This is a genomic window from Streptomyces glaucus (genome assembly GCF_039533365.1).
In the GTDB taxonomy this organism is placed as follows: Bacteria; Actinomycetota; Actinomycetes; order Streptomycetales; family Streptomycetaceae; genus Streptomyces; species Streptomyces glaucus.
The window spans coordinates 1-97,050 of sequence record NZ_BAAATK010000025.1; the positions used below are offsets into that span (position 1 = coordinate 1).

Annotated in this window: 83 protein-coding genes and 1 pseudogene; 48 read left to right on the forward strand and 36 right to left on the reverse strand. The window is 73.7% G+C overall.

Annotated elements, in window-relative coordinates; all coding sequences use genetic code 11:
- Positions 1-69 precede the first annotated feature (69 nt).
- The 8 genes from ABD363_RS19225 to ABD363_RS19260 form a co-directional block, all read right to left on the reverse strand.
- Complete coding sequence (locus ABD363_RS19225) at positions 70-549, reverse strand: PAS domain-containing protein (RefSeq protein ID WP_344605155.1); 480 nt, start codon at positions 547-549, stop codon at positions 70-72.
- Positions 550-675: 126 nt separating this feature from the next.
- Complete coding sequence (locus tag ABD363_RS19230) at positions 676-1,989, reverse strand: MFS transporter (RefSeq protein WP_344605157.1); 1,314 nt, start codon at positions 1,987-1,989, stop codon at positions 676-678.
- Positions 1,990-2,261: 272 nt separating this feature from the next.
- On the reverse strand, positions 2,262-3,215 hold the full coding sequence (locus tag ABD363_RS19235; protein ID WP_344605159.1) for a catechol 2,3-dioxygenase: 954 nt from the start codon (positions 3,213-3,215) through the stop codon (positions 2,262-2,264).
- Entirely contained in the window at positions 3,212-4,294 is a 1,083-nt protein-coding gene (locus tag ABD363_RS19240) for a 4-oxalomesaconate tautomerase (RefSeq protein ID WP_344605161.1), read from the reverse strand. Before ABD363_RS19240 ends, ABD363_RS19235 begins: the two co-directional genes overlap by 4 nt.
- Positions 4,291-4,986, reverse strand: a complete 696-nt coding sequence (locus ABD363_RS19245) for a 4-carboxy-4-hydroxy-2-oxoadipate aldolase/oxaloacetate decarboxylase (protein ID WP_344605163.1) — start codon at positions 4,984-4,986, stop codon at positions 4,291-4,293. The genes ABD363_RS19240 and ABD363_RS19245 overlap by 4 nt, the downstream gene beginning before the upstream one ends.
- Positions 4,986-5,744: a PIG-L deacetylase family protein gene (locus ABD363_RS19250; RefSeq protein ID WP_344605165.1), complete on the reverse strand. Its 759-nt coding sequence runs from the start codon at positions 5,742-5,744 to the stop codon at positions 4,986-4,988. Before ABD363_RS19250 ends, ABD363_RS19245 begins: the two co-directional genes overlap by 1 nt.
- A gap of 48 nt (positions 5,745-5,792) precedes the next feature.
- Positions 5,793-6,446, reverse strand: coding sequence for a GntR family transcriptional regulator (locus ABD363_RS19255; protein WP_344605167.1), 654 nt, complete (start codon positions 6,444-6,446; stop codon positions 5,793-5,795).
- A gap of 185 nt (positions 6,447-6,631) precedes the next feature.
- Entirely contained in the window at positions 6,632-8,251 is a 1,620-nt protein-coding gene (locus ABD363_RS19260) for a subtype B tannase (protein ID WP_344605169.1), read from the reverse strand.
- 148 nt (positions 8,252-8,399) lie between these two features.
- On the opposite strand from ABD363_RS19260, the gene ABD363_RS19265 reads away from it, so the two are divergent.
- Entirely contained in the window at positions 8,400-9,602 is a 1,203-nt protein-coding gene (locus ABD363_RS19265) for an ROK family transcriptional regulator (RefSeq protein ID WP_344605172.1), read from the forward strand.
- A 34-nt stretch (positions 9,603-9,636) separates the two neighbouring features.
- Here the strand turns inward: ABD363_RS19265 and ABD363_RS19270 are convergent, their stop codons facing one another.
- Both ABD363_RS19270 and ABD363_RS19275 read right to left on the reverse strand, forming a co-directional pair.
- Positions 9,637-9,828 carry a hypothetical protein gene (locus ABD363_RS19270; RefSeq protein WP_344605174.1) on the reverse strand — a complete coding sequence of 64 codons (192 nt, stop codon included), beginning with the start codon at positions 9,826-9,828 and terminating at the stop codon, positions 9,637-9,639.
- A 195-nt stretch (positions 9,829-10,023) separates the two neighbouring features.
- Positions 10,024-10,725, reverse strand: coding sequence for a GNAT family N-acetyltransferase (locus tag ABD363_RS19275; protein ID WP_344605176.1), 702 nt, complete (start codon positions 10,723-10,725; stop codon positions 10,024-10,026).
- A 174-nt stretch (positions 10,726-10,899) separates the two neighbouring features.
- Here ABD363_RS19275 and ABD363_RS19280 point away from each other — a divergent pair, with 174 nt between their 5' ends.
- The 6 genes from ABD363_RS19280 to ABD363_RS19305 all read left to right on the forward strand — a co-directional run bounded on the left by ABD363_RS19280 (position 10,900) and on the right by ABD363_RS19305 (position 19,442).
- Positions 10,900-12,936, forward strand: a complete 2,037-nt coding sequence (locus ABD363_RS19280) for a hypothetical protein (protein ID WP_344605178.1) — start codon at positions 10,900-10,902, stop codon at positions 12,934-12,936.
- A gap of 191 nt (positions 12,937-13,127) precedes the next feature.
- Complete coding sequence (locus ABD363_RS19285; RefSeq protein WP_344605180.1) at positions 13,128-14,798, forward strand: subtype B tannase; 1,671 nt, start codon at positions 13,128-13,130, stop codon at positions 14,796-14,798.
- Between the two features lie 696 nt (positions 14,799-15,494).
- The gene (locus ABD363_RS19290) at positions 15,495-16,592 is read left to right on the forward strand and encodes an IS110 family RNA-guided transposase (RefSeq protein ID WP_344605182.1); all 1,098 of its coding nucleotides are present in this window, start codon (positions 15,495-15,497) and stop codon (positions 16,590-16,592) included.
- Between the two features lie 32 nt (positions 16,593-16,624).
- A complete protein-coding gene (gene pcaDC / locus ABD363_RS19295) occupies positions 16,625-17,920 on the forward strand; it encodes a bifunctional 3-oxoadipate enol-lactonase/4-carboxymuconolactone decarboxylase PcaDC (RefSeq protein ID WP_344605184.1) in 1,296 nt (431 codons plus the stop codon).
- A gap of 33 nt (positions 17,921-17,953) precedes the next feature.
- Positions 17,954-18,589, forward strand: coding sequence for an MBL fold metallo-hydrolase (locus tag ABD363_RS19300; RefSeq protein ID WP_344605186.1), 636 nt, complete (start codon positions 17,954-17,956; stop codon positions 18,587-18,589).
- Between the two features lie 73 nt (positions 18,590-18,662).
- Complete coding sequence (locus ABD363_RS19305; protein ID WP_344605188.1) at positions 18,663-19,442, forward strand: exodeoxyribonuclease III; 780 nt, start codon at positions 18,663-18,665, stop codon at positions 19,440-19,442.
- On the opposite strand, the gene ABD363_RS19310 is transcribed toward ABD363_RS19305, so the two are convergent.
- Positions 19,439-21,202 (reverse strand): SGNH/GDSL hydrolase family protein, encoded by a 1,764-nt coding sequence (locus ABD363_RS19310; protein WP_344605190.1) that lies wholly within the window; start codon positions 21,200-21,202, stop codon positions 19,439-19,441. The genes ABD363_RS19305 and ABD363_RS19310 overlap by 4 nt on opposite strands.
- A 178-nt stretch (positions 21,203-21,380) precedes the next feature.
- Between ABD363_RS19310 and ABD363_RS19315 the strand changes: the two genes are divergently transcribed.
- Together ABD363_RS19315 and ggt are read left to right on the forward strand one after the other, a co-directional pair.
- Positions 21,381-21,788: a DUF6278 family protein gene (locus ABD363_RS19315; RefSeq protein ID WP_344605192.1), complete on the forward strand. Its 408-nt coding sequence runs from the start codon at positions 21,381-21,383 to the stop codon at positions 21,786-21,788.
- A 202-nt stretch (positions 21,789-21,990) separates the two neighbouring features.
- A complete protein-coding gene (gene ggt / locus ABD363_RS19320; RefSeq protein WP_344605194.1) occupies positions 21,991-23,790 on the forward strand; it encodes a gamma-glutamyltransferase in 1,800 nt (599 codons plus the stop codon).
- Between the two features lie 85 nt (positions 23,791-23,875).
- Here the strand turns inward: ggt and ABD363_RS19325 are convergent, their stop codons facing one another.
- Positions 23,876-26,407 carry an ATP-dependent Clp protease ATP-binding subunit gene (locus tag ABD363_RS19325; protein WP_344605196.1) on the reverse strand — a complete coding sequence of 844 codons (2,532 nt, stop codon included), beginning with the start codon at positions 26,405-26,407 and terminating at the stop codon, positions 23,876-23,878.
- A 316-nt stretch (positions 26,408-26,723) separates the two neighbouring features.
- Here ABD363_RS19325 and ABD363_RS19330 point away from each other — a divergent pair, with 316 nt between their 5' ends.
- The 5 genes from ABD363_RS19330 to ABD363_RS19350 all read left to right on the forward strand — a co-directional run bounded on the left by ABD363_RS19330 (position 26,724) and on the right by ABD363_RS19350 (position 32,971).
- A complete protein-coding gene (locus ABD363_RS19330) occupies positions 26,724-28,166 on the forward strand; it encodes a hypothetical protein (protein ID WP_344605198.1) in 1,443 nt (480 codons plus the stop codon).
- 127 nt (positions 28,167-28,293) lie between these two features.
- Positions 28,294-29,136, forward strand: coding sequence for a nitrilase-related carbon-nitrogen hydrolase (locus ABD363_RS19335; RefSeq protein ID WP_344605200.1), 843 nt, complete (start codon positions 28,294-28,296; stop codon positions 29,134-29,136).
- Entirely contained in the window at positions 29,133-30,419 is a 1,287-nt protein-coding gene (locus tag ABD363_RS19340; RefSeq protein ID WP_344605202.1) for an aspartate aminotransferase family protein, read from the forward strand. Before ABD363_RS19335 ends, ABD363_RS19340 begins: the two co-directional genes overlap by 4 nt.
- Before the next feature lie 105 nt (positions 30,420-30,524).
- Positions 30,525-31,937, forward strand: a complete 1,413-nt coding sequence (gene hydA, locus ABD363_RS19345; RefSeq protein ID WP_344605204.1) for a dihydropyrimidinase — start codon at positions 30,525-30,527, stop codon at positions 31,935-31,937.
- A gap of 11 nt (positions 31,938-31,948) precedes the next feature.
- The gene (locus ABD363_RS19350) at positions 31,949-32,971 is read left to right on the forward strand and encodes a TIGR03842 family LLM class F420-dependent oxidoreductase (protein ID WP_344605206.1); all 1,023 of its coding nucleotides are present in this window, start codon (positions 31,949-31,951) and stop codon (positions 32,969-32,971) included.
- Positions 32,972-33,041: 70 nt separating this feature from the next.
- On the opposite strand, the gene ABD363_RS19355 is transcribed toward ABD363_RS19350, so the two are convergent.
- The 6 genes from ABD363_RS19355 to ABD363_RS19380 all read right to left on the reverse strand — a co-directional run bounded on the left by ABD363_RS19355 (position 33,042) and on the right by ABD363_RS19380 (position 39,443).
- A complete protein-coding gene (locus tag ABD363_RS19355) occupies positions 33,042-33,707 on the reverse strand; it encodes a hypothetical protein (RefSeq protein ID WP_344605208.1) in 666 nt (221 codons plus the stop codon).
- Positions 33,708-33,958: 251 nt separating this feature from the next.
- A complete protein-coding gene (gene lplAB, locus ABD363_RS19360) occupies positions 33,959-35,023 on the reverse strand; it encodes a lipoate-protein ligase LplAB (protein WP_344605210.1) in 1,065 nt (354 codons plus the stop codon).
- 154 nt (positions 35,024-35,177) lie between these two features.
- Positions 35,178-35,600 carry an STAS domain-containing protein gene (locus tag ABD363_RS19365; protein ID WP_344605212.1) on the reverse strand — a complete coding sequence of 141 codons (423 nt, stop codon included), beginning with the start codon at positions 35,598-35,600 and terminating at the stop codon, positions 35,178-35,180.
- Between the two features lie 82 nt (positions 35,601-35,682).
- The gene (locus ABD363_RS19370; protein WP_344605214.1) at positions 35,683-38,127 is read right to left on the reverse strand and encodes an ATP-binding SpoIIE family protein phosphatase; all 2,445 of its coding nucleotides are present in this window, start codon (positions 38,125-38,127) and stop codon (positions 35,683-35,685) included.
- Between the two features lie 294 nt (positions 38,128-38,421).
- Positions 38,422-38,985 carry a Dps family protein gene (locus ABD363_RS19375; RefSeq protein ID WP_344605216.1) on the reverse strand — a complete coding sequence of 188 codons (564 nt, stop codon included), beginning with the start codon at positions 38,983-38,985 and terminating at the stop codon, positions 38,422-38,424.
- 284 nt (positions 38,986-39,269) lie between these two features.
- Positions 39,270-39,443 (reverse strand): CsbD family protein, encoded by a 174-nt coding sequence (locus ABD363_RS19380; RefSeq protein WP_344605218.1) that lies wholly within the window; start codon positions 39,441-39,443, stop codon positions 39,270-39,272.
- Between the two features lie 139 nt (positions 39,444-39,582).
- Between ABD363_RS19380 and ABD363_RS19385 the strand changes: the two genes are divergently transcribed.
- From ABD363_RS19385 to ABD363_RS19410, 6 genes are all read left to right on the forward strand, one after another.
- Complete coding sequence (locus ABD363_RS19385) at positions 39,583-39,753, forward strand: hydrophobic protein (RefSeq protein WP_344605220.1); 171 nt, start codon at positions 39,583-39,585, stop codon at positions 39,751-39,753.
- A gap of 421 nt (positions 39,754-40,174) precedes the next feature.
- Positions 40,175-42,010: a gamma-glutamyltransferase family protein gene (locus ABD363_RS19390; RefSeq protein ID WP_344605222.1), complete on the forward strand. Its 1,836-nt coding sequence runs from the start codon at positions 40,175-40,177 to the stop codon at positions 42,008-42,010.
- Between the two features lie 98 nt (positions 42,011-42,108).
- Positions 42,109-42,954: an inositol monophosphatase family protein gene (locus tag ABD363_RS19395; protein WP_344605224.1), complete on the forward strand. Its 846-nt coding sequence runs from the start codon at positions 42,109-42,111 to the stop codon at positions 42,952-42,954.
- Between the two features lie 118 nt (positions 42,955-43,072).
- A complete protein-coding gene (locus ABD363_RS19400) occupies positions 43,073-44,482 on the forward strand; it encodes a phytoene desaturase family protein (protein ID WP_344605226.1) in 1,410 nt (469 codons plus the stop codon).
- Positions 44,479-44,988 (forward strand): O-acetyl-ADP-ribose deacetylase, encoded by a 510-nt coding sequence (locus ABD363_RS19405; RefSeq protein ID WP_344605228.1) that lies wholly within the window; start codon positions 44,479-44,481, stop codon positions 44,986-44,988. The genes ABD363_RS19400 and ABD363_RS19405 overlap by 4 nt, the downstream gene beginning before the upstream one ends.
- Positions 44,989-45,332: 344 nt before the next feature.
- Positions 45,333-49,238: a glycoside hydrolase family 2 TIM barrel-domain containing protein gene (locus ABD363_RS19410; RefSeq protein WP_344605229.1), complete on the forward strand. Its 3,906-nt coding sequence runs from the start codon at positions 45,333-45,335 to the stop codon at positions 49,236-49,238.
- A gap of 57 nt (positions 49,239-49,295) precedes the next feature.
- On the opposite strand, the gene ABD363_RS19415 is transcribed toward ABD363_RS19410, so the two are convergent.
- Complete coding sequence (locus ABD363_RS19415) at positions 49,296-49,664, reverse strand: ArsR/SmtB family transcription factor (protein ID WP_344605231.1); 369 nt, start codon at positions 49,662-49,664, stop codon at positions 49,296-49,298.
- A 56-nt stretch (positions 49,665-49,720) separates the two neighbouring features.
- Between ABD363_RS19415 and ABD363_RS19420 the strand changes: the two genes are divergently transcribed.
- The 3 genes from ABD363_RS19420 to ABD363_RS19430 are packed head-to-tail and all read left to right on the forward strand — an operon-like array spanning position 49,721 to position 53,687.
- On the forward strand, positions 49,721-51,643 hold the full coding sequence (locus tag ABD363_RS19420; protein WP_344605233.1) for a heavy metal translocating P-type ATPase: 1,923 nt from the start codon (positions 49,721-49,723) through the stop codon (positions 51,641-51,643).
- A gap of 55 nt (positions 51,644-51,698) precedes the next feature.
- On the forward strand, positions 51,699-53,180 hold the full coding sequence (locus ABD363_RS19425; RefSeq protein WP_344605235.1) for an AlkA N-terminal domain-containing protein: 1,482 nt from the start codon (positions 51,699-51,701) through the stop codon (positions 53,178-53,180).
- 24 nt (positions 53,181-53,204) lie between these two features.
- Positions 53,205-53,687, forward strand: a complete 483-nt coding sequence (locus tag ABD363_RS19430; protein ID WP_344605237.1) for a methylated-DNA--[protein]-cysteine S-methyltransferase — start codon at positions 53,205-53,207, stop codon at positions 53,685-53,687.
- On the opposite strand, the gene ABD363_RS19435 is transcribed toward ABD363_RS19430, so the two are convergent.
- The 3 genes from ABD363_RS19435 to ABD363_RS19445 all read right to left on the reverse strand — a co-directional run bounded on the left by ABD363_RS19435 (position 53,684) and on the right by ABD363_RS19445 (position 56,099).
- Positions 53,684-54,418, reverse strand: a complete 735-nt coding sequence (locus ABD363_RS19435; RefSeq protein ID WP_344605239.1) for an SIR2 family NAD-dependent protein deacylase — start codon at positions 54,416-54,418, stop codon at positions 53,684-53,686. The two genes, ABD363_RS19430 and ABD363_RS19435, sit on opposite strands and share 4 nt — an antisense overlap.
- 79 nt (positions 54,419-54,497) lie before the next feature.
- Complete coding sequence (locus ABD363_RS19440; RefSeq protein WP_344605241.1) at positions 54,498-54,992, reverse strand: NUDIX domain-containing protein; 495 nt, start codon at positions 54,990-54,992, stop codon at positions 54,498-54,500.
- A gap of 33 nt (positions 54,993-55,025) precedes the next feature.
- Complete coding sequence (locus ABD363_RS19445; RefSeq protein ID WP_344605243.1) at positions 55,026-56,099, reverse strand: ADP-ribosylglycohydrolase family protein; 1,074 nt, start codon at positions 56,097-56,099, stop codon at positions 55,026-55,028.
- Positions 56,100-56,275: 176 nt separating this feature from the next.
- On the opposite strand from ABD363_RS19445, the gene ABD363_RS19450 reads away from it, so the two are divergent.
- Positions 56,276-57,415 (forward strand): glycerate kinase, encoded by a 1,140-nt coding sequence (locus ABD363_RS19450; protein ID WP_344605245.1) that lies wholly within the window; start codon positions 56,276-56,278, stop codon positions 57,413-57,415.
- A 105-nt stretch (positions 57,416-57,520) separates the two neighbouring features.
- Here ABD363_RS19450 and pssA read toward each other — a convergent pair whose 3' ends face one another.
- The 9 genes from pssA to ABD363_RS19495 all read right to left on the reverse strand — a co-directional run bounded on the left by pssA (position 57,521) and on the right by ABD363_RS19495 (position 68,504).
- Positions 57,521-58,339: a CDP-diacylglycerol--serine O-phosphatidyltransferase gene (gene pssA, locus ABD363_RS19455; protein WP_344605317.1), complete on the reverse strand. Its 819-nt coding sequence runs from the start codon at positions 58,337-58,339 to the stop codon at positions 57,521-57,523.
- Between the two features lie 22 nt (positions 58,340-58,361).
- Entirely contained in the window at positions 58,362-59,018 is a 657-nt protein-coding gene (locus ABD363_RS19460; protein ID WP_344605247.1) for a phosphatidylserine decarboxylase, read from the reverse strand.
- A 170-nt stretch (positions 59,019-59,188) separates the two neighbouring features.
- Positions 59,189-60,394 carry an acyl-CoA dehydrogenase family protein gene (locus ABD363_RS19465; protein WP_344605249.1) on the reverse strand — a complete coding sequence of 402 codons (1,206 nt, stop codon included), beginning with the start codon at positions 60,392-60,394 and terminating at the stop codon, positions 59,189-59,191.
- Between the two features lie 2 nt (positions 60,395-60,396).
- Entirely contained in the window at positions 60,397-60,960 is a 564-nt protein-coding gene (locus ABD363_RS19470) for a MaoC family dehydratase (RefSeq protein WP_344605251.1), read from the reverse strand.
- Positions 60,961-60,965: 5 nt separating this feature from the next.
- Positions 60,966-61,964 carry an HpcH/HpaI aldolase/citrate lyase family protein gene (locus ABD363_RS19475; protein ID WP_344605253.1) on the reverse strand — a complete coding sequence of 333 codons (999 nt, stop codon included), beginning with the start codon at positions 61,962-61,964 and terminating at the stop codon, positions 60,966-60,968.
- Positions 61,961-63,988 carry a protein meaA gene (locus ABD363_RS19480; protein WP_344605255.1) on the reverse strand — a complete coding sequence of 676 codons (2,028 nt, stop codon included), beginning with the start codon at positions 63,986-63,988 and terminating at the stop codon, positions 61,961-61,963. Before ABD363_RS19480 ends, ABD363_RS19475 begins: the two co-directional genes overlap by 4 nt.
- Before the next feature lie 8 nt (positions 63,989-63,996).
- Positions 63,997-65,334: a crotonyl-CoA carboxylase/reductase gene (gene ccrA, locus ABD363_RS19485; RefSeq protein ID WP_344605319.1), complete on the reverse strand. Its 1,338-nt coding sequence runs from the start codon at positions 65,332-65,334 to the stop codon at positions 63,997-63,999.
- Between the two features lie 418 nt (positions 65,335-65,752).
- Positions 65,753-66,562, reverse strand: a complete 810-nt coding sequence (locus ABD363_RS19490) for a TetR family transcriptional regulator (RefSeq protein WP_344605257.1) — start codon at positions 66,560-66,562, stop codon at positions 65,753-65,755.
- Between the two features lie 136 nt (positions 66,563-66,698).
- Positions 66,699-68,504, reverse strand: a complete 1,806-nt coding sequence (locus ABD363_RS19495) for a 3-hydroxyacyl-CoA dehydrogenase family protein (protein ID WP_344605259.1) — start codon at positions 68,502-68,504, stop codon at positions 66,699-66,701.
- 378 nt (positions 68,505-68,882) lie between these two features.
- Here ABD363_RS19495 and ABD363_RS19500 point away from each other — a divergent pair, with 378 nt between their 5' ends.
- The 9 genes and pseudogenes from ABD363_RS19500 (at position 68,883) to ABD363_RS19545 (ending at position 79,386) form a co-directional block, all read left to right on the forward strand.
- Positions 68,883-69,458: an adenylosuccinate lyase gene (locus ABD363_RS19500; protein WP_344605261.1), complete on the forward strand. Its 576-nt coding sequence runs from the start codon at positions 68,883-68,885 to the stop codon at positions 69,456-69,458.
- A gap of 523 nt (positions 69,459-69,981) precedes the next feature.
- Positions 69,982-70,425, forward strand: a complete 444-nt coding sequence (locus ABD363_RS19510; protein WP_344605263.1) for an SRPBCC family protein — start codon at positions 69,982-69,984, stop codon at positions 70,423-70,425.
- Positions 70,426-70,862: 437 nt separating this feature from the next.
- Positions 70,863-71,546: pseudogene (locus tag ABD363_RS19515) on the forward strand (PAS domain-containing protein); the annotation flags it as partial.
- Between the two features lie 286 nt (positions 71,547-71,832).
- Positions 71,833-72,666, forward strand: a complete 834-nt coding sequence (locus tag ABD363_RS19520) for a M55 family metallopeptidase (protein WP_344605267.1) — start codon at positions 71,833-71,835, stop codon at positions 72,664-72,666.
- Entirely contained in the window at positions 72,659-73,972 is a 1,314-nt protein-coding gene (locus ABD363_RS19525) for a M20/M25/M40 family metallo-hydrolase (RefSeq protein ID WP_344605269.1), read from the forward strand. The genes ABD363_RS19520 and ABD363_RS19525 overlap by 8 nt, the downstream gene beginning before the upstream one ends.
- A 16-nt stretch (positions 73,973-73,988) precedes the next feature.
- Positions 73,989-75,941, forward strand: a complete 1,953-nt coding sequence (locus tag ABD363_RS19530; protein ID WP_344605271.1) for a prolyl oligopeptidase family serine peptidase — start codon at positions 73,989-73,991, stop codon at positions 75,939-75,941.
- A complete protein-coding gene (locus ABD363_RS19535; RefSeq protein WP_344605273.1) occupies positions 75,938-76,861 on the forward strand; it encodes a S66 peptidase family protein in 924 nt (307 codons plus the stop codon). The genes ABD363_RS19530 and ABD363_RS19535 overlap by 4 nt, the downstream gene beginning before the upstream one ends.
- A 160-nt stretch (positions 76,862-77,021) precedes the next feature.
- Positions 77,022-78,830, forward strand: a complete 1,809-nt coding sequence (locus tag ABD363_RS19540) for a CocE/NonD family hydrolase (protein ID WP_344605275.1) — start codon at positions 77,022-77,024, stop codon at positions 78,828-78,830.
- 4 nt (positions 78,831-78,834) lie between these two features.
- On the forward strand, positions 78,835-79,386 hold the full coding sequence (locus tag ABD363_RS19545; protein ID WP_344605277.1) for a GNAT family N-acetyltransferase: 552 nt from the start codon (positions 78,835-78,837) through the stop codon (positions 79,384-79,386).
- Between the two features lie 274 nt (positions 79,387-79,660).
- Here the strand turns inward: ABD363_RS19545 and ABD363_RS19550 are convergent, their stop codons facing one another.
- Together ABD363_RS19550 and ABD363_RS19555 are read right to left on the reverse strand one after the other, a co-directional pair.
- Entirely contained in the window at positions 79,661-80,008 is a 348-nt protein-coding gene (locus ABD363_RS19550; protein ID WP_344605279.1) for a VOC family protein, read from the reverse strand.
- A gap of 205 nt (positions 80,009-80,213) precedes the next feature.
- A complete protein-coding gene (locus ABD363_RS19555; protein ID WP_344605281.1) occupies positions 80,214-81,176 on the reverse strand; it encodes an LLM class F420-dependent oxidoreductase in 963 nt (320 codons plus the stop codon).
- Positions 81,177-81,344: 168 nt separating this feature from the next.
- Here ABD363_RS19555 and ABD363_RS19560 point away from each other — a divergent pair, with 168 nt between their 5' ends.
- The 13 genes from ABD363_RS19560 to ABD363_RS19620 all read left to right on the forward strand — a co-directional run bounded on the left by ABD363_RS19560 (position 81,345) and on the right by ABD363_RS19620 (position 91,186).
- The gene (locus ABD363_RS19560) at positions 81,345-82,967 is read left to right on the forward strand and encodes an NAD(P)/FAD-dependent oxidoreductase (protein WP_344605283.1); all 1,623 of its coding nucleotides are present in this window, start codon (positions 81,345-81,347) and stop codon (positions 82,965-82,967) included.
- Positions 82,964-84,811 (forward strand): transketolase, encoded by a 1,848-nt coding sequence (locus ABD363_RS19565; protein ID WP_344605285.1) that lies wholly within the window; start codon positions 82,964-82,966, stop codon positions 84,809-84,811. Before ABD363_RS19560 ends, ABD363_RS19565 begins: the two co-directional genes overlap by 4 nt.
- Positions 84,808-85,746 carry a non-homologous end-joining DNA ligase gene (gene ligD / locus ABD363_RS19570; protein ID WP_344605287.1) on the forward strand — a complete coding sequence of 313 codons (939 nt, stop codon included), beginning with the start codon at positions 84,808-84,810 and terminating at the stop codon, positions 85,744-85,746. The genes ABD363_RS19565 and ligD overlap by 4 nt, the downstream gene beginning before the upstream one ends.
- A gap of 103 nt (positions 85,747-85,849) precedes the next feature.
- A complete protein-coding gene (locus ABD363_RS19575) occupies positions 85,850-86,224 on the forward strand; it encodes a gas vesicle protein GvpO (RefSeq protein ID WP_344605321.1) in 375 nt (124 codons plus the stop codon).
- 49 nt (positions 86,225-86,273) lie between these two features.
- The gene (locus ABD363_RS19580; protein ID WP_344605289.1) at positions 86,274-86,696 is read left to right on the forward strand and encodes a gas vesicle structural protein GvpA; all 423 of its coding nucleotides are present in this window, start codon (positions 86,274-86,276) and stop codon (positions 86,694-86,696) included.
- Positions 86,693-87,466, forward strand: a complete 774-nt coding sequence (locus ABD363_RS19585) for a GvpL/GvpF family gas vesicle protein (RefSeq protein ID WP_344605291.1) — start codon at positions 86,693-86,695, stop codon at positions 87,464-87,466. Before ABD363_RS19580 ends, ABD363_RS19585 begins: the two co-directional genes overlap by 4 nt.
- 4 nt (positions 87,467-87,470) lie before the next feature.
- A complete protein-coding gene (locus ABD363_RS19590; protein WP_344605293.1) occupies positions 87,471-87,734 on the forward strand; it encodes a gas vesicle protein GvpG in 264 nt (87 codons plus the stop codon).
- Entirely contained in the window at positions 87,731-88,327 is a 597-nt protein-coding gene (locus tag ABD363_RS19595; protein ID WP_344605295.1) for a DNA primase, read from the forward strand. Before ABD363_RS19590 ends, ABD363_RS19595 begins: the two co-directional genes overlap by 4 nt.
- Complete coding sequence (locus ABD363_RS19600; RefSeq protein ID WP_344605297.1) at positions 88,327-89,502, forward strand: SRPBCC family protein; 1,176 nt, start codon at positions 88,327-88,329, stop codon at positions 89,500-89,502. Before ABD363_RS19595 ends, ABD363_RS19600 begins: the two co-directional genes overlap by 1 nt.
- Positions 89,499-89,834: a gas vesicle protein gene (locus ABD363_RS19605; protein ID WP_344605299.1), complete on the forward strand. Its 336-nt coding sequence runs from the start codon at positions 89,499-89,501 to the stop codon at positions 89,832-89,834. The genes ABD363_RS19600 and ABD363_RS19605 overlap by 4 nt, the downstream gene beginning before the upstream one ends.
- The gene (locus tag ABD363_RS19610) at positions 89,831-90,718 is read left to right on the forward strand and encodes a GvpL/GvpF family gas vesicle protein (protein ID WP_344605301.1); all 888 of its coding nucleotides are present in this window, start codon (positions 89,831-89,833) and stop codon (positions 90,716-90,718) included. The genes ABD363_RS19605 and ABD363_RS19610 overlap by 4 nt, the downstream gene beginning before the upstream one ends.
- Positions 90,715-90,897 carry a gas vesicle protein gene (locus tag ABD363_RS19615; protein WP_344605303.1) on the forward strand — a complete coding sequence of 61 codons (183 nt, stop codon included), beginning with the start codon at positions 90,715-90,717 and terminating at the stop codon, positions 90,895-90,897. The genes ABD363_RS19610 and ABD363_RS19615 overlap by 4 nt, the downstream gene beginning before the upstream one ends.
- A gap of 1 nt (position 90,898) precedes the next feature.
- The gene (locus tag ABD363_RS19620) at positions 90,899-91,186 is read left to right on the forward strand and encodes a gas vesicle protein K (RefSeq protein WP_344605305.1); all 288 of its coding nucleotides are present in this window, start codon (positions 90,899-90,901) and stop codon (positions 91,184-91,186) included.
- Positions 91,187-91,509: 323 nt separating this feature from the next.
- Here the strand turns inward: ABD363_RS19620 and ABD363_RS19625 are convergent, their stop codons facing one another.
- Positions 91,510-92,331 carry a class I SAM-dependent methyltransferase gene (locus ABD363_RS19625; protein ID WP_344605307.1) on the reverse strand — a complete coding sequence of 274 codons (822 nt, stop codon included), beginning with the start codon at positions 92,329-92,331 and terminating at the stop codon, positions 91,510-91,512.
- Positions 92,332-92,494: 163 nt separating this feature from the next.
- Positions 92,495-93,988, reverse strand: coding sequence for a bifunctional phosphatase PAP2/diacylglycerol kinase family protein (locus ABD363_RS19630; RefSeq protein ID WP_344605309.1), 1,494 nt, complete (start codon positions 93,986-93,988; stop codon positions 92,495-92,497).
- A 142-nt stretch (positions 93,989-94,130) separates the two neighbouring features.
- On the opposite strand from ABD363_RS19630, the gene ABD363_RS19635 reads away from it, so the two are divergent.
- Positions 94,131-95,750, forward strand: a complete 1,620-nt coding sequence (locus ABD363_RS19635) for an ABC-F family ATP-binding cassette domain-containing protein (protein WP_344605311.1) — start codon at positions 94,131-94,133, stop codon at positions 95,748-95,750.
- A gap of 205 nt (positions 95,751-95,955) precedes the next feature.
- Positions 95,956-96,234: a DUF6158 family protein gene (locus ABD363_RS19640; protein WP_344605313.1), complete on the forward strand. Its 279-nt coding sequence runs from the start codon at positions 95,956-95,958 to the stop codon at positions 96,232-96,234.
- An 85-nt stretch (positions 96,235-96,319) separates the two neighbouring features.
- On the opposite strand, the gene ABD363_RS19645 is transcribed toward ABD363_RS19640, so the two are convergent.
- Positions 96,320-96,862 carry a type 1 glutamine amidotransferase domain-containing protein gene (locus tag ABD363_RS19645; protein ID WP_344605315.1) on the reverse strand — a complete coding sequence of 181 codons (543 nt, stop codon included), beginning with the start codon at positions 96,860-96,862 and terminating at the stop codon, positions 96,320-96,322.
- Between the last annotated feature and the right edge of the window lie 188 nt (positions 96,863-97,050).

Sequence of the window (97,050 nt, forward strand, 5' to 3'; positions counted from 1 at the left end):
CGGGCAGCAAGGGCTCGATCCGCACCCACAAGTCATCGTCGACCAGCCACGGTTGGGGATCACGCTTCCTCACGCCCAACCAACCGAGTCACCCAGCGGGAAGACACGACCCAACCGCATTTCGTTAGGAGCTCTAAGACCGCTCCGAAAACTGACGGTCTTTTGGAGGGTGTGCAGGATGAACCAAGCTCTCATGACCGCATTGGCGGCAGCAGCGTTGGTCGTGTCCGGGGGCAGCACCACCGCCTCCGCTTCGGTGACGCCGGAGCCGACTTCGCACATTCCGATGGCGCGTCCGGCGTCGTCGTGCAGCCGGAAGTAGGACAGTGACCATAAGCGCTGCCGGTGCGGGTCGACGGGGGCCGTGCTCTGGTAGCCCGTGTCTCTCACCAGCTCGCCGGTACGCAGAACGTCCCGGATGGGCCGTTCGACGTCCCGTACAGTCCGGCCGTCCGAGAAGAGGAGGGCTCCTTCCGGCAGGATGTCTGGTCCGATGCTGACGTCGCACGCGTGAGGGCCCCCAGCGAAGACCTTGCCTTCCACGGCCACCGGCGAGAGCGTGGCCGTCGGCCTCCCCTGTTCGCCGCGGCGTGGCACCGGTGGCGGCTGGGCTGACGCCCGTCCTTTCCGGGCCGCCGACCCGGTTGCGGGGGCGGCCCTTCGAGGTGCCGACCGTTAGTGCCTCGCGGCCGAGCGTGTCCTGATGGTGAGGGCGGCCAGGGCCATCATCAGGGCGCCGAAGAGCGCGGCGCAGGCGTACATGGTGAAGCCGATGTCGGCGTTGCCCGCCTCGATGAGGGCGCCACCGATCCACGGGCCGAAGATGGCGCCGAAGCGGCCCATGCCGGAGACCCAGCCCAGGGCGGTGGGGCGGTCCTCGTCGTTGTGGTGGGTGCCGACCGTCGCGTAGACCATGGTCTGGCCGGAGAAGAGCAGCAGTCCGGCGAGGAAGACCACCGCGTACAGGACGCCGACCGACATGTGGACGCCCATGAGGTAGACGAAGACGGCGGTCAGGAGGAACCAGGCGATGACGACCTTGCGCGGGCCGATGCGGTCGGCGGTGCGGCCGGCGACGAGCATGCCGCAGATGCCGCCGACGTTCAGGAACGTCGAGAAGAGCAGCGAGTCGCCGGTGTCGTAACCGAGCTCGACCATGATCTTCGGAAGCCACTGGCCGACGCCGTAGACCAGGAGCAGACCCGCGAAGGAGGTCAGCCAGAAGCACAGGGTGGTGGACCACTGGCCGTGCCGGAAGAGGTTCTTCAGCGCGTCCAGCTTGTCCACGTGGTGCGTCTTCGGCTCGGCCAGTTCGGTGCCGTAGGCGGCGGCGAGCAGCTCGGCGTCGGCGCGGCGGCCACGGGTGAGCAGGTTGGTGGGCGACTCGGGCAGCAGCTTGAAGGCGACCGGGAGCAGGATCAGGGCGGGCAGCGCGGAGACGATGAAGGCCGTGCGCCAGCCGTGCTCGTCGACCAGCCAGAGGGCGATCAGCGGGGCCAGGGCGCCGCCGGTCTGGTGGGCGGTCATGATGATGCCGGTGGCGAGGGCGCGCCGGCCGCGCGAGGTGAACTCCATGCCGTACGAGATCGCGATCGGCAGCAGCGCGCCGAGGCCGAAGCCGCACACGAAGCGGAAAAGGCCGAACTGGCCCGAGGACTGGGACCAGCCGGTTCCCAGTGTGGCGAAGGTGAAGATCACGACGCTGACGAAGACGGTGACGCGGCGGCCGATCCAGTTCGAGGCCATGCCGGACAGGATCGTGCCGAGCAGCATCCCGAAGTTGGCGTAACTGCCGATCGTTCCGGCGACGTCGGGGGTGAGGCCGAGGCTGTGGCCGCCGAGCATCTTCGGAAGCACGGAGCCGTAGATGAACGTGTCGATGCCGTCGAGGAGGACGAGTCCCCAGCACAGGGCGATGACGGCGGTGCGGCTACGGCGGGTCGCTGTCCCGGTCGCCGGGGCGAGCGGGGAGGTGGCGGAGGAGGACATCGTTGTTTCCTCTCGTGCGGGACGTCAGGACGGGGCCCTGGTCCCTGGCTGCAAGGGCAGGGGGGCCGGTGCGGCTCGCGCGGCCGGTGGGGAGGACGGACGGAGCATGCCCCCGAGCTGCGGACTCCGCGTGGGGAGCCTCGAGCTCGCTGTGGCGTAGACGTTAAGAAGCCATAGCCATCACGTCAACAGTTTTGTTAACAATCTAGGCAACAATTCGGCCCCGGGGTACCGGACGGCCGTTCCCCGGGGCCGGACAGGACAAGATCACATCAGGGCTGCACGGGCGGCGTGCCGTGCGTGTGGAAGGACTCGATCGTCTTCAGGCCCCATGCCTGGCCCTTCTTGCGCTCCTCCTCGGTCCAGGTGATGAGCGGCCAGTCGGGGGCGAGGACGAGACGGGTGAGGGGGTTGCAGAGTTCGATGCGGTTGCCGCCGGGTTCGTAGACGTAGAGGAAGAACGTCTGCTGGATGGCGTGCTTGTGCGGCCCGGTCTCGATGAAGACGCCGGTGTCGATGGCAAGGTCGGCGGCGCGCAGGATGTCCTCGCGGGTGTCCGTGGCGAAGGCGATGTGGTGCAGACGGCCCTCACTGCCGGTCCAGTCGGACGTGTAGACGACGTCGTACGACTTGTCGGTATACGTCAGCCAGCGTGCCGCGATCTTGCCTGAGTCGAGCCGGATCTGCTCGGTGGGGCGGGCGCCGAGGAGCTGTTCCTGCCATTCGGCGTTGGCGAGGACGTCGGCGGCGAGGAAGTTGATGTGGTCCAGGCGGCGGACGCCGACGCCGCGGTTGGGTTTCGCCTGCGGCTGGTTCTTGAGAGACGGCTTGAGCGCCTGGGGGGCCTCATAGTGCTCGCTCTCCCAGTACAGGGCGTGTTCGTGGCCGTCCGGGTCGGTGGTGACGTAGAGCCGGCCGAGACCGGGCTCGTCCTCGGTCCACTTCCCCGTGCCGCCCGCCGCCTCGATGGCCTCCACCCGACGTCGGAGCGCCTCCTCGCTGGAGGTGCGCAGGGCGAGGCGGCCGAGGCCGGGCTGTTCGCGGGCGGTGAGGACGAGACTGTGGTGCTCGTAGTCGTCGAAGGTCCGCAGGTAGACGGTGTCGCCGTCCTGCCCGTTGACGGTCAGGCCCAGGAAGTCGGTGAAGAAGGCGACGGAGGCGTCCAGGTCCGGGGTGAACAGCTGGGCGTGGCCGATGTGGGCGATGTCGCCGAGAGGCGGGGTCATGAGCGACCTCCTGTGGGTGGTACGGGGAAGACGGTGCCGTCGAAGATCTTGCGGGCGGTGCGGACGACGGCGGTGCGACGGGCTCTCAGGCCGCCCTCGGGGGTGCGATCGATGCTGCTCTCGATGTCTGTGAAACCGCTGGGATGCTCGATGCGCAGCCGATCGTCCTCTTCGGGGAGGGCCGCGATGCCGTGCGCGACGCTTCCCTCGATTCGCAGCCCGGCCGCCACGCTCGCGGCGCCGAGGACGCCTATGGAGGTGTGGACGCGGGCCGGGACGAAGGTACGGGTGGTGACAGCGCCGCCGTGGCGGGGCGGCGAGAGGAGGGTGAGCTTGGGGACGGTGGTTTCGGTGACGTCGCCGAGTCCCATCAGCTTCCCGGCTTCCAGCCGGATTTCGTGGAGCCGGGCGGTCAGTTCCCCGTTGGTCTCCAGGTCCTCGGGGTCCTCCTGACCGGTGACCTCGAGTGCCTCGGCCGGGATCAGAACGGTTGGCATGCCGTTGTCGACGCACGTGACCCGGATGCCGGCGACCGTGTCGCTCACGTTCCCCGTGGGCAGCAACCGCCCCTCCCGAGGGGGGAATTCGATGACCACGGCAGCTGCGCTTCCGGGAACACCGGAGATTTCCGTGTCGCCGCTGTAGTCGACGCGGCCGTCAGGGGTCGGGAACGTCGCCGTGGCGAAGTCACCGGAGTTCACCATGCGGATGCGCACGGATGTCTCGTTGCTGCCTGCTCGTACGAGTCCGCGCTCGACAGCGAACGGGCCGACCCCTGCGAGCAGGTTGCCGCAGTTCTGGCGGTCCGAGACCACTGCTTTGCCCACGGCGACCTGGAGGAAGAGGTAGTCGACATCGGCCTCGGGGTCGGTCGACGGGGACACCACGGCAACCTTGCTCGTGAGGGGGTGGGCGCCGCCGAGGCCGTCGATCTGGCGCGGGTCCGGGCTGCCCATGACCCGCAACAGCAGCTCGTCGCGGACGGTCTCTTCGGTGGGCAGGTCGTCCGCCAGAAAGTAGGCGCCCTTGGAGGTGCCGCCGCGCATCAGCATGCAGCGGACCTCCGCGGGGCCGCTCACGACTCGACCTCCTCGTAGGTGCGGTACTCCACGCCGAGTTTCTTGAGCTTGTCCCGCAGCCCGTAGCGGTCCAGGCCCAGTTCGCCCTCCAGGAAGGCGGCGCGGGCGGCGGCCTCCTTCCGCTCGCGGGCCTCGGACGCCTCGGCGGTATCGCGGGCGCGCTCGCGCGGCACGACCACCACGCCGTCGTCGTCGGCGACGATCACGTCACCGGGGCGGATCACCTGGCCGCCGATCACGATCGGTACGTTGACGCTGCCGCCGGTCGCCTTGACCGTGCCCTGCGGGCTGACGGCGGCGGACCAGGCCGGGAAGCCCATCGCGCGCAGTTCGGCGGTGTCGCGGATGCCGGTGTTCAGGACGACGCCACGCACCCCGCGATGGGCGAGGGCTGTGGCGAACAGCTCGCCGAACAGGCCGTCGGTGCACGGCGAGGTGGTGGTGACGACGAGGATGTCGCCCTCGCCGCACTGCTCGACCGCCGCGTGAATCATGAGGTTGTCGCCCGGCCAGCACAGCACCGTGACGGCGGTGCCGGCGACGCGGACGCCTTGCTGGATCGGGCGCAGATGCGTGCCGAGGAAGCCGGTGCGGCCCATGGCCTCGCCGACGGTGGCCGTTCCGTAGCCGGCGAGCGCCTCGACGGCCTTCGCCTCGGCCTTGGACGGGTTGGTGACGATGACGCCGGGCATCAGGCGAGCTCCTTCGCGATCTGCGGGTAGGGGCGCATGTACGCCTCGGCCATGGTCTTGTGGGCAAGACCCAGGTTGGGGCCGGCGTTGCGCTTGAGCTGCACCCCTCGACGTACGGCGAGATCGGTGTAGTAGTCCCACAGGTGCTGCTGGGCGCCCAGGCACTCCATGGCCTTGCGCTTGGTGTCCCACACCTCGGTGATGTCGAGGAGGACCTCTGGCTTGAAGCCGCTCATCTCGGGCTGGTGCGGTTCGAAGTAGAAGACGGGCGGGGCGCCGATGATCCCGCCCTCGCCGGGGTAGCCGATGGCCTGGGCGAGGACACGGGCCTCCAAGGCCATGCGGTTGGCGGCCGGGTGGTCGCCGTTGTACGGGTCCTCGACCGGGTGCGTGAGCACGACGTCCGGCTGCGTCTCCCGGTAGACGGCGACGAGCCGGTCGGTCAGCTCGGGGGTGGCGAGGAGCGGGTAGTCGCCCGCGTCGAAGAAGCGGACTTCGGCGCCGAGCGTCGCGGCGGCGCGCTCGGCCTCCTCGCGGCGTATCGCCTTGATCTCGTCGAGCTTCTTCCCCTCCCGCCACGCCTTGGCCGACTCGCCGCGCTCGCCGAAGGTCAGGCACGCGATGGTGACCTTCTCGCCCCGGGACGCGGCCAGGGCGATGGCTCCGCCCGCCCGCCACACGAAGTCCCCGGCGTGCGCGGTGACGACGAGGGTCGATCGGGGCGGAGTGGCGGCGGGTGCGCCGTTGCCGTGGGTCATGCTGTATCTCCTTGGTGACAGGTGCCGCACCCGCCCCAGGAGCGCGTCTCAGTCGGCGCGCAGGGCGTCGATCACGCTGCTGAGGTGGGCGCGCGCGGCCGTCTCGGCCGCTTGCGGATCCCTGGCCCTGATCGCTTCGATCAGCGCCAGGTGCTCACTCAGGGACTGCTGCGGACGCCCCGGGCGCAGCGCCAGCTGGAAGCGGTGGCGCACCAGCTGGGCGTTGAGCCGCTCCAGAAGGCCGACGGCCGTGTGCTGGCCGGAGGCATCCCGGATCAGGCCGTGGAGGTCATGGTTGAGCTCGGAGTAGGTGACCGGATCGCCGTCGGCGACCGCCTTGGACATGGCCTTGCCCAGGCCGGTCAGCTCGTCGAGCTGTGCGTCGGTGGCCTCAGTCGCCGCCTTGGCCGCGCACAGCCCCTCGAGTGCCATCCGGCACTCCGTGATCTCCACGGCCTCCTCGACCGTCACCACCCGCACCCGCGAACCGCGGTTGCGGATCCGCTCGACCAGCCCCTCGGAGGTCAGATCGAGCAGAGCGGCGCGCATGCTGGCACGCGTAACGCCGTACCTCTCGGCGAGCTCGTTCTCCACCAGCCGCTGGGCCGGCGCCATCTCGCCCTGCAGGATTGCCTTCCTGAGGCGCTCCAGCGCGTACTGCTTGGCCTGCTCTCCGGAGCCTGGACGGGCTTCCTTCGGCATCTGCCCTCCCTGAGTGAGTGCCTGTCGACGCTAAATCTAGGGCAACAGAATTGTCAACGATTCTGTTCTCACTCTTGAGGGTGGGGCGCGTCACGGCGGATGCGGCAGGCGGCGCCAACGGCTCTCGTCGAGGGTCAGGTCGTCGGCGAAGGAGGGCGGAGTGGCCGTTGTGACGGTGGCGGTGGCTAGCTCTTGTAGCCCGTCACCTTGGCGACCCACTTGATGAAGTCGCCCGGGTCCTCGTTGGTGGCGTGGCCCTTGTCCCAGTAGTACGCGTGGTCGACGTCGTCACCGAGGTTGTCCACGGCCATGGCGAGGTTCGCGGCGACTGTCAGCGCTGTGTCGGTGTCGGATGTGCCGAGCCGGATCCACCAGTGCTTGGAACGGTTCGGGTTGCGCTCTTCGAGAAGGTGGAACATCGGGTTCATCAGCTTGAGCTTCTCGGGGATGTCGCTGTCGACCCGCTTGCTGCTGAGCCCGGTGGTGTCCTTCTTCGCGCTGTAGGCGGTGAAGTGACGGGCCTTGGTGGTGCCCTTGCCGAACTCGTTGTTCTCACCGGCGGACAGATCGAACGCGTCGAAGGCCGGCTGGGTCTTCTTCCGCTGTGCCACGTGCGCGAGGTAGCCCTCCCACGTGAAGGTCGCCCGGTTGTTCTTCCACGTGATGAACGTGTTCTTGGCCAGGTATGTCTCGCGCTCGGAAGCCGACAGGGCCGCGAGGTACTTCGTCGCCGACGGCCGGAGGTAGTGCTCCAGGAGGTAGTCGGCGTAGTTGCGGGCGGTGATCTTGCCGAAGCCCGAGCCCTTGAGGCCGCGGAGTTTCAGGCCCGCCTGGTATTCGGCGAACTGCGACCGGAGCTCCTTCGACACGCTCTGGTCGACGGTCCTGCCGGTGGTCTGCGTGGGCAGGGTGCCCCAGTTCCACTCGTAGGCGCCGTCGGCATGCTCCAGGTCCGTGATCGGGCACCAGGCGCCGGTCGCGAAGATCGCGTCGGAGGCATCGGCCGCGCCGGCCTCCCTGAGGTACGGCTCGTAGATCTTGCTGTCGCCGGAGGCGCCGAGCAGGGCCGAGGAGGCGCCGCCCGCGCTGGTGCCGGTGGACACGATCCGCTCCACGTTGCCCGGGATGCGGCCCTCGTTGGCGCGGATGTAGCGCACGGCGGCCTTCAGGTCGACGATCACTGCGGGGGCTGTGCCGTAGTAGCTGCCGGAGGAGTCCGTAAGGCTGCGGCCGCGGGTGCCGGGCTCCACCACGACGTAACCGGCGACCAGGGCCAGCTTCGCGAGGTTCACCATGCCGTTGATGGCACCCGTGCCACCCGCCGTGCCGCCGCCCGTGCCGCCCGGAGGCATGCCGCTGGGCATGGCGCCGCCCATGCCGGTCATCTCCAGCTTGGCCTGTCCCACGCCGGTGGCCTCCGCCACGCTGGTGGGCATGTAGGCTCCCACCGCGTTGGCGAGCACGATCGGGGCGTTTGAGGCATCGACCGCCGTGCTGTCGATCTTGACCGGGACGCTGACCACCAGGCTCTGGTGGTCGGAGTCGCTCGGGTTCGTGACGTAGTGGCGGGCCTTGTAAAAGCGGTACGTCACCGAGTGCTCGGTGCCGGAGGCGTCGGCGATCGACTCCGTCTTCTCTGTGAAGTCGTCCTGGTCGAAGACCAGCAAGTCGTCGACCGAGGCGCTGTCGGTGCCGCCCGTGTTGTCTGCCTGTGCGGTCAACGTGATGCCGCCGACGGCTGCGACCCCGGCGGTCGCACCGAGTCCTATGACGACGCTCCTGCGGTTCACTGCCCTGTGCTTCATGGTCATCTCCTCGTCGCGGCGGGTTGTCCGCCGTCCGTGGGGGTGCTTCACGTTGAGTGTGCGGGCTCCGGTTCTTTATTTTCAACGGTTGAAAAATTAGAAGGACGTGAAATCGAGGACCGCTGTGGCGACCATGCACAATCGAGGCGTGAACACCCCCGCTCCCACCGACTCCGCGGCTGTGCGCCGGGCCAACCTCTCCCTGGTCCTGCGCTACGTCGCCGCGCACGGCCCGTGCGCACGCACCGAGGTCGCCGCGGGCACCGGCCTGGTGCACGCTTCGGTGACGGCGCTCGTCGCCGACCTGATCGATCGCGGCCTGGTGGCGGAGGTCGGCGCCGCCTCGTCGGGGGGGCGCGGCCGTCCGCGCCGACTGGTGAGTCTTGTGCCCGCGCGAGTGCGGACCACAGCTGTTCATGTGGCCTGGGGATACAGCACGGTGATGACGTCCGACCTGGCCGGCGTACCCGGCCTGCCGCGCCAACTACCGAACTCGGGGGGGCCGTTCGGACCCGTGGAGAACCTGGCCGATGACATCGCCTCCGCCGTCGACGCCGTCGGTCCCCCGGAGCCAGGAGTCCATCATGGCCGTCTGGTGATCGCTCTGTCCGGACCGGTCACCGACAGGGCGCAGGACGCGCCGAGCCCTGCGCGCAGTGCCTCGCACCTCGCCCGGCTCGTCGCCGACCGGCTGCCCGGACTGCCGTGCCCCGTCGACGTGGTCAACGACGCCAAGGCCGCGGCGCTGGCCGAGTACCACGCCCTCGCCTTGCGGGGCGGCACCGTGGCGTATGTGAAGTCGGACGCGGGAGTGGCCGGTGCGTTGATCGTTGACGGCCGCGTCTTCCACGGCAGTCACGGCCTGGCCGGGGAGCTCGGCCACATCCCGGTCTCCCTCGACGGGCCCGTCTGCCGCTGCGGCGCGACCGGCTGCCTGACCACGTACGTCAGCACCCGCGCGGTCCTGGAGGAGGCCGGCCTCGGCACTTCGGCTTCGCCTCAGCACACCAGCGCCGCCCTCACCGAACTCGACCACCGCCTGCGTACCGGCGAGCCGAGCGCTCTGGCCGCACTGAACCGCGCCGGGCACGCCCTGGGCGCCGCACTCCAGTCGCTCACCGGAGTGACCGACCCCGATCACGTCGTCCTCGGCGGCCGACTCGCCGACTGGCTCCCCTGGTTGAGACCCGGCATCGACGCCCGCCTCGCCCCGCGCCGGGGCGCCTTCCCAGCCTTTTCCCCTGCCGTCACGCCGGGGACCCTCGGTGCCGACGCGGCCCTTCACGGTGCGCTCGCCGCCGGACGCGAACACATCCTGGCCGACCCGGCCGCCGTACCGAAGGGATCCTGACGTCGGCCGCGCGGGTGCTGTGGTCGGCGATGGCTCAGGACCTGCCTTTGCTCGCCGTACGTTCGGCGCCGACGCAAGTGAAGACGGTGAGGTCGCGGTCGGCCGCGTCGTACATGCCCTCGCCGAGGCCCTCGTCCGTCTTGTCGTAGGCGGACGTGAACGTGATGTCCGCGTACCCGAAGGTGGGCTCCAGGGCGTCGAAGTTCGGCGCGGTATGGATCTGCACCGGCCCAGGCCACCAGTCCTGACCTCGGACGGCCGATGACCCCCGGCCGGCACCGTGGATTTCGTCATCGCCACCGCACCAGACGCATCCCCGGACCTCCGCGTAATGCCGACCGGGACCGAAGAAGGCTCAGCCGTGAGCCGCCCTGCCCGGTTGTCGGCATGGGCATGTCCGCGGAACCGCCGAGGGGGGCGGTCACGGGGTTCGGAAGCCTCGGAAGGTCACCTTCTTGCGTGTCGTGAAGCCGAGGCGCTCGTACAGCGCGATGACGCCGGTGTTCGTCTCGGCGACATGCAGGAAGGGACGGTCGCCGCGCGCCAGGATGCGTGCGGCGAGCGCACGTACCAAGCGGGTGGCGTGGCCTTGGCCCCGTGCCTCGGGTGCGGTGCAGACGGCGCTGATCTCCGTCCATCCCGGGGGCCGCAGGCGTTCCCCGGCCATCGCCACGAGGGCGCCGTCGACCCTCACACCCAGGTAGGTGCCGAGTTCGTGGGTGCGTGACCGGAAGGGCCCCGGCTCGGTCCGCGCGACGAGATCGAGCATCTCGGGCACGTCGTCCTTGCCCAGGACGACCATGTCGCTGTCGGGCGCGGCGCCGCGCCGGTCGGGAAGGGGGCCGCCGGACCAGATCAACTGACGGCCCGCCAGGTCGAAGACGGGCTCCCAGCTCGGCGGCGGGCCGGCCGGGCAGCTGAACATGTCGGCGAAGGCACCCGGACCGAGCAACGCGGCGAGGTCTGCCCAGTCCCGTGCCCCCGGCTGGACGGGCACGGCGGAGAAGGTCGCCACGTCGGCGCAATAGGTGGCGGCTCCACCCAGCCGTCGGGCGAGGTGCGCGTGCGGGCCGCCGAGTGACTGCCCTACAGGATCGTCGAGTACCGAGTCGTCGATCGTCATTCCTGCAGTCTCACATCCGTGGCGGACGCGGTGTCCGATCGATGTCACCTGCCGCGGGCGCCCCCGGTTGTCCGCAGTCGAAAAGTTTCGCGTCCCTGTACCCGACCGGGTGGTGTTGCTTTCATGTGACCGCTGCCGCCCGAGCGGGCGCACGTACACGCGAGGAGTGTTCAAGTGCTTTCCACCGAGGCCGGGGTTCCGGAGTCGCTCCAGTTCGGCACGGGGCGTGCGGTGCTCGACCCGGTGACGGGCGCGCCGGTGCAGTTCCTGGACGACCGGGCCCTGGTACGGCGGTTTCTGCTCGATCAGGACGCCGCGCCCTGGCACTCGGTGGAGCACCAGTGGGGGTCCGGGCATCTGGTGACGGACAGGGGAGCGGCCCGGTGGCTCGCGCCGTCGGGCCTGCGGGTGGCGGAGGACGTCGTGGAGGCGGTGCACACACCGCTGCCCGGGGTCCGGGTGGAGGTGCGGCGGTGCGTGGACGGGGCCGTGCTGCGTGAGCGCTACAGGGTCGTGAACAGCGCCGACGAGTCCCTCGCCGTCACCGGCCTGGGCATCCAGACGCCCTTCGCCGACTGGTACCGGGACGCGCGGACCTCGCTGGAGGAGGCGGTGCACGCGCACGTCTTCACCGGAGGCACGTGGGCGTGGGTGCTGGCCGAGCCCATGTCCGGTGAGGGGCGCTGCCTGGGACTGATCGTGCGGGAGGGGGCGGTGCGCGCGTACTCGGTGGAGTCCCGCAACCAGGCGTCCCTGTCCGACGTCCGCGGTCACCTGGTCCTCCAGGTCACCGACCATGCCCGCAACCCGGACGCGTTCGGCGGGCAACCGGTGCTCCGCCTGGCGCCGGGGGAGTCGGTCTCGCTCGCGTGGGAGCTGGGCTGGTACGCGTCGGTCGGCGCGTTCACCGCCGCCACCCGGCCGCCGGCCGCCTTCTCCGCGTACGCCGCCGAGACCGGCACCCCGATCGTCGTCGAGGCGGCGTCGGTGAGCAGCCCGGACCCGCAGGTGAAGGTGGAGCGGGAGGCGGACGGCCGGTACCGCATCGAGGCGTCCGCACACGGCACCCGCACCCTGGACATCGGCGACGGCGCCCGTACCGAGGTGCTCTTCCATCTCCCGCTGGAGGAGGTCGTGCGCCGCCGCGTCGCCTACATCGCCTGCCACCAGCGGGCCGTGGAGCGGCCCGGTCTGCTCGCGCATGCCTTCGTCCCGGTGAACACCCGGACCGGGCTGACCGGCGCCACCAACGGCTGGCCGGACTGGTCCGACGGCTCGGAGCGGATCGCCATGCCGCTGCTGCTGCAGGCCGCCACCGCCCGCGGCCTCGCCGACCCGGAGCAGACCGGCCCCCTGCTGGATGGCTGGTCCCGCTTCGCCGTACGCCACCTCCTCGACGAGACCGACGCCCCGCGCCGCGGCTCGCAGACCTGGCACCTCGAACCGCGGCTGTACGACATGCCCTGGCTGGCCCGCTTCTTCCTCGACCGGCACCGGGCGCACGGCCGGGAAGAGGACCTGGAGCGCGCCGCCCGCATCATCGAGCGCCGCTTCGACCTGGGCGGCGCCACCCATCTGTCCATCGACGACTCCCCGACGACGACGGCCGTCTGCGACGCCCTCGACACCGCCGGCCAGAGCGCCCGCGCCGCACGGCTGCGTGAGCAACTGGTCGACAGCGCCCGCCGGTTCGCGCGCCTGGGACGGCAGCTGCCCGCCCACGAGGTCAGCTACGAGCAGGCGATCGTCGCCCCCCTGCTCGACCTCCTCAGCGACGCCTACGCCCTCACCGGCGAGGCCGTCTTCCACGGCGCGATCGAGGAGCGGCTGCCCTGGCTGCTGGCCTTCGGCGGCCCCCAGCCCCACGCACGCCTGCACGGCATCGCCATCCGCCACTGGGACGGCTACTGGTTCGGCGAGAACCGGCTCTGGGGCGACGTCTTCCCGCACTACTGGAGCACCCTGACCGCCACGACCCTGCTGCGCCTCCCGGCCACCCTGCGCACCCCCGACACCGACCGCCTCGCCGAGACGATCTTCCGCGCGAACCTGGCCAACTACCACGAGGACGGCTCGGCCACCTGCGCCTTCGTCATGCCTTCGGCCGTGGACGGACGCCCCGCGCACACCGCAGATCCCCTCGCCAACGACCAGGACTGGCACCTCGTCCTGTGGCTGCGCCACCACGACGACCGACAATGTCCGCGATAATGCTAGGCATATTGTTAACAATCTTGTAGCGTGCGTCACGCCTTGACCTCGAGGCATCCGCGAAGCACCTGGTGCTCGATGAGGGGAGACCCATGCAGAGGTTGACCACGTCCTGCGGACGAGACGCACTCGCCCACCCGCCGAGCGTGCGGGCGGAACGCCCAGTGATCCGCACACGCCTCCTGAGAGGTATGGCGCTCGCGGGTTCCCTCGTCCTCACGTCCGCCGCCGTACCGGCCTCCGTCGCGGCGGCCGCCCCCGCGCAGAGCCGCAGCCACGCCGCGGGCTCCCAGGACGCGGCGCTCGCCTTCGACCCCTCCCGCTACACGACGATCACCGTCACCGTCGACGGCCGTCCCCTGCAGGTGCGCTGGTACAAGGAGATCTGCTACGTCGCGAACCCGGTCGCCGCGGCGGCACAGCAGCCCGGCGGTCCGGGCGGGGGCACCACCACCATCTCCAACACCGCCTGCGGCTACCAGAGCATGAACGTGTTCGTCCCCGAGAGCGCCTTCGGCGACCAGGGGGCGCCGATCTACTTCGCCGTGAACAACAGTGGCTGGATGGCCAGTTACATACGGGCGAGCGTGACCGCCGGCGCCGCCTACAACAGCGCGACGAGCAACGTCGGCGCCGCCCTGAAGGCGGGCTACGTCTTCGTCGACGTTGCCAGCCGCAGCCGCGGACTGATCGGCGCCGACGGCTCGTTCCCCGGCAAGGCACCCGCGGCCGTCACCGACGCCAAGGCCGCCGTGCGCTACCTGCGTCTCAACGACATCGCGATGCCCGGCAGCGCGGAGCGGATCGTCGTCAACGGCACCAGCGGCGGCGGAGCGCTGGCGTCGGCCCTGGGCGCTTCCGGCAACAGCGCCGAGTACACCCCGTACCTCGCCGCAATCGGCGCCGCCGGCATCGACGCCGAGGGGCGCAGCACCCTGCGCGACGACGTCTTCGCCGTCAGCGCCTACTGCCCGATCACCGACCTCGGCAACGCCGACATCGCCTACGAGTGGCTCTACAACGCCCTCGGCACCCGCGACACCACCGGCCAGAACCTCTCCCCCGAGGCCGCCGCAGAGATCGCGGCCCGGTTCGCGGCGTACGAGAAGAGCCTCGGGCTGCGCAACCCCGACGGCTCCCGGCTCACCGCCGCGACCATGCTCGACACCATCCAGCAGGAGGTCGTCCGCTCCGCCGAGACCTACCTGAAGCAGGATGCCGCCCACTCCATCCCGCCGCTGGGCGATACCTTCCAGATCACCGCAGGGGGCACCACCAAGTCGTACGTCAACGACTGGATCGACGTCGACACCGCCACCCGCACCGTGCGCTCCGTCGACATGACGAAGTACCTCGCCTTCGTCGCCACCCAGGCCGCCCTCAAGACAACCCCCGCCTTCGACGCCGTGGGCGTCGCCGGGAACACCACCAGCCGCACCGAGACCAACCTCTTCGGCCCGCCGACCCAGATGTACCTCAACTACACCGAGTACAGCTGGAACCACAACGACGTGCCGGGCGACGGCAGCGGCCTGGACGACACCGGGCTGACCTGGAAGCAGTACACCGCGCAGCCGAGCACCACCGTCGACGACCAGATCCACCTCATCAACCCGATGGACTTCATCGGTACGAAGGCCGACACCGCGCCGAACTGGTACGTCCGCCACGGCACCCGTGACCGCGACACCGCCTTCACCGTCTCGGTCAACCTCGACCGCGCCCTCGCCGCCGACAAGCAGGTCGAGGACCTGGACTACCGGCTCGCCTGGAACCAGCCGCACGCCGGGAACTACGACGTGCCCGAGGCCATGGCGTGGATCGCCAGGATCGTTCAGAAGGCTGGCGACCCGCTCGCATAACGGGCAGGACCGCCACCGGCCGCCCCGTCCGGGGACGGGGCGGCCGGGCGATCGAGCACGCTGACTGCAAGGTCCGGCCGCATCCTCCAGTCCCTCAGCCCGCCCGGGAGCACGGAGACCATCATGGCCGACATCGGCCAGCAGCTCATCGAGAAGGACCTCGCAGCCGTCGAGGCGGGAGCGGGAACGCCGACAGCGCGCCGAGTTCGCCGCATCGCGGGCCGTCGGCGTCCGCTACGTGACTTGTGGAAGGCCGTGTGCCGGAAAGAGGGCTCGAAGCTGTTCGTGCGATGGTCGATGAAGGGGCGATCGCGCGGCGGGCCGGACGGCTGTCCGTCGTTGCCGGTCACGAGTGGTCGGGGATCCGACTCGTTCTCAACCTGCTCCAGCCAGGTTGGGTGCTCGTTCGGGCGAAGCCATCCGGCTGTGGTCGGGACGTGCTGATGCGCCGGGATCGATGGGACGGTTGCGCGATGCCGTCCCGTACGGGGGGCTGACTCTTGAGATCTTTGACCGAAGTGTCCAGTCACAGGCATGTCGACCGTCGTTACGCGATGGGTTCTGCTGTCACCGAGCCGCAGGGCGTGTCCCTATAGGGGCCTTGCCGAGTTCCAGGCGCCATCACGGTTCAGACCGTCCGAGCAGGCCGGTGCTGTTCCCCCAGCCGGCACGTCACCGCGTGGGAGGCGAACCATCATGACGACCAGACAGCGCAGCACTTCCTCGAGCACGGATCCGCCCGTTCGGCGCGAGGTCGTCCTGGGTGTGGACACGCACGGCGAGGTTCACGTCGCCGCCGTGGTCTCCCCGCCGGGGAAGGTCCTGGGCACAGAGTCCTTTCCGGCGAAGGCTGTTGGCCACCGTCGGCTGCTCGTCTGGGCCCGCAAGCGGGGGACGGTGCGCCGGGCCGGCGTGGAGGGCACCGGCACCTTCGGCGCGGGCCTGTCTCGCTATCTGCTCTCCCAGCACGTCCAGGTGTACGAAGTGAACCGGCCCGACCGCTCGGCCCGCCGGCAGTCGGGAAAGTACGACCCGCTCGATGCGCAGGCCGCCGCGCGTGCCGTGCTCAGCGGTCGCGCCCGGGCACGGGCCAAGTCCGGCGATGGTCCGGTGCACAGCGCCCGGATGTACAAGCTCGCCAAGGACTCCGCGGTCAAGGCCCGCACCCAGGCGATCAACCAGCTCAGGGCTGTCCTGGTCATCGCCGACCCCGCCCTGCGGGAACGATTGTCGAGCCTGGGCAATGCCGGGCTGTTCCGCACCTGCGCGACCCTCAGCCCACCCGATGGTGGGGGAGACGAGGACGCGGTGGCCCAGGCCACCCACATGACGTTGCGCATGCTCGCCGAACGCATCGAACAGCTCACCGGACAGATCGATGAGCTGAACCGACGCCTGACCCGGCTCGTCGAACGTCACGCCCCACAGCTGCTCGAACCGGTGGGCATCGGTCCGGACAACGCCGTCACTCTCCTGACCACCATGGGGGACAATCCCGAGCGACTGAACAACGAGGCGTCCTTTGCCGCCCTTTGCGGAGTCAGCCCCATCGAGTACTCGTCGGGGCGGCGGCGCACGCGCCGGCTCCACTACGGCGGCGACCGCCAGGCCAACGCCGCCCTGCACCGCATCGTCTTCACCCGGCCACGTCACGACCCGCGCACCCGGGCGTACTGCGAACGCCGCACCCAGGAGGGCAAGACCCGCCGTGAGATCATCAGATGTCTCAAGCGGTATGCCGCCCGCGAGGTCTTCAACCTGGTCGGACCGGTTTCCCGCACCCCCGCGTTATAGGGGCGTCCGTGAGACGTGAGAGGGTGCGGGGCGTGAGTGAGACACCGTCGAACACCCTGCAATACCGCTTTGACGGGCCGGAAGACGCCCCTGTCCTGATCCTGGGACCGTCCCTCGGCACCACCTGGCACATGTGGGACCGGCAGGTGCCGGAACTGGCGCAGCAGTGGCGGGTCCTCCGGTTCGACCTGCCGGGGCACGGCGGCGCACCGGCCTACCCGGCGGGCTCCGTCGCCGACCTCACCGCGCGGCTGCTCGCCACGCTCGACGCCCTGGGCGTGCAGCGCTTCGGCTACACGGGCTGCGCGCTCGGCGGCGCCATCGGCATCGAGCTGGCCCTGCGCCACCCCGAGCGGCTCGCCTCCCTCGCGCTGATCGCCGCCTCGCCCCGCTTCGGCACCGCCGACGAGTTCCGCCAGCGCGGCGTGATCGTCCGGACGAACGGACTCGACCCCATCGCCCGTACGTCGCCCGACCGGTGGTTCACCGGCGGGTTCGCCGCCGCGCAGCCCGCGATCACCGAGTGGGCCGTGCAGATGGTGCGCACCACCGATCCCGGCTGCTACATCGCCGCCTGCGAGGCGCTCGCCTCCTTCGACGTCCGTCACGAACTCGCCCGCGTCGGCGTGCCCACCCTGGTGCTCGTCGGCTCCGAGGACCAGGTCACCGGCCCCGCCGAGGCCCGCACCCTGGTCGCCGGCATACCGGACGCCCGTCTCGCCGTCGTCCCCGGCGCCTCCCACCTGGTCCCCGTGGAGCAGCCCGCGGCCGTCACCGACCTGCTCGTGACGCACTTCTCCACCGCCTGGCAGCCCGCCTTCGACTCCGGCACCGGCCAGACGGCCGTCCCCGCCGCCCCCGCCAGGCCGGTCCCGGCCGCCGCGCCCGCGCAGCCGGCGCCCATCGCCGAGATCGCGCCCGCCGCGCCCCCGCGGCCGGAAGGGCGGCCCGACCTGTACGAAACGGGGCTCAAGGTGCGCCGCGAGGTGCTCGGCGACGCGCACGTCGACCGGGCGCTGGCGCAGGCCGACGACTTCTCCGAGGACTTCCAGGAACTCGTCACCCGCTACGCCTGGGGCGAGATCTGGGGCCGCCCCGGCCTGGACCGCCGGACCCGCAGCTGCGTCACCCTCACCGCCCTGGTCGCCGGCGGGCACCTGGAGGAGCTCGCCTTCCACACCCGGGCCGCCCTGCGCAACGGCCTCACCCCGGACGAGATCAAGGAGGTGCTGCTGCAGGCGGCCGTCTACTGCGGCGTCCCCGCGGCGAACAGCGCGTTCCGGGTGGCCCAGCAGGTGATCCGGGAGGAGACCACCCCTCAGGAGTGAGCATCCGCACCGGGTGCGCGCCAGGATGGACCCATGAAGCTCACGAAGAAGTCGCACTCCTGCGTCCGCCTGGAGAAGGACGGACAGACGCTCGTCGTCGACCCGGGGGGGTTCAGCGAGGAGGACGCCGCGCTCGGCGCCGACGCCATTCTCGTCACCCACGAGCACCCCGACCACTTCGACGAGTTCCGGCTGCGGGCCGCGATGGAGGACAACCCGGCCGCGCGGATCTGGACGCTGAAGGCGGTCGCGGAGAAGATCGCGCCAGCCTTCCCCGGCCGCGTGCACACCGTCGGCCACGGCGACACCTTCACCGCCGCGGGCTTCGACGTGCAGGTCCACGGCGAACTGCACGCGGTGATCCACCCGGACATCCCGCGCATCACCAACGTCGGCTACCTGATCGACGGCGGAAAGCTCTTCCACCCCGGCGACGCCCTCACCGTCCCCGACCACCCGGTGGAGACGCTGATGCTCCCCGTGATGGCCCCCTGGAACAAGATCTCGGAGGTCATCGACTACGTCCGCGAGGTCGGGCCGCAGCGCGCCTACGACATCCACGACGCCCTGCTCACCGACCTCGCCCGCCCGGTCTACGACCGTCAGATCGGCGCCCTGGGCGGCGCGGAGCACCTGCGGCTGGCGCCGGGGGACTCCACCGAGGTGTGAGGCCGGCCCGGCGGGGCCCCCGGGGTCCCGCCGGGCGGGCCCGTTGTCGGACCCGCCCGGTAGGTTGTGGACCATGCGCATCGCGACCTGGAACGTGAACTCGATCACCGCCCGCCTGCCGAGGCTGCTGGCCTGGCTGGAGAGCAGCGGCACGGACGTGCTGTGCCTCCAGGAGGCCAAGGTCGCCGAGGAGCAGTTCCCCTTCGGCCAGCTGCGCGAGCTGGGCTACGAGGCGGCCGTGCACGCCACCGGCCGGTGGAACGGCGTCGCGGTGCTCTCCCGCGTCGGCGTCGAGGACGTCGTCAAGGGCCTGCCCGGCGCCCCCGGCTACGACGGCGTCGTGGAGCCCCGCGCCGTCGCCGCGACCTGCGGCCCGGTCCGCGTCTGGTCGGTGTACGTGCCCAACGGCCGCGAGGTGGGCCACCCCCACTACGCCTACAAGCTCCAGTGGTTCGAGGCCCTGCGCGCGGCCGTCGCGGACGACGCGGCCGGCCCCCGCCCCTTCGCGGTGCTGGGCGACTACAACGTGGCCCCGACGGACGACGACGTCTACGACCGGGCCGTCTTCGAGGGCTCCACCCACGTCACCCCCGCCGAGCGCGCCGCCCTCGCCGCCCTGCGCGAGACGGGCCTGAGCGACGTGGTGCCGCGCCCGCTGAAGTACGACCACCCGTTCACCTACTGGGACTACCGCCAGCTCGGCTTCCCCAAGAACCGCGGCATGCGCATCGACCTGGTGTACGGCAACGAGCCGTTCGCCAAGGCGGTCGAGGACGCCTACGTGGACCGCGAGGAACGCAAGGGCAAGGGGGCCTCGGACCACGCGCCGGTCGTGGTGGACCTCGACGTCTAGCCCGCGTCCAGCAGCCGCAGGTCCACCGACCCGGCCAGGGCCGCCAGCCCCGCGTCCCCGGGGTGCAGGTGGTCGCCGCTGTCGTAGGCGGGCAGCATCCGCGCCGGGTCGGCCGGGTCGCGCAGCACGGCGTCGAAGTCGAGTACGGCGTCGAAGGCGCCGGCGCCGCGGATCCAGGCGTTCACCTCGGCCCGCTCGGCGTCGACGGCGGCCGTGCACCCCGACCGGCCCCCGCAGGGCAGGACCGTCGCCGCCAGCGTCCGCAGGCCCCGCGCCCGCGCCTGCTCCGCGAGCGTGCGCAGGCCCGCGATCACGCGCTGGGCGTCCGTGCCCGCCAGCAGGTCGTTGACACCCTCGAAGACGACCGCCGTGCGCACCGAGGTCTGGGCGAGGACGTCCCGGTCGAACCGGTTCAGGGCGCTCACCCCGGCCGTGTCCGCGGACACCCCGTCGCCCGGGTAGCGGTCGGTGACCACACGGTTGCCCGCGATGCCCTGGTTGAGCACCCCGTAGCGGGGGACCGCGTCCTGCCGCAGGAGCCGGTCGGCCAGCACGTCGGGCCACCGCCGGTTCGCGTCGGGCGTGGACCTGTCCCCGTCGGTGATCGAGTCGCCGAGCAGCACCACGGACCCCGGCCCGCCGCCCACGTCCACCCCGGCCAGCAGCGGCCAGCTCGTCAGGGTCGTGGGGTACGCCGCCGCGGAGCCGTCCGCCGTGTGGTCGCCCGGCTCGCTCACGTACGAGCGCTGCTGCGCGAGGCGGTGCACGGGCGCCGCCGGCACCGTCCCGGGCAGGTGGAAGCTCACCAGCAGATCGGCGTCCGCGGGCACGTCGAAGCCGAGCGGATCGCTGTACGCCTGCGCCCCCGCCGGCACCTCGGTGCCCGCCGCGCCGCCGAACGACAGCCGCACCGGCGTGCCCCGCGCCGCCGCGCCCGACGCCCGCACCGCCACCGTGGCGCCGCCGATCCGCACCGGCACCGAGGCGAACGTGTTGTCGAACCGCACCCGCACCCGGGGCCCGCCGGCCGAGGTGTGCACCACCAGCCGCAGCGTCCGGTCGGTCCACGGCCCCACGGCGGCGTACCCGCCCGTGGCCGCCGCCCAGGAGCCCGTCCAGCCCCGCGCGGCGGCCCGCACCGACACCGCGAAGACATGCAGGTCCGCCGCGTGCGGCAGCCGCACCGAGACCACCTGGCGGTCCGGCGCGAGCGGCACCGTCACGACGTACAGCCGGGCCCGCTCGGCGAGCCGGCCACCGGGCGTGTTGACGTGCGGCAGCGCGACCGCCTTCGTGGCGAGCGGGCCGGTGCGCCAGTCGGGGGCGGAGATCCGGTACGCCGAGCCGGTGCCGTCCGCGTAGGCCACCGTGCCCGTCCCGCTCGCCGCGGCGCCGGTGCCTGCCACCAGGAAGGCCAGCGCGTCGCCGCGCCCGGTGACCCGTACGGCCTGCCCGGCGGCCCGTACGTTGTCCGGCTCGCCCGGCTGCCGGCGCGGCCAGGTCAGCCGCGCGCCCTGCACGGTGAGCGTGCGGCCGGGGGTCCAGCCGGCCGCCGCCAGGTCCCGCGCCGACAGGGAGGCGCCCGAGCCGTCGAAGTCCGCCTCGGCGGGCCGGGCGTCGTCGCTGACGGCCGTGTTGTCGAAGAGCCGCTCCAGCGGCAGCGGCGGCGTCCCCTCGCCGGCGGCCCGGGCGGAGCCGCCCGGCGCCAGGCCGGCGAGCAGGGCGAGGACGACCGCGGAACTCCACCCACCTCGGCGCACGGCCGACTCCTCCCGCTCGGGGCAAGGGAACGCGCCGGGGACGACGGACGCACCGGGACCGTAGGAAGACGGCGGCGCCCCGTCAACGCGCCGTGCGGCAAGTCGGCGCGAAGTCGCCCGGAATCGTCCGTCCGCGCGCCTGTGGTGCGCACGGTGGCACGAATGACAGGCTGGCGGCATGAACATCCCCTTCCTGGGCAACCGGCGCGAGAAGGCGGCGGCCCCCGACCCCGAGGGCATCGCCGATCTGCTCGCCGAGTGCGATCTGCTCCGCTCCCAGGCGTCCCGGGAGGGCGTCCGGCTCGACGACTCCGCGGCCTCGCTGGAGGAGCTGGACCAGCTGGTGCCGCGCTGGCGGGACGACGAGGAGATCCTGCCCTGGCTGGGCAACGACGCCGGCCTGTACCTGGGCACCGTGATCGTGCGGACCGTGCCCGGCGCCGCCTGGTGGATCCGGCCGGACGGCCAGCCCGTCGTCCGGCTGGCCTCCGGCCGGGAGTTCGACGTCGTGGCCTGCGGACAGGAGTGGGCCGCCCACGGGGCGCCCGAGCTGTCGCAGCTGTACGCGGAGGTCGCGGAGGCGTGAACTCCCGGCCCGCGGCCCCGTGCCGTGGCGGCACGCGGCGAGGGCGCCGCCGTCCCGGCCGGGACGGCCGGGACGACGTCGCGCGCGGCGCCGGTCGCGGGCGGGCACGGCAGCGGCCGAGGGGGACACGCGTTCCGGAGGTTCCTGACGCGGCCATGTCGATGAATTAGGCTGCGCGAACGGCTTCTTCCTGGAGGTGCGGATGCGTCGTCCGGTCGGACGGAAACTGGCGGTTCTGGCGGTCTCGGCCGCCGTCGTGTCGGTGGGGGCGGCGGCACCGCCCCCCGCGCAGGATCGGACGGCCGGGAAGGTCCCGGTCGCCGTGGGTCACGGCGGCGCGGTCGCGAGCGTCGACCCGGACGCCTCGGCCGCGGGCATCGAGGTGCTGAGGAAGGGCGGCAACGCCGTCGACGCCGCCGTCGCCACGGCCGCCGCGCTCGGCGTCACCGAGCCGTACTCCGCCGGCATCGGCGGCGGCGGCTACTTCGTCTACTACGACGCCAGGTCCCGTACGGTGCACACCATCGACGGCCGCGAGACCGCGCCGCTCACCGCCGACGAGGACCTCTTCACCGAGAACGGCGAGCCGCTCGCCTTCGCCGACGCCGTCAGCAGCGGCCTCGCCGTCGGCACCCCGGGCACCCCCGCCACCTGGCAGGCGGCGCTGGACAAGTGGGGCAGCCGCAAGCTCGCCTCGGTGCTGAAGCCGGCCGAGCGCCTGGCCCGCGACGGCTTCACCGTCGACGACACCTTCCGCGCGCAGACCGCCGCCAACGAGACCCGGTTCCGGTACTTCCCGGACACCGCCGAGCTGTTCCTGCCGGGCGGCGAACTCCCCGTCGTCGGCTCCACGTTCAAGAACCCCGACCTCGCCCGCACCTACGCCGAGCTGGGCCGCAAGGGCGTCGGCGTCCTCTACCGCGGCGAACTCGGCGACGACATCGTCGACACCGTCAACAAGCCGCCCGTGGACCCCGCCTCGGGCTGGAACGCCCGTCCCGGCGCGCTGTCCGAGAAGGACCTCGCGGCCTACCGCGTCAAGTTCCAGGCGCCGACCAGGACGTCGTACCGCGGCCTGGGCGTGTACTCCGTCGCGCCCTCCTCCTCCGGCGGCACCACGGTCGGCGAGGCCCTCAACATCCTGGAGCGGACGGACCTGTCCAAGGCGAGCCGGGCGCAGTACCTGCACCGGTTCATCGAGGCCAGCCGGATCGCGTTCGCGGACCGCGGGCGCTGGGTCGGCGACCCCGCCTTCGAGGACGTGCCGACGAAGGAACTACTGTCGCAGAAGTACGCCGACTCGCGGGCCTGCCTGATCCGGGACGACGCGGTGCTCACCAGCCCCCTGGCGCCCGGCGACCCGCGCCGTCCCGCGGCCTGCGCGGGCGGCGGCACGGCGGCGCCGACGACGTACGAGGGCGAGAACACCACGCACCTGACGGTCGCGGACAAGTGGGGCAACGTCGTCGCCTACACCCTCACCATCGAGCAGACCGGCGGCAGCGGCATCACCGTGCCGGACCGGGGCTTCCTGCTCAACAACGAGCTGACCGACTTCTCCTTCACCCCGGCCAACCCGGCCGTGCACGACCCGAACCTGCCCGGGCCGGGCAAGCGGCCCCGGTCCTCGATCGCGCCGACGATCGTGCTCGACCGGCACGGCAAGCCGGTGGTGGCGGTCGGCTCGCCCGGCGGCGCGACCATCATCACCACCGTGCTGCAGACCCTGACCGGTTTCCTCGACCGGGGGCTGCCGCTCGTCGACGCGATCGCCGCGCCGCGCGCCAGCCAGCGCAACGCCGCCCGGACGGAACTGGAGCCCGGCCTGTACGACAGCGCCCTGCGGGGACAGCTGGAGGCCCTCGGTCACTCCTTCCGCCTCACCTCCGAGATCGGCGCCGCGACGGGCGTTCAGCGGCTGCCGGACGGCAGGTGGCTGGCCGCGGCGGAGAAGGTGCGCCGGGGCGGCGGCTCGGCGATGGTGGTGCGTCCGGCGCGGTAGCGGCGCGGCGATGCGACGGTGACGTGACGAACGGCGGCGGCCGGGGTGCGTGCCCCGGCCGCCGCCGTCGCCGTCCCGGACCCGGCTACAGCTCCGGCGCGGGCCGGTCCTGGGTGCGGAACGCGAGCCGCCCGTCCTGGACGTCGACCGTCACCCGGCCGTCCTGGCCGACGCGGCCGTCCAGCAGGAGCCGGGAGAGCTGGTTGTCGACCTCGCGCTGGATGGTGCGGCGCAGGGGGCGGGCGCCGTACTCCGGCTGGTAGCCGTGCCGGGCGAGCCAGTCCACGGCCGCGTCGGTGAAGTCGACCGCGACGCCCTGGGCGTGCAGCAGCCGACGGGTCTGCTCCAGCAGCAGGTCGGTGATCTGCCGCAGCTGCTCCGCGCTGAGCTGGCGGAAGACCACGATCTCGTCGATGCGGTTGAGGAACTCCGGCCGGAAGTGCTCGCGCAGCGGCCGCAGCACCTGCTCCCGCCGGGCCTCCTCGTCCGCGTCGGCGCCGCCCGCCCCGAAGCCGATGCCGGCGCCGCGGCGGGTGATCACCTCGGAGCCGAGGTTGCTGGTCATCACGATCACGGTGTTGGTGAAGTCCACCGTGCGGCCCTGGGAGTCGGTCAGCCGCCCGTCGTCGAGGACCTGGAGCAGGATGTTGAAGACGTCCGGGTGCGCCTTCTCCACCTCGTCGAGCAGCAGCAGCGAGTACGGGTGCCGGCGCACCACCTCGGTGAGCTGCCCGGCCTCCTCGTGCCCGACGTAGCCGGGCGGGGCGCCCACCAGGCGGCTGACGGTGTGCCGCTCCTGGTACTCGCTCATGTCGAGCCGGACCATGCGGTCCTCGCTGCCGAACAGGGCCTCGGCGAGCGCCCGCGCCAGCTCCGTCTTGCCGACCCCGGTCGGGCCGAGGAACAGGAAGCTGCCGATCGGCCGGTCGGGGCTGGCGAGCCCGGCCCGGGAGCGCAGCACCGCGTCGGAGACGACCCGCACCGCCTCCTCCTGGCCGACCACCCGCTGGTGCAGATGCGCCTCCAGGCCGAGCAGCCGGTCCTTCTCCTCCTGGGTGAGGCTGCTGACGGGGATGCCGGTCAGCCGGGACACCACCTCGGCGACGGCCTCGGTGCCGACCACGAGGTTCTGCCCCTCGTCGGCCTCGACGTCCCCGCCGGCCTCGGCGATGCGCCGCTTCAGCTCCACGATGCGGTCGCGCAGCTGTGTGGCCTGCTCGTAACTCTCGTCCGCGACCGCCCGGTCCTTGTCCAGGGTCAGCTGCTCGACCTCGCGCTCCATGGCCCGTACGTCCGTGCCCTTGGTCCGGGCCCGCAGCCGCACCCGGGCGCCGGCCTGGTCGATCAGGTCGATCGCCTTGTCCGGCAGCCGCCGGTCGGGCAGGTAGCGGTCGGACAGCTCGACGGCGGCCACCAGCGCCTCGTCGGTGTAGCGGACCTGGTGGTGGGCCTCGTAGCGGTCGTGCAGCCCGCGCAGGATCTCGATCGCGTCCGCCGTGGTCGGCTCCGGCACCATGATCGGCTGGAACCGGCGGGCCAGCGCCGCGTCCTTCTCGATCCGGCGGAACTCCTCCAGCGTGGTGGCGCCCACGATGTGCAGCTCGCCGCGGGCCAGGGCCGGCTTGAGGATGTTGCCGGCGTCCATCGCCCCGGACTCGCCGCCCCCGCCGGCCCCGACCACGGTGTGCAGCTCGTCGATGAAGATGATCAAACGGTCGGAGTTGCCGCGGATCTCGGTGACGATGTTGTTCAGGCGCTCCTCGAAGTCGCCCCGGTAGCGGGTGCCCGCGACCACGCCCGTCAGGTCCAGGGCGACGACCCGCCGCCCGCTGAGCACGTCGGGCACGTCCCCGTCGGCGATGCGCTGCGCCAGCCCCTCCACGATGGCGGTCTTGCCGACGCCCGCGTCGCCGATCAGCACCGGGTTGTTCTTGCCGCGGCGGGAGAGCACCTCGACGGTCTGCTCGATCTCCTCGTCCCGCCCGATCACCGGGTCGATACGGCCCTGCCGGGCCAGCTCGGTGAGGTCGCGCCCGTACTTGTCCAGGGTCGGGGTGGCCGAGGGCCGCGGCGCCTCCGGGCCGCGGGGCGGCGCGGCCTCCGGCGTCTCGGGGGGCAGCTTCTGGGGGGCGAACCGGGCCGCGTTCAGGATGTGCCCGGCCGCCGAGTCGGGGTTGGCGGCCAGCGCGCTGAGCACGTGCTCCGGGCCGATGTAGCCGTAGCCGCGCGCCCGGGCCAGGTCGTGCGCGTCCAGCAGGGCGCGCTTGGCCGCCGGGGTCAGGGACAGGGAGGTCGGCGGGGGAGCGTCGTTGGGTTTGTGCTGCGCCGGGCCGGACCGCTCGTCGATCTCCGAGGCCAGCGAGTCGGGGTCCGCGCCGGCCCGGCTCAGCAGGCTCCGGGTCGGCTCGGCGGCCACCGCGGCCCGCAGCAGGTGCTGGGTGTCCAGGTCCCGGCTGCCGTGCTCGGCGGCGTACTGCGCGGCGCCGCGGACCAGTTCCCGCGCCGGCTGGCTGAGCAGGCGCCCGATGTCGATCTGCCGGGGGCGCGGGCCGCCGAAGAAGCGGGCCAGGAATTCTGCGAAGGGGTCGCCCTCCGGGCCTATGAAGCCGCTCGTCATGGTGTCCGTTCCTTCGCTGACGATGTGCCGAGGCCGGGTAACCGCGTCGGGGCTCGCTCATGCCACGATGGCACGTTCTGTCCGGGGAGGCATGTCGGCGGGCGGGCCGTTCCGGGGTGCGCCCGGGCGGCGGGCCGCTCCGCGGGGACGGGGGCGCCCCGCCCCCGGGGGTCCCGTGCCCCGGCCCGGCCGTCACCGCTCGGCCCCCGGGTGCGGGGAGGCGCCCGCGTCCGCACTGAAAACTCCGCGTAGCGGCTCCGTAACACGGCTGGTGTTCGCTACGGACCGGAGTGTTCCAGTCGGATGGGGGTGAACGGTGGCCGTGGATCGACTCCCGGATCGGGTACGGGAGTTCGCCGACTACCTTCGGGGCCTGCTGGCCCGCCTGGACCAGGACGGCGGCTGGTGCGGGGTGTTCCGGCGGCGCGACCCGGAGGGAATGCGGGCCTGCCTCGACGGGCGGGAGGTGCCGCCCTGGGACGTGGTGGAGGCGCTGCTGCAGGATCTCGCGGCCGGGTACGGGCCGGAGGCCGCCCGGACCGAGGCGGAACGGGCGCGCGCCCTGCACGCCGCCGCGCTCGCCGCCCACGACGCCCGGCCCGGCGCCCGCGACGCCCTCCGGGACCGGCTCGACGCGATGCTCCGCGAGCAGCGGTACGCCGCCGAACGGGAGCTGGAGCTGGAGCGGCTGCTCGCCTCCGCCGCCACCCGCGAGGCGGCCGACGTGCTCCGCCTCGACCTCGCCTGGGCCCGCGACGACCACGCGAGGGCGGCTGCCCGGTGCGCCGAACTCCGTGCCCGGACGGCCGGGCTGGACCGGCGCGCGGCCGCGCCGGCGGGCCGGTACGACGCCCGGCGGCCCACCGGAGGCGACCTCGACCCCGCCCCTCCCGCAGCCCCCACGCGCCCGGCCCCCGGCCACCCCGCCCCCACCGACCCCGTCCGCGCGGACCCCGCCCGCGCCACCCCCGGGCAGCGCAAGCGCCGGCGGGGCAGCGCGCGGTTCGCCGGGACGGCCGAGGCGGAGGCCGCTCCCGTCGTCGTCCCCCCGGCGGCGCCGGACCTGCCGGTGCCGGAGGACACCGGCGGCCGTGCGCCGCGCGGGGCCCGGTTCGCCGGGGCCGCGCAGGCGCCGCGGGCACCGGTGCGGGCGGAGCCGCGGGCCGAGGCGGCCGGCGCGGTGGACCGCGAGGAGGTCGCCGGGGCGGTGGAGACGCTGGCGCGGCTGCGCGCCGAGGGGCGCAGCGGCGAGGCGCACGCCCTGCTCGCCGAGATCGCGTACTGGCCCGCCGTCCGCTTCCCGCTGCTGGCCGCCGCACTGCCGGCCGCCGGACTGGGCGCCGACTGGGCGACCCTGCTGTGGGAGGCCGCCTCGTTGCCCGCCGGCCGGCTCGTCCCCGTCGCCGACGCGCTGGCCGCGGCGGGGCGCGGCGCGGACGGGCGGCAGGTCCTGCGGCAGGGCGTGGCGCGGCCCGCCGGCGACCTGGGGCGAGCCGTGCTCGGGCTGGTCGGCGAGGGCCGCCACCGCGAGGCGCACGCGCTGCTCGACGCCTGCGTCCGCGCCCGCACCCCGGAGGAGGCCGCCCGCGGCGCGGAGCCCGATCCGCACACGCTCGTGCCGCTGCTGCTCCGGGCGGCCCGGGGCGTCTCCGCCGAGCGGCACCGGGACCTGCTGAACGCCCTGCGGGCCGCCGGGCTCACCGCCCGGGACCGCTCCGGCGCCCCCCACCGGTCCCACGACTCACCCACCGGGGTGTGAAACACGATCGACTCCGCGGGTTGCCGACGATGCTCTTGGCAAGCCCGCCCCCGGGGCTTACGTTCGTCCCTCTACGACCTGCGTCTACGGGCGTAGAGGCTCTGACGTCCCGTCGAAGGAGCAGCTCATGGCCAACGTCGTACGTGCCGCCCTGGTCCAGGCCACGTGGACCGGCGACACCGAGTCCATGGTGGCGAAACACGAGGAGCACGCCCGCGAGGCGGCCCGGCAGGGCGCGAGGATCATCGGGTTCCAGGAGGTCTTCAACAGCCCCTACTTCTGCCAGGTCCAGGAACCGGAGCACTACCGCTGGGCCGAGCCGGTGCCCGACGGGCCGACGGTGCGCCGCATGCGGGACCTCGCGCGCGACACCGGCATGGTGATCGTCGCGCCGGTGTTCGAGGTCGAGCAGTCCGGCTTCTACTACAACACCGCGGCCGTGATCGACGCCGACGGCGCCTACCTCGGCAAGTACCGCAAGCACCACATCCCGCAGGTCGAGGGCTTCTGGGAGAAGTACTACTTCAGGCCGGGCAACCTCGGCTGGCCCGTCTTCGACACCGCCGCCGGCAAGGTCGGCGTCTACATCTGCTACGACCGCCACTTCCCGGAGGGCTGGCGGCAACTGGGCCTGAACGGCGCCCAGCTGGTCTACAACCCGTCCGCCACGCACCGCGGCCTGTCCTCCCACCTGTGGCGCCTGGAACAGCCCGCGGCGGCCGTCGCCAACGCGTACTTCGTCGCCGCGATCAACCGCGTGGGGCAGGAGGAGTACGGCGACAACGACTTCTACGGGACCTCGTACTTCGTCGATCCGCGCGGACAGCTCGTCGGCGAGGCCGCCGGCGACACCGAGGAGGAACTCCTGGTCCGCGACCTGGACCTCGGCCTCGTCGAGGACGTGCGCCGGCAGTGGGCGTTCTACCGCGACCGCCGCCCCGACGCCTACGAGGGGCTGGTGCGGCCGTGACCAGGGACCTGCTGTGGCGCCACCGCCGCGTCCTGCCCGACTGGCTCGCCCTGTACTACGAGGACCCCGTCGAGATCACGCACGGCGAGGGCCGGCACGTCTGGGACGCCGCCGGGAAGCGGTACCTGGACTTCTTCGGCGGCATCCTGACGACGATGACCGCGCACGCCCTGCCCGAGGTGACGAAGGCGGTGAGCGAGCAGGCCGGGCGGATCGTCCACTCCTCGACGCTCTACCTCAACCGGCCGATGGTCGACCTCGCCGAGCGCGTCGCCCAGTTGTCCGGCATCCCCGACGCCCGGGTGTTCTTCACCACCTCCGGCACCGAGGCCAACGACACCGCCCTGCTGCTGGCGACGACGTACCGGCGCAGCAACACCGTCCTGGCGATGCGCAACAGCTACCACGGCCGCTCGTTCGGCGCGGTCGGCGTCACCGGCAACCGCGGCTGGTCCCCGACGTCCCTGTCCCCGCTGCAGACGCTGTACGTGCACGGCGGGGTGCGCACCCGCGGCCCGTACGCCTCCCTGGACGACGACGCGTTCATCGCGGCCTGCGTCGACGACCTGAAGGACCTGCTCGGCCACACCCGCCCGCCGGCCGCGCTGATCGCCGAGCCGGTGCAGGGCGTCGGCGGCTTCACCTCGCCCCCGGACGGCCTGTACGCGGCCTTCCGCGAGGTGCTGCACCAGCGCGGCATCCTGTGGATCGCCGACGAGGTGCAGACCGGCTGGGGCCGCACCGGCGACCACTTCTGGGGCTGGCAGGCGCACGGACGCAACGGGCCGCCGGACATCATGACCTTCGCCAAGGGCATCGGCAACGGCATGTCCATCGGCGGGGTCGTCGCCCGCGCCGAGATCATGAACTGCCTGGACGCGCACAGCATCTCCACCTTCGGCGGCACGCAGATCACCATGGCGGCCGGCCTCGCCAACCTCACCTACCTGCTGGAGCACGACCTCCAGGGCAACGCCCGGCGGGTCGGCGGGATGCTCATCGAGCGGCTGCGGTCCGCCGCCGCGCGGGTGGAGCACGTGCGGGAGGTGCGCGGCCGCGGGCTGATGATCGGCATTGAGCTGACGAAGCCCGGCACCGACGAGGCCGACCCGCAGGCCGTGGCCGCCGTGCTGGAGGCGGCCCGCGAGGGCGGGCTGCTCATCGGCAAGGGCGGCGGGCACGACACCAGCGCCCTGCGCATCGCCCCGCCGCTGTCGCTCACCGTCGCGGAGGCCGAGGAGGGCGCCGCGATCCTCGAACGCGCCCTGCGGAGCATCCCGTAGCCGTGCGCCGGGCCGGGGCACGCCACGACGGCGGCGTCGAAGCCCCGGGCGCCCGCCGGCCGCGCCCCGGCCCGCCCCGATCACGCCAGGAGAGGGAGCAGCAGCATGAGCAGCCGTACCGTCATCCGCGGCGGTCTCGTCGTCACCGCGTCCGACGAGGTCCACGCCGACGTCCTGATCGAGGACGGCCGCATCGCCGCCCTCGCCGCGTCCGGCACCCCGGCCGCCGAGTCCTTCACGGCCGGGCGGAGCGGGAGGGTCGTCGACGCGACCGGCAAGTACGTCATCCCGGGCGGCGTGGACGTCCACACCCACATGGAGCTGCCGTTCGGCGGCACCTTCGCCTCCGACACCTTCGAGACCGGCACCCGGGCCGCCGCCTGGGGCGGCACGACCACGATCGTCGACTTCGCGGTGCAGAGCGTCGGCCGCTCCCTGCGCGAGGGCCTGGACGCCTGGCACGCCAAGGCCGAGGGCAACTGCGCGGTCGACTACGGATTCCACATGATCGTCTCCGATGTGAACGAGGAGACGCTGAAGGAGATGGACCTCCTCGTGGAGGAGGGCGTCACCTCGTTCAAGCAGTTCATGGCGTATCCGGGCGTCTTCTACAGCGACGACGGCCAGATCCTGCGGGCCATGCAGCGCTGCGCCGGGAACGGCGGGCTGATCATGATGCACGCGGAGAACGGCATCGCGATCGACGTGCTGGTGGAGCAGGCCCTCGCCCGGGGCGAGACCGGCCCGCGGTACCACGGGGAGGTCCGCAAGGCGCTGCTGGAGGCCGAGGCCACCCACCGCGCCATCCGGCTCGCGCAGGTGGCCGGCGCGCCCCTGTACGTCGTGCACGTCTCGGCGGCGGAGGCGGTCGCCGAGCTGGCCCGGGCCCGCGACGAGGGGCTGGACGTCTTCGGGGAGACCTGCCCGCAGTACCTGTTCCTGTCCGTGGACAACCTGGCGGAACCCGGCTTCGAGGGCGCGAAGTACGTGTGCTCCACACCGCTGCGGCCCCGCGAGCACCAGGCCCGGCTGTGGCGGGGCCTGCGCACCGACGACCTCCAGGTGGTGTCGACGGACCACTGCCCCTTCTGTTTCGCCGGCCAGAAGGAGCTGGGCCGGGGCGACTTCTCCAGGATCCCCAACGGGCTGCCGGGCGTGGAGAACCGCATGGACCTGCTCCACCAGGCCGTCCTCGACGGGCACCTCTCGCGCCGCCGCTGGATCGAGGTCGCCTGCGCCACCCCGGCGCGGATGTTCGGCCTGTACCCGAAGAAGGGCACGATCGCGCCGGGCGCCGACGCCGACGTGGTGATCTACGACCCGCACGCCGAGCAGGTCCTGTCCGCCGCCACGCACCACATGAACGTCGACTACTCGGCGTACGAGGGCCGGCGCGTCACCGGCCGCGTGGAGACCGTGTTCTCGCGCGGCGAACCCGTCGTCACCGAGCGGGAGTACACCGGACGCAAGGGCCACGGCGTCTACGTCCCGCGCTCCACCTGCCAGTACCTCAGCTAGGAGGACACCGGATGGACTTCGGACTCGTCCTGCAGACCGACCCGCCGGCCTCCCGCGTCGTCAGCCTGATGCAGCGGGCCGAGCGCAACGGCTTCACCCACGGCTGGACCTTCGACTCCGCCGTGCTGTGGCAGGAGCCGTTCGTGATCTACAGCCAGATCCTGGCGCACACCACCAGGCTGAAGGTCGGCCCGATGGTCACCAACCCGGGCACCCGCACCTGGGAGGTCACCGCCTCCGCCTTCGCCACCCTCAACGACATGTTCGGCAACCGCACCGTCTGCGGCATCGGCCGCGGCGACTCCGCGATGCGCGTGGCCGGCCGCAGGCCCGACACGCTCGCCCGCATCAGCGAGGCCATGAAGGTGATCCGGGCGCTGGGCAGCGGCCGGGAGGCCGACCTCGGCGGCGGCACGGTCGTCCGGTTCCCCTGGATCGGGCCGGGCGCCGAACTCCCGGTCTGGATGGCCGCGTACGGGCCCAGGGCCCTGCGGATGGCCGGTGAGGAGGCCGACGGGTTCATCCTTCAGCTCGCCGACCTCTACCTGGCCGAGTACATGGTCAAGGCCGTCAAGGACGCGGCGGCCGCCGCCGGCCGCGACCCGGCCGAGGTCACGGTGTGCGTCGCCGCGCCGGCGTACGTCACCGAGGACGACTCGCCCGGGGCGCTCGCCCACGCCCGCGAGCAGTGCCGCTGGTTCGGCGGGATGGTCGGCAACCACGTCGCCGACCTGGTCGCCCGGTACGGCGAGCACTCCGGCGCCGTACCGGACGAACTCACCGGCTACATCAAGGCGCGCGAGGGCTACGACTACGCCCACCACGGGCGCAGCGGCAACCCCGGCACCCGGTTCGTGCCGGACGAGATCGTCGACCGGTTCTGCGTCATCGGACCGGCCGAGCGACACGTGGAGAAGCTGACCGCGCTGCGCGACCTGGGCGTCGACCAGTTCGCCGTCTACGACATGCACGACGCGCAGGAAGCCGTGATCGACGCCTACGGCGCGCGGGTGATCCCGGCCGTCGGCGCCTGACACCCCGCGCCGCCCCCGGACCGGCCGCCGCCCGACGGACGGGGCCGGTCCGTGCGCGGGGGCAGGGCGGTCAGCCCCGCCCCTCCTCCAGCGCCGCCACCGCCTCCTTGGCGGCCTTGATGGCGCCCTTGTTGATCTCGTCCGTGCCGGGCGCCTTCTTCGTCTCGAAGTCACTGCCGTTGTACGTGACGATCACCAGCGCGTTGGACGCGCGGGCGACCACCACGCCCTCGCGCGTCTGCTGCTTGTCCTCGGTGGTGAGGTTCACGACCGAGTAGCCCGCGTCGCCGAGGCCCGGGACCGTGCCTCCGCCGCTCTTCTCCTCGGTGCGCTCCCGGTACGCCTGCCGCGCCGCCTCGTCCGACTCCTTGATCTCGAAGGAGACGTCGAGCCAGCGGTAGTCGTACCCCTTGAGGGCGTTCCACGAGCAGGTGCGGCGCTTCTCCGCATCCGTCGACGGGATCTCCTTGCCCGCCGTTTCGGCGCCCGGCACGAGCGACGTGATCGTCTTCCCGGACAGGCTGGCGCACGGCGCGGGCGCGGAGGTGTGGTCCCGCGACACGGCCTCGGCGGCGGGGGCGGAGACGGGCGGGGCCCCGGACGGTTCGGCCTGCGGGCGTCCGGCGTCCGGCGTCGCGGCGGGCGGACCGGACGACAGCGCCCAGCCCGCCGCGGCGAGCACGACCACCGGGGACAGGCGTGCGGTCAGGGCGAGGGGCAGAGGAAGAGAACGCACGGCGCACTTCTCGTGGGGGACGGTGCGGAGGGAGTCCGCACTGCGGACGGGACGCCAGTGTCACATGACTCCCTGTGGGGCGGAAGCGCCACCCCGCTCCGTAGGCGGACGGTGACGCCGGCACACCGCCGAGGCGCCGTTTTCGGGTGTTTCGGGGCTTGTCCGGGGTGGTTCGAGGTGGTTCGGCGCGGGGCGAGGTCCCGGCCGGCGCCGGACCACCGCCACCGGCGCCGCGGGGCTCCGGCCCGGGGTCAGGGCACCCGGGCCGTCCACTCGGCGGACGTGAACTTCGTGCGGGCCAGCTCCTCCGCGCGGGCCAGCTCCTCGTCCGTCACCTTGCCGTCCGTCAGCCCGTACCGGCCGCGGAAGGAGTCGATCATCCGCTCGATGATGGCCTCGCGCGGCAGGCCGGTCTGCCGCCGCAGCGGATCCACCCGCTTCTTCGCGCTCCCGGTGCCCTTGTCGGACAGCTTCTCCCGGCCGATGCGCAGCACGTCGAGCATCTTGTCGGCGTCGATGTCGTACGCCATCGTCACGTGGTGCAGCACGGCCCCGGGCGCTCCGCCGGGTCCCACGATCCGCTTCTGGGCGGCGCCCGCGATCTTGCCCTGGTCCGTGGCGATGTCGTTCAGCGGCTGGTACCAGGCCCGGATCCCCAGATCGCCGAGCGCACCGAGCACCCAGTCGTCGAGGTAGGCGTAGCTGTCCTGGAAGGACAGCCCCTGCACGAGCGCCTCCGGCACGGACAGCGAGTAGGTGATCGTGTTGCCCGGCTCCACGAACATCGCGCCGCCGCCGGAGATCCGCCGCACCACCTCGATGCCGTGGCGGGCGGCGGCGTCCGGGTCGACCTCGTTGCGCAGCGACTGGAAGCTGCCGATGATCACCGCCGGGGCGCCCCACTCCCACACGCGCAGCGTGGGCGGGCGCCGCCCCGCGGCGACCTCGGCCGTCAGGACCTCGTCCAGCGCCATGTGCAGGGCCGGGGGCTGCGGCCCCTCGTGGATCAGCTGCCAGTCGTAGTCGGTCCAGTCGGTGGCGTGCGCGAGCGCCCGGCGCACCGCGATCCCGACGCCCTCCGAGGTCAGCCCGTACATCACGGTCCCCTCGGGCAGCGCCGCGTCGATCCGGGCGGCCAGGCCCGCCGCGTCCGTGTCCGCCGGGGCGCCCTCCAGCGCGCGGTTCACCGCGTCGAGCGCCTCGTCCGGCTCCAGGAAGAAATCGCCCGCCACGCGCACGTGCCGCAGCACGCCGTCCTCGGCCTCCACGTCCACGACGACGAGCTTGCCGCCGGGAACCTTGTACTCGCCGTGCACCCGACCGTCTCCCTTTCCTCGTTCCTGTCCGCAGGGGCAACGCCGGGCCGGCGGCGGGAGATTCCCGGCCGGCCCGGCTTCCGGCGGACGCGCACCCCGAGGCGGCCGTCCGGACCGCCGCCGTTCCTCGGCGGGACCGGCCGGGGCGGGACGGTCAGTCCCCGGAGAGCGCGTCCTTGGCCGTCTCGTGCAGCGGCAGGACGGACGTGAGGCGGGTGAGTTCGAGGATGCGTCTGACCTCCGGCTGGACACCGGTCAGCGCGAACCGGCGTCCGGCGTCCGAACGGCGGCGGTGGATGTCGACGAACACCCCCAGGGCGCTGGAGTCGCAGAAGTCCACGTGGGTCAGGTCCAGCACCAGCAGCGGGACCTCCTGCATCTCCGCGGTGGTGAGGTGCCCCAGCAACTGGGGGGCGGTGTGGTAGTCGATGGGGCCGCCCACGGCGATGACCGCGTGCCGCGGGCCGCGGCGCGAGGCGAGGGTCAGCGTCGGGCCGGCGGGGAGCAGGCCGTTGGGGTCGACGGACGGCGAGCCGTCGGCGGGCTCGTGCGCCTCGGGGCCGGGGGAGGTGGTCATCGGGGGCGACTCTCCTGTGTGCGGGACGAACGGGGCGGCCGGCTGTCCTGGTTCCGGTCGAGGAGCCGACCGGGATACGTCGTCACGAGGTCTTGACCTCCGCCCACACCACTTTCCCTCCCTCGATCCGGCGGGTGCCCCACCGTGTCGCGATGGCGTCGACGAGGAATATGCCCCGGTGCCCGAACTCCCCGGGAGGGGAGACGATCAGACGGGGCTCCTCGGGACTGCTGTCCGTGACCTCCAGGACGACGCGCTCACCGGTCCGCCGCAGCTCGACGCGCAGCGGTGTCCTGGCGTGGCGGACGGCGTTGGCGACCATCTCGTCCGCGATCAGCATCATGTCGTTCGCCAGATGGCGCAGACCCCACTCGCGCATGGTCCGGGCCACCATGTCGCGGGCGTCGGGGACCGCGCCGGAGACCGGGGGATAGTCCCGGGCGACCGTCACCACCTGCTGCGAGGCGTCCTCGGGCCGGTGCAGGTACAGCAGGGCGATGTCGTCGTCGTGCTGCCCGCCGGCCAGGGCCTCCAGCCAGGAGTCGCAGTCCGCCTCGATCTCTCCCACGGGCCCGGCCAGCAGCTCCCGCAGCCGGCGCAGCCCGTCGTCGATGGGGCGGTCGCGGCGCTCGACCAGACCGTCGGTGTACAGCAGCAGCCGCGATCCGGGCGGCAGGGGGACCTCCTGCTCCGCGTAGCGGCACCTGCCCACCCCCAGCGGCGGTCCGACCTTCTCGTCCAGGAACCTCACCTCGCCCCCCGGGGAGCGCAGGGCGGGCGGCAGGTGCCCGGCGACGGCGGCGCGCAACCGGTCCCGGCGGGTGTCGAGCACCGCGTAGGCGCAGGTGGCGATGGAGCCGGGAGCGATGCCGTCCACCAGGACGCTCAGCTGCTCCAGCACGTCGGCGGGGGCGAGCCCGAGCTGTGCGTAGGCCCGGCAGGCCGTGCGGATCTGGCCCATGACCGCGGCCGCCCTGACCCCCTTGCCCATCACGTCGCCGACGACCAGCGCGACCTGCCCGTCCGGGAGCGGTATGAGGTCCACCCAGTCACCGCCGGCGCCGCGGTCCCGTGCCGCGGGCAGGTACCGCGACGCGCTGGCGATCCCGTCGACGCGCGGCAGGACCGGCAGGAGGTGGCGCTGCAACTCCATGGCCGCTTCCCGCTCCTGGCGGTACGTCTGCGCGTTCTGCAGGGCCACGGCGGTCTGCGCGGCGACTCCGGTCACCAGGCGTTCGTGCCGTTCGGTGAAGACCCCCCGCTCGGGATGTCCGAAGAAGAACCCGCCGAGCACCGTCCCCCGGGACATCACCGGAACGGCCAGGTAGCTCCGCACCGGCAGGTGGCCTTCCGGCATGCCGTGGTGGGGCGCGTTGTGGCCGTACCGCGGATCCTCGGTGATGTCGTCGGACCGCACCACCCCGAGTCCCCGGAAGGTCTGCTCGAAGACGCGGGTGTTGCGCGGCATGGGGAACTTGTCGAAGGCCGACCGGTCCACACCGGAGATCACGTAGAGCAGGTACGACTCCCCGGTCTCCCCCAGGACGTTGTAGAAGAAGGCGCCGAACGCGGCCCCGGACAGGCGGGTGGCGGCGTCGACCGCGTGCTGGACCAGCGCGTCGAGGTCGAGTTCCGCCGCCAGGGCGCTGCCGGCCTCCTGCAGCAGCTCGACGATCGCCGCCTCCTCGCGCAGTTCCCGCTCCCGCTGCTCCAGCTCCCGCTGGGAGCGGCGCAGCTCCGTCGTGGCGGAGCGCAGCTCGGCCACCGCCGACTGCAGGCGCGCGGCCCGCTGCCCCACCAGGCTCTCCATGTCCTCCAGAAGGGCGCGCACCGCGTCGGCCTCCACGGCGGGCGCCGCCCGGCCGGCGGACAGCAGCGCCAAGCGCGTGCTGCCGGTGACGGTGCGGAAGAGCGTGACGACCTCGGCGGCCAGCGGAACGCGGGAGAACAGCACCACCGCGAACCACTCACCCGGTGCCAGGGCTCCCCCGAAGGCCAGCACGGAACGGACGCCCTGCCCCGGAAGGAGGTCCTCCAGCCCGTCCTCCTGGCTGGAGGACACGTGCACGACCCCGACGCCGCCCCCGGGGGACGCGGCGCCGGCCGCGTCCCCGGCCGCGACCTCCAGGCGTTCGAACAGCCGGTGCACCAACGGCGCCTCGCGGGCGGCCTCCGGCGACGGCACGGGCACCCGCAGCGGATCGGGGCCCGCTGCGCCGGGCCGGTGGCGGTGCGGGCCGCGGAATCCCGCCAGCGCCGGACGCCGCGCGGCGGCGGGAGGCCCCGCGACCGCCGGCGCCCCGGGGGCGGTGTCCCACGGCCCGGCGAGGAAGACGCCCACCGCGGGGCAGGCGCGTCCGTCCCGCCCGTCGGCCAGGCTGTCGTAGAAGAAGTCGGCGACTCGCTGGGCCGCCGCGTCCGGTGACGGCGCACCGCTGACGGCCTTCCGCAGCAGGGCGCCGCATCGGGCCGTCTCACTGAGACCGAAAGCCGACAGGTCGAACCGGACGTCCTGCACTGCTCGCACCTCGACAACCGAAACGGAGGATCATGGACAACGGTACGGCCATGAACCTCACAGGTTAGACCCTGGCCGATTCCGAGCCGGTCGGCCCGATGCCGCCGCTGTGACGGCCGGCGGCTCCGGGCAGGGCCGGACCCGGCACCGGTGCACGCCGCGTCATCGACCCGGCACCCCGCGTCACGGGGCCGACGGCGGCGAGCCGGAGCGGCGGGCCGTCGCCCGAGCGCCGGCCGGAGCCCTTTCCGCGGCCGCCGGCGGGAGCGGGTTCGCCACCGCCGGCCGTCGGCACGGGGCCGCTCAGCCGAGCTCGGCTCCCTTGTCCGCGGCCTCCTCCTCCGTCCGGGCCTGCTCCGTGGCGAGCGTGCCGCCCGCGCTCTCCAGGTGGGCCCGCACGAACCACTGGAACTGCTCCAGGTCGCGCAGCTGTCCGATGAGCAGGTCCTCGGTGGCGGTGTCGAGGTCGCCCGCCTCCTTGATCGCGGCACGGAGGCTCTCGAGCACTCCCGTGTAGACGAGGTCGAGCGCCCCGAGATGGGCGATCGCGTCGGCCCGGCCGATGGAGTAGTCGTCCCAGGTGCGCTCGGCGACCAGCGCTCCCGGCGTTCCCTGGGCGACGCCGCCGAGCGCGGCGATGCGCTCCGCCACGTCGTCGGCCATGTCCCGGACCCGGTCCACCTGCGGGTCGATCATCTCGTGGATGGCGACGAAGTGCGGGCCGACCACGTTCCAGTGCACGTGCTTGAGGGTCAGGTGCAGATCGTTGAGCGCGTGCAGGCGCATCCGGAGCAGGCCGATCAGCCGGCCGGCCGCCTCGCGCTCGATGCCGGGCACCGTGTACTTCGGGGTCAGGTCCTGCGTCATGGTTCACCTCGGTTCTCGACAGGGAATGCGTAGCCGCTCCGGCACGGTTGCCCCGCTTCGCCCGGCTCAGACCTGGGCGAAGCGGTGTCGTCCGGTCCGGGTGTGTCCGGGGTTTCACCCGGGCCGGTCCCGCTGTCCGCCGCCGCGCGGTCCCCGGGGCGTGCGACCGTCCGCACCGTCCATGACGCGGACGCTCCCGCCCGCCCCGGTGATTTCGCCGAAAAGGGCCCGCCCGCAATCACGCGGGGCAAGCCCTTTTCTGATTCTCGGCGAAGAAGACGGGGTCAGCGCTTGAACACGTCCTTCGCCTTTTCCTTGGCCGCACGGGCATCACCCGTGCTCTTTTCCGCCCGTCCCTCGGCGGCCATGCGGTCGTTTCCGGCGGCGTTTCCCACGACTTCCTTGGTCTTGCCCTCGATCTGTTCGCCCTTTGCCTTGGCCTTCTCGCCGGCGGTCATGGAAGAGCACCTCCTGATAGGTCGTGTGCCGCTGTCACGGTGACCCGCTTGTGCCCCGGCATTCCCTTCACAAACAAAGCGGCGCCGGAGAGTGGCGACGGAATCACAGGGCAGACGAGCGTGCAGGAGGTCGATAAAAATGGTTCCCCTGCTGCTTGTTCTGCTTCTCGCGCTGATCCTTTTCGGCGCCGGCTTCGCCGTCGAGGTCCTCTGGTGGGTCGCCGTCGCCGTCCTGGTGGTGTGGCTCCTCGGTTTCGTCATGCGCTCCACCACCGCCGGTGGCGGCCGGGGCCGCTGGTACCGATGGTGATCTGACCCGTACGCGCGCCTTCGCCGCGGGGCCCGGCCGACAGGACGGCCGGGCCCCGTGTGCGTGCCGGACGCGCGGGCGATCCGGCGCGCACGAGGACACCGGGCCCGTGGGCGTCCCGGACGGCGGCAAGCGGCCCCGCGGGACGGGCGCCACGCGCCGGGGCGCGTGCCCGCGTCGCCCGTACCGGGGCGGGGGAGCCGGCCGCGGCCCGTGCCGCGCGACCGGGGCGTTCCTCACCGGCCGTCGCCCCCGGCCCCTCGCGCCCCCTTCGCGCCCGGGGCGGGGCGCAGGGGGCGCGAGGCGGTCGGTAGCCTGCCGGGGAGCGACCGGGGGAGGGCACCGGCCCGACCTCCCCGGACCCCGTCCTGAGCGCCCACCGGTCCGTCCGGTGCGCGGGAACAGCGAGGTGAGAGGCCGTATGTTCACCACCCGCCCCACCCTCCAGGGCACCTTCGGCATGGTGTCCTCCACCCACTGGCTGGCCTCCCAGTCCGCGATGGCCGTCCTGGAGAGCGGCGGCAACGCGTACGACGCGGCCGTGGCGGGCGCGTTCGTGCTGCACGTGGTCGAGCCGCACCTGAACGGGCCCGCCGGCGAGGCGCCGATCCTGCTCGCCCCGGCGGGCGGCGAGGTGCGGGTGCTGTGCGGGCAGGGCGTGGCCCCCGCGGGCGCGACGATCGCCCACTACCGGGGACTGGGGCTCGACCTGGTGCCCGGCACCGGCCCGCTCGCCGCCGCGGTGCCCGGCGCGTTCGACGCCTGGATGCTGCTGCTGCGCGACCACGGCACCAAGTCCCTCGCCGACGTCCTGAAGTACGCCATCGGATACGCCGAACACGGGCACGCGCCCGTGGAGCGCGTCGGCGAGACCGTCGAGACCGTGCGGAAGCTGTTCGAGACGGAGTGGACCTCGTCGGCCGAGGTGTACCTGCCGGACGGCCGGCCGCCCCGCCCCGGCCGGCTCTTCCGCAACCCCGCCCTCGCCGCCACCTGGCGGCGGCTGCTCGCCGAGACCGCCGGCGCCGGGGACCGGCAGGCGCAGATCGAGGCGGCCCGCGAGGTGTGGCGCACCGGCTTCATCGCCGAGGCCCTGGTGCGGCAGGCCCGGCGGCCCACCCTGGACACCAGCGGCGAGCGGCACACCGGCACCCTCACCGCCGCCGACCTCGCCGCCTGGTCGGCGACGTACGAGACGCCCGTGACGTACGACTGGAACGGCTGGACCGTGTGCAAGGCCGGACCCTGGAGCCAGGGCCCGGTGCTGCTCCAGCAGCTCGCGCTGCTCCCGCCCGAACTGCCCCCCTACGGCTCCGCCGACTACGTCCACCTGCTGATCGAGGGCTGCAAGCTCGCCATGGCCGACCGGGAGGCCTGGTACGGGGACGCGGCCGAGGTGCCGCTCGGCGATCTGCTGTCGGCCGGCTACAACGCCGAACGGCGCCGGCTGGTGGGGGAGCGGGCCTCCTTCGAACTGCGGCCCGGCAGCCCCGGCGGACGCACCCCCCGCCTGTGCGGGCACGCGCGCGGGGAGGTCCCCGGCCGGGCCGCCTCCGACGCGCCGGGCACCGGCGAGCCGACGGTCGCGAAGCGCCCGGCGTCCCCCGTGCCGGGCGAGCCGGACGTCCTGCACACCGCCGCCGACGGCGGCACCCGCGGCGACACCTGCCACCTCGACGTCGTCGACCGCTGGGGCAACATGGTCGCCGCCACCCCCAGCGGCGGCTGGCTGCAGTCCAACCCCGTCGTACCCGAACTGGGCTTCCCGCTCGGCACCCGGCTGCAGATGACCTGGCTGGAGGAGGGCCTGCCGAACTCCCTCACCCCGGGCCGCCGCCCCCGCACCACCCTCACGCCCTCGATCGCCCTGCGCGACGGCGTGCCCGTCCTGGCGTTCGGCACGCCCGGCGGCGACCAGCAGGACCAGTGGCAGCTGCACTTCCTCCTGGCCCTCGCGCTGCGCCCGCCGGTGCGCGGCGGCCTCGACCTCCAGGGCGCGATCGACGCCCCCGACTGGCACAACGACAGCTTCCCGGGCTCCTTCTACCCGCGCGGCACGCGCCCCGGCAGCGTCACCGTCGAGTCCCGCACCGACCCGGCCGTCGTCGCGGAGCTGCGGCGCCGCGGCCACCACGTGACCGTCGGCGGCCCCTGGTCGGAGGGGCGCCTGTGCGCGGTCGCCCGGGACCCGGAGACGGGGATCCTGTCGGCGGCGGCCAACCCGCGGGGTATGCAGGGCTACGCGGTCGGCCGCTGACCCGGCCGCGGACTGCGCGCCCGGGAAGTTCACACCGGTTCCCCCCGGAGTGCACCGGGCGGGAGGGGACCGTCGGCGGCGCGTGGTGTGATGGGGGAGTGATCGAAAGCAACGGAACCGTCGAAGAGTTTCCCGACCGGATCGCCTCCGCCGTGGAGGAGGCGATCCGCGAGGCCGCCGCGACCGAGATCATGCCGCGCTGGCGGCAGCTCGCCGCGCACGAGGTCGACCGGAAGACCGGGCCGCACGACCTGGTGACGGACGCCGACCGCAAGGCCGAGCTGTATCTCACCGAGGCGCTCGCCGCCCTCCTGCCCGGCTCCGTCGTGGTCGGCGAGGAGGCGGTGCACGCCAACCCGCTGACGTACGAGGCGATCCGCGGCGACGCGCCGGTCTGGATCGTCGATCCCGTCGACGGGACCCGGCAGTTCGTGCACGGCGAGGACGGGTTCTGCACCCTGGTCGCACTCGCCCGGGGCGGCGTCCTGCACGCCTCGTGGACCTACGCCCCCGCCCGCGGCCAACTGGCCACCGCCGTGCGGGGCCGCGGCGCCTTCCTGGACGGCGAGCGCCTGACCAGCGGCGCGCCCGACCCCGGCCGGGACCTGGAGGTGGCCACCTCCCACCCCGACTTCACCACGGACGAGCAGAAGCACGCCCTGCTCGGCCTGCGGACGCCGGGAGTGTCCCCGCGCGCCTGCGGCTCGGCCGGACTGGAGTACCTCGCCATCGCCCGCGGCCGACTGGACGCCGTCGCCTTCTCCTGGGAGGCCGCCTGGGACCACGCCGCGGGCCTGCTGCTGGTCGAGGAGGCGGGCGGCGCCCACCTGACCCGCTCGGGCGAGCCCTTCCGCATCACCGGCGGCAACACCCTGCCGTTCACCGCGGCCCGCGACGCGGCCACCGCGCGCCGGGTGGCGGACCTGCTGTCGGAGGGGGCCTGACGTCCGGGCCGGCCCCGGCCCCTCCTCCCGGACACCCGCGACCGGTGGGCGCCGGTCCCCCGGCATATCCTGACCCCCAGTGGCCGTCGGCTGACGAAGGGGTCCGAAGGTGCCGTCGATGCTCGATGCGGTCGTGGTGGGAGCGGGGCCGAACGGCCTGACGGCTGCCGTGGAGCTGGCCCGGCGCGGATTCTCCGTCGCCGTCTTCGAGGCGCGGGACACCGTCGGCGGGGGAGCGCGCACCGAGGAGCTCACCCTCCCCGGCTTCCGGCACGACCCCTGCTCCGCGGCGCACCCCCTCGGCGTCAACTCACCCGCGTTCCGCGCCATGCCGCTCGACCGCTACGGCCTGACGTGGCTGCACCCCGAGCTGCCCATGGCCCACCCCTTCCCGGACGGCTCCGCCGCGGTGCTGTCCCGCTCGGTCGGCGAGACGGCCGCCTCCTTCGGGCCCCGCGACGCGGGCACGTACCGCCGGCTGGTCGAACCCTTCCTCCCCGGCTGGGACACCCTCGTCCGCGACTTCATGTCCCTGCCGCTCACCGCGCTGCCCCGCGACCCGGTCACCCTGGCCCGTTTCGGCCTGGCCGGCCTGCCCCCGTCGACCTGGCTGATGCGCCGCTTCCGCGACGAGAAGGCCAAGACCCTCCTCGCCGGCCTCGTCGCGCACGTCATGGCCCCGCTCGGCGGCTTCGCCACCGGCGCCGTCGGCCTGGTCTTCGCCCTCGCCGCGCACGCCCGCGGCTGGCCCGTCGCCCGCGGCGGCTCCCAGTCCCTCTCCGACGCCCTCGCCGCCTACCTCACGGACCTCGGCGGCACCCTGCACACCGGCTACGAGGTCAAACGCCTCGACGACCTGCCGCCCGCCCGCGCCTACGTCTTCGACACCTCGCCCACCGCGCTCGCCCGCATCGCCGGCTTCGGCCGTGCCTACGACCGCTACCGGTACGGCCCCGGCGTCTTCAAGATCGACTACGCTCTGGACGGCCCCGTCCCGTGGACCGCCGAGGAGGCCCGCCGCGCCGGCACCGTACAGATCGGCGCCGACCACACCGAGATCGGCGCCGCCCTGCGCGCCGCCTCCCACGAGGGCCGCGCACCCGACCGGCCGTTCCTGATCACCGTGCAGCCGAGCGTCGTCGACCCCACCCGCGCCCCGGCCGGCCGCCACGTCTTCTGGGCCTACGGCCACGTCCCGCACGGCTGGACCGGCGACCTCACCGACGCCGTCGAACGCCAGCTGGAGCGCTTCGCCCCCGGCTTCCGCGACCGCGTCCTGGCCCGCGCCACCGCCGGCCCGCCCGAACTCGCCGCCCGCAACGCCAACTACGTCGGCGGCGACATCGCCACCGGCGCGGTCCGCGGCCTGCAGATCCTGCTGCGCCCCAAGCCGTCCCTGTTCCCCTACGGCACCCCGCACCCGGCCGTCTTCCTCTGCTCCTCGGCCACCCCGCCGGGCCCCGGCGTGCACGGCATGTCGGGGCACAACGCGGCGAAGGCCGTCTGGCGGCGGCTGAGGCAGACATGACCACGCTCACGCTGGTCCGGGGCGACATCACCCGGCAGTCCGTCGACGCGATCGTCAACGCGGCCAACTCCTCGCTGCTCGGCGGCGGAGGCGTCGACGGCGCGGTCCACCGGCGCGGCGGCCCCGCGATCCTCGCGGAGTGCCGGGCGCTGCGCGCCTCCCGGTACGGCGAGGGGTTGCCCACCGGCCGGGCGGTCGCCACCACCGCGGGCGAGCTGGACGCCCGCTGGGTGATCCACACCGTCGGCCCGGTCTGGTCGGCGCAGGAGGACCGCTCCGGCCTGCTGGCCTCCTGCTACCGCGAGTCCCTGCGGGTGGCGGACGAACTGGGCGCGCGGACCGTGGCCTTCCCGGCGATCTCCACCGGGATCTACGGCTGGCCGATGGACGACGGCGCCCGCATCGCGGTGGAGACGGTCCGGGACGCGGACACGGCGGTCGAGGAGATCCGGTTCGTCCTCTTCGACGAGCGGGCGTACGAGGCGTTCGCGGCCCGGATGCGCTGACCGCGCGGCGGCCGGCGGCCCGGGAGCGGACGGCCACCCGGGAACGGGCGGCCGCGTCCGCCGGGACCGGACGGCCACCCGGGACCGGACAGCCCGCACCCCTCAGGACCACACAAAGTCCGACAGGATGATTGCTTCGTTTGTGTTCGGGTCCTAGGGTGACCCTGGCTCAGCAGCCGCCCCGTCACCAGCAGTCGTGAACTGACCCATCGTCAACTTCCGTTCCCCCGCAGTGCGCGGAGCCGCCCGGGCGGGCCCCGTCCGCACCTCGGCCGGCGTTCCCGGCATCCCCGGAGTCCGGCCGGCACCCGCAGCGCGCTGTCGTCTCGAGGAAGGTCACGGTCATGCCGCACTCGCACGTGTCACCCGCCGAGGGCCCGGCCCGCTCCCGGCCGGCCGTCAGCCGCCGCCGTCTGCTGGAGGGGGGAGCCGCCGCGCTGGGCGCGCTCGCCCTGTCCGCGCCGTCCGCCGCGGCCCGTCCGGCCGTCCGGGGCACGGCGGCGGACAGCGCCCCGGAGTGGAACGACATCGGCGTCTTCCGGCTCGGCACCGAGCCGCCGCACACCACCCTCATGCCGTACGCGGACCTCGGCCAGGCCCTGGCCGCCGACCGCACCCGCTCCCCGTACCGGCTGAGCCTCGACGGCAGATGGAAGTTCGCCCACGCGGACCGCCCCGAGGACCGGGACCCCGACTTCCACCGCACCGACCTCGACGACAGCGGCTGGGACACCATCCCGGTCCCCTCCGTGTGGCAGCTGCACGGGTACGACCGCCCGATCTACCTCAACATCACCTACCCGTACTGGGGCCCCAACGGCCTGGGCGAGGACCCGCAGCCGCCGGCCGCGCCGACCCGCCACAACCCCGTGGGCCAGTACCGGCGCACCTTCACGGTCCCGCGCACCTGGGCGGGACGGCGGACGTTCCTGCACTTCGAGGGCGTCAAGTCGGCCCACTACGTGTGGATCAACGGTGAGCCGGTGGGCTACAGCGAGGACTCCTACACGCCCGCCGAGTACGACATCACCGAGCACCTGAAGCCCGGCACCAACCGGATCGCGGTGGAGGTCTACCGCTACTCCGACGGCGACTGGCTGGAGGACCAGGACATGATCCGGCTGAGCGGCATCTTCCGCTCGGTCTACCTGTACTCCACCCCGGCGGTGCACCTGCGCGACTTCAAGCTGGACACCCCGCTGAGCGACGACCACACCGCCGCCGAGCTGTCGGTGACGGCGAGCGTGCGCGCCTACGGCGGCGAGGGCGCCGGACGGTACACGGTCGAGACCCAGCTCTACGACGCCGACGGCCACCCGGTCTGGTCCCGCCCGCTGCGGCAGCACGCGGACGTCGCGGCCACCGGCGAGGACGCGACCGTACGGGCCGCCCGGCCGGTGCCCGACCCGAAGCTCTGGTCGGCCGAGCACCCCTACCTCTACACCGCCGTCCTGCGGCTGCGCGACCCGGCGGGCAGGGTGACCGAGACCCTCTCGCACCGGGTCGGCCTGCGCGAGTTCGCGCTCCGGGACGGACTGATGCGCATCAACGGCAGGCCGGTCTCCTTCCGCGGCACCAACCGGCACGAGATGCACCCGGACCGCGGCACCGCGCTCACCCGCGCGGACCTGGTCCGGGACATCGAGCTCATCAAGCGGATGAACATCAACTCCGTCCGCACCTCGCACTACCCGAACAACCCGCTGTGGTACGAGCTCGCCGACGCCTACGGCCTCTACCTGGTCGACGAGACCAACCTGGAGACCCACGGCATCCGCGACGAGTACCCGGGCGACCACCCCGAGTGGACCCGGGCCTGCGTGGCCCGCGCCCAGAACATGGTCCACCGCGACAAGAACCACGCCTCGGTGGTCGTCTGGTCCCTCGGCAACGAGGCGGGCGGCGGCTCCACCTTCACCGCCATGCACGACTGGATCCGCTCCTACGACCCCACCCGCGTCATCCAGTACGAGGGCGACGACCGCCCCGGGATCAGCGACATCCGCTCGGAGATGTACGAGACGCCCCAGCGCGTCGAGCAGCGGGCGAAGGACACCTCCGACACCCGGCCGTACGTGATGATCGAGTACTCCCACGCGATGGGGAACTCCAACGGCAACTTCCGCAAGTACTGGGACGTCGTCCGCCGCCACGACGTCCTCCAGGGCGGCTGGATCTGGGACTTCGTCGACCAGTCCCTGACCTGGCCCACCCCGGAGCGCATCCTGCTGACCGAGACCGGGCCGGGCGGGCTGCGCGGCGAGATCCTCGCCCCGGGCGGCACCTTCGACCGCGCCGCGGGCCTGTCCGGCGGCACCGTCTTCGCCCGCGACCCGCTCCTGGACCTCACCGGCTCGCTCACCCTGGAGGCCTGGGTCACCCCGCACGTGACGGGCTATCACCAGCCCATCCTGGCCAAGGGCGACACCCAGTACGCCCTCAAGCAGACCGACCGGAACCTGGAGTTCTTCATCCACGGCGGCGGCCAGTGGATCACCGCGAGCTGGCCGCTGCCGGACGACTGGACGGGCCGCGAGCACCACGTCGCGGGCGTCTTCGACGCGGACGCGGGCACCCTGACCCTCCACGTCGACGGCGTGGTGCGGGCCACCCGCACCACCACCCGGCGCCCGGACGCCACCACCGCGCCCCTCGCGCTCGCCACCGACGCCGACAACCAGACCCGCGAGTTCAGCGGCACCGTCCGCCGGGCCCGCGTCCACGCCCGTGCCCTGAGCGCCGCCGAACTGGCCTCCGACAGCCGCGGCCCCGGCGACGACGGCGTCCGGTTCTGGTTCGACGCGGCCACCGCCGGCGTCACCCGGCAGCGGCCGCGCGAGAAGACGTTCCTCGCCTACGGCGGCGACTGGGGCGACAACCCCAACGACGGCAACTTCGTCGCGGACGGCATCGTCACCGCCGACCGCGGCCACACCGGCAAGGCCGCCGAGGTCAAGCGCGTCTACCAGGCGATCCACGCCACCCCGGTCCGGGGCGGCGCCCCGGGCGCGGTCACCCTCACCAACGAGTACCTGTTCACCGGCCTCCGCGAGTTCGACGGCCACTGGTCCCTGGTCGCCGACGGCGAGGTCGTGCGGCGCGGCAGGCTGACCCGCGAGCAGCTGGACGTGGCTCCCCTGTCCGCCAAGGACATCACGGTGCCGGTGCGGCTGCCGGACGACCCGGCGCCGGGCACCGAGTTCTTCCTGAACCTGTCGTTCACCACCCGGGAGCCCAGCGCCTGGGCGAAGGCCGGGTTCGAGGTGGCCCGGGCCCAGCTCCCGCTGGCCGCCGGCGTCCCGGCCGTCACCCCCGTCCCGCTGGCGGACGTGCCCGCCCTGCGCCACGACGACGGCGACCGGGAGATCACGGTGCGCGGCGCGGACTTCTCGCTCACCGTGGACAAGCGCAGCGGCGCCCTCACGTCGTACGAGGCCGCGGGCGTCCGGCTGGTCACCGCGGGGCCCGTGCCGAACTTCTGGCGGGCGCCCACCGACAACGACCGGGGCAACGGCCAGCACGTCCGCAACCAGACCTGGCGCGACGCCGGCGCCCGCCGGAAGGTCACCGGCGTCACCGTGCGCGCCCTGCGCGACCGGGCCGTGGAGATCGAGGTCGGCGGCACCCTGCCCACCACGGTCGAGTCGGCGTACACCCTCACCTACACGGTCTTCGGCAACGCCGAGATCAAGGTGGACTTCACCCTGCGCCCGGGCGCGCCGAGCCTGCCGTACCTCCCGGAGGTCGGCACCCTGCTGTTCCTGCCGGGCCGCCTGGAGCACCTGCACTACTACGGCCGGGGCCCCGAGGAGAACCACTGGGACCGCAACACCGGCACCGACGTCGGCCGGTACTCGGGGACCGTCTCCGGGCAGTGGACCCCGTACATCCGCCCGCAGGAGAACGGCAACAAGACGGACGTGCGCTGGGCGGCCCTCACCGACCGCGACGGCGTCGGACTGCTCGTCTCGGGCGAGCCGCTGCTGGAGGTCAACGCCTCGCACTTCACCCCGGAGGACCTGTCCGCCGGGGCGCGCCACGACTACCAGCTCACCCCGCGCGAGGAGGTCGTGCTGCGGCTGAACCACCGGCAGATGGGCGTGGGCGGCGACAACAGCTGGGGCGCCCACACCCACGACGAGTACAAGCTGTTCGCCGACCGCGCCTACACCTACAGCTACCGGCTGCGCCCGCTGACCGACGTCCGTACGGCGACGGCGGCCTCGCGGCGGCCGACCGCGACGCGGTAGGGGAGCGGTACGCGGTGCGGGGCCGGGCGCGGAGGCGCCCGGCCCCGCACCGGCGTCTCACTCGGCCTCGGCGGCGTCGCTGATCCCCAGCCGCAGGTGCTCCACGTGGTACACGGCCTGGTCGAGCAGTTCGGCGACATGGTGGTCGTGCAGCGCGTAGACGACCGACCGGCCGCGGCGCTCGCCCACCACGAGGCCCAGGTTGCGCAGCAGCCGCAGCTGGTGCGAGCACGCCGACTGCTCCATGCCCACCTCCGCCGCCAGTTCCGTGGCCGGCAGCGGACCTTCGCGCAGCCGCGCCAGGATCAGCAGCCGGGAGGGGGTGGACAGGGCCTGGAGCGTGGTGGCGACCTTCGCGACGTTGTCCGCGTCCAGGCGGACCCGCTCGGCGGCGTCCTGCGCGGGGATGACGGCTCCATGACCCATGGCCCCATCCTACCCATCACATATGAACAGATGAATGAGTCTTCATGTGTTCCTGTATGGTGAGGCGCGTGTCCACGACTCTCGCTCCCGCCCCCGTCCCCGCGTCCGCCCGGCCGGCGCCCCGCCGCCGCACCCGCCTGCTCGCCCTGCCCGAGGCCCGCTGGGCGCTCGCGGCGCTGGCGGCGTTCCTGCTCGGCCTCGCCCTCGACCTCGCCGGTGCTCCCGCCTGGGCGTACGGGCCGCTGTACGCCCTCGCCTACGCCGCCGGCGGCTGGGAACCCGCGCTGGAGGGCCTGCGGGCGCTCAAGGAGAAGACCCTCGACGTCGACCTGCTGATGATCGTCGCGGCGCTGGGCGCGGCCGCGATCGGCCAGGTCCTCGACGGCGCCCTGCTGATCGTCATCTTCGCCACCTCCGGCGCCCTGGAGGCGCTGGCCACCGCCCGCACCGCCGACTCCGTGCGCGGCCTGCTCGACCTCGCCCCCACCACCGCGACCCGGCTCACCGCCGACGGCGAGGAGACCGTCCCGACCGCCGACCTCGCCGTCGGCGACGTGCTGCTGGTCCGCCCCGGCGAGCGCATCGGCGCCGACGGGACCGTCGTCCACGGCACCAGCGAGGCCGACCAGGCGACCATCACCGGCGAGTCCCTCCCGGTCGTCAAGAACCCCGGCGACGAGGTCTTCACCGGCACCCTCAACGGCACCGGCGCCCTGCGCGTCCGCGTCGGCCGCGACCCGGCCGACTCCGTGATCGCCCGCATCGTCACCCTGGTCGAGGAGGCCTCCCGCACCAAGGCCCCGACCCAGCTGTTCATCGAGAAGATCGAGCAGCGGTACGCGGTCGGCGTGGTGGTCGCCACCCTCGCCGTCTTCGGCGTCCCCCTCGCCTTCGGCGCCGACCTCGCGGACGCGCTGCTGCGGGCCATGACCTTCATGATCGTCGCCTCCCCGTGCGCGGTCGTCCTCGCCACCATGCCGCCCCTGCTGTCCGCCATCGCCAACGCCGGCCGGCACGGCGTGCTGGTGAAGTCGGCCGTCGCGATGGAACGCCTCGGCGAGATCGACACCACCGCCCTGGACAAGACCGGCACCCTCACCGAGGGCGCCCCCGAGGTGACGGCCGTCCGCCCGCTGCCGGGCTCCGGCCTCGACGAGGACGCCCTGCTGGCGCTGGCCGCCGCGGCCGAGCACCCCAGCGAGCACCCGCTGGCCCGCGCGATCGTGGCCGCCGCCCGCGCCCGCGACCTGCCGATCGCCGCCGCCGAGGACTTCACGGCCGCACCGGGACGCGGCGTGACGGCCACCGTCGACGGCCGGGTGGTGGGCGTCGGCCGGGCGGACACCGACAGCGACGCGACCGTCGTCCAGGTCACGCGCGACGGCACCCCCGTCGGCACCCTCGCCCTCACCGACCGCCTGCGCCCCGACGCCGCCGCGGCCACCGCCGCGCTCACCGCCCTGAGCGGCGCCGCCCCCGCCCTGCTCACCGGCGACAACGCCCGCGCCGCCGCCCGCGTCGCCGCCGCCACCGGCATCACCGACGTCCGCGCCGAGCTCCTGCCCGAGGACAAGGTGAACGCCGTACGGGACCTGGAGCGGGCCGGCCGCAAGGTGCTCTTCGTCGGCGACGGCGTCAACGACGCGCCCGCCCTCGCCGCCGCGCACGCCGGCGTCGCCATGGGCCGCGCGGGCTCCGACCTGGCGCTGGAGACGGCGGACGCGGTCGTGGTGCGCGACGAACTGACGGCCGTGCCCGCGGTCGTCCGGCTGTCCCGCACCGCCCGCCGGCTGGTGCTGCAGAACCTGGTGATCGCGGGCACCTTCATCACCGTCCTCGTCCTGTGGGACCTGCTCGGCCACCTGCCGCTGCCGCTCGGCGTCGCGGGCCACGAGGGCTCGACCGTGCTGGTCGGCCTCAACGGGCTGCGGCTGCTCAGGGAGTCCGCGTGGCGGCCCGGCGGGACGCGGGAGACGTGAGGTCGATGTCGGATTCTCGCCAGCCCCGGCGCCGCGCGTGCCCGATGCTGGACGCATGCGGAAGGGGATGCACACCGACACGGAGCGCTGCGTGCGCGCCGTCCGGTCCAAGGACGCGCGGTTCGACGGCTGGTTCTTCACCGCGGTCCTGACCACCGGGATCTACTGCCGGCCCAGCTGCCCGGTGGTGCCGCCGAAGCCGGAGAACATGGTGTTCCACCCGAGCGCGGCGGCCTGCCAGCAGGCCGGCTTCCGGGCCTGCAAGCGCTGCCGGCCCGACACCACCCCCGGCTCCCCGGAATGGAACCGGCGCGCCGACCTGGTGGCCCGCGCCATGCGGCTGATCGCCGACGGCGTCGTGGACCGCGAAGGCGTGCCCGGCCTCGCCGCCCGGCTCGGCTACAGCACCCGGCAGATCGAACGCCAGCTGCTCGCCGAGCTGGGCGCGGGCCCCCTCGCGCTCGCCCGCGCCCAGCGCGCCCGGACCGCCCGGCTGCTCATCGAGACGACGACCCTGCCGATGGCGCGGATCGCCTTCGCCGCCGGCTTCTCCTCCATCCGCGCCTTCAACGACACCGTGCGCGAGGTCTTCGCCCTCACCCCGAGCGAGCTGCGCGCCCGGGCGCCGCGGACCGGCCCCGGCGCCACCCCGGGCGCCCTGACCCTGCGCCTGCCCTTCCGCGCCCCCCTCAACCCCGACAACCTCTTCGGCCACCTCGCCGCGACCGCCGTGCCCGGCGTGGAGGAATGGCGAGACGGCGCCTACCGGCGCACGCTCCGGCTGCCGTACGGCCACGGCATCGTGGCGCTCGCCCCGCGGCCCGACCACATCGCCTGCCGCCTCACCCTCGGCGACCTGCGCGACCTGACGGTCGCCATCAGCCGCTGCCGCCGCCTGCTCGACCTGGACGCCGACCCGGTCGCCATCGACGACCAGCTGCGCGCCGACCCGCTGCTCGCGCCGCTGGTCGACAAGGCGCCCGGGCGGCGCGTCCCGCGCACGGTCGACGAAGCGGAGTTCGCGATCCGGGCCGTCCTCGGCCAGCAGGTCTCCACGGCCGCCGCCCGCACCCACGCGGCCCGCCTGGTCACCGCGCACGGCGAACCGGTCGACGACCCCGAGGGCGGCCTCACCCACCTCTTCCCGGCCCCCGAGGCGCTCGCCGGGATCGACCCCGGGTCCCTGGCGATGCCCCGCGCCCGCCGCGCCACCCTCACCACCCTGGTACGGCGGCTCGCCGACGGCTCCCTCCACCTGGGCGTCGGGAGCGACTGGCCGCGGGCCCGCGCCGAACTGCTGGCCCTGCCCGGGGTCGGCCCCTGGACGGCCGACGTCGTCGCCCTGCGCGCCCTCGGCGACCCCGACGCCTTCCTTCCCACCGACCTCGGCGTGCGCCGCGCCGCCCGCCGACTGGGCCTGCCGTCGACCCCGGCGGCGCTCACCGCCCGCGCGGCTCCCTGGCGGCCCTGGCGGGCGTACGCGGTGCAGTACCTGTGGGCGACGGACAGCCACCCGATCAACTTCCTCCCGGCCTGAAGGACCCGAAAGACAGGACTCCACGTGAAGCACCACACGGTCATCGACAGCCCCTACGGCCCGCTCACCCTCGTCGCCGACGACGGCGTCCTGTGCGGCCTGTACATGGAGGCCCAGCGCCACCGCCCCCCGCAGGAGACCTTCGGCGTCCGCGACGACACCCCCTTCGCCGAGGCGGAGGAACAGCTGGCGGCCTACTTCGCGGGCGAGCTGAAGGAGTTCACCCTCGAACTGCGTCTGACCGGCACCCCGTTCCAGCGCCGCGTCTGGCAGGAACTGCGCCGCATCCCCTACGGCGAGACCCGCACCTACGGCGAACTCGCCGCCGCCCTCGGCAGCCCCACCGCCTCCCGCGCGGTCGGCCTCGCCAACGGCCGCAACCCCGTCGGCATCATCGTCCCCTGCCACCGCGTCATCGGCGCGAACGGCAGCCTCACCGGCTACGGCGGCGGCCTGGACCGCAAGCGCCTGCTGCTGGACTTCGAACGGGGGGCGGGGCTCTTCTAGCCGCCCGCCTCCCGGAGACGGGCCAGCAGGGCGGGCAGGGCGGCGCCGATGGGCTCCCGGATCACTTCGTCGGCACGGTCGTCGTACGGGGTCGGCTCGGCGTTGACGACGATCAGCCGGGCGCCGTGGTCGGCGGCCACCCCGGCGAGGCCGGCGGCCGGCTGCACCTGAAGGCTCGTGCCCACGGCGACGAACACCCGGCACGCCTTGGCGATCGCGACGGCCTCGCCCAGCACCACCGGATCCAGCCGCTCCCCGAACATCACCGTCGCCGGCTTCAGGATCCCGCCGCACTCCCGGCACGGCGGGTCCGCCTCGCCGGCCTCCACCCGCGCGAGGGCGTCCTCCATCGGACCGCGTGCGTGGCACCGGGTGCACACCACGTCGCGCGCCGTGCCGTGCAGTTCGAGCACCTTGCGGGCGGGCATCCCGGCCTGCTGATGCAGCCCGTCCACGTTCTGCGTGATCACCCGCACCGGCACCCCGGACCGCTCCAGTTCGGCCACCGCCCGGTGCGCGGCGTTCGGCTCCGCCTCCAGCGCCCGGCTCTCGCGCCGCATCAGCCAGGACCGCCGGCGGATCTCCGGATCGCCCATGTAGTACTCGTACGTCACGAGCTTCTCGGCCTCCGGGTCCCGCCGCCACAGCCCGTTCGGCCCGCGGTAGTCGGGGATGCCGGAGTCGGTGGAGACGCCTGCACCGCTGAGCAGGGCGACAAGGGGCTTGGCCATGCCGCCGAGGGTAGGACGCGGGCCCGGGGCCGGGCGAACGGATATGCGCCGCCGCGAGGAGGAACGGCGCGTGCGGCGCTCAGCGCACCCGGTGGCCGTTCTCCAGCTCCGCCGTGCCCGAGCCGTCCGCCAGGACGTCCAGGCCCGCCAGGACCCGGCGGCCGAGGGCGCCCGGCAGGTACTCGGTCAGCTCCTCGCGCGGCACCAACCGCCAGGACAGCAGCTCCTCCTCCTGGAGGCGGATCGACTTCAGCTCGTCCTCGGTGAGGACCCCGCCGTCGTACAGGTACGCCACCAGCGGCGGGCGGCCCGTCCCGTGCACCCAGTCCACCGCGAGCAGCCGGCCGAGCCGCCGGTCCAGGCCGATCTCCTCGGCCGTCTCGCGGCGCGCGCCCTGCCGCGGGGTCTCGCCGTCGTCGGACTCGATCGTGCCGCCCGGCAGCGCCCAGCCCTCCCGGTAGTTGGGTTCGACGAGCAACACCCGGCCCGCGGCGTCCCGGAACAGCGCGGCGGCGCCGGCGAGAACCCGGGGCAACCCCGCGATGTACGTGGCGAAGTCTGGCGTGGTGGTCATCGGGAAAGGGTAACCAGCCCCCGGAGCCCGCGGTCAGTCCCCGGCCCGGGCCAGCCGCAGGGTCCGGTGCGCCAGTTCGCTGATCGTGACGCCGTCGAAGCCGAACACCGCGCTGCGGACCGTGTCCTCCAGCGGGTCCTTCCACTGCGGCGGGATGGCCGCCGCCCCGGTCAGCACGCCCGCCACCGAGCCCGCCGTCGCGCCGTTGGAGTCGGTGTCCAGGCCGCCGCGCACGGTCAGCGCGATGGTGCGGGTGAAGTCGCCGTCGCCGTACAGCAGCCCGGCGGTGAGGACGGCGGCGTTCGGCACGGTGTGGATCCAGCCGAGCCCGGCGGTCTCCCCGGACAGCGTCGTCAGCGTGTCCTCCCAGGACATGCGGGTCTCGTGCAGCGAGACCACCCGCCGTACGGTGCGGGCGAGGCGGCTGCTCGCCGGGATCACCGCCAGCGCCTGCTCGACGGCCTCCCGCACGGTGCCGGCGGTGAACGCCGCCGAGATCAGCGCCGCCGCCCACATCGCCCCGTACACGCCGTTGCCGGTGTGCGACAGCACCGCGTCCTTGCGGGCCAGCAGGGCGGCGCGGCGCGGGTCGCCCGGGCGGGTCCAGCCGTGGATGTCGGCGCGGATCAGGGCGCCGATCCATTCCTGGTACGGGTTGTCGTAGGTGGCGGTCAGGGGCGGCTTCAGCCCGTTGGCGAGGTTCCGGTACGCCGCCCGCTCCGCCGTGAACGTCTGCAGGTACGGCAGCCGCAGCAGCCACAGGTCGCCCACCTGCTCGGTGGTGAAGCCGAAGCCGCACCGCTCCAGCAGGTCCAGGCCGAGGATCGCGTAGTCCACGTCGTCGTCGCGGCAGCTGCCGTGGATGCGGCCGCGCACGCAGGAGCGCCACTCGGGGCGCAGGTCGCGGGCGTCGCGCTCGCCGGACGGCTCGGGCAGGTAGTCGGTGAGCGGCAGCGCGGCGGCCTGCCGCAGGTAGCGGTCGATGCGGTCGCGCGTCCACACCTCGCCGTGCTCGACCGGCTTGCCGAGCATGTTGCCCGCGATCCGGCCCAGCCAGCCTCCGAGGACGCGGTCGGTGAGTTCCTGCTCGGTGCCCACAGTGGTCATGGCTGACACGTACCCGTTTCCGCCGGTGCGCACAGGGCGTTCCCGGCCCGGTCCGCGGACTGGTCAGGGGCATGACGGCGCGGGCGTCCTCCGGTTAAGGTCACAGCGGCGCGACTGGCCTTGACATGCGCGAGGCCCACAGAGCGAGGGGAAGGCAAGTGGCGGACGCTGCTGCAGTGAGCGGTACCCGGCGGGTGCTCGTCGCCGCGGACAAGTTCAAGGGGTCGCTGACGGCCGTCGAGGTCGCCGGGCGGGTGACGGCCGGGCTGCGCCGGGTCGTGCCGGACCTCGCGGTCGAGGCACTGCCCGTGGCCGACGGCGGCGACGGGACGGTGGCCGCGGCGCTCGCGGCCGGCTTCGAACGGCGGGAGGTGCGGGTCGCCGGGCCCCTCGGCGACGAGGTGACGGCGGCGTTCGCGCTGCGCGACGGCACCGCGGTCGTGGAGATGGCGGAGGCGAGCGGGCTGCAGCGGCTGCCCGCCGGGGTCTTCGCCCCGCTGACGGCGTCGACGTACGGCTCCGGCGAGCTGCTGCGGGCCGCGCTGGACGCGGGCGCGCGCACGATCGTGTTCGGCGTCGGCGGCAGCGCCACCACGGACGGCGGCGCCGGGATGCTGTCCGCGCTGGGGGCGCGCTTCCTGGACGCGGACGGGGAACCGGTGACGCCGGGCGGCGGAGGCCTCGCCGCCCTGGCCACGGCCGACCTGTCGGGTCTCGATCCGCGCCTGGCCTCCGTCGAGCTGGTGCTCGCCAGCGACGTCGACAACCCGCTGACCGGCCCCAAGGGGGCGCCCGCCGTCTACGGCCCGCAGAAGGGGGCCTCGCCGGACGACGTGGAGACGCTGGACGCGGCGCTCGCGCACTACGCGAAGGTGCTGGAGGAGGCCGCCGGCCCGCGGGCCGCCGAGTACGCCGCCGCGCCGGGCGCGGGCGCGGCGGGCGGCATCGGCTACGGCGCCCTGCTCCTGGGCGCCCGCTTCCGCCCCGGCATCGAGGTCATGCTGGACGTCCTGGGCTTCGCGCCCGCGCTGGACCGGGCGGACCTGGTGATCACCGGCGAGGGATCGCTGGACGAGCAGACCCTGCACGGCAAGGCCCCGGCCGGCGTCGCCGCGGCCGCCCGCGCGGCGGGCAAGGAGGTCGTCGCGGTGTGCGGACGGCTGGCCCTGCCGCCCGAGGCCCTGGAGCGGGCCGGCATCCGCCGGGCGTACCCCCTGACGGAGCTCGAACCGGACGTGGCCCGGTGCATCGCCGGCGCCGGCCCGATCCTGGAACGGGCCGCGGAACGCATCGCCCGGGACTTCCTGGCCGCCTGACGGGTGCCCGGGACCCCGCGGGGCCCCGGGGAGCGCGTGCGGGGGCGGAGACACGGAAGGGCCCGAGCCGGAACGGCTCGGGCCCTTCGCGCGGGTGTCGGGGCGCTACGGCAGCTGCGCCGCCCGCGCCTCACGACGGTTGTCGCGGAAGGTGTTCACCCGGCGGGCCGTGGCGAACAGCGGGATCACCGCGCCCATGACCAGCTGCAGCGCGCAGCCGGTCTGCAGGAGCAGCTGGCCGCTCGGGGCGTCGAAGGCCCAGCCGGCCAGGAGGCCCATCGACAGGACGATCCAGGACAGCATCGCCACCGCGAGCCGGCCCCGCGGCTTGGGGTACTCCACCCGGCTCACCATCAGCCAGGCCGTGCCGAGGATCGCCAGCAGGGTCGCGACGAAGGGCAGCTCCAGCAGGACGATGGAGACCACCGTCAGCGCGCCGAACGGGCTCGGCATGCCCTGGAAGGTGCCGTCCTTGACCGTGACGCAGGAGAACCTCGCGAGCCGCAGCACCACCGCCAGCAGCACCACGATCGCGCCGACCGCCGCCACCCGCTGGTGCGCGTCGTCCGCGACCATGCCGTACACCAGGACGAAGTACGCCGGGGCCAGGCCGAAGCTGATCAGGTCGGAGAGGTTGTCCAGCTCGGCGCCCATGGGCGAGCTGCGCAGCTTGCGCGCCACCAGGCCGTCGAACAGGTCGAACACCGCCGCGCACAGCATCAGGATGACCGCGGTGGCCGCGCTGTGGCGGGCCATGCCGGTCTCCTGGCTGCCGGTGAGGTGCGGGATCAGGATGCCGGTGGTGGTGAAGTACACCGCCATGAAGCCGCAGGTGGCGTTGCCGAGGGTGAGGGTGTCCGCTATCGACAGGCGCAGCGAGAGGGGCATCTCCTCCTCGTCGTCGGCCTCGTCGGCCTCGGGCACCCAGCCCGTCTGCGTCCCGGGATCAGTCACGGTCAAGGCGAGTCACCCCAGCCACGGTCTTCTGACCGACCTCGACCGCGACCTCCACGCCCTCGGGGAGATAGAGGTCGACGCGCGAGCCGAAGCGGATCAGACCGATCCGCTCGCCCTGCTCGACCTTGGTGCCCTGCGGCACGTACGGGACGATGCGGCGGGCCACCGCGCCGGCGATCTGGATCATCTCGATGTCGCCGAGCTCGGTGTCGAAGTGCCACACGACCCGCTCGTTGTTCTCGCTCTCCTTGTTGAAAGCGGGAACGAAACCGCCGGGGATGTGCTCGACCGACGTCACCGTGCCGGCCAGCGGCGCGCGGTTGACGTGGACGTTGAGCGGGCTCATGAAGATCGCGACGCGGGTGCGCCCGTCCTTCCACGGCATGATGCTCTGCACCACGCCGTCGGCGGGTGAGATGACCCGGCCCTGGGCGATCTCGCGCTCGGGGTCGCGGAAGAACCACAGCATCCCCGCCGCGAGCGCGGTGGCGGGGACGGCGACGGCCTTGGCGGCGCCGGAGCGGCGTGCGCGCAGCAGGCTGACGGCCGCGGTGGCGACGGTCGGGAGGAGCCACGGCGATGCTCCGCGTGCAAGGCGTACGCCGGCCAGGCTGTCGCGTGGTGCAGAGGTTTGGCTGTGGGGCATGGATGACCTTCGTAGCGGATGATGCCGCGCTTCGACGGGGGACGGCGGCTTTTCGGCGATCGTAGCGGCTCCGGGCCGCAACTGGGTAAGGCAGGAAGCCGAGTCGGCGGTCGAAGAGCGCTGACGGGGTGTGATCTTGTTCTCCAAAAAAACACCCCGTATCCGGACATCTAGCTCTGGTGTCGATACTCTTCGAGCAGCCTGCGGCCAATGATCATTTTCTGGATCTCGGCGGTTCCTTCGCCGATGAGCAGCATCGGGGCCTCGCGGTAGAGGCGCTCGATCTCGTACTCCTTGGAGAAGCCGTAGCCGCCGTGGATCCGGAAGGCGTCCTCCACGACCTCCTTGCAGTACTCGGAGGCGAGGTACTTCGCCATCCCTGCTTCAAGGTCGTTTCGTTCCCCGGAGTCCTTTTTGCGTGCCGCGTTCACCATCATCGCATGAGCGGCCTCCACCTTGGTAGCCATCTCCGCGAGCTTGAACTGGACGGCCTGGTGCTGGGCGATCGGCTTGCCGAAGGCGTGCCGCTGCTGGGCGTACCGGATCCCCAGCTCGAAGGCGCGCCGGGCGACGCCGCAGCCACGCGCCGCCACGTTGACGCGGCCCACCTCCACGCCGTCCATCATTTGGTAAAAACCTCGCCCGGTGACGCCGCCGAGCACCCGATCGGCCGGAACGCGCAGCCCGTCCATGACGAGCTCGGTGGTGTCGACCCCCTTGTAGCCCATCTTCTCGATCTTGCCGGGGATGGTCAGACCGGGGCGGACCTCACCGAAGCCGGGCTCCTTCTCGACCAGGAAGGTCGTCATCGACCGGTGGGGCGGCGTGCCCTCGGGGTGACCCTCGTCACTGCGGACGAGCACGGCCACCAGGGAGGACGTGCCGCCGTTGGTGAGCCACATCTTCTGGCCGGTCAGGACGTACGCGTCGCCGTCCCTGACCGCCTTGGAGGTGATCGCCGACACGTCCGAGCCCAGGCCCGGCTCCGACATCGAGAAGGCGCCGCGGATCTCGCCGGCCGCCATCCGCGGCAGGAAGTGGTCCTTCTGCTCCCGGGTGCCGTGCTGCTTGAGCATGTGCGCCACGATGAAGTGCGTGTTGATGATGCCGGACACCGACATCCAGCCGCGGGCGATCTCCTCCACGCACAGGGCGTACGTCAGCAGCGACTCGCCCAGCCCCCCGTACTCCTCGGGGATCGTCAGGCCGAACAGACCCAGCTCCTTCAGGCCGTCGACGATCGCTTGCGGGTACTCGTCGCGGTGCTCCAGCTCGGTCGCGACCGGGATGATCTCCTTGTCCACGAAGTCCCGGACGGTGGAGAGGATCTCCTGCTGGACGTCCGTGAGGCCGTGGGTCTGGGCGAGTCGGGCCATGCCTACTTCTCCTGCTCCGTGAGCTCGGGACCGGCGTCGCCCCGCGGGGGCGTCGTGCGGGGGCGGGGGGAGACGGGCGGGCGGCCCGGCTGCTCGCCGCCGCGCTCCTTGACGTACGTCTCGGTCGGCACCATCACCTTGCGGCGGAAGGTGCACACCAGCGTGCCGTCCTGCTTGTAGCCCCTGGTCTCGACGTGGACGATGCCGCGGTCGCTCTTCGACTTCGACGGCCACTTGTCGAGCACGGTCGTCTCGCCGTAGATCGTGTCGCCGTGGAAGGTCGGCGCCACGTGCTTCAGGGACTCGATCTCCAGGTTGGCGATCGCCTTGCCGGAGACGTCCGGCACGGACATGCCGAGCAGGAGGGAGTAGACGTAGTTCCCGACCACGACGTTCCGGCCGAAGTCCGTCGTCCGCTCGGCGTAGTTGCTGTCCAGGTGGAGGGGGTGGTGGTTCATGGTGAGCAGGCAGAACAGGTGGTCGTCGTACTCCGTGACCGTCTTGCCCGGCCAGTGCTTGTACACCGCCCCGACCTCGAACTCCTCGTAGGTGCGTCCGAACTGCATCGCGCTCAGGCCTCCGGGATCTCGAACCTGCTGGTGCGCCGCATGCCGGCGGCGCGGCCCTTGCCCGCGACGACCAGGGCCATCTTCCGGCTGGCCTCGTCGATCATCTCGTCGCCGAGCATCGCGGAGCCCTTCTTGCCGCCCGCCTCGGACGTGTAGTACGCGTACGCGTCCAGGATCAGCTCGGCGTGGTCGTAGTCCTCCTGGGAGGGCGAGAACACCTCGTTGGCCGCGTCCACCTGGCCGGGGTGCAGCACCCACTTGCCGTCGAAGCCGAGCGCGGCGGCGCGGCCGGCGACCTCGCGGAAGCCGTCGACGTCGCGGATCTGCAGGTAGGGGCCGTCGATCGCCTGGAGGTCGTTGGCACGGGCGGCCATCAGGATCTTCATCAGGATGTAGTGGTAGGCGTCCGCCGGGTAGCCGGGCGGCTGCTCGCCCACCACCAGCGACTTCATGTTGATCGACGCCATGAAGTCGGCCGGGCCGAAGACGATCGTCTCGAGGCGGGGGGAGGCCTGGGCGATCTCGTTGACGTTGTTCAGGCCCCGGGCGTTCTCGATCTGCGCCTCGATGCCGATCCGGCCGACCTCGAAGCCCATGGTCTTCTCGATCTGGGTGAGCAGGAGGTCGAGGGCGACGACCTGCTCGGCGTTCTGCACCTTCGGCAGCATGATGCAGTCCAGGTTCGGGCCGGCGCCCTCGACGACCGTGACCACGTCCCGGTACGTCCACTCGGTCGTCCAGTCGTTGACCCGCACGACCCGGGTCTTGCCCGTCCAGTCGCCCTCGTTGAGGAACTTCACGATGGTGTGCCGCGCCTCGGGCTTGGCCAGCGGCGCGCACGCGTCCTCCAGGTCGAGGAAGACCTGGTCGGCCGGGAGGCCCTGCGCCTTCTCCAGGAAGCGGGGGTTCGAGCCCGGCACGGCCAGGCAGGAACGCCGGGGGCGGAGGCGGTCGACGGAGCCGCCGGCGGGAGGGGCGGCGGGCGACGGGTGGGCGGTCATGCGGGGACCTCCAGGGGGTCGAGCTTGTTCGCTTTGCGGATCTCGTCGACGATGCGGCCGATGATTCCGGTGATGTCGAAGTCCTTCGGGGTGAAGACCGCGGCCACTCCGGCGGCCCGCAGCTGTTCGGCGTCACCGCTGGGGATGATGCCACCGGCGATCACCGGTATATCTGTGGCACCGGCCACACCCAGCCGCTCCAGCACGTCCGGCACCAGCCGGGCGTGCGAGCCGGAGAGGACGGACAGGCCCACCGCGTGCACGTCCTCGGCCAGGGCCGCGTCCACGATCTGCTCGGGGGTCAGCCGGATGCCCTGGTAGACCACCTCGAAGCCCGCGTCCCGCGCCCGGACGGCGATCTGCTCGGCTCCGTTGGAGTGCCCGTCCAGGCCCGGCTTGCCGACCAGGAAGCGCAGCTTGCCCACCCCGAGGTCGCGGGCCGTCAGCTCCACCTTGCGGCGCACCTCGGCCAGCCTGGAGCCCGCCTCGGCGGCCACGGCCACCGGCGCCGACGACACGCCCGTCGGGGCGCGGAACTCGCCGAACACCTCGCGCAGGGCCCCGGCCCACTCGCCGGTCGTGACGCCGGCGCGGGCGCACTCCAAGGTGGCCTCCATCAGGTTCTCGGTGCCCCGCGCGGCCTCCTTCAGCCGCTCCAGCGCCTTGCAGGGGCGCGGGTGGTTGAACGGCGGCTGGTAGCGGGTGTCCCGCCAGTGCCGGAGCGAGGCGATCACCCGCGCCTCGACCGCCGGGTCGACCGTCTGGATCGCGGTGCCCAGATCGGCCGTCAGCGGGTTCGGCTCGGTCGACTCGAAGACGTTGACGCCGACGATCTTCTCCTGGCCGGACTCGATCCGGGCCCGCCGCTCGGCGTGCGAGGCGACCAGCTGCGCCTTGAGGTAGCCGGACTCGACGGCGGCCAGCGCGCCGCCCATCTCCTGGATGCGGTCGATCTCCGCGGACGCGGCCTCGGCCAGCTCGTCCACCTTCGCCTCGATCACCTTCGAGCCCTCGAAGATGTCGTCGTACTCCAGCAGGTCGCTCTCGTACGCCAGCACCTGCTGGATGCGCAGCGACCACTGCTGGTCCCAGGGGCGGGGCAGGCCCAGGGCCTCGTTCCAGGCGGGGAGCTGCACGGCGCGGGCGCGGGCGTCCTTGGAGAGGGTGACGGCCAGCATCTCCAGGACGATCCGCTGGACGTTGTTCTCCGGCTGGGCCTCCGTCAGGCCGAGGGAGTTCACCTGGACGCCGTAGCGGAAGCGGCGGTGCCGGGGGTCCTCGATGCCGTACCGCTCGCGCGTGATCCGGTCCCAGATGCGGCCGAAGGCGCGCATCTTGCACATCTCCTCGATGAAACGGACGCCCGCGTTCACGAAGAAGGAGATGCGGCCCACGACGTCGCCCATGCGCTTCTGCGGCACCTGTCCGCCGTCGCGCACCGCGTCGAGGACGGCGATCGCGGTGGACATCGCGTACGCGATCTCCTGGACCGGCGTGGCCCCGGCCTCCTGCAGGTGGTAACTGCAGATGTTGATCGGGTTCCACTTCGGGATGCGGGAGACCGTGTAGGCGATCATGTCCGTCGTCAGGCGGAGGGAGGGCCCCGGCGGGAACACGTGGGTCCCCCGGGACAGGTACTCCTTGACGATGTCGTTCTGGGTCGTGCCCTGGAGCTTGGTGATGTCCGCGCCCTGCTCCTCCGCGACGACCTGGTAGAGCGCCAGCAGCCACATGGCGGTGGCGTTGATGGTCATCGAGGTGTTCGTCCGCTCCAGGGGGATGTCCCGGAACAGCCGGCGCATGTCGCCCAGGTGCGCGATCGGCACCCCGACCCGGCCCACCTCGCCGCGGGCGAGGACGTGGTCGGGGTCGTACCCGGTCTGCGTCGGCAGGTCGAACGCCACCGACAGGCCCGTCTGGCCCTTGGCGAGGTTGCGCCGGTACAGCTCGTTGGACTCCTCGGCCGTGGAGTGGCCGGCGTAGGTGCGCATGAGCCACGGCCGGTCCTTCTGACGCTCACTCATGTGCCACCTCAGACGTTCCGGAAGCGGTTGATGGCGTCGAGGTGCCGGGCGCGCGTCTCCTCGTCGCGCACGCCCAGGCCCTCCTCGGGGGCGAGGCACAGCACGCCGACCTTGCCCTGGTGGGCGTTGCGGTGGACGTCGTGGGCGGCCTGGCCGGTCTCCTCCAGGGGGTACACCTTCGACAGCGTCGGGTGGATGCGGCCCTTGGCGATGAGGCGGTTGGCCTCGTAGGCCTCGCGGTAGTTGGCGAAGTGCGAGCCGATGATCCGCTTCAGCGACATCCACAGGTAGCGGTTGTCGTACTGGTGCAGGTAGCCGGAGGTGGAGGCGCAGGTGACGATGGTGCCGCCCTTGCGGGTGACGTACACCGAGGCGCCGAAGGTCTCGCGGCCGGGGTGCTCGAAGACGATGTCGACGTCCTCGCCGCCGGTGAGCTCGCGGATGCGCTTGCCGAAGCGCTTCCACTCCTTGGGGTCCTGGGTGTGCTCGTCCTTCCAGAACCGGTAGTCCTCGGCGGTCCGGTCGATGATCAGCTCGGCGCCCATCCTCCGGCAGATCTCCGCCTTCTGCGGCGAGGAGACGACGCAGATCGGCGTCGCCCCGCCGGCCAGCGCGAACTGCGTGGCGTAGCTGCCGAGGCCGCCGGAGGCGCCCCAGATCAGGACGTTGTCGCCCTGCTTCATCGCCGCGCCGTTGCGGGAGACCAGCTGCCGGTAGGCGGTGGAGTTGACCAGGCCCGGGGCGGCGGCCTCCTCCCAGGTGAGGTGCTTCGGCTTGGGCATGAGCTGGTTGGTCTTCACCAGCGCGATCTCGGCCAGGCCGCCGAAGTTGGTCTCGAAGCCCCAGATGCGCTGCTCGGGGTCGAGCATCGTGTCGTCGTGGCCGTCCGGGGACTCCAGCTCGACGCTCAGGCAGTGGGCGACGACCTCGTCACCCGGCCGCCAGGCGTTGACGCCCGGGCCGGTGCGCAGGACGACGCCGGCGAGGTCGGAGCCGATGATGTGGTACGGCAGGTCGTGCCGCCTGGTCAGCGGCGAGAGCTTGCCGTAGCGCTCCAGGAAGGCGAAGGTCGGCACCGGCTCGAAGATCGAGGTCCACACCGAGTTGTAGTTGACGGAGGAGGCCATGACGGCCACCAGGGCCTCGCCCGGGCCGAGCTCGGGCACGGGGACCTCGTCCAGGTGGATCGACTTGCGCGGGTCCTTGTCGCGGGTGTCCAGGCCCGCGAACATCTCCGTCTCGTCCTTGTGCACGGTGATCGCGCGGTACGACTCGGGGAGCGGCAGATGGGCGAAGTCGGCCGAGGTGGAGTCGGGCGACTGGATCGCGGCGAGGATGTCCTTCACGGTCACGTGGTGCCTCCGGCGATGAGCGCCCTGAGGGAGGGGCGCTGAGGGGTACGTCGGTGCTGCTGAGTGAGGGAGCTGTGCCGTCGGTTCGGCGGTGGTGCTGAGGGGGGGTGCCGTCGGTTCGGCGGTGGTGCTGGATCGGCAGCGCTGGTGGCGCGGGAGGGTGCCTGTGACGCAGGCGTCCGGAACGCGCGGGCCTCGGCCTGCGGGGACGGTCGCCCGGACCTCTTCAACGTATGACACCGCGTGTCAGGTGACAAGGCACTGAGTGCCAGAAATCGCTCTCAGATGAAATCTTTACGTAACAGATGAGCGATGATCGATCGAACGGGACCCCCAAGGCGGTGGAAAGCGGCCCCTGAGACGCCGGAACGGCCACCCGGTGGGGTGGCCGTCGTCACAGGGGCGAAGGGGGTCAGCGCTCCTTGAGGGCCTGCTCGATGGTCCTCATGACCTCGTCCAGCGGGGCGTCCGTGCGGGCCACGGTCACCAGCACCTCGCCCCGGGCGGAGGCCGAGGCCGCCGGCGGCGTCGGGGCCGCGGCCCGGCCCGCCATGATCCCCGTGCCGAACGTCTTCCGGACGATCGCGAAGGCGTGGTCCAGCTGGGCCTCCACGTCGCCCTGGCCGTCCGCCCGCAGCCAGCGCCGCAGCACGTGGTTGTGGGCGGTGACCACGGCGGACGCGGCGACCTCGGCCAGCAGCGGGTCGTCGTTGGCGTCGTCGGCGTGCGCGTGCTCGTCGAAGTGGCCGAGCAGATAGCGGGTGAAGAGGCGTTCGTAGCGGGCCACCGAGGCGATCTCCGCCTCGCGCAGGGCGGGCACCTCACGGGTGAGCTTGTAGCGGGCGACCGAGATCTCCGGCCGGGCCGCGTACATCTTCATGACTTCCTTGATGCCGCGGCACACCGTGTCGAGCGGATGCTCGTGCGCGGGCGCGGCGTTGAGCACCGCCTCGGCGCGGACCAGGGTGTCGTCGTGGTCCGGGAAGATCGCCTCCTCCTTGGAGCGGAAGTGGCGGAAGAAGGTGCGGCGGGCGACCCCGGCCGCAGCCGCGATCTCGTCGACGGTGGTCGCCTCGTACCCCTTGGTCGCGAACAGCTCCATGGCCGCGGCCGCCAGTTCCCGGCGCATTTTCAGCCGTTGGGCGGCGGCACGACTGCCCGCAGCGCTCTCCGGCGCGTCGGGCGCGGCTGGTGTACGTGAGGACTTGGCGGGCTGGGACATGCCCCGAACGTACTGCATGTGCGCAGCTCGATGTGCATGGCCGGTCCCTCCCCCGCCCCGGCAGGACGGGGGAGGGACCGCGGGGTCGAGCAGTCCACCCCAGTCCTCGCCGGCGCGGAACCGGTCACCGGGACGGTCAGCGCTTGGCATGTTCGCGGAAGCCGCGGCCCGTCTTGCGGCCGAGGCAGCCCGCGGCCACCAGGTGCTCCAGCAGCGGCGCGGGGGCCAGCCCCGGGTCGCGGAACTCGCGGTGCAGGGCCTTCTCGATGGCGAGCGAGACGTCGAGCCCGACGACGTCCAGCAGCTCGAACGGACCCATCGGGTAGCCGCCGCCCAGCTTCATCGCCGCGTCGATGTCGTCGAGGGACGCGTAGTGCTCCTGCACCATCTTGATCGCGTTGTTGAGATACGGGAACAGCAACGCGTTGACGATGAAGCCCGCCCGGTCCCCGCAGTCGACGGCGTGCTTCCCGATCCCGCCGCAGACCGCGCGGACCGTCGCGTGGACGTCGTCGGCCGTCAGCACCGTACGGACGACCTCGACCAGCTTCATCGCCGGCGCCGGGTTGAAGAAGTGCATGCCGATCACGTCCTGCGGACGCGAGGTGGCGCGGGCGCAGGCGACCACGGGCAGCGACGAGGTGGTGGTGGCCAGGACCGCGCCGGGCCGGCAGACCTTGTCCAGCGTGGCGAACAGCTGCCGCTTGACCTCCAGGTCCTCCGCGACCGCCTCCACGGCCAGGTCGACGCCGGCCAGGTCGTCGTAGGTGCCCGTCGGCGTGATCCGGTCCAGGGCCTGCGCGGCGGCCCCGGCGGCCAGCCGGCCCCGGTCGACCGAGCGGGCCAGCGACGCGCCGATCCGGGCCTTGGCGGCCGCGGCCTTCTCCGCGCCGCGGGCGGCCAGGACGACCTCGTACCCGGCCTTGGCGAAGACCTCGGCGATGCCGCGGGCCATGGTGCCGGAGCCGGCGACGCCGACCGAGCGGACGGGACGGCCGGGGGCGGGGGCGGCGTCCTTCGGCGGGGTCAGCGCGTCCGGCACGACGGTGCCGCTGCCCGGCGCCTCGTACGTGTAGAAGCCGCGGCCCGCCTTGCGGCCCGTCAGGCCCGCCGCGCCGAGCTGCCCGAGGATCGGGGCGGGGGCGTGCAGGCGGTCGCGGGAGGCGGCGTACATGGCCTCCAGGACCGTGCGCGCGGTGTCGATGCCGATCAGGTCCAGCAGGGCGAGCGGGCCCATGGGCAGCCCGCAGCCCAGCCGCATCGCGGCGTCGATGTCCTCGCGGGAGGCGTACTTCGCCTCGTACATCGCGGCCGCCCGGTTGAGGTAGCCGAACAGCAGGCCGTCGGCGACGAAGCCGGGCCGGTCGCCGACCGGGACGGGCTCCTTGCCCAGGTCGAGGGCGAGATCGGTGACCGCGGCGACGGCCGCCGGCGCGGTCAGCACGGAGGAGACGATCTCGACCAGCCTCATGGCCGGCGCCGGGTTGAAGAAGTGCAGGCCGAGCACGCGCTCGGGCCGGGCCGAGTCGGCGGCCAGCCGCGTGACGGACAGGGCGTTGGTGCCGGTCGCCAGGATCGCCCGGGGCCGCACGATCCCGTCCAGTTCGCGGAAGATCTGCTGCTTGACCTCGTACGACTCCGGAGCCACCTCGATGACGAGGTCGGCGTCGGCCGCGGCGCGCAGGTCGGTGGCGGTGCGCACCCGGGCGAGGGCGTCTGCGCGCTCCCGCTCGGTCAGGCGTCCGCGCGCGACGGCGCGGGCGGTGGCGGACTCCAGGGCGGCGACGCACTTCGCGGCCTGGGTCTCGCTGACGTCGATGCCGACGACGTCGCGGCCGGCCCGGGCCAGGACCTCGGCGATGCCGGTGCCCATGGTGCCGAGGCCGACCACGGCGACGGTCTGCAACGGGGACAGAGAGGTGTCGGAGAGGGGAGTGGCCATCACGGGACTCCAGGAATGAGGGTGACGACGGGAAACGCGACCGGGTGCGCCGAGAGGGCGCACCGGGTGCGGGCTCGATGCGGGTGTCGGCCGGGCTGCGCGCGCACACGCCCGGTGCCGTCGCCGGGGCGCACACACACCCGGGGAACGGCGGATCCGGCCGGCCCTGTCCCCAGGCCGGCCGTACTGCGGTACTCGAGGCACCGAACCGACTGCTCCCGCGGCGGCCGCGTCACCAGACCGCTGCGGGGAAGACGCGAGTGGGTAACTCGCTCGTCTGAGCTTAACTTGCGGGTAACGAGCGCGCCAGTCCCCGTCCGTGCGGGTCTTCGCCGGGTGCGTCCCGAGCGGCGCACGGCGCGCCTAGTCTCTTCAGTCATGGACGAAGAGGTGCGATCGCTCACGGAGCGCTTACGGGTGGAGTCGGGTGCGCCGGCGGCGTACGACCGTCTGGTGGCGACCGGGGACCTCGACGAGCTGGCGGCGGTGCTCACCGAGCCCGGGCGGCCGCTGTGGGCCAGGGAACTGGCCGCGTTCCGGCTCGGCCTCGCGGGCGACCGGCGCGCCTTCGAGTCCCTCGTCCTGCTCCTCAACCACCGTGACCCGCCGCGCTGCGCCTCCGCCGCCTACGCCCTCGCCCGCCTCGGCGACCCGCGCACGGCCCGCGCGGCCGCCGCCCTGGCCACCAACGAACTGCGCGTCGCCTACGCCCTGCACCCGGTCCGGCTCCTGGTGGAACTGCGGGCGCCGGAAGCCGTCCCCGCGCTGATCACCACCCTGCGGCGCCGGCTGCGTCCCCACGACCCGTACCGCCGCGTGGCCCTCGCCTGCGTGGAGGGCCTGGGAACCCTGGCCGACGCCCGCGCCGTGCCCGTGCTGAACGAGGCCCTGGCGCACCCGGCCCTCGCCGAGGCGGCGGTGCGGGCGCTGGCGCGGATCCCGAAGCAGCGGTGAGGCGCCACCGCGCACGCGACACCACCGGTCGGGCGGGCGTCGCCGGTCGGGCGGGCGCCACCGCGAACGCCTCGATCTCCAGGGGGACTCGGGCGGACCAGCGAGGCGACCTGGGCCGCCGAGGCGGCCGGCAGGCGGTCGTCGGGTATGCGCGCGGCGCGGGCCGCCGCGACCGCCCGTACGGCGGCCCGCGGTCGGGCCGGACGGCCGCTCGGGAACGGGAGCGCCGGCGCCAGCGGCACCCCGCAGCCGATGCCGTGCTCGCTCGGCGTCCGGACGGCCTCCGGGCGGCGCTCCGGGCCGAACGGCGCGGCGCCGGCCGCCCGGCCGTGGCCGGACCCGGCGGTGAGGCTCTCCCGGCGCACGACGCCTCCTCGGCAGCACTGGCCAGAAGAGGGAACGCTTGTTCAACTGATCGTGTGAGGGTGTTTCCGATCGGGTTCGGTCACCCCGATTTGGGCGGCCGGGGACCGGGGTGGTTGGCTTGCCCCGACCCCGAGAACCCAGGTCCTGGAGGAATGCGATGGCGCAGGTCGAGGCCACTACGGAGCGGATCGTCGCGGCGGACGCGGAGACGGTGTTCGACGCCCTCGCCGACTACAGCGGCACGCGCGCGAGGCTGCTGCCCGAGCAGTTCAGCGAGTACGAGGTCCGCGAGGGCGGCGACGGCGAAGGCACCCTCGTCCACTGGAAGCTCCAGGCCACCAGCAAGCGCGTCCGCGACTGCCTGCTGGAGGTGACCGAGCCGACCGACGGCGAACTCGTCGAGAAGGACCGCAACTCCTCCATGGTCACCACCTGGCGGGTCACTCCGGCCGGTGAGGGCAGGTCGCGGGTCGTCGTCACCACCACCTGGCAGGGCGCCGGCGGCATCGGCGGCTTCTTCGAGAGGACCTTCGCGCCCAAGGGGCTCGGCCGGATCTACGACGCGGTGCTCGCCCGGCTCGCCGCCGAGGTGGAGAAGTAGCCGAGGCGGAGAAGCAGCCGAGGCGGAGAAGCAGCCGCCTCACGACGCGGACGTCCGCAGGGCGTTCGCCCCTCCCGCCGCCCGTCCCGCCGCCGGTGCGCCCGGCCGTGCCGCGGCGTCCGGACGGCCGTCCCCGGTGTCGGCGCCCGCCCGGTGCGGCCGGCGCCGCCGCACCGGGCGGAACCTTGTCCGCCGGGCGCATCGCCGCCACGGCCGGTCACCCGCCGGTCGCCCCCGTCCCCCGGGACCGGCGGCGGACGCGCCGGGCGCGACCCGCGACCGGGCACCACGACCGGACCGGCCGCCCGCGCGCGGGCGTGCGCCGGCGCAATTCCGTACCACCGATTCCCGCGTTCGGCGCGCGTCGTGACCGGCTCCGGACGTAACGTGGTGACGGCACGGATCTTGCCGAGCCGTGGGAGAGAGGGCCTTGCGCCATGGAGCGTGGCACCGAGCGGGACACACCTCCCGGCGCCGGGAACGGCGCCGGGGCGGCACCGGCCACGGCCGGCCGGGTCCCGCTGGCGGCGGTCGTGGCGGACCGCGACGGGCTGGTGTCCCACTGGAGCGGGGGCGCACGCCGGCTGTTCGGCGTTCCCGAGGAGGAGGCGGTCGGCCGCCCGGCGGTCGACCTGCTGCCCGTCTTGGGAGCGCTCCCCGAGGAGGACGACGCCGCCGCGTACGGGGCGTACCGCGGGCCCGGCCCCGGACCGTCCCCCGGCGCAGGGCCGCCCCGCCCGGCCGCCGGCCGCGCCCGCCTCACCGTGCCCGGGCAGGGCCGCGCCGACGTGCTGTGGTGGGGCTATCCGCTGCTGTCCGGGCCGGAGCGGCTGCTCGTGCTGGCCGCGGACGCGGACCTGCTGCGCCGGGCCGCCCCGGGTGAGGACCTGGCCTTCGAGCGCGTCGCGCCCGGCTTCGCGCCGCACACCGACTTCCCCGGCGCCGACGGACTCGCCCGCGGACTTCCCGAGGTCCTGCCCGGCCTGGACGCCGGCGGGAGCACCCGCATCGCCGCGCGGGTCCTCGAACTGGGCTGCCCGGTCCTGGAATGCGGCCGGAACGACCGGGTGCCCGTCATCCCCGACTGGGGCGCGCCCCGGCGGGCCGAGCAGCGGGCGCGGTGCTCCGGGACGCGGAACCGGCGCTGACCGACGCCCGTCCCCTGCCTCCCCGGGCCGCGCCCGCCCGGCCCGGCACCGCCGCCGGGACCTCGGCCGCGGCAGCGGCACCCGCGTCCGCGGCGGCCGTTTCCCGTACGTCCCTGGCGCCGACGGTCCGGCCGCAGCGGCCTCGGCCCCGCCCGGCGGTGCCGGTCACCGGCGAGGCCCGCCCCGCACGGGGCCGGACCGGTGAGAGTCGTCCACAGGCCTGGCCGGGATTCCGCGGGACCGCGTAGCGTGAGGCGGCATGAAGATCCTCATCAGTGCCGACATGGAGGGCGCCACGGGCGTGACCTGGCCGGCCGACGTGCTGCCGGGCACCCCGCAGTGGGAGCGGTGCCGGGCGATGTTCACGTCGGACGTCAACGCGGCCGTCCTCGGGTTCCTCGACGGCGGCGCCGACGAGGTACTGATCAACGAGGCCCACTGGACGATGCGCAACCTGCTCCTGGAGAAGCTGGACGACCGGGCGCAGCTGCTCACCGGCCGGCACAAGGCGCTGTCCATGGTGGAGGGCGTGCAGCACGGCGACGTGGACGGCGTCGCCTTCGTCGGCTACCACGCCGGCGCCGGCATGGAGGGCGTCCTCGCCCACACCTACCTCGCCAACTCCGTCACCGGGGTGTGGCTGAACGGCGTTCGGGCGAGCGAGGGACTGCTCAACGCGCACGTGGCCGCCGAGTTCGGGGTGCCGGTGGTGCTGGTCACGGGGGACGACATCGCCTGCGAGGACGCGCTCGGCTACGCCCCCGAGGCGCTGAAGGTCGCGGTCAAGGACCATGTGTCGCGGTACGCGGCCGTGTGCCGCACGCCGGCCGGGACCGCCGCCGCGATCCGGGCGGCGGCCGAGGAGGCGGCCGCGCTGGCGGTGCGCCGGGAACCGGTGCGCGGCGGACCGTTCACGGTCGCCGTGGAGTTCGACGCGGAGCACCTGGCGATGGCCGCGACCGTCGTGCCGGGCGTGGACCGCGTCGGCGAACGGAAGGCGGCGTACACCAGCGACACCATGTACGAGGGCATCCGCACCTTCAAGGCGGTCACCACGATCGTCGCGGCCGCGGTGGAGGAGCAGTATGGCTGACCGGCTGGACGAGCGGGCCCTGGACGAGGTCGTGCGGTTCACCTCCGACCTCATCCGGATCGACACCACCAACCGCGGCGGCGGCGACTGCCGGGAGCGGCCGGCCGCCGAGTACGCCGCCGCACGGCTCGCGGAGGCCGGGCTGGAGCCGGTGCTGCTGGAGCGGACCCGGGGCCGGACCAACGTCGTCGCCCGGATCGAGGGCGCCGACCCGGCGGCGGACGCGCTGCTGGTGCACGGTCACCTGGACGTGGTGCCCGCCCGGGCCGCGGAGTGGAGCGTGCACCCGTTCTCCGGGGAGATCCGCGACGGCGTCGTCTGGGGGCGCGGCGCGGTCGACATGAAGAACATGGACGCGATGATCCTCACCGTGGTGCGCGCCTGGGCCAGACTGGGCGTACGGCCGCGGCGGGACGTGGTGATCGCGTTCACCGCGGACGAGGAGGCCAGTGCCGAGGACGGCGCGGGTTTCCTCGCCGACCGGCACGCCGCGCTGTTCGAGGGCTGCACCGAGGGCGTCGGCGAGTCGGGCGCGTTCACCTTCCACGACGGCAGCGGCCGGCAGCTGTACCCGATCGCCGCGGGCGAGCGCGGCACCGCCTGGCTGAAGCTCACCGCGCGCGGCCGCGCCGGCCACGGCTCCAGGATCAACCGGGAGAACGCGGTCACCCGCCTGGCCGCCGCCGTCGCCCGGATCGGCGACCACCCGTGGCCGCTGCGCCTGACCCCCACGGTGCGCGCCGCGCTCACCGAACTCGCCGCCGTCTACGGTGTCGATCCCGACCTGACCGACGTCGACGCCCTGCTGGGCAAGCTCGGCCCGGCGGCGCGGCTCGTCGAGCCCACCGTCCGCAACAGCGCCACCCCGACCATGCTGGACGCCGGTTACAAGGTCAACGTGATCCCCGGGGAGGCCGTCGCCTACGTCGACGGGCGTTTCCTGCCCGGCGGCGAGGACGAGTTCCGCGCCACCCTGGACCGGCTCACCGGACCGGACGTGGAGTGGGAGTTCCACCACCGGGAGGTCGCTCTGCAGGCGCCGGTCGACGCGCCGACGTTCGCGCGGATGCGGGCCGCCGTGGAGGAGTTCGCCCCGGAGGGACACGTGGTGCCGTACTGCATGGCCGGCGGCACGGACGCCAAGCAGTTCTCCCGCCTCGGCATCACCGGCTACGGCTTCGCCCCGCTGAGGCTCCCGGAGGGCTTCGACCACCAGGCGCTCTTCCACGGGGTGGACGAACGCGTCCCCGTCGAGGCGCTGCGGTTCGGCGTCCGGGTCCTCGACCGCTTCCTGCGGACGGCCTGAGGAGAAGGGGGAGAACATGCAGACCCTGGCCTACGGGGCGTGGCCCTCGCCCATCGACGCGGCGCTCGCCGCCGCGCACGACGGGCAGCCCGAGTTCGTGGGGTTCGTCGGCGACGAGGTGTGGTGGACCGAGCCGCGGCCCGCCGAGGACGGGCGGCGCACCCTGGTGCGGCGGCGCGCCGACGGCGCGCGGGAGGCGGTGCTGCCCGTCCCGTGGGACGTGCGCAGCCGGGTCATGGAGTACGGCGGGCGGCCCTGGGACGGGGCGACGGTCGACGGCGGGCCGCTCGTGGTCTTCGTGAACTTCGCCGACCAGCGGCTGTACCGCTGCGAGCCGGGCGGCGAGCCGCGCCCGCTGACGCCCCTGTCCCCGGTGGGCGGCGGCCTGCGCTGGGCGGAGCCCCGGCTGCTGGCGGACCGCGGCGAGGTGTGGTGCGTGCTGGAGGAGTTCACCGGCGACGGGCCCACGGACGTGCGCCGCGTGCCGGCCGCGGTACCGCTGGACGGATCGGCCGCCGACGACCGGGGCGCCGTGCGCGAACTCATCGCCGCGCGGCACCGGTTCGTCACCGGGCCGCGGCTGTCGCCCGACGGGCGGCGCGCGGCCTGGCTCGCCTGGGACCACCCGCGCATGCCCTGGGACGGCACCGAACTGCTCCTCGCCGAGGTCGCCGGGGACGGCACCCTGCAGGCGCCCCGGACCGTCGCCGGCGGCCCCGACGAGTCGATCGCCCAGGCCGACTGGGCCCTGGACGGCTCCCTGCTGTACGTGAGCGACCGCACCGGCTGGTGGAACCTCTACCGGGACGGCACCCCGCTGTGCCCGCGCGAGGAGGAGTTCGGCGGGCCGCTGTGGAGGCTCGGCCTGCGCTGGTTCGCCCCGCTGCAGGACGGGCTGATCGCCGTCGTGCACGGCCGCGGCCCCGCCGCCCTCGGGATACTGGACCCCGAGACCGGCGAGGTCGTCGACGCGGCCGGCCCCTGGACCGAGTTCGCGCCCACGCTCGCGGCGCTCGGCGAGCGGGTCGTCGCCGTCGGGGCCGGCCCGCGCAGCTCACCCGAGGTGGTGGAGCTGGACGTCCGCACCGGCCGGGCGCGGGTGATCGGCGCGGCGCACGAGGACGCCGTGGACCCCGCCTACTACCCGAAGCCGCAGGCCCGCACCTTCACCGGCCCGGACGGACGCGAGATCCACGCGCACGTGTACCCCCCGCGCCACCCCGGCTGCGTCGCGCCCGCCGGCGAGCTGCCGCCGTACGTCGTGCGGGCGCACGGCGGCCCCACCAGCCGGGCGCCCCTGGTGCTGGACCTGGAGATCGCCTACTTCACCTCGCGCGGCATCGGAGTCGTCGAGGTGAACTACGGCGGCTCCACCGGGTACGGCCGGGAGTACCGCGACCGGCTGCGCGGGCAGTGGGGCGTGGCCGACGTCGAGGACTGCGCCGCCGTCGCGCTGGCCCTCGCCGACGAGGGCACCGCCGACCGCGCCCGGCTCGCCGTCCGCGGCGGCAGCGCGGGCGGCTTCACCGCCGCCGCCTCGCTCGCCACCACCGACGTCTACGCCTGCGGCACGATCCTCTACCCCGTCCTCGACCTGGCCGGCTGGGGCACGGGGGAGACCCACGACTTCGAGTCGCGGTACCTGGAGACCCTGGTCGGGCCGTACGCCGAGGTCCCCGGACGGTACGCGCAGCGCTCGCCCGTCACGCACGCCGACCGTGTCACCGCGCCGTTCCTGCTGCTCCAAGGCCTGGACGACGTGGTCTGCCCGCCCGCGCAGTGCGCGCGGTTCCTGGCCCGCGCGGCCGGCCGGCGGGTGCCGCACGCCTACCTCGCCTTCGAGGGCGAGGGCCACGGATTCCGGCGGGCCGACACCGTCATCCGCGCCCTGGAGGCCGAACTCTCCCTGTACGCCCAGGTCTTCGGCTTGCATCCGCCGGACGTCCCGCCCCTGGAGCTGACCGGATGAAACCCCTTCTGCGTCCGCCCCGGCTCGCCCCCGGCGCCCGGGTGGCCGTCGTCGCGCCCAGCGGGCCCGTGCCCGAGGAGCGGCTCGCGGCCGGGCTCGACGTGCTGCGCGGCTGGGACCTCGACCCGGTGGTGGCCCCGCACGTGCTGGACCGGCACCGGACGTTCGGCTACCTGGCGGGCGGTGACGCCGACCGGGCGGCCGACCTGCAGGCCGCCTGGTGCGACCCGTCCGTCGACGCGGTGCTGTGCGCCCGCGGCGGGTACGGGGCGCAGCGGATCGCCGACCTGCTCGACTGGGCGGCGATGCGCGCGGCCGGGCCGAAGGTGTTCGTCGGCTTCAGCGACATCACCGCGCTGCACCAGGCGTTCGCCACCCGGCTCGGCCTGGTCACCCTGCACGGGCCGATGGCGGCGGGCCTCGACTTCGTCAAGAACGCGCGGGCCCAGGAGCATTTGAGGGCCACCCTCTTCGCCCCGGAGACGGTCCGCACGATCGTCTCCGGCGGCACCCCCCTGGTTCCCGGCCGGGCGCGGGGCGTCACGCTCGGCGGCTGCCTGTCCCTGCTCGCCGCCGACCTGGGCACCCCGCACGCCCGGCCCGGCGCGCGCGGCGGCCTGCTCTGCCTGGAGGACGTGGGGGAGGAGACGTACCGTCTGGACCGCTGCCTCACCCAGTTGCTGCGTTCCGGGTGGCTCGACGGGGTCCGCGGGGTGCTGCTCGGCTCCTGGGAGAACTGCGGCCCCTACGACCGGATCCGCCCGATGCTGCTCGACCGGCTGGGCGGCCTCGGCGTGCCCGTGGTGGAGGAGGCCGGGTTCGGCCACTGCGCGGGGGCGCTGACGATCCCCTTCGGGACGGCGGCCCGCCTCGACGCGGACACCGGCACCCTGACGCTGGACGAACCGGCCCTGCGCTGACCGCCCGCCGCCGGCGCGCCGGACCCGGAGCCCGTACGCGAGGACCCGTCGAAGACACCCGTTCGGCCGATTGACCCGCACCTGACACGTGTCACACCATGACGGCCGGCCGGTACCGACTGGTCGGCAAGCCGGGTCGCCCTCAGCGTGGAGGTCCTCGTTGTCCCGTCGTCCGCCCAGCCGCCGCGCCCTCCTCGCGCTCGTCCTCGGCGCCGCGCTCACCACCCCGCACGCGCTCACCGCCCCCGCCGCCGCGAGCGGCCGGTACACCGTGACCCCGCTGACCTTCACCGTCCGGGCGGGCGGCCGCACCTGCGCGGTCGACGCCGACCTGTACCGGCCCGCGGGTGTGGACCGGGACCGCCCGGCACCCGCCGTGCTGGCCACCAACGGCTTCGGCGGCAGCAAGAACGACGGGCAGACCGACGCCGTCGGCCGGAGCTTCGCCCAGCGCGGATACGTCGCGCTGGTCTACTCCGGGCTCGGGTTCGGCAGGTCCGGCTGCCTGATCTCCCTCGACGACCCGCGCGTCGACGGCGCCGCCGCCGCGCGGCTCGTCGACTTCCTGGGCGGCAGGCGCGCCGCCGACGACGGCACCACGGCCGGCTTCGTGACCCTCGACGGTCCGGGCGACCCGCGCGTCGGCATGATCGGCGGCTCCTACGGCGGCGCCGTCCAGCTGGCGACCGCCGCCGTCGACCACCGCGTCGACGCGATCGTGCCCATGATCACCTGGCACGACCTGGCGTACTCCCTCGCCCCGAACAACGCCGTCGGCGGCGAGGACGTGCCCGGCGCCTTCAAGTGGCAGTGGACCAACGGCTTCTACCTCGCGGGCGAGAGCCAGCCGCTGCTGCGGCCCGGCCTGGATCCGTCCCGCATCAACGCCCTCGACTGCCTGCACTTCGTCACCGAGGTCTGCGAGACCGTCCGCACCCTCAACTCCGGCCGCTACCCAGCGGACCGCGCGAAGCGGCTGCTCGCCTACGCGCGCAGCGTGTCCCCGGTGTCGTACCTGGACCGGGTGAAGGCCCCCACCCTGCTCGTCCAGGGACAGGCCGACACCCTGTTCAACCTCAACGAGGCGACGGCGACGTACCGCAGGCTCAAGGCGCGGGGCACCACCGTCAAGATGATCTGGCAGTCGGCGGGCCACAGCGGCGGCCTCACCGGTCCGGCCGCGGGCGAGCTCGACCTCGGCCGCGGCAACCTGGAGACCAGCTACGTCGGCCGCCGCGTCCTCGCCTGGTTCGACCGCCACCTGCGCGGGCGGGCCCACGCCGACACGGGACCCGACTTCGCCTACCGCCGAGACTGGATCACCGACCCGGACCGCGCCTACGCCACCGCCGACCGCCTTCCCGAGCCCGGCCGGACGCTCCACCTCTCCGGCGACGGCACCCTCGTCGGCGACCGCGCCGAGGTGGCGCGCGGCAGCCGCACCTACACCAACGGACTCGTCCCCACCAGCCACTCGGAGAACTCGCTGGCCCGCGTCGTCGGACTGCCGGACCCGGCGCCGTACGACACCGAGGGCACCCATCTGGCGTGGACGAGCGCGCCGCTGGAACGCGCCCTCGACGTGGTGGGCGCGCCGACGGCCACGCTCAAGGTGGTGTCCCCGGAGGCGGCACGGGCACAGCGCTCCGACGACGCCGCCGACAAACTCGTCCTGTTCGCCAAGCTGTACGACGTCGCCCCCGACGGCACCCGGACGCTGGTGCACCGCCTGGTCGCCCCGGTCCGCGTGCCCGACGTGACCAAGAGCTTCACCGTCACCCTGCCCGGCATCGTGCACCGCTACGACAAGGGGCACCGGCTGCGGTTCGTGATCGCGGCGAGCGACGGCGCGTACTTCGGCAACCGGGGGATCAAGCCGGTGACGGTGGTCAGCGCGCCGGACGACACCGGGGTGCTGCGGCTGCCGGTGGCCGGCGGACGGGACACCGGCGGGGCCGTCGTAAGGTGACGGGATGCCGCACCCCGTCCCCCGCTACCTCGCAGCAGGCCCCCGTGTGGGCATCCGGCACTTCACCCACGAGGACGCCGCCGAGTTCACCGCCCGCGTCCGGGAGAGCAGGTCGCTGCACCGGCCGTGGCTCTTCCCGCCGGAGAGCGCCGAGGCGTACGCCGCGTACGCGGGGCGGCTGATCGAGGACCCCACCAGGGCCGGGTTCCTGGTCTGCGAGAAGGACGACGGCGCCATCGCCGGGTTCATCAACGTCAACAACATCGTGAGGGGCGCCTTCCAGAGCGGGGCGCTGGGCTACGGCGCGTTCGCGCACGCGGCGGGCCGCGGGCTGATGCGCGAGGGGCTGGACCTGGTCGTCCGGTACGCCTTCGGGCCGATGCGGCTGCACCGGCTGGAGATCAACGTGCAGCCCCTGAACGCCGCGTCGATCGCCCTGGCCCGCGCCTGCGGTTTCCGCCTGGAGGGCTTCTCGCCGGCCATGCTCCACGTCGACGGGGCCTGGCGCGACCACGAACGCTGGGCGATCACCGCGGAGATGGTGAAGTCCGGCTGAGCCCCGCCGGGCCGCCGGCGCGGGCCGGGACGGGCGGACCGCGGCCGCGGCACGCGCCGCCGACCCGTGAGGCGGCGGCGGGGTACGGCGGGGTACGGCGGGGTCCGGGCCCGGTCGTCGCCTTCCCGTGCGACGCCGTGCCCGCACGCTCGCCGCGCCGGGCCCCGGCCCGGGTACGCCCCGCGCGGGGCTCGGGACCCGGCGCGCCGGGAGCACGCACCCGGGGCCGTGCGGCCCGCCCTCCGGGCGGACGGCGGGAAGACGACGGCCGGTCCTAGGGGCGCCGGTCCACGTACTCGTAGACCGCTCCGTCCGGGTGACGGGCGATCAGGTTGCGGCCCGCGGGGGTCGGCACCGGGCCCGCGACGATGTCGGCGCCCAGCTCGCTGAGGACCCGGTGGGCCTCCTCGACGTCCTGGACCGCGATCGTCGCCGCGACCTTGCGCAGCACCTCCAGCTCGGACTCGGGACCGCTCATCAGCAGGAAACAGCCGACCGCCGCCACCTGGACGCCGCCGCGTTCGAAGCGGAGCGCTCTGCCGCCCGCGAGCCGCTCGTAGAAGGGGACCGCTTTCTCCAGGTCGGTGACGCAGACGCGCAGCGTGGCTCCGAGAATCTCCATGCGGAAAAGCCTAGTTGCGGCGACCGGCGCGGGAGATCGTTCCGCGGGATCCGCCCGCCCCGGCGGTCCGGGCGGCGGTCCCGCCACGGCCTCGCGCACGGCGTCCCGTGCGCGGCCGGGCACGGTCGCGGCCAAGACCGCCGCGCGGTTGCCCGGCGCGGTGCCGGCGTCCGGCGAAGAGGCCCGCGGAGCGGGACCGCGCCCGTCAGGAGGCCTGCTGGAGCTGCGGCAGCACCTTCGTGCGGTAGAGGTCGAAGAAGCCGCGCAGGTCGGGGCCGATCTGGCTGACGTAGATCCGGTCGAAGCCCGCGTCGGCGAACCGCTTCAGCTCCGCCACGTGCTCGTCCACGTCGTCGCCGCACACCCGGTTGCGCCGCACCATGTCCTCGGTGACCAGCTGCTGCGCCTGCTCGAAGTGGGCCGGGGAGGGCAGCACCTGGCCCAGCTCGCCGGGCAGCTGCTCGTTCGCCCACAGCCGGTGCACCGTGCGTACGGCTGCCTCCCGGTCGGTGTCGTAGCAGACCTTGGTGCCGCCGCTGACCGGCTTCCCGCCGCCTCCGCCCGCGCGGTACCGCTCCACCATCGACGCGTCCGGCATCACCGTGACGTAGCCGTCCCCGATCCGGGAGGCCAGCTCGGTCGCCGCGGGGCCGAAGCCGGAGACGTCGATCGGGACCGGCTCGTCCGGGACGGTGTACAGGCGGGCGTTCTCCACCGTGTAGTGCTTGCCGTGGTGGTCGACCTTCTCGCCGGTGAACAGCCGGCGCATCACCTCGACGGCCTCCTCCAGCATCTCCAGCCGCACGTGCGCGGGCGGCCACGCATCGCCGAGGATGTGCTCGTTGAGCGCCTCGCCCGTGCCCACGCCGAGGCGGAAGCGGCCGTTCAGCATCACCGCGCTGGTCGCCGCGGCCTGCGCCACCACCGCCGGGTGGATGCGCACGGTCGGGCAGGTCACCGCCGTCTCGACGGGCAGCGACACCGCCTCGGACAGCGCGCCGATCACCGACCACACGAACGGGCTCTGGCCCTGCTCGTCGTTCCACGGGTGGTAGTGGTCCGAGATCCACAGCGACTGGAACCCGGCCTGCTCGGCCATCCGCGCCTGCTCGATCAGCTCCGCGGGGCCGTACTGCTCGCACGAGAGGAAGTAGCCGTACTCGGGCATGGGGGGATCGCCTCCGTGACAGGGGGAAGGTGGGTCGCGGTCCGGGTACCCGGGGCCCGGTCCGAAAACCGGCGATGCGGGTCCCGGCGGACCCGCCGGACGTTTGGGTGCCCTGGTCAGGGGGACGCGGAAGGCTCCGAGGTACGCGACAGCGCCGGGAGGCGAACCGTGGGTCGACCCCGCATCGTGATCGTCGGAGCCGGCTTCGCCGGGTACCGGACGGCCCGCACCCTGTCCGGGCTGACCCGCGGCAGGGCCGACATCGCCCTGCTCAACCCCACCGACTACTTCCTGTACCTCCCCCTGCTGCCCCAGGTCGCCGCCGGCATCCTGGAACCGCGCCGGGTCACGGTCTCCCTCTCGGGCACCCTGCCGCACGTGAGGCTGGTGCTGGGCCAGGCCGACCGCATCGACCTCGACGGGCGCGCCGTGCACTACACCGACCCCGAGGGCGGCGGCGGCACCCTCGCCTACGACCGGCTGGTGCTCGCCGCCGGCAGCGTCAACAAGCTGCTGCCGGTCCCCGGCGTCGCCGAGCACGCGCACGGCTTCCGCGGCCTGCCCGAGGCGCTGTACCTGCGCGACCACGTCACCCGGCAGCTGGAGCTCGCCGCCGCGGCCGACGATCCGGGGAGCCGCGCCGCCCGGTGCACCTTCGTCGTGGTCGGCGCCGGCTACACCGGGACCGAGGTCGCCGCGCAGGGGCAGCTGTTCACCGACGCGCAGGTGCGCGGACGCCCGCTGCGGCAGGGCGTGCGGCCGCGCTGGATGCTGCTGGACATCGCGCCGCGCGTGCTGCCCGAACTGGACGAACGGCTCTCCCGCACCGCCGGCCGGGTGCTGCGGGAGCGGGGCGTGGACGTGCGGACGGGAACCTCCGTGAAGGAGGCCACGCACGAGGGGGTGCTGCTCACCGACGGGGAGTTCGTCGGGACCCGCACGCTGGTGTGGTGCGTGGGCGTACGGCCCGATCCGCTGGCCGAGTCCCTGGGGCTGCCCATGGAGCGCGGCCGGCTGCTCGTCGACCCCCACCTCCGGGTGCCGGGCCGACCCGAGGTGTTCGCCTGCGGGGACGCGGCGGCGGTGCCCGACCTGAACGAGCCGGGCAGCTGCACGCCGATGACCGCGCAGCACGCCTGGCGGCAGGGCCGGGTCGCGGGGCTGAACGTCGCCGCCTCGCTGGGCCGGGGCGAACTGCGGCCCTACCGCCACCGCGACCTGGGTTTCGTCGTGGACCTGGGCGGCGCCAAGGCCGCCGCCAACCCGCTGGGCCTGCCCCTGTCCGGGGTGGCGGCGGGCGCGGTCACCTGCGGCTACCACCTCGCGGCGATGCCCGGCAACCGGATCCGGGTCGCCGCCGACTGGCTCCTGGACGCCGTGCTGCCGCGCCAGGCCGTGCAGTTGGGGCTCGTACGGTCGTGGTCGGTGCCGCTGGACACGGCGTCGCCGGAGGTGGCGCGGGTGCCGGGCGGACCCGGGCGGCACGGCGAGCCGGACGCCCCGGGACAGCCGGAGGCGGGCGAGCGGGAACTGGGCCAGGTGGTGGCCGGCCCGCGGGCGCGTCGCCCGGGACCGGGCGCGGCGGCTCCGGGCGACGCGCGCGGCGGGCCCTCCGGGAACCGGCCGGGCGGAGAAGCCGCGAAGGGCCGGCCGGGCGGTGAGCCCGCCGGGAGCCGGCCGGACGACGACCCGCCCGTCCCCGAACCCCCGCCGGACCAGCCGCCCCCCGGTCCCGGTACCGCCCCCGGCCCGGTCAAGCGTTCCGACACCTTCACGGAAGGAGACTCATGAACACCGGTGAACTCGTCGAACTGGGACGGCAGCTGCGCGTGGACAGCATCCGCGCCGCGGCCGCCGCGGGTTCCGGGCACCCCACGTCCTCGATGTCCGCCGCGGACCTGATGGCCGTCCTCCTCGCCCGCCACCTCCGCTACGACTTCGACCGTCCCGCCCACCCCGGCAACGACCGCTTCGTCCTGTCCAAGGGACACGCCTCGCCCCTGCTGTACGCCGCCTACAAGGCGGCCGGCGCCATCGACGACGAGGAGCTGCTCACCTTCCGCAAGCTCGGCAGCCGCCTCGAAGGACACCCGACGCCGCGGCGGCTGCCGTGGGTGGAGACGGCCACCGGCTCGCTCGGCCAGGGACTGCCGGTCGGCGTCGGCATCGCCCTGTCCGGCAAGCGGCTGGAGCGCGCCGACTACCGGGTGTGGGTGCTCACCGGCGACAGCGAGCTGGCCGAGGGCTCGGTGTGGGAGGCCGCCGAGCACGCGGCCTACGAACACCTCGACAACCTCGTCGCGATCGTCGACGTCAACCGGCTCGGCCAGCGCGGCCCCACCCGGCACGGCCACGACCTCGACGCCTACGCCCGCCGCTTCCAGGCGTTCGGCTGGCACACCGTCGAGGTCGACGGGCACGACGTCGACGCCATCGACCGCGCCTACGGCGAGGCCCTGTCCACCAGGGGCCAGCCCACCGCGATCCTCGCCCGCACCCTCAAGGGCAAGGGCGTCACCGACGTCGAGGACCGCGAGGGCCTGCACGGCAAGCCGCTGAAGAACGCCGACGCGGCGATCGAGGAGCTCGGCGGCGTCCGCGGCCTGCGCGTCCAGGTGCACGAGCCGCCCGCCGCCCGCGCGCTGCACTCGGCGCGCACCGGCGGCCTGGAGCTGCCCCGCTGGGAGCGGGGCGAGGAGGTGGCCACCCGCAACGCCTACGGGCAGGCGCTGGCCGCGCTCGGCACCGGCCGCGGCGACGTCGTCGCCCTCGACGGGGAGGTGAGCGACTCCACGCGCGCCGAGTTCTTCGCCAAGGAGCACCCCGACCGCTACGTCGAGTGCTACATCGCCGAGCAGCAGATGGTCGCGGCCGCCGTCGGGCTCGCGGCCCGCGGCTGGGTGCCGTACGCCTCGACCTTCGCGGCCTTCCTGACCCGCGCGTACGACTTCGTGCGGATGGCCTCCGTCAGCGGCGCCGGCGTCAACCTGGTCGGCTCGCACGCGGGCGCCGCCGTCGGCCAGGACGGACCCAGCCAGATGGGCCTGGAGGACCTGGCGATGATGCGGGCGGTGCACGGCTCGACCGTGCTGTACCCGTGCGACGCCAACCAGACCGCGCACCTGGTCGCCACCATGGCGGGCCTGGACGGCATCCGCTACCTGCGCACCTCGCGCGGCGACAGCCCGGTGATCTACGGCCCCGACGAGGAGTTCCCGGTCGGCGGGTCCAAGGTGCTGCGCTCCTCCGACCAGGACCGGCTGACCCTGGTCGCCGCGGGCGTCACGGTGCCCGAGGCGCTGGCCGCCGCCGACGCGCTGGCGGGGGAGGGCATCCCGGTCCGGGTGATCGACCTGTACTCGGTCAAGCCCGTCGACCGGCTCACCCTGCGTCAGGCCGCCGAGGACACCGGCTGCCTGGTCACCGTCGAGGACCACCACCCCGAGGGCGGCCTCGGCGACGCGGTCCTCGACGCGTTCCTCGACGGGCGGCCCGTGCCGCGCCTGGTGCGGCTCGCCGTCCGCACCATGCCGGGCTCCGCCTCCCCGGCCGAGCAGCTGCACGCCGCGGGCATCGACGCCGAGTCGATCGCGGCGGCCGGCCGGCTGCTGGTGGAGCAGGCGGTCGTGCCGTGAGCGGTGACGGTGCGCGCACCGTGCGGGCCGGCCGGCGCACCGTCCAGGTGCACCGGCCGGACAAGGTGCTCCTCCCGGGCAGCCCGGAGAGCGGGAACGGCAAGGACTGCACCAAGGGCGACCTCGTCGACTACTACCGGGCCGTCGCCCCGTTCCTGCTGCCGCACCTGCGCGGCCGGCCGCTGATGCTGGAGCGGCACCCGGACGGCGTCGACGGCCCCCGGTTCATGCAGAAGAACACCCCGGAGCACTACCCGGAGTGGATCACACGCGTCGAGCTGGCCAAGGAGGGCGGCACCGTCCGCCACACCGTCTGCGACGACACCGCCACCCTCGTCTACCTCGCCGACCAGGCCGCCGTCACACTGCACCGCTGGCTGTCGCGCACCGGCGCCGTCGACCGGCCCGACCGGATGGTCTTCGACCTCGACCCGGCCGGGGACGACGACTTCGCCCGGGTCCGGGAGGCGGCCGGGCTGCTCGGCGAGCTGCTGGAGGCGCTGGGCCTGCCCGCGGCGCCGATGACCACCGGCTCGCGCGGACTGCACGTGGTGGTGCCGCTGAACGGGCGTCACGACTTCGACGAGGTGCGCGGCTTCGCCCGCGAGGTCGCCGACACCCTCGCCGCCGCCCACCCCGACCGGCTCACCACCGCCGCCCGCAAGAAGGACCGCGGCGACCGCCTCTACCTCGACGTGCAGCGCAACGGCTACGCGCAGACCGCGGTCGCGCCCTTCACCGTCCGCGCCCGGCCCGGCGCCCCCGTGGCCACCCCCTTCTCCTGGGACCAGCTGGACGATCCCGCGCTGCACGCCCGCCGCTGGACCGTCGCCGACGCCGTCGAGCAGGCCCGTACCGATCCCTGGAAGGGGCTGCTGAGCCGCGGACGCGCCCTGGGCCCGGCGCGCCGGCGGCTGGACGCGCTGCGCGGCTGATCCGCCCCGGCCGCCGGCCGGACACGGAGCGTCGCGCCGCAGATGCACCGGCCCATGGAGGTTTGGCGGACACACCTGCGGCCACACGAAGGGGGAGGTGACCATGTCGAACACAAAAGACACGTCGGATCCACAATTGGAACAACAAAGTTCACAAGAGTCACAGACTCCCCACGAGTCATCCGACAGCAATGCGGCGGACCGCCGGCCGAGTCCGATGGAGGTGCTGCGCCAGGCGCGCGGGCAGCTCGAGGAGCTCACCGGTATGGCCGCCGAGTCCGTGTCGTCCTTCGAGCAGACGGAGGAGGGCTGGTCGCTGGAGGTCGAGGTCCTCGAACTCGAGCGGGTCCCCGACACGATGAGCCTGATGGCGAGCTACCAGGTGGAACTCGATCCACAGGGGCAGCTCACCGGTTACCGGCGCGTTCGCCGCTACGAGCGCGGGCGGGCCGACGCGCGCAGGTCCGGCGGCCGCTAGGCCGCCGGACCGGATTCGTCACACCCACGGACAGGGAGGGATCGCCGGAATGACCGTCGTACCGGCACAGCAGACCGGAGGTGGAGGCGGCAGCAGCGGCCTCTACGACGTTCTTGAGCTTGTTCTGGACAGGGGACTCGTCATCGACGCGTTCGTGCGCGTGTCCCTGGTCGGCATCGAAATCCTGAAGATCGACGTGCGTGTCGTCGTCGCCAGCGTCGACACCTACCTGCGCTTCGCCGAGGCGTGCAACCGGCTCGACCTGGAGTCCGGGCCGCGCAAGAGCCCGGGCCTGCCCGACGTGGTGGGGCAGGTCACCGAGTCCGGCGCGCGCGGCAAGTCCAAGGGCGCCCTGTCCGGCGCCGCGCAGACCATATCGGACGCCTTCAAGCAGGCCCGGGAGGAGGGCGAGGCCGAGCCGCGCCGCGCCCGCAAGAGCACGGCCGCGCGCCGGAAGGAGGAGCAGGAGTGAGCACCTACGTCTACGGCATCACCGCGAGCGCGCACCCGGCGCTTCCGGAGGGCATGGACGGCGTCGGCGACCCGCCGCGCCCGGTGCGCATCCTGAGGGAGGGCGAACTGGCGGCCGTCGTGAGCGACGCGCCCGAGAACCTGCGGCCCAAGCGCAAGGACCTGCTCGCCCATCAGAACGTGCTCGCCGAGGCGGGCGCGGCCGGGTGCGTGCTGCCCATGCGGTTCGGCAGCGTCGCCCCCGACGACCAGGCCGTCACCGGCGTCCTCGCCGAGCGCGCCGAGCACTACAAGGAGCGCCTGCGGACGCTGGACGGCCGGGTCGAGTACAACATCAAGGCCAACCACGTCGAGGAGGCCGTGCTGCACCGGGTGATGGCCGAGAGCCCGGAGATCCGCTCGCTGGCGGAGGCCAACCGGAAGGCCGGCGGCGGCAGTTACGAGGACAAGATCCGCCTCGGCGAGATGGTCGCGGCCGCCGTCAAGGCCAAGGAGGCCGGGGACGCCGACGCGCTGCGGGGCGCCCTGGAACCGGCCGCGGAGGCCGTGAGCGTGGGCCCCGAGTCCACGGGCTGGCTCGCCAACGTGTCGTTCCTGGTGGATCGTGAGGCGGCGGAGGACTTCCTGGCCGCCGTGGAGCAGGCCCGCAAGGACCTGCCGCACCTGGAGGTGCGGGTGAACGGCCCGCTGCCTCCGTACAGTTTCGTCGAGCCCGGCCCGGCCGAGCCGGCGGGCACCGCGGCCGGCGGTGCGGACGCCGGAGCGGGGTGAGGACGTGGGCTTGATCTCGGAGGTGCTGCTGCTGCCGTTCGCCCCGGTGCGCGGCGGCGCCTGGGCCATCCGGCAGGTGATCCAGGAGGCCGAGCGGATCTACTACGACCCGGCCACCGTGCGGGCCGAACTGGCCCGCCTGGAGGAGCAGCTGGAGGCCGGGGAGATCACCGAGGAGGAATTCGACCGGCTGGAGGACGAGCTCCTCGACCGGCTGGAGGTCGCGTCGCGCGCGAGCGCGGGAACGGGCAACGGGACGGCACCATGAACCGAGTGGGACTGGGCCTCGCGGTAGGGGCCGGATACGTCCTCGGACGGACGAGGAAGATGAAGCTGGCGTTCGCCGTCGGCACGTTCGCGGCGGGCCGGCGGATGAAGCTGAGCCCGCGGGCGGTCGCGGGGCTGGTGAACCAGCAGCTGCAGAACAACCCGCAGTTCAAGGAGATCGGGGACCAGCTGCGCCAGGATCTGCGCGGCGTCGGCAAGGCGGCCTCGGGCGCCATGCTGGAGCGGCAGCTCGACGCGCTCGCCGACCGTCTGCACGGCCGTACCGCCCAGGTCCGCGACCAGCTCTCCGGCGTGGCGGCCGGGGCGTCGGACCGTGGCCCGGACGCGTCGGACGAGACCGCGGAGAAGTCCCCGGACGCCGGGGACGAGGAGCCGCGGGACGGGACGGCGGAGGAATCCGCGGAGAAGGCCGGGCCGCGCGGCGGGACGGCCAGGAAGACCGCGGCGGCCAAGAAGGCCGCCGCGGGGAAGGCGCCCGCCAGGAAGACGGCGGCGAGGAAGACCGCGGCGGCCAAGAAGGCCGTCAGGAAGACGGCCGGCCGGACCCGGCCGTCGAAGGACGGGGGTGAGTGATGGCCGAGACCCTCGGATCCGCGGCCTCCGCGGCCCGCGGAGCGACGAAGAACCCGCTCGGCGACCTGGCGCACAGCGAGGCCGCCGAGCGGCTCAAGGCGGAGGTGCAGGAGTACCTCGCCGCCCAGGCCCAGCGCGCGCTCATGGGCGTCGGCCGCAAGCTCGGCGAGACCACCGTCAAGCTGAACGACATCGCCGAGGGCAACAGCCCGGGCTTCGGCAGGCTCGCTCTCGACACCGGCCGCAGACTCGCCGAGGGCAAGGGCCCGGTGCGCTCCGCGCTGGGCGCCGGCGCCTCGCACGTCAAGGACAACGTGCTCGGCGCGCTGAAGAACCTCGGCGGCGGCAAGGGCAGGCGCAGGGGCGGCGCCGGCGCCAAGCCCACCGTGATCATCGAGCACATCGACGTGGGCGTGCCGCTGCGCACCGCGTACGACCAGTGGACCCGGTACCAGGACTTCAGCACCTTTGCCAAGGGGGTCAGGAGCGCGAACCGCGCCGACGACACGACCTCCGACTGGCAGCTGAAGGTCTTCTGGTCCAACCGCAGCTGGAAGGCGACCACGACCGAGCAGGTGCCCGACGACCGGATCGCCTGGACCTCCGAGGGCGCCAAGGGCACGACGAAGGGCGTGGTCTCCTTCCACCGGCTCGCCGACAACCTCACCCGCGTCCTGCTGGTCATCGAGTACTACCCGACGGGCCTGTTCGAGAAGACCGGCAACCTCTGGCGCGCCCAGGGCCGCCGGGCCCGGCTCGACCTGAAGAACTTCGCCCGGTTCATCACCCTCAAGGGCGAGGCGGAGGACGGCTGGCGCGGCGAGATCCGCGACGGCGAGGTCGTCCGCAGCCACGAGGACGCGCTCGCCGAGGAGGAGTCCGAGGAGCAGCCCGGGGGCGGGCCCGAGGAAGAACCGGAGGACGAGGAGGCCCCCGAGGACGAGTACCAGGACGAGGACGAGTACGAGGACGAGGACGAGTACGAGGACGAGGACGACCGGGCGGAGGACGAGGCCGAGGGCGACTACGAGGACGAGGGCGAGGACGCCGACGACGAGGACGCCGACGACGAGGACGCCGACGACGAGGACGCCTACGAGGAAGAGGAGGACGAGGACGCCTACGCCGAGGACGCCGAGGACGCCGAGGACGCCGAGGGCGGGAGCCGCCGATGACCACGCCGAGTCGCCTGCCCGAGCCCTACGGACCCAGCAGCGGTGCCAACCTCGCCGACATCCTGGAGCGGGTGCTGGACAAGGGGGTCGTCATCGCGGGCGACATCCGCATCAACCTGCTCGACATCGAGCTCCTCACCATCAAGCTGCGCCTCATCGTCGCCTCCGTCGACAAGGCGAAGGAGATGGGCATCGACTGGTGGGAGAGCGACCCGGCGCTGTCCTCGCGGGCCCGCCGCGACGAACTCGCCCGGGAGAACGCCGAGTTGCGTGAACGGCTGGCGCGGCTGGAGCAACTGGAGACGGGACGCGTGGAGAAGGAGACACCATGACCGGACTGCGGTACGTCTACGCCGTCTGCCACCCCTTCGGCACACCGCTCCAGGCCCAGCTGTCGGGGGTGGCGGGCGACCCGCCCAGGACGCTGATCCATCACGGGCTGGTCGCCGTCGTCAGCCACGTGCCCGAGGCGGACTTCTCCGAGGAGCCGCTGCGCGCGCACCTGGAGGACCTCGACTGGCTCTCCGCGACGGCCCGCGCCCACCAGGGCGTGATCGACGCGCTCACCACCGTCACCACCCCGCTGCCGCTGCGGCTCGGCACCGTCTTCCGCGACGACAGCGGGGTGCGGATGATGATCGAGGCCCGTGAGGAGGACTTCCGGCGCACCCTGGACCGCCTGGAGGGAAAGGTGGAATGGGGGGTGAAGGTGTACGCCGAGACGGACCCCGAGGCGTCCACCGGCCCGCCCCCGGCGGAACCGGCGAAGGCCGCGTCGGGCCGGGACTACCTGCGGCGGCGGCGTATGCAGACGCGGGCCCGGGAGGACATGTGGCAGCAGGCGGAGACCTTCGCCACCCGGCTGCACGAGCGGCTCTCCGCGTATGCCGCCGATTCCCGGCTGCACGCGCCGCAGAACGCGGTGCTCTCCGGGGCGGCGGGACGGAACGTGCTCAACGCCGCCTACCTCGTGCCCCGGTCCGACTCCGAGGAGTTCGTGGAACTGGTGGACCGGACGAAGGACGACGCGTCCGGGATGCGGGTGGAACTCACCGGTCCCTGGGCGGCCTATTCCTTCGCGGAGGCCGAGGGCACCGCGGAGACCGCGGAGGCCGGGAAAGCCGGCGAAGCCGGCAGGGCCGAGGAGGCGCAAAGGGCCGGGCGGGCCGCGGGGCCCGCCGAGCCGTCCGCCGGATCCGCGGAGGAGGGGACGTGACCGTCGTCGAACGCCGCGAGGTGGCCCTCGTGGACCTGCTCGACCGGCTGCTGGCCGGCGGGGTCGTCATCACGGGGGACCTCACCCTGCGCATCGCGGACGTGGATCTCGTCCGCATCGATCTGAACGCCCTGATCAGCTCGGTGAACGCGCAGGTTCCGTCGCCGTGGGGAGACTGACGTGACCGAATCCCGCCGCAACCGGCTGGACCTGGAGCCCGACACCGTCGAGCGGGACCTGGTCAAGCTCGTGCTGACCGTCGTGGAGCTGCTGCGCCAGCTCATGGAGCGGCAGGCGCTGCGCCGTTTCGACGCCGGCGACCTGACCGAGGAGCAGGAGGAGCGGATCGGGCTCACCCTGATGCTCCTGGAGGACCGCATGTCCGAGCTGCGCGAGCGCTACGGGCTGCGGCCCGAGGACCTGAACCTGGATCTCGGGCCGCTCGGACCGCTGCTGCCCCGGGACTGAACCCCCCTCGCGTCCTCCGCCCCGCGCCCCTCGCGGGACTCCGCGGCGGGGGCCGGGAAGCGCGGGGATCCGGTCCCGGGCCGGATCCGCCCCCTGTGCCGGCGATCCCTTCTCGTCGGCTTCTTGCCGACGGCCCCTTTTTGCCGACCGTGGTCGTGCCGCGCGGCAGGAGTCCCGGCAGCCGCGGGACCGGGACGGCCGGCGCGCCCCGCCCCAGCGGTCCGGCCGCGAAGCCGGCGCCGGACAGGGTCGGCGCCGGAGAGCACGGCAGGACGGCAACCGCGGGGAACCTCCTGCTGTGCGGATCTCCCGGCGGACCGGCTTCAGGAGCGTTCGCGGCAGAGGATCTCGCCGTGCAGCACGCTGAACCAGCCGTCCTCCCGCCGCCCCCACTCCCGCCACGCCTCGGACACGGCCCGCAGCTGCTGCGCGGTCGCGTGGCCGCCTTCGACGGCCCGCCGCGCGTACGCCGACGCCACGGTGCGCTCCGCCCACAGGCCGCTCCACCACGCGCGTTCCGCCGCGGTGGAGAACGTCCACGTGCTGGAGGTCGCGGTGACGTCGGTGAGCCCCGCTTGCAGCGCCCAGGACTTCAGCCGCCGTCCGGCGTCCGGCTCCCCGCCGTTGGCGCGGGCCACCCGGCGGTACAGGTCCAGCCAGTCGTCCATCCCCGGGGACGCGGGGTACCAGGTCATGGCCGCGTAGTCCGAGTCGCGGACGGCGATGAACCCGTTCGGCTTCGTCACCCGCCTCATCTCGCGCAGGGCCCGCACCGGGTCGCCCACGTGCTGCAGCACCTGGTGGGCGTGGACCACGCAGAAGGTGTCGTCGGGGTAGTCCAGGGCGTGGACGTCGGCGACCGCGAAGTCGACGTTGGTCAGCCCGCGTTCGGCCGCCGTGGCCCGGGCCGGGTCCAGGACCTCCGGCGCCCGGTCGACGCCGGTGACGTGTCCGTCGGGGACCAGCTCCGCCAGGTCGGCGGTGATCGTGCCCGGGCCGCAGCCGATGTCCAGGATCTTCATGTGGGGTTTGAGCGAACCGAGCAGGTACGCCGCGGAGTTGGCGGCGGTGCGCCAGGTGTGCGAACGCAGCACGGACGCGTGGTGCCCGTGCGTGTAGACGGCGGTCTCCTGCGGCTTCGGCATGGCTGAGCCCCTTCCCGGCCTCGTGTCGCGCCGGTGCGCGGGGCGCTGGCGGCCCCCTCCGGCGGTGGGGCCACCGTACCGCCCTTCGGTCGCATGATGAGACCGCTGTCCCGCCATGTGGACTGACGGGGGGTCGGGTCCGGACCGGCGGCCGGTGGCGGGGTCAGCCGCGGGGCAGCGGCCGGTACACCGTGAGCGCCCCGGGCAGCTTCTCCAGGACCACCTCGCCGTGCACCTCGGTGACCTCCCCGTCGTACGCGAGGAGCGTGCCGGGCGCGACGCCGGTCAGGCGCAGCCGGCCCACCTGCACCGCCGCGTGGGCGGGGGAGCGGGTCAGCGGGCCGGCGAGGGCCGCGGCCAGCAGCCGCGCCGCGGGCCTGCGGCCGCCGTGCACCACCCGGACGTCCAGCAGGCCGTCCGCCAGGTCCAGCCGGCGCCCCGGGGCGAGGCCCACCCGGTGGTAGGTGCCGTTGCCGGCGAACAGCAGCCACAGGGGACGGGGCCGCCCCCGCACCTGCGCCTCCAGCGGGTGCCGGCCGGCGCGCAGGACGCGCAGCGCCGCGAGCACCCCGGCCGGCCAGCCGCCGATCCGGTGCGACCAGCGGCCCCGCTCGCGCACCAGCTCCGGGTACACGCCCAGGCTGCACGTGTTGAGGAAGACGCCCTCGGCCCCGCGGGAGGCGAACCGCCCCACGTCCACCCGCACGGCGTCGCCCCGCCGCACCGCCCGCGCCAGGCCGCGCACGTCCTCCACGCCCAGGTCGTGGGCGAAGTGGTTGAGGGTGCCGCCGGGCAGGACGGCGAGCGGCAGGCCGTGCCGCAGGGCGATCGCGGCGGCCGTGTTCACCGTGCCGTCGCCGCCGCACACGCCGAGCACCCGGGCGCGGGCCGCCGCCTTCTCCAGCTCGGCCGGCACGTCCGCCGGATCGCACTCGACGACCTCCGCGCGCGGCAGCGCGTCCCGTACGGCGCCGGCCCGCTCGGCGCTGCCGGCGCCCGTGTTGGCGACGAGGACCAGGCCCTCGCCGTCCGCCAGCGCCGGGGCGCCGGCGTGGGGCCGGGCCGGCGGGACGGCCGGGATGCGGGTCGGCACCAGGCCGCGCACGGCGAGGGCGGCGCCCGCGCCCAGGGCCGCGCCGGCCAGGACGTCGCTGGGGAAGTGGACGCCGGTGTAGACGCGGGAGAGGGCGACCGCGCCGGCCACCGGGGCGACGGCGGCGCCCCAGGCCGGCGACTCCAGGGCGACCCCGGTGGCGAACGCGGCGGCCGACGCGGCGTGGCCGGACGGGAAGGACGTGGTGAACGGCTGCCGCTTCAGCCGGCGGACCAGCGGCACCGGGTCCAGCAGGGGGCGGGCGCGGCGGACCGTGCGCTTGCCGAGGGTGTTGATGGTCAGGGAGGCCAGTCCGAGGGAGGCGAGGCCGCGGGCCGCCGCGCGACGGGCCCGCGGCGTGCGCGTCGCGGCCAGCGCGGCGGCCGTCGCGAACCACAGCACACCGTGGTTGGCGCCGCGGCTCAGCCGGGGCAGCAGCGGATCGGCGCCGGGCCAGTGCCGGGCGGCGACGGATTCGAACAGACGGCGGTCCAGAGCGAGGAGACGGTCGCGGACGGGACGCGGGCCGGGGGTCGGCACGGTGAGGTCGACGTCGGGGCTCATGCCCCCCGCCTACCCGGCGGAAGGCGTTTCCTGCGGGCCGCCGCGGGGCCGGGCCGACCGGGGACCGGAGCCGCCCGGAGCGGAGCGCGCCCGGCCGAAAAGCGGTTGCCCCCCGCCGGCGGACGGCACAGAATCGCCGGTCATGGGCCATCTCGAAGCAGCACACCTGGAGTACCACCTCCCCGACGGGAGGACGCTGCTCGGCGATGTGTCCTTCCGGGCCGGAGAGGGGACCGTCACGGCCCTGGTCGGGCCCAACGGAGCCGGGAAGACCACCCTGCTGCGGATACTGGCGGGCGAGCTGAAGCCGCACGGCGGCTCGGTCGCCGTCGGCGGCGGGCTCGGCGTGATGCGGCAGTTCGTGGGCTCCGTACGGGACGACACGACCGTACGGGACCTGCTCGTGTCCGTCGCACCGCCCCGGATCCGCCAGGCGGCCCGCGCCGTCGACGAGGCCGAGCACGCCGTCATGACCGTCGACGACGAGGCCGCCCAGATGCGGTACGCGCAGGCCCTCGCCGACTGGGCCGAGGCCCGCGGCTACGAGGCCGAGACGCTGTGGGACATGTGCACCACGGCCGCGCTCGGCGTGCCGTACGACAGGGCGCAGTGGCGCCAGGTGCGCACCCTGTCCGGCGGCGAGCAGAAGCGGCTGGTGCTGGAGGCGCTGCTGCGCGGCACGGACGAGGTCCTGCTGCTCGACGAACCCGACAACTACCTCGACGTCCCCGGCAAACGCTGGCTGGAGGACAGGCTCGCCGAGACCCGCAAGACCGTGCTGTTCGTCTCGCACGACCGGGAACTGCTCGCCCGCGCCGCCCAGCGCATCGTCTCCCTCGAACCGGGCCCCGCCGGCGCCGACGCCTGGGTGCACGGCGGCGGCTTCGCCACCTACCACGAGGCCCGGCGCGAACGCTTCGCCCGCTTCGAGGAGCTGCGCAGACGCTGGGACGAGAAGCACGCCCAGCTGAAGAAGCTGGTGCTGAACCTGCGCCAGGCGGCCAGCGTCAGCCACGAGATGGCGTCCCGCTACCAGGCCGCCCAGACCCGGCTGCGCAAGTTCGAGGAGGCCGGCCCGCCGCCGGAGCCGCCGCGCGAGCAGGACATCAGGATGCGGCTCAAGGGCGGCCGCACCGGCGTACGGGCCCTGACCTGCGAGGGTCTGGAACTCACCGGCCTGATGAAGCCGTTCGACCTGGAGGTGTACTACGGCGAGCGCGTCGCCGTCCTCGGCTCCAACGGCTCCGGCAAGTCGCACTTCCTGCGCCTGCTGGCCGGCGAGGACGTCGCGCACACCGGGCGGTGGCGGCTCGGGGCGCGCGTGGTGCCCGGCCACTTCGCCCAGACGCACGCGCACCCCGAGCTGCAGGGCCGCACCCTCCTGGAGATCCTGTGGAAGGAGCACTCCCAGGACCGGGGCGCCGCCATGTCGAGGCTGCGCCGCTACGAGCTGACCGGCCAGGCCGAGCAGACCTTCGACCGGCTCTCCGGCGGCCAGCAGGCCCGCTTCCAGATCCTGCTGCTGGAGCTGCAGGGCGCCACGGCGCTGCTCCTCGACGAGCCGACCGACAACCTCGACCTGGAGTCCGCCGAAGCCCTCCAGGAGGGCCTGGAGGCCTTCGACGGCACGGTCCTCGCGGTCACCCACGACCGCTGGTTCGCCCGCTCCTTCGACCGCTTCCTGGTCTTCGGCGGCGACGGCCGGGTCCGCGAGACACCGCAGCCGGTGTGGGACGAACGGCGCGTGGAACGCGCCCGGTGACCCCGCGGGCGCGCCGCGCCGGGCCGTTTCCGGCGAGGCGGCCCGGCCGTCGGCCGCGCGGGGCGCCCTCCGGGCGCCGACAGGGACCGGTGCACGCGAGGGCCCGGAGGCCCGGGTGCTCGCGCAGGGGGTGTGCGAAGGCCCCGGCTTTCTCCCGGACGCCGCCCGGGGGTGCCGGCGCGCGCCGGGCGGGTACCCGGGCCGCATGAACGAACACGACGAGCGGGAGATCACCGCGACCGGGGTGGACCCGGCCCGGCTGGACGACCAGCAGCTCATGCGGGAGCTGGAGACCATCCATCGCACACGCCACGACACGCTGCTGTACGGCTCCAACGACGCGCTGCGCGCCCACAACGAGCGCATGGCCCAACTGGAGGGCGAGTACCTGCGGCGCAACCCCCGGCGCCCGGTCGCCGCGGGCCGCACCCGCGAGGGGGCCCGGGAACGCACCGCCGGGGAGTCGGCCACTCCCGGCACCTGACGGGCCGCGGGCCCGGGGGCCCGTGCGCCGGTGAGCGCACGGGCCCCCGGGCCCGGCCGGGGACAGGAGGGCGGATCGCCGCCGGTCAGCCGCCGGCCTTCGCGAACTCCGCGAGGTAGGTCTCGCAGAACGCCTTCAGGTCGTCCGGCTTGCGGCTGGTGATCAGGCGGTTCGGACCGCCGTCGCAGACCTTCACCTGCTCGTCGACCCAGGTGCCGCCCGCGTTGCGGATGTCGGTCTGCAGGCTGGGCCAGGAGGTGAGCACCCGGCGCCGTACGACGTCCGCCTCGACCAGCGTCCAGGGGGCGTGGCAGATCGCGGCCACCGGGCGGCCCTGGTCGAAGAAGTCCCGGACGAACGCCACGGCCTTGTCGTCCATCCGCAGGAAGTCGGGGTTGGCGACCCCGCCGGGCAGCACCAGCCCGCCGAACGAGTCGGCCGAGGTCTCGCCCACGACCTCGTCGACGGGGAAGGTGTCCGCCTTGTCGAGGTGGTTGAAGGCCTGGATCTCACCGGGCTCCGTGGAGACGAGCACGGGCTCGTGACCCGCGTCCTTCGCCGCCTGCCACGGCTCGGTCAGCTCGACCTGCTCCACGCCCTCGGGCGCGACCAGAAACGCGATACGCATGATCGTTCGATGTCCTTTCCCGAAGCGGGGGCCCGCGGACGGGCCCGCTCGCTCTTCGTCCACTTGTCGTCCGGCCGGGCCGTGCGCGCGCACCGCGGCGGCTGCCCGCCGTACGGCGGCGCCTTCCGGATGCCGCCCGGCGGCGGCCCCGCCGGGCGGCCGCGCGCCGGCGGCGTCCCCGCCCGCGC

What these genes read in the sequence shown, in the direction of transcription:
- ABD363_RS19630 (WP_344605309.1), bottom strand. Translation starts at nt 93,988, where the DNA reads ATGAGCCCCGACGTCGACCTCACCGTGCCGACCCCCGGCCCGCGTCCC.
- ABD363_RS19475 (WP_344605253.1), bottom strand. Translation starts at nt 61,964, where the DNA reads ATGACCGCCCACCCGTCGCCCGCCGCCCCTCCCGCCGGCGGCTCCGTC.
- ABD363_RS19390 (WP_344605222.1), top strand. Translation starts at nt 40,175, where the DNA reads ATGTTCACCACCCGCCCCACCCTCCAGGGCACCTTCGGCATGGTGTCC.
- ABD363_RS19565 (WP_344605285.1), top strand. Translation starts at nt 82,964, where the DNA reads ATGAACACCGGTGAACTCGTCGAACTGGGACGGCAGCTGCGCGTGGAC.
- ABD363_RS19420 (WP_344605233.1), top strand. Translation starts at nt 49,721, where the DNA reads ATGGTGAGGCGCGTGTCCACGACTCTCGCTCCCGCCCCCGTCCCCGCG.
- ABD363_RS19525 (WP_344605269.1), top strand. Translation starts at nt 72,659, where the DNA reads ATGGCTGACCGGCTGGACGAGCGGGCCCTGGACGAGGTCGTGCGGTTC.
- ABD363_RS19325 (WP_344605196.1), bottom strand. Translation starts at nt 26,407, where the DNA reads ATGACGAGCGGCTTCATAGGCCCGGAGGGCGACCCCTTCGCAGAATTC.
- ABD363_RS19465 (WP_344605249.1), bottom strand. Translation starts at nt 60,394, where the DNA reads ATGGCCCGACTCGCCCAGACCCACGGCCTCACGGACGTCCAGCAGGAG.
- ABD363_RS19600 (WP_344605297.1), top strand. Translation starts at nt 88,327, where the DNA reads ATGGCCGAGACCCTCGGATCCGCGGCCTCCGCGGCCCGCGGAGCGACG.
- ABD363_RS19250 (WP_344605165.1), bottom strand. Translation starts at nt 5,744, where the DNA reads ATGACCCACGGCAACGGCGCACCCGCCGCCACTCCGCCCCGATCGACC.
- ABD363_RS19305 (WP_344605188.1), top strand. Translation starts at nt 18,663, where the DNA reads ATGCGCATCGCGACCTGGAACGTGAACTCGATCACCGCCCGCCTGCCG.
- hydA (WP_344605204.1), top strand. Translation starts at nt 30,525, where the DNA reads ATGAGCAGCCGTACCGTCATCCGCGGCGGTCTCGTCGTCACCGCGTCC.
- ABD363_RS19425 (WP_344605235.1), top strand. Translation starts at nt 51,699, where the DNA reads ATGCGGAAGGGGATGCACACCGACACGGAGCGCTGCGTGCGCGCCGTC.
- ABD363_RS19530 (WP_344605271.1), top strand. Translation starts at nt 73,989, where the DNA reads ATGCAGACCCTGGCCTACGGGGCGTGGCCCTCGCCCATCGACGCGGCG.
- ABD363_RS19410 (WP_344605229.1), top strand. Translation starts at nt 45,333, where the DNA reads ATGCCGCACTCGCACGTGTCACCCGCCGAGGGCCCGGCCCGCTCCCGG.
- ABD363_RS19610 (WP_344605301.1), top strand. Translation starts at nt 89,831, where the DNA reads ATGACCGGACTGCGGTACGTCTACGCCGTCTGCCACCCCTTCGGCACA.
- ABD363_RS19235 (WP_344605159.1), bottom strand. Translation starts at nt 3,215, where the DNA reads ATGACCCCGCCTCTCGGCGACATCGCCCACATCGGCCACGCCCAGCTG.
- ABD363_RS19460 (WP_344605247.1), bottom strand. Translation starts at nt 59,018, where the DNA reads ATGCCCCACAGCCAAACCTCTGCACCACGCGACAGCCTGGCCGGCGTA.
- ABD363_RS19575 (WP_344605321.1), top strand. Translation starts at nt 85,850, where the DNA reads ATGTCGAACACAAAAGACACGTCGGATCCACAATTGGAACAACAAAGT.
- ABD363_RS19495 (WP_344605259.1), bottom strand. Translation starts at nt 68,504, where the DNA reads ATGGCCACTCCCCTCTCCGACACCTCTCTGTCCCCGTTGCAGACCGTC.
- ABD363_RS19230 (WP_344605157.1), bottom strand. Translation starts at nt 1,989, where the DNA reads ATGTCCTCCTCCGCCACCTCCCCGCTCGCCCCGGCGACCGGGACAGCG.
- ABD363_RS19440 (WP_344605241.1), bottom strand. Translation starts at nt 54,992, where the DNA reads ATGACCACCACGCCAGACTTCGCCACGTACATCGCGGGGTTGCCCCGG.
- ABD363_RS19510 (WP_344605263.1), top strand. Translation starts at nt 69,982, where the DNA reads ATGGCGCAGGTCGAGGCCACTACGGAGCGGATCGTCGCGGCGGACGCG.
- ABD363_RS19275 (WP_344605176.1), bottom strand. Translation starts at nt 10,725, where the DNA reads ATGACGATCGACGACTCGGTACTCGACGATCCTGTAGGGCAGTCACTC.
- ABD363_RS19550 (WP_344605279.1), bottom strand. Translation starts at nt 80,008, where the DNA reads ATGGAGATTCTCGGAGCCACGCTGCGCGTCTGCGTCACCGACCTGGAG.
- ABD363_RS19640 (WP_344605313.1), top strand. Translation starts at nt 95,956, where the DNA reads ATGAACGAACACGACGAGCGGGAGATCACCGCGACCGGGGTGGACCCG.
- ABD363_RS19445 (WP_344605243.1), bottom strand. Translation starts at nt 56,099, where the DNA reads ATGACCACTGTGGGCACCGAGCAGGAACTCACCGACCGCGTCCTCGGA.
- ABD363_RS19580 (WP_344605289.1), top strand. Translation starts at nt 86,274, where the DNA reads ATGACCGTCGTACCGGCACAGCAGACCGGAGGTGGAGGCGGCAGCAGC.
- ABD363_RS19255 (WP_344605167.1), bottom strand. Translation starts at nt 6,446, where the DNA reads ATGCCGAAGGAAGCCCGTCCAGGCTCCGGAGAGCAGGCCAAGCAGTAC.
- ABD363_RS19535 (WP_344605273.1), top strand. Translation starts at nt 75,938, where the DNA reads ATGAAACCCCTTCTGCGTCCGCCCCGGCTCGCCCCCGGCGCCCGGGTG.
- ABD363_RS19500 (WP_344605261.1), top strand. Translation starts at nt 68,883, where the DNA reads ATGGACGAAGAGGTGCGATCGCTCACGGAGCGCTTACGGGTGGAGTCG.
- ABD363_RS19480 (WP_344605255.1), bottom strand. Translation starts at nt 63,988, where the DNA reads ATGAGTGAGCGTCAGAAGGACCGGCCGTGGCTCATGCGCACCTACGCC.
- ABD363_RS19400 (WP_344605226.1), top strand. Translation starts at nt 43,073, where the DNA reads ATGCTCGATGCGGTCGTGGTGGGAGCGGGGCCGAACGGCCTGACGGCT.
- ABD363_RS19545 (WP_344605277.1), top strand. Translation starts at nt 78,835, where the DNA reads ATGCCGCACCCCGTCCCCCGCTACCTCGCAGCAGGCCCCCGTGTGGGC.
- ABD363_RS19635 (WP_344605311.1), top strand. Translation starts at nt 94,131, where the DNA reads ATGGGCCATCTCGAAGCAGCACACCTGGAGTACCACCTCCCCGACGGG.
- ABD363_RS19365 (WP_344605212.1), bottom strand. Translation starts at nt 35,600, where the DNA reads ATGACCACCTCCCCCGGCCCCGAGGCGCACGAGCCCGCCGACGGCTCG.
- ABD363_RS19520 (WP_344605267.1), top strand. Translation starts at nt 71,833, where the DNA reads ATGAAGATCCTCATCAGTGCCGACATGGAGGGCGCCACGGGCGTGACC.
- ABD363_RS19595 (WP_344605295.1), top strand. Translation starts at nt 87,731, where the DNA reads ATGAACCGAGTGGGACTGGGCCTCGCGGTAGGGGCCGGATACGTCCTC.
- ggt (WP_344605194.1), top strand. Translation starts at nt 21,991, where the DNA reads ATGCGTCGTCCGGTCGGACGGAAACTGGCGGTTCTGGCGGTCTCGGCC.
- ABD363_RS19470 (WP_344605251.1), bottom strand. Translation starts at nt 60,960, where the DNA reads ATGCAGTTCGGACGCACCTACGAGGAGTTCGAGGTCGGGGCGGTGTAC.
- ABD363_RS19260 (WP_344605169.1), bottom strand. Translation starts at nt 8,251, where the DNA reads ATGAAGCACAGGGCAGTGAACCGCAGGAGCGTCGTCATAGGACTCGGT.
- ABD363_RS19300 (WP_344605186.1), top strand. Translation starts at nt 17,954, where the DNA reads ATGAAGCTCACGAAGAAGTCGCACTCCTGCGTCCGCCTGGAGAAGGAC.
- ABD363_RS19315 (WP_344605192.1), top strand. Translation starts at nt 21,381, where the DNA reads ATGAACATCCCCTTCCTGGGCAACCGGCGCGAGAAGGCGGCGGCCCCC.
- ABD363_RS19375 (WP_344605216.1), bottom strand. Translation starts at nt 38,985, where the DNA reads ATGACGCAGGACCTGACCCCGAAGTACACGGTGCCCGGCATCGAGCGC.
- ABD363_RS19605 (WP_344605299.1), top strand. Translation starts at nt 89,499, where the DNA reads ATGACCACGCCGAGTCGCCTGCCCGAGCCCTACGGACCCAGCAGCGGT.
- ABD363_RS19415 (WP_344605231.1), bottom strand. Translation starts at nt 49,664, where the DNA reads ATGGGTCATGGAGCCGTCATCCCCGCGCAGGACGCCGCCGAGCGGGTC.
- ABD363_RS19555 (WP_344605281.1), bottom strand. Translation starts at nt 81,176, where the DNA reads ATGCCCGAGTACGGCTACTTCCTCTCGTGCGAGCAGTACGGCCCCGCG.
- ABD363_RS19435 (WP_344605239.1), bottom strand. Translation starts at nt 54,418, where the DNA reads ATGGCCAAGCCCCTTGTCGCCCTGCTCAGCGGTGCAGGCGTCTCCACC.
- ABD363_RS19290 (WP_344605182.1), top strand. Translation starts at nt 15,495, where the DNA reads ATGACGACCAGACAGCGCAGCACTTCCTCGAGCACGGATCCGCCCGTT.
- ABD363_RS19385 (WP_344605220.1), top strand. Translation starts at nt 39,583, where the DNA reads ATGGTTCCCCTGCTGCTTGTTCTGCTTCTCGCGCTGATCCTTTTCGGC.
- ABD363_RS19335 (WP_344605200.1), top strand. Translation starts at nt 28,294, where the DNA reads ATGGCCAACGTCGTACGTGCCGCCCTGGTCCAGGCCACGTGGACCGGC.
- ABD363_RS19490 (WP_344605257.1), bottom strand. Translation starts at nt 66,562, where the DNA reads ATGTCCCAGCCCGCCAAGTCCTCACGTACACCAGCCGCGCCCGACGCG.
- ABD363_RS19380 (WP_344605218.1), bottom strand. Translation starts at nt 39,443, where the DNA reads ATGACCGCCGGCGAGAAGGCCAAGGCAAAGGGCGAACAGATCGAGGGC.
- ABD363_RS19645 (WP_344605315.1), bottom strand. Translation starts at nt 96,862, where the DNA reads ATGCGTATCGCGTTTCTGGTCGCGCCCGAGGGCGTGGAGCAGGTCGAG.
- ABD363_RS19285 (WP_344605180.1), top strand. Translation starts at nt 13,128, where the DNA reads ATGGCGCTCGCGGGTTCCCTCGTCCTCACGTCCGCCGCCGTACCGGCC.
- ABD363_RS19625 (WP_344605307.1), bottom strand. Translation starts at nt 92,331, where the DNA reads ATGCCGAAGCCGCAGGAGACCGCCGTCTACACGCACGGGCACCACGCG.
- ABD363_RS19405 (WP_344605228.1), top strand. Translation starts at nt 44,479, where the DNA reads ATGACCACGCTCACGCTGGTCCGGGGCGACATCACCCGGCAGTCCGTC.
- ABD363_RS19350 (WP_344605206.1), top strand. Translation starts at nt 31,949, where the DNA reads ATGGACTTCGGACTCGTCCTGCAGACCGACCCGCCGGCCTCCCGCGTC.
- ABD363_RS19245 (WP_344605163.1), bottom strand. Translation starts at nt 4,986, where the DNA reads ATGCCCGGCGTCATCGTCACCAACCCGTCCAAGGCCGAGGCGAAGGCC.